Origin of the sequence: Arthrobacter sp. B3I9 (assembly GCF_030816935.1) — a bacterium.
Taxonomy (GTDB): domain Bacteria; phylum Actinomycetota; class Actinomycetes; order Actinomycetales; family Micrococcaceae; genus Arthrobacter.
Window position 1 is genome coordinate 2,446,289 of the sequence record NZ_JAUSYO010000001.1, and the last position, 112,282, is coordinate 2,558,570.

Consider the following 112,282-nt stretch of genomic DNA (forward strand, 5'->3'; position numbering starts at 1 on the left):
AAGGTGACCCCACAAGCGCCGCCGCGGCGTCCGAACGGGCAACGGAGCTTGCCCGAAGGGGCAGACCCGGCGGGCCGCATCAGGCGCGTGACGGGCGCGACGGGGCCAACATCCCCCAATAGGGGCCGAATTCGCTCTCCAGCGTCAGCCGTCCCAGTTTCCTGTATTCCCGCTGCACGGCGGTGACGAGATGCTTCATGGTGACCGTCCCGCCGTCGTCCGCTGCCAGGTAGGCGGCAGTGACTGCGGCGGAGCGGATGGCGCCGCCAGCAAGTTCGAAGGCCTGCCCCAAGAAGCCCAGGTCGATTCCCTCCTCCCGTTCCAAGGTCCTGCCGAGGCAGCGGTCCCACAGGACTCTGCGGTGCGCCGCGTCAGGGAGCGGGAAATCCACGACGACGTCCAGTCGCCGCGTGAACGCCTCGTCGATGTTGGCGCGCAGGTTCGTGGCCAGGATGGCCAGCCCGTCAAAGGTCTCCATCCGCTGCAACAGGTAGGCACTTTCGATGTTGGCGTAACGGTCGTGGGCGTCCTTGACCTCGGAGCGGCGGCCGAAAACGGCGTCGGCTTCGTCGAAGAGCAGGACCCCGTTGACCCCCGCGGCCGCGGTGAAGATGCGCTCCAGGTTCTTTTCCGTCTCCCCCACGTATTTGTCGACGACGGTGGCCAGGTCCACGACGTACAGGTCCAGGCCCAGGTCGTGGGCTACAACCTCTGCAGACATCGTCTTGCCCGTCCCCGAGTCCCCGGCGAAGAGGGCCGCCACGCCGTGTCCGCGGCCGGCTCCCGGCCGCATGGCCCAGTCGCCGAGGACCCGCTCGCGGTGCTTGGCACGCAACGCCACTTCCTGCAGGGCCAGAAGCACGGCACCGGGAAGGACTAGATCATCCCAGCCCACCACTGGTTCCACCCGTCGGGCCAGCCGGTCAAGGGCGGAGCCGTTTTCGGCACGCGCCCCGGCCCCGAGGTGACGGGCGGTGAGGCGTCCGTCGGCGGTGAGGGTGGCCTGCACCCGTGCGGAGCCCGCGGCGCGGGCAACCTGTTCCGGCCGTAGCCGGAAAGCCGCTGTGGCCGCTTCGATGTCCAGTCCCTCCAGCAGCCCGTCGTGCGATCCCAACGCGGCCCGCCACAGTGCTGACCGCTCGGCGGATGTGCTGACGGGTACGTCCACCAGCAGGGGCGGCCGGCTGGTCCAGGCGGGGTCCCACGCGGCGTCGCCGACCAGGAGCACGGGTTGCGGTTCTGCGTGCAGCGCTTCCAGTACGGCTGGCCGGTCCGTGACGGCGGCGAGGGGTCCTGCAACCAGTCCGGCACCGCGCAGCCGAACTTCCCGCACCGCGAGTTCCACGAGCTGTAGCGGGTCGCGCTCTGTGGCCAGGCGGGTCAGGTCCAGCAGCACGGCCTCCCGTCCCGTGGACGCAAGCGCACGTACGGCCAGCACGCGTCCGGAGCCGGTGGCGGGCTCCCGCAGATAGGCCATGAGAACCCCCGCTCCGAGCGCCCGGGCCAGCGGCGCAGGATCCCCCCAGACGACGGCGGGAGGCTCGGCCAGGACTGCCTGAAGCGCCGGTTCGGGGGTGTCGTCGCCCAGGAGATGCCCCACGACACGGTCTGGCACCCGCAGCGCCCTTCCCGGCAGCGGGCGGTCCGGGTCCTCGACGGCCAGCAGACCTCCGGTCAGGAGCGGACCGGACAGCAGCCGAGCCCTGCCGTCGGCCGCGGACAGCGGCGTGCCGCAGAGAGCCAGGCCCACGGCGACGGACGGCCGGCGCCGTGTGACGTCGTCGTTCAGGTAGCCGAAGAGCTGTTCGAAACGCGGATCCAAGTCGGCGGCGAGTGCGACAAGCAGCAGATCGACGTCGAGAGGCGACAGCCCGAAGGCCGATGCCAGCTCCCGGAGGCGCAGCCGGTGGCCGTTGGCCTGGGCAGTGTCGGCCAGTTGTTCGCATTGCTGCCACCGCGGCGAGGCACCGTCCGCGCCGGATCCTGTCCACTCCTGCAGAGTTGGAGAGGGGGTTGCCAGCAGGCGGTCGACGGCTTCATCGCTGAGGTAGAGCCCCCGGAAGGGGTCATCCGGCTGCGGGTCCTCGGCGCGCCGCGACGCCACGAGCAGGCGGATGCGCTCTTCAACCACTCCTACCCGTCCCAACAGGTGGGCGAGGCTGGGGTCCTTCGGCATGTCAGTCCCCACGGAACCAGTCACCCCGGCGGCCTGCCGCGCGGCCCCCGGACCGGCGTCGGCGGTGCCTTGTGCTGGTGCCGGCCCACGTCCGCAGCGCCGCCGGCAAAATCTGCCATGTCCACATGGGTCCCCTCGGAAGCTGGCGGACCGGCCTCATAGACGATGCCCGTGTCGACCGGAGCGATGATCACGATGTCGAGCGATGGTTTGAGCTCGCCGCCCAACGCGGACCACACGTCCGCGAAGGCGCGGTCCTCGGGCGGGGGAAGCCCGACGGTCAGCGGTACGGCGAGGCCGGTCTCCGCGAGCGGCCCTACGACGAGTTCGTCGGGAAGGGCGTCGTACTTGAGGAAGCAGCGCAACAGCTGGTCCAGCAGGCGGTGCTCGTCTTCCGGCCGCTGCGTCCAGGCCGTGACCAGGTACGACATCTTGAAATGCCGCGGAGCGGGCCGCCGGGTGTGGACGTAGCCGTCGTCTCCGCGTTGTTCGGAAAAGCCCCGCTCGCGGCGCCTCACGTCCTCACGGATATCGTAGAGGTACAGGTTCACCGTGGGAGCGTTGCGCCGGGCGGCCCAGTCCTTGGTCGGCGCGTCGAAATCTACCTCCACTTCCGACCCGTTGAGGGCTTCATTGCGTACCAGGCTGCGCAAGGCATCGTCGATCTGCGCTATCACTGCCCGCCTCCTTCCCGAGGGGTGGCCTCTTCCGGCTTGATGCAGCCCGCCGGCGGCCTAGATCAGGCCTTCACGGAGCGCATAGGCGACGGCGTGGGATCGGTTCCGGAGCTGAAGCCGTGTCGTCACGTCGTGGACGACGTTCTTGACCGTCCGTTCCGAGTACGCGAGCTCGTGCGCTATCTCCGACGTGTCCAGCCCGTCCGCCAGGAGCCTCAAGACTTCCACTTCCCTTGGCGCCAGGCCGGTGAACATGATTCCGCGCGGACCCAACACGTGCCGCTGCAACTTGCCGACCTGGTCCAGCAGACGCCCCAGCAGATCAGGGGGCACGCTGCCTTCGCCGGACGCGGCAGCCATGATGACGGCGACAAGTCGGTCCGGCGTCGCTTCACTGCGCCGGACGAGGCCGACGACGCCGGTTTCAACGGCCTTGACCAGGTCGCCGTCGTCGAGATGGCCCGCCACGAGGACGGCCCGGGACAGACCGCGACGCTGGACTATCCGCAGCAGCGTCAGCGCGTCGTCATCCACCGAATCCGTAACGACGACGACGACGCCCGCTTGCTCGGTATCGGTCGCCCTCACGACGCGGACTTCCGGACGCGCCCTGAGCTCGCTGGCGACGCCCGCCTCGGAGATCGGGTCACGGGCGTGCACCCGGACGGTTATTGGTTCCATAAGTCCTCCCGTTGAGAAAGGCGGGACTACCGTGGGTGGGGCACGGGTCTGCCGGATTTTACGATCTGTCCCGCTGCGAAGAAACATAGCGGACGGTGCTCTTCGTGCAGTCAACACTGGCTCAACGGGCAGCAGCAGTGCCCCCAAGTCCGCCCGGCCGCCGTGCCCTGCCCGAATATGTCCCCCTAACCTCGGAGTACGGATGGGCGTCGGCCGCCGTCGGCCACTGCAATGCCGCAAGGAGGAGCCTTGAGCACTACTGCAACGCTTGATACGCCCCTGGTCAGCCTCGAGGCTGGCACCGAGGCGAGCGTTCCGCTCCATATCCGCAACGACGGCGAAATCGTTGAGGAGTACAGGCTCCGGGTCATGGGTCCAAGCGGTTCCTGGACGGAGGTTGTCCCGGGAGTCGTCTCGCTCTTTCCGGGACAGAACACGACTGCCTCGGTCGAATTCCGGCCGCCGCGGTCCTCCGAAGTCCCGGCCGGCGAGTTCCCCTACGCCGTTCAGGTGCTGCCCACCGAACATCCGGAGGAGGCGGTTGCGCCGGAGGGCGTTCTACAGCTTCTGCCCTTCCACCAGACAACGGCAGAGCTCATGCCCCGGCAGTCTCAAGGGTGCTTCGGCGGCCTGCACCGTGTGGCCGTAGACAACTACGGGAACGTGCCGATCACCGTGGCCCTCGCAGGTTCCGATCCGGGCGACCTGCTGAACATATCCTTCCGTGAGCCGACGCTTACCATTGCCCCCGGCATAGTCGAATTTGCCCGTGTCCAGGTCCGTGTCCGGAGCACGATCTGGCGCGGGATGCCCGCTATGCATCCGTTTGCAGTGACTGTCAAACCCATGGATGCTCCTCCGGTAGTACTGGATGGAACCCACCTGCAGGAGCCCGTCCTGCCGCGTTGGATCGTCAAAGCCTTGCTCATGCTCGTGCTTTTCGTCCTGGTCCTGGTGGCACTGGGATTCGCGCTTTTCCTGCTCCAGTCCCCTGGAGAAGTCAGGTCCCCGAGTGCTGTTCCGGGATCCGTTGCCCCAGCGGGCCAGACACCCGCTGGTCCAGATCGGCGATAGGCGCTCCGCGATGCCTACCGGGCCTGCTCTTCGCGCCGGAGACACGGCACTGTGCCCGCTGTTCGATGGCCCGAAACCGCATGGCGGCGGACCTGTGACGCCCGCCGCGTCGGTGATCACCGTCCTCATAGGAGGGATGCCGGCCGCCGTCGCCAATTCGATGCCGGGCGGCATTATCTGCGTCTCCCCCGTGCCGAACGGAATTGCCAGTGGCAGCCTGACCGTGATGATCGGCGGTTTTCCCGCTGCACGAATGGGGGACCTGAGCCTCCACGGGACGCCCATCGCACCGGGCCCGGGGTGCCCCACCGTCATCATCGGCGGATGACCGGTTCTGTGGGGCTTTCGACTCGCTAGCGTTTCACCGGAACATCCCCCGGCTCCGGATGGTGCAACGTCCTCAGGGCGACGGCGTAAAGCCGGATTGGGACGGACAGTCCGACCGGGTGCCGCTCCGGACGGGTGAAGGCCTGGCTCCCAGCGTCGGCGTCGTGGTAGGCGAAGGGCATGCTTCAGATTGGACTTCGGCGCCCGTCACACACGACGCCGCAGTCCCGGTCGGCACCACCGCAGGACACGTCACACACGACGCCGCAGCCCCGGTCGGCACCACCGCAGGACACGTCACACACGACGCCGCAGCCCCGGTCGGCACCACCGCAGGACACGTCACACACGACGCCGCAGCCCCGGTCGGCACCACCGCAGGACACGTCACACACGACGCCGCAGCCCCGGTCGGCACCACCGCAGGACACGTCACACACGACGCCGCAGCCCCGGTCGGCACCACCGCAGGACACGTCACACACGACGCCGCAGCCCCGGTCGGCACCACCGCAGGACACGTCACACACGACGCCGCAGCCCCGGTCGGCACCACCGCAGGACACGTCACACACGACGCCGGCACCCCGTCCTTACCTGGAGGAGGACACGTCACACACGACGCCGCAGTCCCGGTCGGCACCACCGCAGGACACGTCACACACGACGCCGGCACCCCGTCCTTACCTGGAGGAGGACACGTCACACATGATGCCGAAGTTCCGCTCTGCCCTTCTGTCGTACAGGTAATACAAGGCGGCGCCAGCGTGCCGGGTACCGCTGTCGGTGACGTGCAGGCCGTCTTAGGAGGGGTGTTGGGATCAGACGACGTCGGACCACTTGACCCGCTCGATCTGCTGGGGGACGTACCGGGACCGGTGTCCGTCGACGGCCCGTTCGACCCAGGTGGCGGCGGAGGAGTCGCGCTGCTGGGCTCAACGGACGTCCCGGGTGCGCCCGGGACCGAGGGAGCATCGACGGAAAGCGGCCCGTTAGGTGGCCCGCACCCTGCCAGGCCCAGTTGGAGCAGGAGGACCAGCCCGATGCAAGCAGTGCCTCGGCGACCAGTACCCATGCGTCCTGCTCCGTTCGTGAACGGTCCGCCAGCTCTGGATCCTGCGCGCGCAAGGATGCTGGCCCACTACGCCTCCAGCGTGAGGGCCGCCCCCGGTTGGAGCAGGGCCCGGCAGGGCAGACTTTCGGGCAGCCTTCGGCGAGCGCCTTCTCAACGAGCGGGGACGGATGAGCTCCTGATGAGCCAAAGTGGTGGCGCGCTGCCCGGCTTGGGCTGACGGGACGCCGCCGGGCGTAAGCTCGGGGGATGGCGAGATACCTTGATGTTCATCCCGACGACCCACAGCCGCGCTTGATCAGCCAGGCGGTGGGGATCCTGCGCTCCGGCGGCCTGATCGCCTACCCCACCGACTCCTGTTACGCCCTGGGCGCGCAGTTGGGGAACCGGGACGCCCTGGACCGGATCCGCGCCATCCGGCACCTCGACGGCAAGCACCATTTCACACTGGTCTGCAAGGACTTCGCGCAACTGGGCCAGCTGGTGCAGATCGACAACGACGTCTTCCGCAGCATCAAGGCGGTCACCCCTGGGAGCTACACCTTTATCCTGCCGGCCACGAAAGAAGTCCCGCGCCGGTTGCTGCACCCGAAAAAGAAGACCGTGGGCGTGCGTATCCCGGACCACCGCGTGGTGCAGGCCCTGCTCGCTGAACTGGGGGAACCGCTCCTGTCCAGCACGCTGCTGCTGCCAGGCGAGGAGGACCCGCTCACCGATGGCTGGGAGATCAAGGAACGCCTCGAGCACGTTGTGGATGCCGTGATCGATTCCGGTGACACCGGGGCCGAGCCGACGACGGTTATCGATTTCTCCAGCGGCGGGGCGGAAGTAGTCCGGCGGGGAATGGGCGACCCGTCCCGGTTCGAGTAGGGCAGACGAGTCCCGCCGCCCACGCACAGGTGTCAGGGCAAAGACTCTTCAGGGTGAACCCGCGGAGCTGAGGGGCTCACGCGGAAGGTGCCTAGGCAGAAGCCTGGCCGCCGGTCCGCCCGGCGTCGCGCCGTCGGTTTCGTCTCCAGCGGCGGCTCAGATCAATAGCCGCCAGGACGCCCGCGAGCGGTGACAATACCGCGACGGCGTACACGAACAGCATCCACGTGAGTGTCGTCAGCAGCGTCTGGTTAGTGCTTAGCAGCGACAGGCCGCCCAGGAGACCGAGGGCCCAGAACAGGACGACGCAGAACAGCACTGCTGCCGCGGGAAAATACTCGTTCGTGACCACTTTTTTTGCAGCAAGGAAGTACTCGTGCGTGGTGATGTTTTTCAGCGCCTTCATGGACCCTCCTCACACCTGGCGGATGGGGAAGGCCGCCCAGGACATTCCCAGTATGAGGCCTCTTGGGGCCGGATCCTCGAAGAACGCGCGCTGGGTGATCAAACTAACTCAAGCCCGCCCTGTTTAGGCACTCATCCGTGTCGTGCAACGGCAACCTTTTTTTCTGGGACCGGAAAATGTCTGGTCATAAGCGCCGCAGTGAAGCAGGATAGTAAGCATGCTGATTTTATTCGGCTGCAGGATCCAGATCGGTCAGTCCGATGTGAGCTTGAGAGGACATACTCGTGGTTTTCTTTCACAAGCAGGAACTTCAATATAAGTCGACGCCGGACAAGCCGGACGCCGTCTACGCGCGGAAGCTGCAGGAGGTGCTCGGCGGCCAGTACGGCGAAATCACCGTGGCCATGCAGTACTCGTTCCAGGCCTGGAACGCACACATGCCCGGCAAATACCGGGACATGTTGTTCGGGATCGGGGCAGAGGAATTCGGCCACGTTGAGATGCTCGCCACCATGATCGCCCAGCTGCTGGAGAAGGCCCCGCTCGGGATAACCGAAGACGCCGTCCAGTCCGATCCCACCATCGCGGCCGTCGTCGGCGGAACCGACATCCAGTCGGCCATCGTCGCCGGCGCCGGCGTCCGGCCGGTGGACAGCATGGGCAACCCCTGGCAGGGCAGTTACATCACGGCCAGCGGCAACATGCTCGCCGACTTCTGGGCCAACGCCAATGCCGAGATGCAGGGCAGGTTGCAGGTGGCCCGGCTCTATCACATGACCGATGACCACGGCGTCCGGGACATGCTCTCGTTCCTGCTGGCACGGGACACCATGCACCAGAACCAGTGGATCGCGGCCGCCCGGGAACTGCAGGAAGAGGGCAATGAGAACTTCCCGGTGCCCAGCAACTTCCCGATCAACAAGGAAATGCGGGACGTCGCCTACCAGTACAGGAACTTTTCTGACGGCCAGGCGGCGGCGGAAGGTTCCTGGGCCAAGGGCCCCACACCGGACGGCCTCGGTGAATTCACCTACGTCGCCCAGCCGGACGCTGGCGTGCCGATGCCTCCTCCTACCCACCCGGACTCGAGGTTCTACGGCACCACCGAGCTGCCCAACATCATGGAAAAAGCCGCGGGAGCCATTCAGGACAAGCTCCATAAGGAGTAAGGACGCAAACCGGCGGCGCCAGGACACTGGCGCCGCCGGGTCCAGTCCCACGCATGTCCGTGCCCGGGTCTACACTTGATTCATCGAACATATATTCGAATGAGGGTGTGTTGTGGGCGTTATCATCGGACCCCGCGTGATAGACGCGGGCACTTCTCTGCTGTCGGTGCTGATTTCGCCGGTGTCGGTCGCGGCGGGCTACCCATCCCCCGCCCAGGACTACTTCGACGGCCGGATCGACCTGAACGAGCACCTCATCAAGGACATCACCAGCACCTACGTCGTCAGGGTCTCCGGAGACTCCATGGAAGGCGCCGGAATCAGCGACGGCGACGAACTGATCGTGAACCGCGCCCTGGAACCCAAGGACGGCTGCGTCGTCGTCGCGGTCCTGGACGGGGAGCTGACCGTGAAGCGCCTCCGGATCACTGCCGCAGGGGTCAGCCTTCAGGCGGACAATCCCCGGTATCCGGACATCCGCGTCGCGGCCCTGTCGGATCTGGTCATCTGGGGCGTGGCGACACGCTGCCTTCACCATGTCTAGGAGTAAGAGCATCGCGCTGGTGGATGTGAACTGCTTTTATGCCAGCGCGGAACGTGCCTTCGACCCGTCGCTGGAGGGCCGCCCCCTCGTCGTCCTGTCGAACAACGACGGCTGCGCCGTCACCCGCTCCCCCGAAGCCAAGGCCCTGGGGATCCCTGTCGGGGAACCGTGGTTCAAGCTCGCGCCGCGCGCCAAGGAGTGGGGACTCGTGGCGCGCTCCAGCAACTACGAGCTGTATGGCGACATCAGCTCCAGGGTGATGGAGCTCCTCGGCCGCTACTCCGCCTGGCTGGAGATCTACAGCATCGACGAAGCGTTCCTGGGTGTCAGCGGCACGCCGGAAGAGCTCGCGCGGCTCGGGCGCACCATGAAGGATGCAGTCCGCCGGAATGTCGGGGTGCCTGTCTGCGTCGGCATCGCGGGGACCAAGACCCTCGCGAAGCTTGCCAACAGGTGGGCCAAGAACAATCCAGCCTTCGACGGCGTGTGCCACTGGGATTCCGTCCCCGCCGCACGCAGGGAGCAGCTCATGGCGGGCTTGTCAGTCATTGAGCTCTGGGGTGTCGCCGCCCGACTGACGAACCGCTTGAATGGGCTGGGCATCCATTCCATCCTCGATCTGGCCCGGGCGGACCCCGTCATGATCAGGGACCGTTTCTCGGTAGTGCTGATGCGCACGGTCCTGGAACTGCAAGGAACGCCCTGCATCCCGCTTGAAGAAGAACGGAGTGTCCGCGACCAGCTGATCTTCAGCCGGTCGTTCTCCTCCCCCATCACCCACACGGCCGAGCTTCGGCAGGTGTTTGCCGTGTACGCCCAGCAGGCGAGCGCCCGGCTCGCCAAACACGGCCTGCAGGCCAAGGTGCTGACCGCGTTCGCAGCGACGTCCTACTACGATCGGCAGGGCAACTCGTACCCCTCCATCTGCGTGGCGTTGCCCATGCCGACAGCCGATCCGGTCCTGCTTGCCCGGGCAGCCTACGCCCTGCTCCCGCGGGTACAGGACGGCGTGAAGTACGTCCGGGCCGGGATCATGGTCACCGATCTACGGCCCACCGGAAACCAGCCGCCCCTGGAACTTTTCAAAAATCCCCTGGAGGAGCGCGGTATTGGAGCCCTTCTGGAGGAGGTCGGCCGCAGATACGGCCGGGAGTCCATCGGGCTGGGCCGCGCCGGCATGCGGGGCGGACCGGACTGGAGCATGAAGCGGGACATGCTGTCCCCGCGTTACACCACGCACTGGGATGAGCTGCCTGTCGTCAAGGCCGCCTGACCCTGGCCACGCACCACCAACGAACCGCACCATCAGGAACCGCACCGTCCAAAGAAAAGCAAAGGCGCCCGGGGAGAGCAGCCGGCACTGCCTTCCCCTGGGCGCCTTCGTAACATCGTTTCGGGACGGAGGCCTGTGTTGTCAGATGGCAGCACGCATCCGCTGAAGGAACGAGTCCAGGACCCTGCCGGCGTTTTCATGCAAGCGCCGGGACTCCGCAGCAGGCAGAACGTGTCGCTTCGGTTCGCCGAGGTAGAGCAACGCGGCAAGCACCTCGGACAGCTCGGAGTTTCCTTCGGCGCGCTGACGGAGGAGCCGGAGGTGAGCGGCCTGCAAGGCGGGGCCCGGCGCACAACCCAGATCGCGGTCAAATAGCCTGCGGCACCGGTCGTATGCCGACAGGCCCTCCGCCGGCAGGCCGGCCTGCTCGTAGGTGGTCACCAGGACGGTCCAGGCCCGCTCATTGAGCGGCTCCGAGCGGATGGCGGCTTGCACCCACCGGATCGCCTCGTCCGCGCGGTCCAGGATGACCGCCGTTTCTGCTGCAAGAATCTGGGCCGCAACTTTTTCGGCTGAATGCCGTGTCCGCGCCTCGTCAGCCCAGTCGGCGGCGAGCTCGAATCCGAGCAGGGGTTCTGACGAGAGGTCCAGTGCCTTGAGCAGCAACGGGTAAGCGTCGGCAGGTGCGGCCTGGCCGGCGCTGCGCACGAGCCGCCTGAACTCCCACAGATCGAGATCCACCAGCTGGGGATCCAGAACGTAGCCGCTGTTGGCAGTGCGCAGTGGGCCCGTCTTGGTCTGCCCGGGCTGGATGGCCCGGCGGATGCCGCTGACATAGCTCTCCAGCGTGGCCACCGCGCCTTCGCTGGCGCTCGCACCCCAGAGGATGTCGATCAATTGCGTTTTCGAGACCGGCGTGCCGAGATTCAGGAGCAGTATTTCCAGGATGTGCCGCGGCTTGCAGCCGCCCAGGTCCGTCGCGGTGAGCGTCGCCCCGTTGCGCTGTATCTCAAAGTTTCCGAAAAGGCGGACTGAAATTCTCGGTGAAGGTCCGGCTGAATTTTCCACGTTGTTCTCCGATTTCCCCAGCTGTAAATCTCAACACTGTTCGGAAGATCGGAATCTTTTCGGAACCGTGAAGTGTTGAGACTTTGTTCCTTCCGGTCTTCTAAGGAAACCGTGACACGCCTGACCTGCCACAACAAGCGACGAAACTACCCGACTTAGCGGCGGCGGAAAGTCGAGTACCGGGGCAAGTAGGGGCACGTACGCGTCCCAAGGTTTTCCCAAGTACAAAGTGCGTAGTGCAGGTGTTACGCACTCACTGGCAGAACTTCCCCCGACCCCGGGGCCGGAAGGGGCGCCTGAATCCCGCTGCAAACGTTCACCGTTTATGCCCTCCCGCCTGCTCAGTTCTTGTCCGTCATCTCTTCCGGAACGGCGACCGCCCGCATCTCCACGCCGTCGCGCAGGAGCAACAGCTCCAGCGGCACCCCGATGGCGTCGGCGAACAGCAGCTTCTGCAGGCTCTCGGCGTTAGCCACGGGCCTGTCGCCCACGCTCAGGAGGATGTCTCCGGCACGGAGCCCGGCACGTTCGGCAGGCGATCCGGTCAACACCTCCACAACCAGAAGGCCCTCCCGATGCCCGGTGCGGACCACCGCGCTGGCCTGCAGCTGGACAGGCGTATTCACCAGCCCGAGATAGGCACGTCTGACCCGCCCGTCCTTAAGCAGCGAGGCGATGATTCTGCGCGAGGTGGCATTGACGGGTACCGCCAGGCCCAGCCCGGCACCCGCCACCGCCGTGTTGATGCCGACGATCCGGCCGCGGGCGTCCGCGAGGGCGCCGCCGGAGCTGCCCGGATTCAGGGCGGCATCGGTCTGGATGACATCCTCGATCATGCGTCGGTTCCGACCGGACCACACCGGGATGGAGCGGCCCAGCCCGCTGACCACCCCGGCCGTCACCGATCCGGACAAACCGAGCGGGTTGCCGACGGCGATCACCAGCTGGCCGACCCGGAGCGTCTCCGCGTCGCCGAATTCTGCCGGCGCCGCGGTGGGTGTCCTGCCATGGACGACCGCGAGATCCGAGAGCGGATCGGCGCCGACGACGTCCACCGTGGTGCGGGTCCCGTCGGCGAACACTGCGGTTCCGCCCTGGGTTCCCGCTACTACGTGGGCGTTGGTCACAAGGAAGCCGTCGGAGGTGAACAGGACAGCTGAACCGGCCCCGACCCGGAAGCGGCCGCTGCGTCCGTGGCCGGTCATTTCGATCGCTGCGACGTGCGGAGTGACTGTCTCAGCCACCCGGACAACGGTTGCCGAGTAGGAATCCAGTGGATCGTCGGATGCCTCAGGGCCGGAGGCCCTGCTCATCGCTGTTGCCACGGTGCACCTCCCTTGACTGGTGGTTATCTAAGTCAACCACCGGCGCAGCGCCCATAGTTCCTGGCAACCTACGCCCACAGAGAAAAACGGCCGCCGGACCGCCCGGGGTGTTACTCCCGGATGCCGGCAATTCATTCCTTCCGCGATCCGCGGATAGGCTCAGAAGCAGTCCAGCCTTTCAGCCTCAGGAGAACCTCGTGACTCCAGCGACAACTTCCCCCGATCCACAGCTACCGCCCGGCCTCGGCTGGGGCATAAAACGCAGCTTCATCGACTACATCAACAGCCTGCCGGACGCATCGGTATCGGCAATCGACGGCGCAGCCAGGGACGACGCCGGCCTATTCCGCTTTGCCCCCGACCGGTCGGAATACGACGTCGAAAGCGGCACCGGCATCCTGCGCTTCCGCGGAGACGCCCGGCTCTCCGGCCATCACGGGATGATGTTTGTCAGGTTGCTGGACCCGTGGGTCGTCCTCACGGGCGGCCGTGGAATCCTGTCGATCAGCACGGGTGAGGACGCCGGCCAGGACCGCACCGCGGTGGCAGTCCTGCGAGCCGGAGCACCCGTCCGGGAAGCGGACGGATCCCTGACCTGGTCCGGCGTCGAAGTAGCCATCACGGACGAAGGGTCCGATCTCTTTGATGGCCAATACGCAGCCGGGCAGCCGATGGACCCGCTGTTTATCCGCGTGCCGGCTGGTGCCGTCCCTTAGCGCCAATGGTGACCGGCCGCGCACCGGTTGAGGAGAGCGCGCGGCCGGTAGTTGATGGGGCTTCGGCTCACGGCCGAGGCGATGGTTTGGGAACTTATCGGCGGGATTTTGCTGCTGAGCCCACTATCCCTTAACCCACCTGAGAGGACGCTGAGAAGGCGTGGCCCCGCAGGAGCAGCGGTCCTGGACGGAGAAAAAGCGGGCCTTTGGTTGTCGCCGATGCGCCGGTGGCTCATTCTTGGAACATGCAACACGTCCCGCTCCATTCCGCGGCCGCCCACCCCGGGCGCCGCCGGAGCCGCTGGGGCGTGCGCAAGCGTTCCACTGCGGCCGCAGTCGCCGTGGTGGCCGTGGCGCTGCTCGCGGGCGGACTGGTCCTCCTGGCACTGCTGGAGTCGACCCTGACAGCGTCGACCGAGTCGGCCGCGCGGCAGAAGACGCAGGATGTTGTCGCCCAGTTGGCGGTGGACGAGGACATCGAGGACGCGATTGAATACGTGATAGCGACGGGGCACGCCGGTCAGTATGTGCAGCTGATTAACGCCGCGGGTACCGTCATCGCCGGGTCCGAGCCGAGGGCGTCCAGCCAGCCGCTGTCCGGGTTGCGTCCTGAGCCCGGCTTTTCGCTGACGCAGCGCGTCTCCAGCCTGCCAAATATCGGCAACAATGACGACTTCCACGTCGTAGTGACGGGAGCCCGGGTGGCCAGGCAGCACGTGGTTGTGGTTGTCGCGTCCTCCGTGCAGTTGCAGGCCGAGACCATCTCCACCGTTGCTTCGCTCATGCTGGGGGCCGCGCCGCCCCTCTTGGCGGTTGTGGCCGTGTCCGTCTGGCTCCTGGTCGGCCGATCGCTCCGGCACGTCGAAAGGATTCGCGGCCAGGTGGCGCGGATCAACGCCGAACGCCTCGACGGGCGGGTTGATGTGCCGCCCACCAAAGATGAGCTCGAGGCACTCGCGCTGACCATGAACACCATGCTTGAGCGCCTGCAGGCCTCGGACAGCGAACAGCGACGGTTTGTCTCCGACGCCAGCCACGAGCTGCGCAGTCCGCTGGCAACCCTGAGCGCCGGGCTGGAAATAGCGGCAGCGGATCCTACGGGGACGATGTGGTTCCAGTTGAAGGACGACCTCACCGGCGAAACAGCCCGGATGCGCTACCTCGTGGAGGATCTCCTCACCCTGGCCCGGACGAACGACGGCGGCCTGACCCGGCAGGACGCTGATGTGGACCTGGACGACGTCGTGGGCCAGGAGGTGCGCCGGCTGCGGGCGGTCAGCAGCCACCAGGTTTCCGCGGATCTGACCCCGGTGCGCATCAAGGGCGACGCGCGCCGTCTCGCGCAGGTGCTGCGGAATGTCCTGGACAACGCCGACCGGCATGCGCTCTCCCTGATCCGTGTCAGCATGCACGCAGCCGACGGCGCGGCTGTCCTCACCGTCGACGACGACGGCGCCCCGGTTCCGGCAGCGGACCGGGAGCGGGTGTTCGAGCGCTTTGTCCGCCTGGACGAAAGCCGGTCACGGGAGGGCGGGGGCAGCGGCCTTGGCCTGGCCATCGCCGCCGGCATCATGGCGGCGCATCACGGCTCCATCCGGGCGACGGAAACTCCCGGAGGCGAGTGCCGCTTCGAAATGGTCCTGCCGCTCCCGGCGCCTCCCGCCCAGGCGCCAGTCACGCGCGGGAGTGTGGCACGGCCGCGGAAGTAGCTTCCCGGTCGGCGCTGAGCAAGTATCCGACGCCGCGGACGGTGGCCAGGGTGTGGACGCCGAAGGGGGCGTCGATTTTGCGCCGCAGGTATCCGATATAGACCTCCACGACGTTGTCGCCGCCCTCGAAGGCGGAGTCCCAGACGTTGTCGAGGATGTCGGCCTTGGACACGATCTGGTCGTGCCGGCGCATGAGGTATTGCAGGAGCCCGTACTCCCTCGCGGTGAGGTTAATGGCGGTTCCGCGCCGCCGTACGCGGTGGTCCACCGGGTCCAGGCTCAGCGTCCCGAGGGTCAGGACAACGGGTCGTTCCGGCGCTCCCCTGCGCATCAGGGCCCGGATCCGGGCTACGAGGACGAGGAAACTGAAGGGTTTGGTCAGATAGTCGTCGGCTCCCAGGTCGAAAGCATCCGTCTGGTCGTACTCGCCGTCCTTCGCGGTAAGCATCAGCACCGGGGTCCAGTTCCGGCGTTGCCGCAGCTCACGGAGGACGTCATAGCCATTCTTGAGCGGCAGCATCAGATCCAGCAGGATCACGTCGTAGGTGTTCTCCGTCGCCGCCGAGAGCCCGCTGACGCCGTCGTGAGCCACGTCCACGACGAACCCCTCATTCGCCAGTCCCCGGCGGACGGTATCGGCAAGGACCCTCTCATCCTCGACCAACAGGATCCTCAATGCCGGGCCTCCTCTTCCTCGAGACGAATATGGCGGGTGTGCACCCAGCCAGCATAGGCCCAGCGGCGGCGCCGTCCACGGGGCCTGGCGTCACGCGCAGGGCCCGGTTCCGCCGTCGGGAACCGGGCCCGCAGAAGGGCTCAGGGCTTGAGGACCACCTTGATGCAGCCGTCCTCCTTCTTCTGGAACAGCTCGTAGGCTGCGGCGGCGCCGTCGAGGGGCACTTCGTGGGTCTTCAGGTCCATGACGCCCAGCGGATCGGCGGCGTCCTCGACGATCGGAAGCAGCTCATCGGTCCAGCGGCGGACGTTGCACTGGCCCATTCTCAACTGCAGCTGCTTGTCGAACATTGCCAACAGCGGCATCGGGCTCGCGGTGCCGCCGTAGACGCCGCTCAGGGACAGGGTGCCGCCGCGCCGTACGGAGTCGATGGCGGCGTGCAGCACCGTCAGCCGGTCCACGCCCGCGGTTTCCATCGCCTTCTTGGCCAGGGCGTCGGGCAGGAGTCCGACGGCGTGCTGGGCGAAGGCGCCCACCGGGGAGCCGTGGGCCTCCATTCCGACGGCGTCGACGATTGCATCCGGCCCGCGCCCGTCAGTCATCTCGCGGAGCTCGTCAGCGATGTCCTTGGTGAAGTCGAGTGTCTCGATCCCGTGGCGCTCGGCCATCTGCCGGCGCTCCGGAACCGGCTCGACGGCGATCACCCGGTGCCCGAGGTGGCGTCCGATCCGGCTCGCGAACTGGCCAACCGGGCCGAGCCCGAAGACGGCCAGCGTCCCGCCGTCGGGAACATCTGCATACTTCACGCCCTGCCAGGCGGTGGGGAGAATGTCCGAAAGGTAGAGGTACCGCTCATCGGGGAGTTCGTGCCCGACCTTGACGGGGCCGTAGTCGGCGTGGGGAACGCGCAGGAACTCGGCCTGGCCCCCTGGCACGGAGCCGTAAAGCTCCGAGAACCCGAAGAGGCTGGCCCCGCTGTTGTGCGAGTGCACCTGCGTGGTCTCGCACTGGGACTGTAGGCCCTGCTTGCACATCCAGCAGTGTCCGCACGAGATGTTGAACGGAATGACCACCCGGTCACCGGGCTGGAGGTTCCGCACGTCGGCCCCGACCTCCTGCACGATCCCCATCGGCTCGTGGCCCAGGATGTCGCCGGCCTGCATGTACGGCCCCAGGACCTCGTACAGGTGGAGGTCAGAGCCGCAGATTGCCGAGGACGTGATCCGCACGATGGCATCCGTCGGCTCCTGGATCACCGGATCAGGCACGTTCTCTACGCGTACAGATCTTTTGCCCTGCCAGGTTAGTGCTCTCATTTGAACTCCTTCGGGAAGACGTTAACTACCGAGCTCGCCAACTACTGAGCTCGCCAACTACTAAGCTTGCTGAGTATTCAACGTAACCCGGGCCGGACTCCGGACACAAGACGGCCTCAGTGACCCGGTGTGTCAGCCAGGTCCACGGGGAATCGGGAGCGCCAGCGTAGACTCGAGCGATAATCCAGGATGAAAGCATGCGATGAACAAGAACCGGCTCGAAGCCTTCAGCGACGGCGTGCTCGCCATCATCATCACCATCATGGTCCTGGAGCTCCACGTCCCCACGGAGCCCACCTGGCACGCTCTGCTGGAGGAGGTGCCGACCTTCCTCAGCTATGTGCTGAGCTTTGCCTACGTGGGGATCTACTGGAACAACCACCACCACATGCTGCACCTCGCCGGGAGGATCAGCGGCGGGATCCTCTGGGCCAACCTGCATCTGCTGTTCTGGCTGTCGCTGCTGCCCTTTACCACCCGCTGGATGAACACGGGCGATCTGGCCGAGGTTCCGGTGCTCGTCTACGGGCTGAATCTGCTGCTTGCCGCAATTGCCTTCTACATCCTCAAGACGACGCTTCTCCGGCGGCAAGGCCGGGATGGCCCGCTGGCCCTGGCAATGGGGCGGGACTGGAAGGGCAAGGCCTCGCCCGTTCTTTATCTGGTGGGGATGGGTGTCAGCCTGGTGCACCCGGCGCTCGGCGTCGCTGTCTACGCCGTCGTCGCAGCGATCTGGCTGATTCCGGACCGCCGGGTGGAGAGGTTCGTCTCCCGCGGGGCAGAGGCCGCCGGTGAGTCCGGCCCCGGTTCCCACCCCGGTTCCCACCCCGCCAGCCCCCTCCACTGAGGGCTGCACAGCCCCGGCCACCGCAGACGGCAGAATGGAGTCATGCCCACACCCGAGTCCCCGGTTTCCGTCGTCGTCGGCGATGCGAGGGTCTCCGCCCTCTATGCCCGGCCGGCTGACGCGTTCGCCACGCTCGTTGTCGCCCACGGCGCCGGCACCGGCATGGACCATCCCTTCCTGGTTGGCTTCACACGTGCCTTGAACGGCAAGTCCGTCGCCACGCTCCGCTTCAACTTTCCGTACCGCGAGGCGGGGAAGAAGTTCCCGGACAGGCCGCCGGCCGCGATCGCGGCGTGGCGGGCCGCCATGGCCGAAGCCGCTGCCCGCTCCGGCGGAGAGCCCGTCTGGGCCGGCGGCAAATCCTTCGGCGGCCGCATGGCGTCGATGGCCGTCGCCGAGGGCATGGCCGCGGCGGGGCTGGTCTATCTCGGCTATCCCCTGCATCCACCGGGCAAGCCGGAGAAGCTGCGGGACGGGCACCTCTACGGCCTGACCCTGCCGATGCTCTTCCTTCAGGGGACGCGGGATGCTTTTGCAACGCCCGCACTGCTCGAGTCAGTGGTTGCCCGCATCGGGCCCTCCGCGACAGTGGAGTGGTGCGAGGGCGGCGGCCACACGTTCGACGTCGCTGGCCTTAAGCGGGCCCCCGAGGACGTCGGCGCCTCCCTGGCGGGCGCCGTCGCTTCCTTTCTGAAAGCGCGCAGCTAGATCCAGTCAGTCCGGCGCAGGGGCGGTTCGGCGCCGCCGGCCTTCTGCACCAGTACCTGGTTAACCCCCGTGAGTCCCGTTTCGAAGCCCAGGGCGCTGGCGGCCATGTACAGCCGCCAGACCCGGGCCCGTCCCGCGCCCACGATATCCACCGCTTCCTCCCAGTGGTCCTCCAGGTTCCGGACCCACGCCCGGAGGGTGAGCGCGTAGTGGCGGCGCAGCGCCTCGACGTCAAGGACCTCGAAGCCGCCGCCTTCCAGGGCCGTGACCGTTTCAGCGAGGCTGAGCATCTCGCCGTCGGGGAAGACATAGCGCGGGATGAAGGAGTCCGGGTCCGGGTCGGTGGGGCCGGCATTCCAGGAGATGGCGTGGTTCAGCAGTCGGCCGCCGGGACGGAGGAGCCCGTGCAGCCGGGAGACGTAGGCGGGCATCTGTTCTCCGCCGACATGCTCGGACATGCCGATGGAACTGATGGCATCGAACGGGCCGTCCTCGACGTCGCGGTAGTCCTGCACCCGGATCTCGATCCGGTCGGTCAGGCCGGCGTCGGCCACCCGCTTGCCCGCCAGCGCGGCCTGCTCGGTGGAAAGGGTGACCCCGACGACGTCGGCGCCGTAGCGCTGGGCCGCGTGCAGCGCGAAGCTGCCCCATCCGCAACCGACGTCGAGCACCCGCATGCCCGGCCGAAGGCCCAGCTTGCGGCAAACCAGATCGATCTTGGCCTCTTGGGCAGCTTCAAGCCCGGTGTCCTCGGAATCCCAGACCGCACAGGAGTAAACCATGGACGGGCCCAGGACAAGGCCGTAGAAGTCGTTGCCCACGTCATAATGATGGGAGATGGCCGCAGCGTCCCGTTTCTTGGAGTGGCGACGGCCCGCGCGGACGATCCTTGCTTCTTCCGGCGGCGGCGCCGGGTTCGGCCCCAGCGCCCCAAGCCGGACCGCCGTCCCCACCAGGAAAGCAAGCTCGCGGACAGTGGGCCTGCGGAACGGTCCGGGCTCCGCCAACTTGCCGGCAGAGCTCAAGGCGGAGAAGGACGCGAAAACGTCGTCGGGAGCATCGATATCCCCGGACACGTACGCCCTGCTGAGGCCCAGCTGCCCCGGCGACCACAGGATCCGGCGCAGGGCCCGCCGTGACCTGAACACGATGAGCGGCGCTCCCGCCGGCCCCGCCTCCGACCCGTCCCAGGCCCGCAGCCGCAGGGGGATCTCGGAGGTGCCAAGGACAATGGCCAGCGCGGCGGCCAGCCGCGATGCGGCGTCTGTTTTTCTTCCCACGTCCCAAACCTCTCGTCCAATCGCTTTCCTCGCCCTAATCTATGCGCCGGTCCCGCCTTCGGAAAGGGGACCGACGGCCCTGCCTACGCACTCCGGCGGGCGGGGCGAGTGGGTGGGTCTGGTGCCCCGTACGCGCAGTGCCTATGGTGGCTGGTATGTCAGAGGCTCTGTCGTCTCTCGCCGAGGCGTTTAAGAACGTGGGTGTGTCGCGGGCGTACGGCCCGGCCGTGCGGGTGGACGGGGAGGAACTGATTCCCGTGGCCCTCGTGTCCTTCGGGTTCGGAGGCGGTGGCACTTCCGAAGGCGGGACAGGGAGCCCCGGGGCCGGGACCAGCAGCGACGCCGCTGCCGCAGGCGGCGGAGGCGGCGGGTTCGTGCTTCCGCTCGGCGTGTACGGCCGGGACAGGAGCGGGCGCGTGGCGTTCCGTCCCAACACCGTGGCCGTGCTTGCCGCGCTGATGCCGCTGGTCTGCGCCGTCGGGTTTGCCGCCCGGGTGGTGCTCCGCGCCGTCCACTGAGAGGCCGTCCGCTGACAAGCGGTCCGCTGACAGGCGGTCACGGCCGGGCGTTGAAGACGTCGTCACCGAAGCTGTTGAGGCCCGCCGCCGCGGCATAACCCAGCCGGGGCAGGGAAAAGGCGTCCTCAACCGTAGCCAGCAGGCTGAAATGGTTGTAGAGCCGGTCCGACGTCGTGCCGCCCCTGATCAGCGGCGAGAGCACCAGGGCACCGATCCGCCCGCCGGCCGTGCCGCCGGGTATTCCTGACGGGCCGCCGGTGTTGCCCTCGGACTCATCAAAGGTGATGACGAGCATCCCGTCCTGCTTGAACGCCGGCGAGTCCAGGATCTGCGGAACCTCCCGGGCGAGCCAGGCGTCGGCGCGGGCCAGCCCGCCGGGGCTTCCGTCGACGCAGGGATCGTCGTGTCCGTCGTTGCACAGGTTGGGGGTGATATAGGCAAGGGCTGGCGTGGTGTCGAGCGACCGCAGGTCGCCCTCGAGTTCGCTGTAGTCGACGACGTCGGCCTTGCAGTCCGGGGAGGATGTAATCTCCTGGAAGTAGACAAACGGGTTGTGGCGGGTGGCGTACTGGTCACCCGCCTTCGCATCCTGGGAGGCGTCCTTGGCGCCGAGCCCCGGATGACGGCAGGGGCTTTTCATGTCCTCCATATAGCCTTTCCAGCGCTTTCCCGCCGCACTGAGCTGGCCCGCAAGGGTAGGCACCGACGCCGGATAGACACAGCCGGTGCCCTCGACCTGGCCCGGGGACACGACACCCGTCTGGCTGAACGGCGCGTACGTCGGGCAGTCGTCCCGGGTCATGGCATTCGACGCCTGCCCGGAGATCTGCGCGAGATAGTTCGGGTTGGAGTGGTGGGCGATGCCGTAGTATTGCGAGAGCAGTACGCCCTGCTTGCGAAGGGTGGCCGACAAGTACGGGGCCGCAGAACCGGCACCCCAGACCTTTTCATAGCCCTTGTTCTCGAGGTTGACGATGAAGACATGCCCGGGGGTCCCTGCGCCGTTGGTCGTCGCCGATGGCGGCGGCGTCGGGGTGGGCGTTGGCGTGCATGCAGTAGTTACAAAGGCGAGCAGCATTGCGATGGCAATCCAGCAGGCGCGCGCTGCCCCCTTCGCGCCCGGAGTTGTTGAGGGATTCCGGCTCATGGTTTCCGGCTTTCTGGTTGACCGGGCCAGCGGGATAGCCGGGCCGATGCTCGTACTGTCCCACCAGCGGATCACAGCAGCCCCCGAAGTCCCTTAAGAAAGCCTGTGAAGTTCCCGGTTATCAATTTCCGAAAGGGCCGCAGCTGCTTTAGTCCTTGGCCCGGGCCCGGCTGGGCTGGACCCGCATCGGTTCGCCCGGCATCTTAGGAAAGTCCGGCGGAAACGGCATCTCCCCCAGCCCGTCGGCGAGGTCACGTTCCCACCATTCCAGGAGGGTGTCGATGGTGCCCGGCTTTGCGTGCATGTCAGCCCAGGGATCGCCGGCGGTCTTCAGCCGGTCCGGCACGGTGAGGATGGTGAAGTCCTTCGGATCGGCGGCCTCAAGTTCCTCCCAGCGGAGCGGGCAGGAAACCGTGGCGCCCGGGAGGGCGCGCGGGCTGTACGCGCCGGCGATGGTGCGGTCGCGGTTCGCCTGGTTAAAATCGACGAAGATCCGGGTACCGCGCTCCTCCTTCCACCACGCGGTGGTGACCTTGTCGGGCATCCGCCGTTCCAGCTCGCGGGCCGCCGCAATGACGGCGTGCCGGACGTCGAGGAACTCCCGGGTGGGCTCGATCGGGGCGAAGACGTGCAGGCCGCGGTTCCCGGAGGTCTTGATGAACGCCTCCAGCCCGGCCTCGTCCAGCACGGAGCGCAGTTCGTGCGCAGCCGGAACGGCCTCCCTGAACCCGGTGCCGGGCTGCGGGTCGAGGTCGATCCGGAGCTGGTCAGGGTTGTCCGGGTCGCCCGCCCGGGAGGCCCAGGGGTGGAACACCACGGTGTTCATCTGGATCGTCCAGACAGCGGCCGCCACGTTGTCGAGCACGATCTGCGGGTGGGATCGGGCACTGGGATATTTCACCACCACCGAGCGCACGAAATCCGGGGCACCCTTCGGCGGATTCTTCGAGAAGAACTGTTCCCCGTCAACGTTGCCGCCGAACCGCTGGAGCGTCACCGGACGGTCGCCGTTCGCGGCCAGGAAGGCATCCCCGACTTCCACCATGTACGTGGCGAGGTCCAGCTTGGTCAGCCCGAGTTCCGGCCAGATGATTCTGGACGGGCTCGACAGCCGCACGTCGCGTTCGCCCTGCGGGCTCTTGACGGTGAGTGTGGTTTCTTCCTTGGCCATGGGGAACAAGCTACCCCGGGTCCTTGCGCCGATGGAATAGGGCGCGCGGCACAGACCTCCAGGTCCCTAGCCCTTCAGGAGGTCCTTGTGCTGCGCCTCCACCACATTGGGGTGGGCCCGCATCCGGTAGCGGAGGGCGTTGTCGCCGTAGGTCTCCAGGATCGGGCTGTTCGTCGGGTCCACCGACAGGCCCCGGGCCTTGTCCTGGAATTCAGGCGCCACCGCCAGCCCCGGCATCGTCGCGTCCAGTGCCGGGTTGTAGAAGAAGGGCAGCGAGATCCGGTCGGTGCCGCGCAGCGGCGAGATCACCCGGTGCAGGGTCGCCTTGAGGTAGCCGTTAGTGGCCAGCTCCAGCATTTCGCCGATGTTCACGACGAAGGTTCCCGGCACCTGAGGTGCGTCGATCCAGCGGCCCTCGTGTTCAACCTGGAGTCCGCCCTTACCGGGCTCCACCAGCAGCAGTGTCAGGACCCCGCCGTCGCGGTGGGAGCCCACACCCTGCTTGGGCTCCGGGTCGGACTCCCCCGGGTACCGCACAATCTTGAGCATCGGGAAGGCGCGTTCACCGAAGGCGTCGTCAAAGGCGTCCTCCTCCGCACCGAGGGATACGGCCACCGCCCGCAGGAGGGTGAGCGAAATCGCGCTCAGCCGCTCGGTCCATTCGGAGACGATGCCGCGCATTTCGGGCAGGGCCTCCGGCCACAGGTTGGGCCCCTCGAGGCGCCAGTAGTCCGCCACGGCCGGATCCCGCGGTACGGCCTCGCGCTCGACGCCGATATCGATCTGCTCCCGCCAGTCGACAGCACCGTCCGTCAGCTCTCCGCCCATCCGCGTGTATCCGCGGAACTGGGCAGAGAAGATGTTCTCGACGGCGAGTTTCTGTTCCTCGGGAAGATCGAAGAACTTCCGGGATACGTCCAGGATCGCGTCGGTCAGCTCCTGCGGCACGCCGTGCCCGGCCAGGTAGAAGAACCCGACGTCGTGCATCACCTCGCGGAGTTCGTTCCGGAAGCGGTCTGCTTCTTCGGCACCTGCATTCAAGCGGGAGAAGTCGAGGATGGGCAAGGTTTCGAGTGGCAAAGTCTGTAGCCCTTCTTGCTGAACTTGGCAAGCTTTCGCCTGCTTTTTCCCCTATGTTACGGACGCGGCGATTTCCGCGGACATCAACATGTCGAAATGTGTCGTCTGCGCTCTGGCCGGAGCCGGTGCGGGCTACTCGTCGTGGCCCTGGTCCCCGCTCATCTGGTCCTCGGCGGGCGGCGTTTCACCCGGAGGAACGCCGCCGCCGGGCTCGAGACCCGTGATGTTGCCCTGGAGCGGGTCCGGGTTGGCGGAACCGGCCTGGTCCGCCCCCTGCCCGCTGGACTGCTCGCGGCCCGCGCCCTCGCGTCCGGCCGGGCTCGCAGCCGCCGGCGGATTGCCGTGGCCTACTTGTTCCCGGTCCGGGTTGGCCGGATCATTTTCAGGATGGTAGCTGCTCATGTGGGACCTCCGCAGTTAGGAGCACACAGATAGTTTGTGCTCTGGACTAATTGTAAGCATGCTGATGATTCTGGACCAGTCAGGCCTTATCCAGCCGCGATGAGGGCCTGGGGCGCAGCTTGTTTTATGCGTGTCTGCAGCCATTTCAGTTGCGTGCCGGTTTCTCCGTCGCAGGTGGCCACGATGGCGAGAAGTTCCGAGTCCCGCAGTCCCTGGCCTGCCTGCTTGACCACAGTCCAGGTGATGTCGACCAGGCTCGCGAGCAGGTAGAGGTCCTGGAGATCCCTGAGGAGCCCGACTGGACCGGTCCGCGTCCGGGAGAGCCCCTCGGCGTGGAGGCGTTCGGGTTCGTCGTCCTCGGTTACTTCGCCGTACCGGTCAACGGCGGGTGCCAGGGCTTTCTGGTGTTCGTCGCACTGCCGGGCGAGTGTGAGGCAAAGGAAGTGGACGTCGGGCTCATCCCCATGGCCCACGGCGACCTGCCGGAAGGATTCGGCGAGGATCCCCTCGGATTTGTGCAGCAGACCCAGGTAGACCGGAAGTTTCATGCCCGTTCCTCTTTCGTCGCAGCCGCTGGAGGTTCCACCGGTGCGATGGTTTCCGTGGCCTGGGCCGCCGGACCACCGGCAGTGGGCAGGACACGTCCCCTCCCTTTTGAACGCCCGGCCGGCCGCGACGCCGTGGTGGTGGGAGCCAGGGACGGGCCAGATCCGTCCGCGATCTTCGTGACCTTGACGGCCGCGTTCTTGAGGACCGGCTGCTTCGAGACCGGGTCCCATTCGGTGATGGTCAGTTCATTCGCGGCCCGGTGCTTCCCGTCCGGCGCACCGTCCTGGTCCCAGTATCCATAGTGGAAGGGGGCGAAGACCGTGCCGTCACGGATGTCACTGATCCGGACCGGCGCCGCGATGAAGCCGCGCCGGGATTCCACACGGACGACGTCGCCTTCGTCCAGTTCCTGGGCGGCGGCGTCATTGACCGACATCTCCACCCACACCTCGGGGGCAGCGCTGTTGAGTTGCGGGGAGCGTCCGGTTTTGGTGCGGGTATGGAAGTGATAGACGGTCCGCCCGGTCGTGTACCGGTAAGGGTATTCGTCGTCGGGGGTTTCATGGGCCGGCTGGTAGGCGGCGGTTTTGAAGACCGCACGCCCGGCCGGGCTGGCAGCCTTGTAGGCCTGGGATCCGACTGTGGCTCCCGTGAGGAGGTCGTGGCCGTAGGTTTCGCAATACCCGGGGTCGGTGGAGAATACGCCGTCCCCGTACAGCCGCACAGTGCCGTCGGGATGTTCGTCGTTGCAGGGCCACGGGACGCCGCTGCCGCCCCGCAGCTTCTCATAGCTGAGGCCGGTGTAGTCGCAGGGGCGTCCCCGGGAGCATTCGCGCCAGGCGTTGAAGGCGTCCTCGGGCCCCCGCCAGGTCAGCAAGGGCGTCCCGTCGAGCTGGGTGAAGCCCATGCGGCGTGAGTAATCCAGGAAGGTGTCGAGGTCGCTGCGCGCCTCCCCTGGGGGTTCCACTGCTTTCTCGGACAGGTGCACGGTGCGGTTGACGTTAGTGAAGGTACCTGTCTTTTCGCCCCACGCGGCTGCGGGAAGGACGACGTCGGCATACCGGGCCGTTTCTGTCAGGTACAGGTCCTGCACCACGAGGAACAGCCCGGGCGTGGACAGGATGTCCCGGATACGGGCCAGCTGGGGCATCGACACCGCCGGGTTCGTGGCGGAGATCCACAGGAACTCGATGGATCCCTGCTCCACATACCGGAAGATCTGCATGGCGTGGGTGGGCGGCGCCCAGTGCGGAATGATCGCCGGGTCGACGTTCCACAGCTCCGCCAGTTCCTGGACGTGTTCGGGGTTTTCCCAGTTCCGGAAGCCCGACAGGTCCCCGTCAGCCCCGCACTCACGGTTGTTCTGGGCCGTGGGCTGCCCGTTCATCTGCAGGATTCCGCACCCGGGCCTGCCGATCAGACCGCGGAGAAGGTGCAGGTTATTCACCGCGCACGAGGAAGCCGTCGCCTGGGACGACTGGTAGAACCCCTGCAGCACCGTGGAGAGGACACGGGCCGATGTTCCGAATATTTCAGCGGCCCGGCGGACGTCACCAGCGTCCACGCCGCAGGTCTCGGCCACCGCCTCCGGCGTCCAGGGTTCCACCGTGGCACGCAGTTCCTCCACGTTGACGGTGTGCCGGTCGATGTAGTCCTGGTCGATCCACCCGTTGACGAACAGTTCCCGCACCAGGCCATGCATCAGCGCAAGGTTGGTCCCGGGCCTGACGGCGAGGTGGACATCGGCGTGCAGGGCGACTTCGGTTTCGCGCGGATCCACGCACACGAGCTTCGGGCGGTCAGGGCCGGCGATACGGTCCAGGACCCGCGCCCAGAGGACAGTCTGGGTTTCGGCCATGTTGTGGCCGAACAGGAACATCGCGTCGCATTCGTCGATGTCGACGTAGCTGCCGGGCTGGCCGTCGGCGCCGAAGGACTCCTTCATCGCCGCCGCCGCCGTTGCCGTGCACAGCCTCGTGTTGCCGTCCATGTGCGGCGTGCCGATCCCCGCCTTCCCGACGATGGCCTGCGCATAGTACTCCTCCAGGAACAGCTGTCCGCTGGTGTAGAACCCGTGCGATAGCGGGCCCTTGCTGTCGAGCAGGGAACGGCTGCGGCTGACAATCCGCTGCATCGCCGTCTCCCAGTCGGTCTCCACCAACTCGCCATTCTCGCGGACCAGGGGCTTCGTGAGGCGGTCCCCGTTGTCCACGCCCTGCCAGCTGGCGAACAGGCCCTTCGGGCCGAGCCGGCCGTGGTTGACGATATCCACAGCCCGCCCGCGGACCCCGACCATTGCTCCGCCCTTGACCGCTATATCGATACCGCACCCGTTGCTGCACAACACGCACGCGGACTGGACCCACCGCTCCACATCCGCTTCCGCAATGCCCTCCGCGAGAACCTGGTCCACGCGCACAGGCCAGCGCTGACCCTGTCCGAACGGGGTACGGGTACCCCAGACCTCGGCAATACGATCGACCATGAACCCAATCCTCCATCGGAAGTGCTTACGGTAATTGCGGCGCCCCAGCCCCTCGCCGTCGCGCTGTGCCGGTGCACGCCGTCGGGCGCGGTGCACGCCGTCCGGCGCCGGCAATACTTACGCTTCCCCGAGCGCCGCCCCTTCGCCGCCACGGATGCGTTCCACCACCGCGGTGGTGGACAGTTCCGCAACGTAGTCGAGAATCGCCACGCGCCCGCCGTACCGCTCCACGGCGGCCGTTTCGGCCAGCATCTGGGGGCTGTAGTCACCGCCCTTGGCGTAGATCTCCGGCCTGAACTGATCGATCAGCGGAATGGGCGTGGGCGTATCGAACACCGTCACGTAGTCCACGCAACTGAGCGCCGCAATCACGGCTGCCCGGTCCGAGACGGTGTTGATGGGCCGGTCCGGCCCCTTGAGCATCCGGACCGAGTCATCGCTGTTCAGTGCCACCACCAGGATGTCGCCCAGCTGCTTCGCCTGGTTGAGATAGCGGGTGTGTCCGCGGTGCAGCACGTCAAAGCATCCGTTGGTGAGGACGATTGTCTGGCCTTCCGCCCGGTGGCGGGCGAGGTGCCGGGCAAGCTCCTGCGCGTCGAGGGCGGTGTCGGCAAAGCTTTCCAGGTAGCGGCCCAGATCGGCAGTGCTGCAGACCGACGTGCCGGTGCGGTGGACGGCGATGTCGGCCGCGGCCTGGGCAAGATCCACGCTGGTGGACAGAGGCAACGAGGCGGCACGGGCCAGCGCCAGCGCAGCCACGAAGGTGTCCCCCGCCCCCGAGGCCTGTTTCTCCGCGACCGGCTTCGCCCACGTCCGGTGGACCGCTCCGGACGCGGGCAACAGCACCGTCCCGTCGCGGTCCAGGGTGACCACGACGGCGGCCGCTCCGGTGGCCTCGAGCAGGGCGGCGCGGTGCTCCATCAGGACGGCGGGGCGGGCCGCGCCGTGCGGCAGCTGGAGCCCCAGCAAGGCGGCCGCTTCCTTGGCATTCGGAGTGGCCAGGTCGGGCCGTAGCGGCGCCCAGGGCCGGGGATCGTGGGCGTCCACGACGGCCAGCAGTGACGCGGGGCGTCCCTGCAGCAATCCGAGCAGGGTCCGCCTGACCAGGCCTGTCAACGCTCCGGCACCGTAGTCGCACAGCACGACGGCGTCCTGCGCTTCGAGGGCGCCGGGGAGGGAGCGGGCGACGGCGGCGAGGGCTTCCTCCGGGAGGTCGGGCGCAACCTCGTCAACGCGCAGGAGCAGCTGCCCGGCACCGCTGATGCGGGTCTTCGTGGTGGTCGGCACGCCTTGCACCCGGTGGATATGGGTGGTGTTGACGCCGGCATCCTGCAGTTGCCGGATCAGTTCCGAACCGCTGTCATCGCATCCCACGATCCCGACGAGGCTCACCCGCGCCCCCAGGGCAGCCAGGTTCATCGCCGTGTTGGCGGCGCCGCCCGGGGCAAAGCTGCGCTGGCGGACGTCCACCACCGGGGCGGGCCCTTCCCGGCACAGGCGGTCGATGCTGCCGGACCACCAGCCGTCCAGCATCACGTCCCCCAGGACGGCAACCGACGGCGCCCGCGCGGCAAGCTCCCCGGGGAGCCAGTCTTCCAGCCCGCGCTGCTCGGTCAACCCTCCGCGGCGGTGGCCGGCAGGTTCCGGGGCGGCGGGGCTCACGGCTGTCCATCCCCGGGCGGGGCCGCGATATGCACGACCTTGACCCTGGTGAACTCATCCAGCAGCTCGGGCCCGTAGCCAAACCCGCTGCCGCTCTCTCCCCGGGGCTGCGCGGCCCCGCCCGGGGCTCCGCCGAAGACCTCGTTGATCTTGACGGTGCCGACCGGAAGCGCCGCGATGGCCCGCTGGGCGTGCGCGATCCTGCCGGTGAGGACGGTGGCAGCGAGGCCGTAACGGCCCGCGGCGGCCAGCCGGAGCCCCTCGTCGAAGCTGTCCACCACCTGGACCGGCGCCACCGGGCCGAAGGTTTCCTCCGCCATCACGCTCATGTCCGCGGTGCAGTCCAGCAGGACGGTGGCCGGGTAGTAGGAGCCCGGCCCGTCCGGGAGGGTTCCCCCTTCCACCGGCTGCGCCCCGCGCTGCAGGGCATCGGCGACCTGGCGGTGGACGGCATCGCGCAGCGCACTGTCCACCAGAGGCGCCAGCCCTCCGTCCCGGTTCCGGCGCCGGGCCTCCTCCTCCAGAGCCGCACAGAATGGCCCCGCGATCGCGCGGTGCACGTAGATGCGCTCAACGGACGTGCAGATCTGGCCGCTGTTGCTGAAGGCTCCGACGGCCGCCTGCCCGGCAGCCCAGGCGGGGTCGACGTCGTCGTCCACTACCAGCGGATCATTGCCGCCGTTTTCCCGGATAACGTGGGCGCCGGTGAGCAGGGAGCTCCGCGCGATCCGGGCACCGGACGCGCTGGAGCCGACGTGCGCCACCACCGAGACTCCCGCCTGTTCGGTCAGCTGGGTACCGACCGCTGCCCCGCCGGTGAGCGTGATCAGGACGTCGGGCGGAAAGGCGGGCGCCAGGACTTTGCCCAGCAGGACGCCCAGGTGCGGGCACCGTTCACTGGGTTTGTGCACCACGGTGTTGCCTGTCACCAGCGCCGCGCCGATCAAGCCGCAGGCCACCGCCACCGGGTCGTTCCAGGGGGTCAGGAGGACGGCGACGCCGCGGGACTCGGCGATCGTGTAGTCGGCGGCCAGCTGGTCGCCCCGCAGGCTGTGCCCCCGGTGGACCGGCCCAAGCTCCGCGTACTGCTCCAGCGTGGCGACGCCGGCGGCTATCCCGGCCTCCGCCTCGGCCACCGGACGGCCGGTTTCCCGGCTGTTCAGTTCCGCGAGTTCCGCGGAGGCGGCCGCCAGCGCCCTGGCAGCGGAGCGCAGGCAGCTCCCCCGGGCCGCAGGGGCGGTGGCGGACCAGGCGGGGTGCGCGGCCCGGGCGGCGTTAACCGCTTGGCGGATGGCCAGGGGGCGGGCGACCGGAAGGCTGCCTACGGGCTCGCCGCTGCGCGGATCGCTGATGGTGAGCAGCTCCGGAGCGCTGCTGCGGGCGTGCTGGACGATGGCGGACATCGGACTTCCTCCCTGGTGTGTTAGGGCCATGAGCCCTCCTCGGCGTGGCAGATGAGCAGTTCGCGGACTTCGCACCCCGCCGGCTGGGACAGGGCGAACAGCACGGCGCGCGCCACGTTGGCCGGATCGTTGAGCCTGGAGTCGTCCTGGGGCTTGTACTGTTCGGCACGGTCGTCGAAGAACCGGGTCTTCATGCCCCCGGGAATCAGCGTGGTGACACCGATTTCGCCGCCGGTTTCGGCCGCCAGCGCCTGGCTGAACCCCACGACGCCGAACTTGGACGCGCAGTAGGCGGAAGCCTCCGGCAGTGCGCGTTTGCCCAGGGTCGAGGCCACGGTGACCACCCGGCCCCGTGATGCCTTCAGATACGGAAGCGCCGCGCGCACCACCGATACGGTGCCGAACAGATTCACGAAGATGACCTGCTCCCAGTCCTCCGGCGGGACGTCCTCGAGCCGGCCGCACCGGTCGATCCCCGCCGCGGTCACCACGGCATCCAGGCCGCCCAGCTCCTCGGCCGCCTGCTGCACCGCCGAGGACACGGCGGCCCGGTCCGCGACGTCCACTTCGATGGCTTTCACGGCGGACACCTCCCGGAGGTCCCGGTCCAGCACCACCGGCGTACCGCCGGCCTGCAGCACGGCGTCAACGACGGCGGCGCCGAGTCCGGAGGCACCTCCGGTGACAAGGACCCGGCCGGGGAATAGGCTCTCGTTGTTCATGGTGTTCCTTTCGCTGGGGGATCTTGGGCTGCGTTGTCAGGGGTCCGCGCTTCAACCGACCCGGGCCAGCGCGTCGGCGAGGTGTGTTGTGGAGCGGGCCGCATGGTGCGGCACGGTGAGGCAGCGGCCGCCCCAGCTCTCCACCAACGCGGTCTCGGGCAGGTCACGCACGTCGTAGTCGCCGCCCTTCACCCAGATGTCCGGGCGGAGCGCATCGAGGCAGGCTTCCGGGGTGTCCTCCTCAAAGACCAGCACGGCATCCACGCAACCGAGCGCCAGCAGCAGTTCCGCACGGTCCTGCTCTGTGATGATGGGACGGTGGGCTCCCTTGATCCGGCGTACCGAAGCATCGGAATTCAGGCACACGATGAGGCAGTCACCCATGCGCCGGGCTGCTGCGAGGGACCGGGCATGCCCGGCGTGCAGGAGGTCGAAGCAACCACCCGTGGCGACCACCGTCCCGCCCGAACGCCGGACCCGCCGGGCCAGCGCCAGGGCGTCGGGATCCGGCCCGTCCGCGGCGGAGGAAAGAGGCACGTAAACGTCGGGCAACAGGGCCAGCCCGGCCACTCCGCCGCATGCCAGGAACGCGGCCGCTTCCTGGACCGCCAGGGCGGCGGAGTCCTCAACATCGCGCCCGGCTGCCAGGTGGACGGCAAGGCTTGCGGCCAGCCTGTCCCCCGCACCGCACGGATCGGCGACGGTGGTCTGCGGTGCCGGGATCGGAAGCGGCGTCCGCACCTGGTCCTGCGCCAGGACGGCGCCATGTTCACCGTGCGTCACCAGGACCGCCTTGCTCTGCCAGCGGCCGAGCAGCCGTGCCGCCAGCACACCGGCGGCGTCGTTCACGGTGCCGGCCATCGGCCCGGTGCCGGCAGCGGCGCGGGCTTCGGCGAGGTTGGGGGTGACGACGTCGACGCCGGCCACCGGCGGGGCGCCCGCAGGATGGGGGTCCCACACGATCGGAACGCGTCCGGCAAGCCGCGACAGGGCGGCCCGGAGGTCCGGATTTGCGGCCACTCCCCGCCCGTAGTCGGCAACGATGATGGCGGCTGCGCCGTCCAGCGCCTGCAGCATGGCAGCTGTGGCCTGCGGGACGGGTGGGCGTGCGCAGCCCTCGTCGAACCGGACCAGCGCCTGGCCGCGGGCGCGGACCCGGGTCTTGACCGGGGTCGGAGCGCCGGATGCTCCCGCGACTACCGTGACCCCCGCCAGTTCCTCCTCTATCTGGGTGGCCGCATCGTCCGTGCCCAGGACTGTCACCAGGACGACGGAATGACCGTCGCCGGCAAGCATGCGGGCCACCAGGCCCGCACCCCCGGCACGCCGCCGGGCCGAGGACACGTCGACGACGGGCACGGGCGCATCCGGGCTCAGCCGGGTGGCCTGCCCGTCGAGGTCCACATCCAGCAGGACGTCACCGACGACGACGATGTTCATCGCGCTGCCCCGCCCGGTGAGCCTTGGCGTCCGCGTCGAACGACCTCGGCGTCGAAAGCACGGCATACGGCGTGCAGCGCGATCAGGTGGCATTCCTGGGCGTTGGCGGCCGGGCCGTCAATGGTCACGGCCTCGTCGCAGCCGGAGGCCAGCGGATTCGGCCCCGGTCCGGTCAGCGCCCAGGTGGCGACTCCCAGCCGGGCAGCGGCCTCGGCGGCGCGGAGCAGGTTGGGGCTCTTGCCGCTGGTGGACAGCAGCATCAGCACGTCGCCGGACCGGGCGTGCGCGCGCACCTGGCGCGCGAAGAGTTCCTCGAAGCCGTAATCGTTGGCGATGGCGGTGACGGCGGAGGTTTCCGCATGAAGTGAAATCGCCGAGAAGGGGACGCGCTCGCCGTCGAACCGTCCCACGAGTTCAGCTGTCAGGTGCTGGGCCTCGGCGGCGGAGCCGCCGTTGCCTGCGGCCAGCAGGCGCGCGCCGCGGAGCAGCCGGCGGGCCAGTTCTTCGCCCCACGCGGCCAGGTGGAACGACTGGCTGCGCAGCGACTCGAAGGCTGGCAGGACGTTGTCCAGGTGGCTGCGGACCGCCGCAACCGAGTCCGGTCGGCTGCCCGGGGCCGGGCCTGCAGTGGCCTCCGTCCCGGGCAACACCAGGACCGGGGCCACGGCGTCTCTCAGGGGGGATTCGGGAGTCACAGCACGGCCCCTTCCACCGCATCAAGCCGCCGGACTTCCGCACCTGCGGCCACTGTCTGCAGGTAGGCCCTTTCGGTTTCGGCGGCAACCCGGTCCCAGGAATAGCGCGTCCGGGCGCGGGCCTCGCCGGCGGAACCCAGCGCCCGCCGCAGGCCGGGATCGGTCAGCAGCGCGGCGACGGCGGCAGCGATGGCCGCCGGATCCCGCGGCGGGACATGCAGGCCGGTCTTCCGGTCCAGCACGGTGTCCCGCAGTCCGCCGACGGCCGCTGCCACCACCGGCACGCCGCAGGCCATGGCTTCCAGCGGCACAATGCCGAACGGCTCGTACCACGGCGCGCACACCACCGCGTCGGCGCTGCGGAAGATGGCCCCCATGGCGTCCCGGGGCAGCTGGCCCCGAAAGACCACCCGGTCCTGCACGCCCAATTCCGTGGCGACCTCCAGCAGCCGGTGCGCTTCGGCGTCGTCCGCCAGGGCCGCGGCGTTCCCGCCGCCGCCGACAATCAGGAGTTCGACGTCGAGGCCTGCGTCCCGCAGGGCCGGCAGCGCCCCGATCACCAGGTCAACGCCCTTCCGCGGGACGAGGCGCCCGACGGAAAGGATGCGGTAGGCGCGGGTCCTGGGCTCGGCGGGGCCCCGGCCGGAAAACAGTTCCAGGTCCACGCCGCACGGCACCACCGAGATCCGGCGCCGGTCGATGCCCATGGCCTTGAGTTCGAAGACCTCATCCGAGCAGGTGGCGATGATCCGGTCCACCGATCTGCCCACGGACGGCTCCAGCCATTGGCGCTCCAGCGGGCTGGTGTCCCCGGCGCCCTGGTGCCGGCGCTTGACCGGTCCCAGTGCGTGGAACGTCTGCAGCACGGGGATCCTGGTGTCCGATGGTGCCCGGCGGGCTGCGTCGAGGGCCGCGACACCCGACATCCAGAAGTGTCCGTGGACCACATCGGGAGGCCGGCGCTGCCAGTCCCGGGAGATCCCGTCGGCCAGTTCACCCATGAAGGGCAGGAGCTCGTCCTTGGGAACGTGCTCCGCCGGGCCGGCGTCGAGGTGGACCACCTCGAGCCGCGGCAGGATCCGCACGCGCCGCGGCAGTGCTGCGGAGTCACGGCGGGTGTAGACGGTGACGTGGTGCCGCCGCCTCGCCAGGGCCGTTGACAGCGCGGCCACGTGGACGTTCTGGCCGCCGGCGTCCACTCCGCCCAGCGCCGCCAGCGGACTGGCGTGTTCCGAAACCATGGCTATCCTCACTGGCTCTTCCCTTCCTGCGATGGAATCAGAATCCGGCCCCTCCGGGAGCGCGGGGCGAGTTCGCCAAGCAGCCCGTCCCACGACTGAAGGAAGGCCTGGAGGCCGTAGCGTTCGAGGGCCACCCGGCGGGCGACGCCTCCGCGGCGCCGAGCCTCCTCCGGGTCGTTGACGAGCTGCGCGGCACTGTCCACGAGTTCGTCGACGCTGGTGGAGATCGCGCCGGCCTCCGGCGGTACCGCGCGGGCCGCTTCCGTGGTGCCGAGGACCACCACGGGCATCCCGAGCTGCATCGCCTCCAGCAGGGCCAGGCCCAGGGAAGTCCAGCGGAGCGGGTGGATGTACACCCGGCAGCGGGCCAGTTCCTGGTGCAGCTGCGCGGTGGGCAGGTCCCCGCGGATCCTCAGCCTTGACGCCGGCAGGCCTGTCGCCTCCCCGAGGCCCACACCGCCCATGCCGAACATCTGCAGCGGCGCCGCCGCGGCGAACCGGTGCAGCAGGTCGGTGCCGGTGACCCTCCCGCGGCGCACCGGCTCGTTGACGACGGCGGCCAGTTCGGCCACCTCGCCGGTGTACAGATGGCCGGGATCGGGGATTCCGTGTTCGATCACCAGCGTCGGGGCGGCGCCGTTGTCCCAGAACAGCTCGTTGAAGTGCGTCACGTGGACAACGGGGATGGCGTCCTGGTCGGCCAGCGGATGCACGGAGTTCGGAACGCCGCCCTTGGGCGTGTTGTGTTCGAGGTAGACGGCCGGCAGCTCCTTGCCGGGCCGGCGGCCCAGGGCCTGGGCGAGCACGTCAATCTCCTCAGGCCGCTGCAGCACGACGGCGTCGATACTGTCCGGGTCCACCGCGTCCAGGCTCACCTCCCGGACGGAATCCGGCCAGTTCCGGCCCGCGCGTCCCATCCCCCAGGGACCTCCGTCCGGAAGCGCAGGAAGCAGGTATTCGTGCCGGCCGCGGACGAAAGAGTCCGTCCAGGCCCCGTGCACATGCCACAGCAGGATCCTCATGGGTACCGCACCTTCCGTCGGGTCGACAGCGAGGTCACCCCGCTGATCAGCCGTTCCACTGCCTCCACCAGCTGCTCCGGGCCCACCGATGACAGGCACGGATGCCCGGGCACGGGACACTCCGTGGCGCGGGTGAGCCTGCAGGGTGCAGCCTGGTCGCCCAGCAGCTCCAGCGGCACGCCGTACGGGGCCCACCGGATTGCCGGCACCACCGGTGAAAAGAGGCAGGCCACCGGGGTTCCCAGCGCGGCCGCCAGGTGTGCCGGGCCGGTGTTGCCGGTGATCAGCACCTCGGCGTGGGCCAGCACACCGGCCAAGGTCTTCAGGTCTGTTCGTCCGCCGAGGTCCACCGCGGAGGGCCCGGCGACCGTCGCGGTGAGCTTGGTTTCCCCGGGGCCTCCGGTGACCACAACGCGGTGCCCGGCCCCCTCGAGCAGTTCCACCGCGGCGGCATGGTGCAGCGCCGGCCAGGACCGTGCCGCGGCCGATGATCCGGGGTGGACCACGACGTACGGTTCCTCGCCCACGAGCTCACGCGCATCGGGGTAGCCGGTGATGCGGAGCTTGCCGTCGTCGCCGGGGGGAAGCCTGAAGCCCGCGGCCGAGGCGATGGCAAGCGCCCGTTCGGCCTCCGGCTGGTCCTCGGCGAGGTCCTCGCCCGGCCGCAGGCGGATGTCCAGCAGGCTGCCCGCGTAGTCGGTGGATACGCCTGTGATCCGGCGGACTCCGGCCAGCCGCAACTGCAGGGCCAGGGGCAGCGGCGACTGGTGGAAAGAAGTCAGGATAACGGCTTCAGTGATGCGGGAGTCCGTGACGAACCTCCGCAGGGCATCCAGCTGCTGTTGCTCCACCGGGGGCGCCGGCTTCACGATCCACGGGCAGCTCCAGCTGTACACCTCGGTGACGCCGGGCAGGAGTGCTGCCGCGGGTTCTCCCTGCGGCCCGCAGAGCAGGACGACGTCGTTCGGCTCGCCGCCGTCGGCCCGCCGGCCGTGGGCGACCGCCCGGATCGCGGGACCTGCCAGCAGAACGTCGCCGACGCTGTCCAGCCGGGCCACCAGGACGGGCGTCACGAGCCGGTCCCGGAAAGCGCACTGAAGGGCGGATCAAGGAGCAGTTCCAGCGCGGCGCCGAGGTGGGCTGCAACCGAGGGGGCGGCGGCGACTTCCGCAGCCCGCGTCACCGGCGTCGGCACCAGCACGCCCCGGGATCCGGCCGCCTCCGCCGCTGCCACATCGATGCCGATATCTCCGATATAAGCCGCATCCGCCGTCCCGATTCCCAGCCGGCGGCAGGCGTTGACGATCATCCCGGGTGCCGGCTTGCGGCAGCTGCAGCCGTCCTCCGCAAGATGCGGGCAGAAGTCCCAGACATCGAAGGGCCCCAGCAGTTCCTCGACACGGCGGTTGACGGCGCACACTTCTTCCACAGTGAGGAGGCCGCGGCCGATCCCGGACTGGTTGCTGAGGACGCCGGTGGCAATGCCGCGCGCCCTCAGCTCTTGGAGTGCTTCCCTGGCGTACGGCATGATCCGTACGCGGGCGGGGTCCCCGTTATAAGGGACGTCGTGGACGAGCGTGCCGTCCCGGTCGAAGAGGACAGCACGCAACGACGGAAAACCGGATCTTTCCATACCCACCTTGTTCCCCGTTCGGGCCGGGGCTAAACGCCGGGTGCCAAACCCTCTGGTGCACCGCACCTTGACCGGGTGCCCGGCAATCCAGGGACGGGGCGTCACGGCTCAGGAGCTTTCGGAAGCCGTGCGCAAGTCCGGCCCGCCCTCGGCACCATGGGCATCAGCCGATGTCAGCAGCTGGTGAAGCCGCACCAGCACCTTCGAAAGCCGGCGGGAGACCTGCATCTGCGAGACGCCGAACCTCTTGCCCAGCTCTGCCTGGCTTTCTTCACAGAAGTAACGCCGGTAGAGCAGTTCCCGCTCATCGTCCGAAAGCTTCCGGATCGCCTGGTCGAGGCACATCAGTTCCTCAAGCCGCTCCAGCGGAAGGTCCTGCGAGGCGAGGCCCTCGGCAAGGGCCGGGCGACCTTCCCCGTAGTTGTCGACGACGTCGAGCGAGTCAGGGCGGAGGCTGGAGCCGGCTGCCGCCGCTTCCCTGACATTGTTCTCGGGTACGCCCAGCTCGCGTGCCAGTTCAGCCGATGTCGGCCGGTGCCCCAGGAGCTGGGTCAGTTCCGGTTCGGAACGGAGGAGTTCGGTGCGCAGGTCCTGGACCCGGCGGGGTGGTCTCACTACCCAGCACCGGTCCCGCAGATAGCGCTTCAGCTCGCCCGTGATCGTGGGGGCGGCGTAGGCGGCGAAGCTTCCTCCCCGGCTGTCGTCGAAGCCCCGCGCGGCTTTTATCAGTCCCAGATAGGCGACCTGGGTAAGATCCTCACGTTCCCGGCCACGGCCCGCGAACCGTACCGCCAGCGCCTCGGCCAGATCCAGATACTCCAGGACCAGCCGGTTCTCGAAGGCTTGCCGGATCTGGCCAAGTGCACCCCGGGGCGCGGGCGGCCTGCTCGAAAAGCCGGCTTCCGCACCCGGCGGGTTCACAGTGGGCGACTGCTGCACTTCTGCCATGATCGGTCGCTCCTTTTGAACAAGTAGCATTCAAGACTTTGCGGCAAGACGTAGGAGAAGAGAACCACAGGCCCGGCCCCTGCACAATGGTCCAGGGGCCCTTGACGCCGACCGGGCAGCCGCCGGCTTGGCTATCGACACCGGTAGTCAGTAGGCTTAGTGTCACTACTGGATCGGCAGCCCTTCGGCCCGGTACATGCGGGCCCACCGGGGCCACGGTGCCAGCCGGAGGGCACGCCGAAGATCTTATTGACTGCAGAGATGACTGGGGAGAGACAGATGCACCGGACTTTCAGGACTGCCCTCGCTGGACTGGCGCTGTGCGCCGCCGCACTGCTGACTGCCGGTGCGGCTGAGGCCGCGCCGGCGGAGGGAATCCAGGTGGCGAGCCTCGTCAGCCAGACCAGCTCTCCGTCGGGCGGCCCGACGCCGGACGACAAGGCCTCGTCATCGGCGCCGGTGGACCCGGGGACCGGCGAGACCCGTGAGGCCAAGGAGACCCGCGTCGACTATGCGCCGTACGTGATTGGGGCCGCTGTAGTCGTGGTTCTGGCCGCCGCCGCGGTGGTGTTGCGGCGCCGCGGCGGTCCGTCGTCGAAGGGCCCCCGCCGCGACGCCTGACGCCGGAGCCCTGCGGCGGGACGGTGCCTGGGCGCTTAGGTGCTGGGTGCTTAGTGGCCCGGTGACTTTTGGTCCGCCGCCGTCGGAAGATTCCGCGTGGTAGGTCCCTGCAAAACCTCTCCGGTGGCAGAGAAGCGGGAGCCGTGAAGGGGGCAGTCCCAGCTCTTCTCCGCGTCGTTCCAGCTGACGAGCCCACCGAGGTGGGTGCAGACAGCGGACAGCCTGCAGGTGACGCCGTCGACAGTGGAGACCGCCACCGGCCTGCCGTCCTTCAGAACCACCGTTCCCTCGCCTTCCGCCGGAACGGTGGGAACGCCAGCTTCCGGACCGCCCCGACGGACCTTGGCCCAGCTCTGCGCCAGAGTCCTGGCCACGTCCGCGTTCAGGTTGATCGCCGCGGCGGCTCCGGCCGGTGAAGTGACGCGCCGGTGGATGGTGTCCGCCCAGTGCAGGTTCCCGCCGAGGATCTGGGCGCTGATGTCGAGGGCAGCGGCGATGCTGTTGCTCATCCCCCACTTGTTGTAGCCCGTCGCAAAGAAGATCCGGCCGCCGCCACGCGGGAGTTTGCCGATGAAGGGCATGAGGTTGGTTGCCTGGTAGTCCTCACCGGACCAGGTATGGGTCACCTCGGCTCCGGGGAAGTATGAGACCGCCCAGTCCAGCAGTTCATCCAGGCGGCGCCGGGGGGACGGCTCGCGCCCGACCTGGTGTCCGTTGCCGCCGACCACCAGAAGTTCCCCGGTGGCGGCAGGGTAGCTGCGCAGTGACCGGCCCGGTTTCTCGGCCGAGAGGTACATGCCGGAGGGGATGGCGGCAGGGTCGGGCAGCCGAAGGGCTGCGGCGTAGGACTGTGACGCCTTGAGCTTGGCGAAGTACATGCCCCGGTCCAGGATCGGGATGCCGGTTGCCAGCACCACAAGGTCCGCGTGGACCGTGCCGGCGTACGTTTCTACAGTGGCGTCAGCGCCGGTCTTCACGTTCCGGACCCGGACGCCCTCGACCAGCACGCCCCCGTGCTCCCGGAAGTCCGTGGCGAGTGCCTCCAGCACGTCCATCGGATTGAACTGCGCCTGCCCTCGCAGGGTGACCGTCCGACGGGTAGCGAATGGCAGCTCGGTGTCTGCGGCCTCCTCGACGTCGAGGCCGGCGGCCCTGGCCACTTTCAGTTCCGCCGCCACCTGTTCGGCGCCGCTGTCCGTCACGGAAAAGGTGTAGGCGTCGCGATTCTGGAACGGGACGCTCCGTTCCTCAAGGAACCGGAGCAGCCAGGCCTGGCCTTCCCGGTTTGCCTCCACATAGGCATTGACGACCTTTTGCGCGTACTGGCGGCGCAGCGCCGACAGGACAGTCCCTTGCAACAGGCTGAGCTTGGCCGTGGTGTTGCCGGTGGTGCCGGCGCCGACGGTCCTCGCCTCCAGGACGGCCACCTTCATGCCCGACCGCGCGAGCAGCAGGGCACTGGCCAGTCCGGTGATCCCGGCCCCCACCACCACCGCGTCATAGCGGGATTCCGGAATGAACGGATCCACGGGAAACTGCCGCGCGGTGTCGAGCCAGAGTGAGGTCATGGTCGGTCCCTTCGTTACCTTCTCCTGCCGAGGACATGTGGCAGTTCATTCTGGAGCCGGACCGGGGTTGCGCGTCAAGGCACAACGGCGGGAGTAAGTTTGCACTGTTGCAAACATGCATTTGTGAAAACTTTGCAGTCGTGCAAGGCTTGCTGCATGATTGAGACCGGAACGAGGACACTGCGGGAACGCCGCAAGGCGGAAACCTGGACTGCACTCCACGACGCCGCCGCGTCGCTTGCGCTGCAGCGCGGGATCGAGCAGACCACGGTCGAGGCCATCGCCGAGAACGCGGGGGTCTCCCAGCGCACATTCTTCAACTACTTCAGGGCCAAGGAGGACGCAATCCTCGGTCTTCAGGAGCCCCACGTGGACCCGGAGGAGCTGTCCCGGGTCTCCACGTCCGCCGAAGACCTTTTGGACCAGGTATCCCGGCTGCTGATGACAGTGGCGCGGTCAGCGATCGGCGGGGCAGATCCGGACCGCCGCCGGAAACTGCTGGCCCGCTACCCGAACCTGGGCCGCCACAAGATGGAGCAGATGGTCAAGGCCGAGACGCTGGTCTGCTACGCAGTGGCCGGCCTGCTGGCGGCCGATCCGGCCTGGTCGGCCCCCGCGGCCGGCTTCGGCCCGGACGAGACCGCCCGCATGCTGGTCATGATCGCCGGCATCCCCCTCCGCTTCAATCTCACCTCAGCCGGCTTTGACCCGGCCAAAGGCGTCCAACCCGACGACCTCGGGTCCTCCCTAGCCCTCCTCCACCACTTGCAAAGGAAACTCTCGTGACCACTGCCCCTGTTCCCGTCCCGGGCCCTGACTCGGGCCCATCTGAAGGGAAGCAGCACATCGTGCTCCTCTTCGTGGGCCTGATGCTCTCGATGCTCCTCGCTGCACTGAACCAGACCGTGCTGAGCACCGCGTTGCCCACGATCGTGGGTGAACTTCACGGCGTCAACGACATGCTGTGGGTCATCACCGCGTTCATTCTCGCCTCCACCGTCACCATGCCCATCTACGGCAAACTCGGCGACCTGATGGGACGCAAGGCCCTGCTGATGGCTGCCATCGTGCTGTTCATGATCGGCTCGGTGGTGGGCGCCCTGGCCAACGACATGGGTATGCTTATCACCGCCCGCGTCATCCAGGGCCTGGGCGGCGGAGGCCTGATGATCCTCTCGCAGGCGGTCATCGCCGACGTCATTCCCCCGCGGGAACGCGGAAAGTACATGGGCATGATGGGTGGCGTCTTCGCCATCGCCTCCGTCGCGGGACCGCTGCTCGGAGGCTGGTTCACCGAGGGACCCGGCTGGCGCTGGGTGTTCTGGATCAACATTCCGCTGGGGCTGCTGGCGCTCGCCGGTGCCGTGTTCTTCCTCAAGCTGCCACGGCACTCCGGTAAGCCGCGCTTGGACCTGGGCGGCATGGTGCTGCTGGCGATCGCGACTACCTGCCTCGTTCTCTTCGCCACCTGGGGTGGGAGTAAGTACGAATGGAGCGACCCGATCATCCTGGCCCTGATCGCGGGCACCGTCCTGAGCGCCGTGGCGTTTGTCCTCGTGGAGCGCCGGACGGCGGAGCCGATCATTCCGCTGCACCTGTTCAAGGACCTCAACTTCAACCTCGCCACAGTGGCGGGCCTGTTCATCGGTGTCGCCATGTTCGGAGCGATCGGCTACCTGCCGACATACCTCCAGATGGCTTTCAGCGTCAACGCCACCGAGTCAGGTCTGCTGATGATCCCGATGATGGGCGCGCTCCTGGTTGCCTCGGTCGTCTCGGGCCAGCTGGTCAGCCGCACGGGCCGCTACAAGTGGATGCCGATAGCGGGCGGCGTGCTTGTCGCAGTCGCCCTCGTCCTGCTCTCCACCCTCAAGCCCGGTTCACCCCTGTGGGAAATCTGCGCGTACCTGGCGGTCATGGGTCTGGGGCTGGGTCTGAGCATGCAGATCATGGTGCTGATCGTGCAGAACTCTTTCCCGCTGCGCGAGGTCGGTACGGCGACGGCGTCGAACAACTTCTTCCGGCAGATCGGCGCGACGCTGGGATCCGCTGTCGTCGGCAGCCTCTTCGCGAGCAGGCTAGCGGAATTGCTGGTCCAGCGGCTGCCCGCCGCCGCCACCGGCGGCGCGCCCGGCGGATCCAATTCCCTGACCCCCGCCGTCGTCAGCGCCCTGCCGGCGCCAATTAAGGAGGCCATTATCTCCTCCTACAATGATGCCCTCACACCGATCTTCATCTGGATGGTTCCGCTGGCGTTGCTGGCGGCGGCGCTCATGTGCTTCATCAAGGAACGGCCGCTGGCCACCGCGATCGAACACGACGTGCTGTCCGAGTCCATCTCGGAAGGCAACATCCTGATCACGGCAGACGACGCCGGAAACCAGGCACCGGTCCGGGCAGGTGGCCCTCGGCACTAACCCGAGGACTCTTCCGACACACCGCGTGCAGCGCGCCTTCCCGGCGGCGCTGCACGCGGTGTTTTTATTTGCGGCTCTTGGTCCTGGCGGTGGCCGGCGCCGTCCACGGGTCCTCCGGCCAGGGGTGCCGGGGGTAGCGGCCGCGCATTTCGGCACGGACCTGGGCATACGGCCCGGACCAGAAGGACGCCAGGTCGTCCGTCACGGCCAGCGGCCGGCGCGCGGGTGACAGCAGGTGGAACAGCACCGGCACGGCCCCGCCCACCAGCCGGGGCGTCCGGTCCCATCCGAAGCACTCCTGGAGCTTGACCGCCACCACGGGCCTGCCGGCCGCATCCCCCACCTCCGGGTAGTCGATCCGGACGCGGGAGCCGCTGGGCACTTCGAGCCGCTCCGGCACGAGTTCGTCCAGACGCGATGCCTCGGGCCAGGGCAGCAGCCTGCGGAGCGGTTCGGCCAGGTCGATACCGCCAGCGGGGGCACCACCGGCCAGCGCTTCGAGCTCCGGGGCAAGCCACTCCTGCAGCCGGGCCAGCAGCGCGTCCTCCGCGACATCCGGCCAGGGATCCCCCAGCTCCCGGTGCAGGAGGAACAGCCGACGGCGCAGGGTGTCCCCCGCCGTCGACCATCCGATCGTCCCCAGCCCGTCCCGCTTCAGGGCGGCGGCCACGGCCCGGCGTCCTTCCTCGGCGGAGGGCCGGACCGGCGTCGAGGACAGCACGATGGCGCCGAGCCGCCGCTCCCGCCGGGCCGTCACCCGGCCCTGGTTGAACTGCGCCTCCACCGCGTCGGTGAGCAGCTGCCGCGCGGCGGCCTCCGCGGCATCAGCGGCCAGCGGCGCGGCGGAACGGATTACGGCCCCGGTCCCGGCGGCATCCCGCCCCTGGGTGCGGGACACTTCGGCTACGGCCAGCCACTCGTGCCCGGTCAGGGAGCTGCCGGCCGGCAGCCCTGCCCGGGTACCGGACGAGAGCAGATAACGTTCCGGCCCGCCACCCGGGACACGGCGCGCCACCCGGTCCGGGAAGGCGAGGGCAACAACAAAACCAACCGCGTCCGCGGCGTCCGGCGGTGCCGGCGTTGCCGGCGGGACGGCGCCGGAGGGCTCCCGGCGCGCAATCGCCTCCATCCGCCGCACATCCTCCGACCAGCGCCGGGAGGCCGGGTCCTTCCCGGCGCGGAGGGCGCTGAGCAGCCGCGTCAGGTCCGCGCCGGGGGCCCGCTGGTCTCCGGCCACGAGGGCGACAGCTTCGGCGGCGGTGCGCGGGCCGACGCCGGCGGCCCCGTCCAGCAGGGCGCGGGCCAGGCGCGGGTCCGCCGGGATCCCTGCCAGGGTCCGGCCAAGAGGCGTGGCGGAGCCGTCCTGGTCCACAGCGCCGAGTTCCCCCAGCACCTCCATGGCGTCCGCCATCGCCGCGGGGGGCGGAGCGTCCGGGAGCGCCAGTCCGCGCCCGCCGGGCGATCCCCAGCAGGCCAGGGTCAGGGCGGCGCCCGTCAGGTCGGCGACGGCGATCTCCGGCGTCTGGTGCGCAGGCGCGGCGCCGAACGTCCGCTGGTCGTAGCAGCGCACCACTTTTCCGGGGCCCTGGCGGGCGGCGCGCCCGGCCCGCTGTTCGGCGGAAGCCCGTGAGCAGGACACGGTCACCAGTCCGGACATGCCGCGGCTGGCGTCGCGGCGGGGCTCGCGGGACAGCCCGGCGTCGATGACCAGCCGGACTCCCGGGACGGTCAGCGAGGATTCGGCAAGGCCGGTGGACACGATGATCCGCGCGGGGGCGCCCGGCTCACGCCCCGAAACGGCGCGGTCCTGCTCCGCCGGGCCGGACTGGCCATGCAGCTCCAGCACCTCCGGGCCGCCGCCGCGCCCGCGAAGACGCGCGGCCACGTAGGAAACCTCCCAGGCCCCCGGCACGAAGACCAGGGCGTCAATGTCCTGTCCGGCCGCCCGCGCGGCGGCGTGGGCGGCCCCGGCAGTGTCCGCCACGTGGTCGAGGAAGGACCGGGTCACGCCCCGTTCGTCCAGCCTGGCCCCGGCCGCGGGAACCCACTCGACCTCCAGCGGGTGGAGGGCGGACGGACAGTCGATGACCGGGGCGACGGCGCCGCCGTCGCCGAGGAGGCGGGCGAAGCGCGGGGCATCCAGGGTGGCGGACATGGCGACCAGGGTGAGGTCCTCTCGCAACTGCCGGACCTCGCCGAGCATGCCGACGAGGAGGTCTGTTTCCAGCCCGCGCTCGTGGACTTCGTCGAGGACGACGACGGCTGTTGACCCCAGTCCCGGATCCGCCAGCAGCCTGTTCAGCAGGATCCCGGGGGTGACGAACTCGATCAGGGTGCCCGGCCCCGCCTGGCGTTCGCCCCGGACCATGTAGCCGATCCGGTCCCCGAGCCGGCTGCCGTCGAGGGCCGCCAGGCGCCGGGCGGCGGACCGGACCGCCACGCGCCGCGGCTGCGTGACCACCACGCGCGGCGGCGGGACGTTGTCCCGCCCCCGCCCGCCCTGCCCCGCCGCGGCCAGGTTCGCTGCGGCCAAGTTCGCGAGCAAAGGCGGCACTAGGGTGGTCTTTCCGGTGCCCGGCGGGGCCTGCACCACGGCGGCCCCGCCGGCACCCGCCGACCGCAACGTGGCAGCCAACTCCCCCAGCGACGCGGCAAAAGTCAGACCGGCTCCGATGGCAGCCAGATCGAAAGGCCCGCGGGCACCAAGCAGGTCAACGGGCGCGGGAGCGGAAGTCACTACTTTATTGTCCCGGAAACCTGTGCCGGAAACTTTTGCATCCGGAAACCCGAGCCCGGAAACGCAGCAGGGGCTGACCGGAACCTTGCGGTCCGTTCAGCCCCTGCCTACTCCAGCGCCTACTCCAGCGCCTACTCCAGCGACCGCGGCGGTCCCTAGAAAGGTGCCCCTGCCGGCTTCACGGCGAGCACCGGCCGGTCCGCCTGCATCAGGATCCGCTGGGCGTGGCTGCCGAGGATGAACTTGCCCACCTGGGAACGGTGCCGCAGCCCGATGACAATCAAGGAGGCATCGATCTCGCGGGCGAGGTCGAGGAACTCGTCCGCCAGGTCGTGCTGGTACGGCGGCTGCCTCACCGAAGTGCGGACGCCGGCGGCGGTGGCGCGCCGCGACGCTTCCTCCAGGACATCCCGGGGAGCCACGGCCTTGTCAACCAGGGCGCCCTCCCGCGCGGAGTTGACAATCACCAGGTCCTCGTTCCGCAGTTGCGCTTCGGCGATGCCCGCGGTCAGCGCAGCCTCCCCTGCCGGGGTGGGGACGAAACCGACAATGATGCTCATACCTTCTCCTTGATTCGTTCCGGTGAGGGCGCTCCGGAAGCGGAGGCCTTGCGTTTGGCCAGCATGTTCCGGATCACCGGGAACACTGCAACGAGCACAAAGACCGTCAGCAGGGTTGCCGAGATGGGGCGGCTGAAGAAGCCTGCCGGGTCGCCGCCGAAGACCAGCAGCGAACGCCGCAATGAACTCTCCAGCAGCGATCCAAGAACGAACGCCAGGACCAGGGGTCCTGGTTCGAAACCGAACTTCTTCATGAGGTAGCCGATGATGCCGAAGACGACGACCAGCGTCACGTCGAACATGCTGTTGTTGATCGTGTAGGCGCCCAGCAGCGTGATGAGCGCGGTGACGGGGGCCAGGATTGCGGCGCGCACCCGAAGGATCTTTACGAAGACTCCCACGAGCGGAAGGCTCATGATCAGCAGCAGGATGTTGCCGATGTACATCGAGTTCACGACGCCCCAGAACAGCTCCGGATCCTGGTCCACGAGCTGCGGGCCTGGCGTGACGCCCTGAATCAGCAGGGCTCCGAACATGAGCGCCATGGTGGCGTTTGCCGGGATCCCGAGCGTGAGCAGCGGGATGAAGGATGACGTCGCTGCCGCGTTGTTGGCGGTTTCCGGACCGGCAACGCCTTCCGGCGCGCCCTTGCCGAACCGCTCCGGCTGCTTGGCCCGCTTCTTCTCCATGGCGTAGGAGGCCATGGAGGCGATCGTCGCGCCGCCACCTGGCAGGATGCCAAGGAAGAAGCCGAGAACCGAGCCGCGGCCGATCGCACCGGACGCCTGCTTGAGGTCCTTCCGTGAGGGCCAGATGTTCGTGACCTTGGTGGGTGCCTTGGCGGCGCGGTGGCGTTCCTCCAGGTTGTAGAGGATTTCGCCAAGGCCGAAAACGCCCATGGCGATCGGCACAAAGTCGATGCCGTCGGCAAGCTCCAGGCTGCCGAAGGTGAAACGGCTTTCGCCGGTGAAGATGTCCCGGCCGACCGTTGCGAGCAGCAGGCCGACGGCGGCGGCGATGAGCGCCTTGGTCTTTGCACCGTTGCTGATGGTTGCCACCAGCAGGATTCCGAGCAGCGCCAGGGCCGAGTACTCCGCGGGACCGAAGTCGAGGGCGAAGCTGGCCACGACGGGAGCCAGGAAGGTCAAGCCGATGATGGCGCCGGTGCCGCCGATGAATGAGCCGATGGACGCCAGCCCGAGCGCGGTGCCGGCCTTGCCCTGTTTGGCCATCTGGTAGCCGTCGAACACGGTCACCACGGACGACGCTTCGCCCGGCAGGCGCAGCAGCACGGAGGTGATGGTGCCGCCGTATTGTGCGCCATAGAAGATGCCCGCGAGCATGATGATGGCGGTGACGGGTTCTACGTTGTACGTGAGCGGCAGAAGGATGGCGATGGTTGCCGCGGGCCCCAGACCGGGCAGGACACCGATCAACATGCCGATAACGACGCCGATCAGGCAGTAGAGGAGGTTGGTCGGCTCCAGGACAACGGCGAAGCCGTTGATGACGGGATTTAGGAAATCCACGGGGTTCTCCTAGAAGAGGTGGGGAATGGAGGTGTTGAGCGCCAGGACGAAGATTCCGTAGAACGCCGCCACGACGATTGCGCTGACCAGCAGGGTGGAGCGCCAGGTTTCGCCGCCGAGGAAGCGCATCCAGATGATGGACAGGACGAGTGCCGGCAGTTCAAAACCGATGACCGGCATCAGCGCAACCATGGCGGCCAGGGTGACGAGACCCGTGAGGGGCGCCAGGGACATCCGGGTGAACTTTTCCGCGTCCCGGTTGTGCCGCCCGATGATGAGCTGGAAGAGGCCGAGGACCACCATGACGCAACTGATCATGAACGGCCACAACCCGGGCTGCGGCGCCGCCGGGGTGCCCAGGCCCATCGCGATGGACAGGACTACTGCGCCGATGCCGACGCCGATAACCACAAGGGAGGACGCCGCGCTGGCCAGCGCTCCGGCGGCGGGCGGCTTCTCGTCCTCCCACTGCGCGGCAAGCTGTTCCGGAGTGAGGTCCGCGAGAACATCGTCGGTATCAACAAGAGGGGCGTCCCCGCCGGAGGGGGCAGCCGAACGGCGTCCTCCTCCGGCGGGCACTGCTGGTGTGGCTGGCACTGGGATCACTTCGTCCCGCTGAGGCTGATGCTGTACTTCTCCACCAGGGCCTTGTACTTGGCGGCGTAGTCCTTCCACTGCGTGACGACTTCCTCGCCGGAGATTTCCTTCGGGGTCAGCATGTTTTTCTTGTTGAACTCTTTGTAGGTGTCGGTCTTAAGGGTCTCCTGGATGGACGCGAGCAGCTTGTCCTTCACTTCCTTCGGGGTACCCTTCGGGGCGGCGACGGCGCGGTACTGGGCCACGGGCACGTCGTAGCCGGATTCCTTGGCCGTCGGCACGTCCGGGAGGAAGGAGTTCCGCTCTTCTGAGAAGACCAGCAGCGGTGTCACCTTGCCGGCCTGGATCTGCGGCATTGCTTCGCCGAGCTGGACGGTGGTCAGTTCGACCTGGTTACCCAGGACCGCGGTGAGGGCGGGCTTGCCGCTGTCGAAGGGGACGTCGGTTCCCTTCACGTCAGCCTGCTTGAAGAGCACAGTCTGGGCCAGCTGGCTGCCGGTCCCCACGCCTGTGGTGCCGAACGTGATGTTGCGTCCCGCGCCGGTCACGTCCTTGATGGTTTTAAACCCTGATGCCTGGCTGGCCACCATCACGTAGTCGTCCTGGGACAACCCGGTAATGACGTCGAAGTCATCGATGTTGACGGCCTCCTCCGACGTGACGGCGAGGGGTGTGATGGTGATCAGGGACGCGTTGAGCAGAACCAGGTTCTGTCCGTCGGCAGGCTTTCCGGCGACCTCCTTGCTGGCAAGGGCCCCGTTGGCGCCGGGCTTGTTCACCACAGGCATCGGCGCACCGAGCGACTTTGCTGCGCCTTCCGAAATGGCGCGGGCAATCAGGTCGGTGCTGCCGCCCGCCGCCTGGCCCACCGTGAGGTTCACAGGTCCGTTCGGATACTTCGACGTCGAAGCGGCGCTGCCGCCGGCGACGTTGCCGCAGGCGGTCAAGGCCAGCAGCGTTACCGCCGATGCCGCTCCGAGTACGGCACGGCGCGAAGGGAAGTGCATCATTGAAACTCCTCATTGATCGTCAGGGACGAAGCCCCGGAAGCATGTGAACCGCGTCACTGCCGGTTCGCTGTGTCGAGTTTAGGGAGCGGCTATGATGCATGTCTAAGCCCAAATATGCATCGAGTGATACCTGGAAGGCATAATGTTTACCTTTGACCAGCTGGCGGGATTCATTGCCGTGGCGGAAGAACTGCACTTCGGCCGGGCGGCGGAACGCCTCAACATGACCCAGCCACCGCTGAGCCGGCAGATCCAGAAGCTGGAGAAGTCCGTGGGGACCGAACTGTTTGAACGGGACAACCGGAAGGTGCAGCTGACCGCCGCAGGTTCCGCCTTCCTCGAAGAAGCCAGGCGGCTGCTGGCTCTCGCCGAGCGGGCCCCCCTCACCGCCCGGCGCATCGCATCGGGCCGCTCCGGCCTGCTGCGGATCGGTTTCACCGCAGCGAGCGGGTTCAGCATTCTGGGGCCGCTGCTGGAGGAGATCTCCGCGATCCTCCCCGACGTCGACGTCGATTTGCAGGAGATGGTGACCGGGGAACAGATCCAGGCCCTGGAGACGGGGGAACTGGACCTGGGCCTGGCGCGGCCCCCGTTCGACAGGGATCTCTTCGACTCGAGGCTCCTGTTCCGCGAATCCATGATGGTCGCCGTACCGGCGGGCCACCCGCTTGCCCGCCGCGGCGGGACCGTCGCGGACGAGGACCTCAAGGACGAGCCCCTCATCATGCATTCTCCGCTGCAGGCGCGGTACTTCTACGACCTGGTGGTCCGCATGCTGCCGGTGCAGCACGAGAACGTGGTCCACACCGTGAGCCAGATCCTGACCATGGTTTCCCTGGTAGCAGCCAAACGCGGCGTCGCCTTCGTGCCCCGGTCCGCCACGGCACTGGGCATCCAGGGTGTCGAGTTCCTTCCCCTGGCCACCGGGCATGGGGAGCCCGTTGAGCTCCACGCGATCTGGAGCCGGAAGGTGAGCAATCCGGCGCTTTCGCGGCTGCTGGCCGGTATCGACTTCCATCTGGACTGACAGCAATGCAATGCACGCAAGGTATCAATTCATTCAATAATGCACTTGGACAGGCATGAGGTGGCAAACCTACGCTGAGAAGGAACCACCACCCCCGCCCATCTCGGCGCTTATCCGGAGGACCACATCGTGGCAAAGTACACACCCCAGGAACTGGCGAACGTCCTCAAGGACGGCCTGCTCTCTTTCCCCGTCACCTCGTTCGACGCCGAGCTGCAGTTCGATGAGGAGAACTACCGCAAGCACCTGGCCTGGCAGGCAAGCTTCCCGGTGGCCGGCCTCTTCGCAGCAGGCGGAACCGGTGAAGGCTTTTCCCTGACCCCGGCCGAGTCCGAGCGCGTCGTCCGTGCAGCCGTCGAGGAAGTCGGCGGCACCGTCCCGGTCCTCGCCTCCGCCGGCGGTTCCACTGCCCAGGCTGTCGAGAATGCCCGCGCGGCCGAGGCTGCCGGCGCCGAAGGCATCCTGCTGCTCCCGCCCTACCTCACCGAAGCGGACCAGGGCGGACTGATCGACCACGTCAGCGCCGTCTGCCAGTCGACGTCCCTCGGCGTCATCATCTACAACCGCGCGAACGCCATCTACAAGGACACCACGGTAGCCACCCTGGCCGACCGCCACGAGAACCTGATCGGATTCAAGGACGGCGTGGGGGACCTCGAACACGATGCGCGGGTCTACGCCAAGCTCGGCGACCGCCTGTTCTACCTCGGCGGCCTCCCCACGGCGGAGACCTTCGCGCTGCCGCTGCTGCAGCTGGGCATGAGCACGTACTCCAGCGCCATGTACAACTTTGTCCCGCAGTTCGCCCTGGACTTCTACCAGGACGTCCGCAACCTGGACCGGGTTGCCGTCAACAAGAAGCTCAACGACTTCGTCATTCCCTACCTGGACATCCGCGACCGGGCCAAGGGCTACGCCGTTTCCATCGTCAAGGGCGGACTGGATGCGATCGGCCGCTCCGCCGGCGGCGTCCGCCCCCCGCTGCAGAACCTGGCGCCCCAGGACCTCGCGGACCTCAAGTCCCTCATCGCCACCGTTTCCTAGGAGGACGCACCGTGACACTCACCGGACACTCGCTCATCGCGGGCCAGACCGTCGCCGGAGACGGCAAGACGGCGTACGGCTTCAACCCCGCCACGAACGAAGAGCTCGAACCGGGCTACACCCTGCTCACGGAAGAGCAGCTGAAGGCCGCAACCGCTGCCGCAGCCGCAGCCTACCCCTCCTTCAGCACACTGGACCCGGAAACCCACGCCCGGTTCCTGGAGGCCATCGCCGAGAACATCGAGGCTATCGGCGACGAACTGATCACCCGGGCGGGCCACGAGACCGGCCTGCCTGCCGCGCGGCTGCAAGGCGAACGGGCCCGCACCACGGGACAGCTGAGGCTCTTCGCCGCCGTCGTCCGCCAGGGTGACTTCCGTGGGGTCCGGATCGACCCGGCCCTCCCGGACCGCGCTCCCCTCCCCCGCGCCGATATCCGTCAGCGGCAGATTCCGCTCGGCCCCGTCGCGGTCTTCGGCGCCAGCAACTTCCCGCTGGCCTTCTCGACGGCGGGCGGCGACACCGCTTCCGCCCTCGCCGCCGGCTGCCCCGTGGTCTTCAAGGCCCACAATGCGCACCCCGGCACCGGCGAGCTCGTCGGCCAGGCCATCGCCAAGGCGGTCCGCGACAACGGACTGCACCCCGGCGTGTTCTCCCTGATCTACGGTCCCGGCAGCAGCATCGGCCAGGCGCTCGTCGCCGATCCGGCCATCAAAGCCGTCGGATTCACCGGCTCGCAGTCCGCCGGCATCGCTTTGATGCGCACCGCCGCCGCCCGCCCGGAGCCCATTCCGGTCTACGCCGAGATGTCCTCGCTCAACCCGGTGTTCGTCTTCCCGGGCGCCCTGGCCGGCAATGCCGGAGAAATTGACGCGCTCGCCGGCCAGTACGTCGCCGCCGTCACCGGCAGCTCCGGGCAGCTCTGCACCTCCCCCGGCCTGTTGTTTGCCCCCGCCGGTGCGGCCGGCGACGCCTTTGCTGCCGCCGTCGGCCGCGCCGTATCCGCCTGCGCCGGGCAGACCATGCTGACCGAAGGCGTCGCCGGGTCCTGGAACGCCGGCGCCGAGGCGCTCGGCTCCGCCACGAACGTCAATATTGTCGGCAAGGGCGCGGCAGGGGCAACCCAGAACGCCCCCGGCCCCGCCATCTTCGGCACCGACGTCGCGGAGTTCGTGTCCAACCATGTCCTGCACGAGGAGATTTTCGGCGCCGCCAGCCTCGTGATCCGCTATTCCACCACCGAGGAACTGCTCGGCGCCGCCAGCCGGCTTGAAGGCCAGCTCACGGCCTCCCTGCAGCTCACCGAAGCGGACTACCCGGAGGCGGCACCGCTCATCCCGGTCCTGGAGCAGAAGGTGGGCCGCATCATCGTCAACGGCTGGCCCACCGGCGTCGAGGTGGGACATGCCATGGTCCACGGTGGCCCCTTCCCGGCAACGTCGGACACCCGGATCACGTCCGTGGGGACGCTGGCCATCAACCGGTTCCTTAGGCCGGTGGCCTACCAGAACCTGCCGCAGGAACTGCTCCCGGTTCCGTTGCAGGACGCCAACCCGTGGCAGCTGAACCGCCGGATCGACGGCGTCGTGCATGCCGCCGCCACAGGAGCAGCAGCAGAAGTGGCAGCAGCAGAGAAAGCAGAGGTCAACGCGTGAGCACGCAGCCCACCATCGCCCACGTCGAAGTTGTCCCGGTCGCCGGGCACGACAGCATGCTGATGAACCTCAGCGGCGCTCACGGCCCGTTCTTCACCCGCAACATCGTGATCATCACCGATTCGGACGGCCGCACCGGCCTTGGGGAGGTGCCAGGCGGAGAGAAGATTCGCGGCACCATCGAGGAGGCGGGCGTCTTCCTGGCCGGCCGGCCGGTGGCCCGCTACCGCTCCCTGCTCCGCGACGTCATGGCCAAGTTTGCCGACCGCGACGCCGGCGGCCGGGGGCTGCAGACGTTTGACCTCCGCACCACGGTCCACGCCGTCACCGCCATCGAGTCCGCGCTCCTTGACCTGCACGGGCAGTTCCTCGGAGTCCCCGTCGCGGAACTGCTGGGCGACGGCCAGCAGCGCAGCACCGTACCCATGCTCGGCTACCTCTTCTTCGTCGGCGACACCCGCCGGACGGATTTGCCGTACTTGGTGGAGGAGGCGCCGGCGGACCGGTGGGAAAAGCTCCGCCGGCAGGAGGCCATGACTCCCGAAGCGGTGGTGGCTTTGGCCGAGGCAGCCCAGGAACGCTACGGCTTCAGCGACTTCAAGCTCAAAGGCGGCGTGCTCGCCGGCGACGCCGAAGTGGACGTGGTGACGGCGCTGGCCGAGCGCTTCCCGGAGGCCCGCGTCACCCTGGACCCCAACGGCGGCTGGCTCCTGGAAGAAGCGATCCGGCTGGGCAAGCGCATGCAGGGCGTGGTGGCCTACGCCGAAGACCCCTGCGGCGCCGAGGGCCGATTCTCCGGGCGGGAGGTCATGGCGGAGTTCCGGCGTGCCACCGGGCTGAGGACCGCCACGAACATGGTCGCGACGGACTGGCGCGAGATGTCCCATGCCATCCGCAGCAACGCGGTGGACATCCCCCTCGCGGACCCGCACTTCTGGACCATGCACGGTTCCGTCCGGGTGGCGCAGTTGTGCAACGAGTTCGGTCTCACCTGGGGCTCGCACTCGAACAACCACTTCGACATCTCACTCGCCATGTTCACCCACACGGGAGCCGCGGCCCCGGGCGAGATCACCGCCCTGGACACGCACTGGATCTGGCAGGACGGCCAGGGGCTCACCGCGGATCCGCTGCAGATCAAGGACGGCGCCATCGAGGTCCCGGACGCGCCCGGCCTGGGGATCGAACTGGACCGCGACGCCCTGGAGAAGGCGCACCAGCTGTACCTGGAGCACGGCCTTGACGCCCGCGACGACAGCATCGGCATGCAGTCCTACATCGACGGCTGGTCCTTCGATCCCAAGCGGCCCTGCCTGGTCCGTTAGAGCAGGGGGAGAAAACTTGGGCGGTGTTGTCACCGGTGTACTGATTGTCGCCTCCGTCATCGCCGTCGGCTATCTTGCGGCCCGGTTGCGGGTCCTCGGACCGGAGGTCCAGGGCGCCCTGACCCGAACCGCCTTTCACATCACCAACCCCGCACTGCTGTTCACCGTGGTGGCCGGCAGCGACATCCGGGCCGCGCTCGGAACTGATGCCCCGCTGGCGCTGCTCTCCGCAGCGGCAGCGGGGCTGCTTTACTGCCTGCTGAGTTTCCTGTTCTTCCGGCGGCCGCTGGCGGAGACGGCTGTGGGCGCCATGTCGAGCAGCTACGCGAACGCCAACAACATCGGAATCCCGGTGTCCCTGTACGCCGTGGGAACGGCACAGCATGTGGCGCCTGTGCTGTTGGTGCAGATCCTCGTGCTGGCACCGTTTTATTTGACGGTCCTGGGCCTGGCCTCGGGTTCGAAGATTTCCTGGCGGAAACTGCTGCTCCAGCCCTTCAGCAACCCGATGATCATCGCCTCCGGCTTGGGTGCGGCCGTCGCGCTGACCGGCTTTACCGTCCCCGAACTGCTGCTGAAGCCCGTAGAGATGCTCGCCGGCGGTGCGGTCCCCATGGTGCTGCTGGCCTTCGGCCTGTCCCTGGCGGGCAAGGCCCCGCTCCAAAAAGGCGACGGGCGCACCGAATCGCTGGTGGCCACCTTCCTGAAGATTGCCGGCATGCCCCTGATCGCCTGGGCACTGGGACGCTTCGTCTTCGGGCTCGAGGGGCAGCATCTGCTGGCCATCGTCATCATGGGGGCGCTGCCCACCGCGCAGAATGTGTTCCTCTTCGCCTCCCCATACGGCCGTGGCACCATCGTTGCCCGCGACGTGATCCTCTGCACCACGCTGCTCTGCGCCGGCTCCCTGCTGGCCATCGCCTGGCTGCTGGGCTGATACGAACCGGCTCGCCTCATCCACTTGTTATACAAGTGAAAGACTTGTAACCTAAGCTGAGCGGGGCGGAGTTGCCCCGCAGAAACTTCAGGGAGAACCATGACCAGCGTTGATCTGATCCGCCACGTAAAGCTGTCCACGGCGAGGCTTCCGCTCGCCGTACCGATCAGCGACGCAAAAGTCTTCACCGGACGCCAGAAGCCTATGACCGAAGTCGTGTTCCTCTTCGCCGAGATCACCACCGAACAGGGCCATAGCGGCATCGGCTTCAGCTACTCCAAGCGCGCCGGCGGCCCGGCCCAGTATGCCCACGCCAAGGAAGTCGCCGAAGGCATCATCGGGGAAGACCCCAATGACATCGGCAAGATCTACACCAAGCTTCTCTGGGCCGGTGCATCCGTCGGCCGCTCCGGCGTGGCCACCCAGGCCCTCGCCGCCATCGACATTGCGCTCTACGACCTCAAAGCCAAGCGCGCCGGCCTGCCGCTGGCGAAGTTCCTCGGCGCCTACCGCGACTCCGTCCAGACCTACAACACCTCCGGCGGCTTCCTCAACGCCACCCTGGACGAGGTCAAGGCCCGCGCCACCCGGTCGGTGGAAGAGGGCATCGGCGGCATCAAGATCAAGGTCGGCCTTCCGGACACGGCCGAGGATCTGCGCCGCGTGGCCGGCATCCGTGAGCACATCGGCTGGGACGTGCCCCTCATGGTTGACGCCAACCAGCAATGGGACCGTGCCACCGCCCTCCGGATGGGGCGCCGGTTGGAGGAATTCAACCTCGTCTGGATCGAGGAGCCGCTCGACGCCTACGACTTCGAAGGCCACGCGGACCTCGCCCGCGCCCTCGACACCCCCATCGCCACCGGTGAGATGCTCGCCTCCGTCGCGGAGCACAAGGGACTGATCAACGCCAACGGCTGCGACATCATCCAGCCCGACGCGCCGCGGGTGGGCGGCATCACCCAGTTCCTGCGCCTGGCAGCCCTGGCCGACGAGCGCGGGCTTGGCCTCGCACCGCACTTCGCCATGGAAATCCACCTCCACCTCGCCGCTGCCTACCCCCGCGAACCGTGGGTGGAGCACTTCGACTGGCTCGATCCGCTCTTCAACGAGCGCCTCGAAACCAAGAACGGCCGCATGCTGGTTCCGGACCGTCCCGGGCTTGGCATCTCCCTCAGCGAGCAGGCGCGCGCGTGGACGACAGAGTCAGTGGAATTCGGCAAGTAACCTTGAAGCCATGAGCCGGAACCTGACCGCGGACCTCGCCACTGATCTCCGCAGGCGCATTGTCGACGGCGTCATCCAGCCGGGGGCGAAGCTGCCCAGCGAGAACACCCTGATCAGCGAGTTCGGCGTCAGCCGGACGGTGGTCCGCGCGGCCTTGACCCGGCTCCAGGCCGAGGGACTGGTGGAAACCGAACGGGGGCGGGGCAGCTTTGCGCTGACCCCGCCGCCGGACGGACCGCAGCAGGGTGCCGGGACGCGCACCGTGGCCAGCCTGGAGGACCGCCTGTGGCAGCTCGAGTTCCGGATTGGAGTCGAGTCCGAGGCCGCTGCGCTCGCCGCCCGCAACCATACCGACCGGCAGCTGAAGGCGGTTCAAAAGGCCTTCAGTGACTTCACGGACAGTGCGGCGCATCCGGCGCACGCCATGAAAGCCGACTACGAGTTCCACCGGGCAATTGCCGCGGCCTCCGGCAATCCTTTCTACTCCGACTGCCTGGCATCCCTGGGGCAGACCATGATCGCCATGCCAAGGGCCCGGCTCCTGGGCGGGGCGGAGCACTACGCGCGCGAGCATTTCGATCAGGTCGTGCAGGAGCACCAGTCAATCGCCGCGGCCATCGCCGAAGGGGACGGCCCGTCGTCGTCAGCCGCAATGCGGAGCCACCTGGCAAACTCGCGACGCCGGTTGCGCGACGCCGCTTCCGGCAACGGCTGAGGTCAGGGTTCCGGCAGCGCTTTCGAGTCCCGCAAGGCATCCAGTAATGCAAATAATGTGTTGGACGGGCATTACTGCCGCCGAATAAAGTGGAGAATCGCTGTGGTGCGGACCACAACCCCACCGCCCCGGGCCCCCAAGCTTCGCCAATTCAAAGGATTACCCATGCCGTCTGTAGACACCGCTGTCACGGACGTGGCCTCGGCCACGACAAAGTTCTTCAAGCGGGTGCTGCCCATCATGCTGGTCATGCTGGTGTGCAACCAGCTCAACCGGTCCAACATCGGCTACGCCCAGGAACACCTGCAGGCCGATGTCGGTATCGGCGCTGCCGCTTACGGCTTCGGGGCCGGGCTGTTCTTCATCGCCTACGCCATCTTCGAACTGCCCAGCAATGTGATGATGGAGAAGTACGGGGCCAAGGTCTGGCTGGCCCGGATCATGGTCAGCTGGGGCATCGTTTCCTTCCTGATGGCGTTCGTGCAGAACGAGACCATGTTCTACGTCCTGCGGTTCCTGCTGGGAGCCGCGGAAGCCGGATTCTTTCCTGCGGTGATTTTCTACTTCGCCCGCTGGGTACCGGCAGGACACCGCGGCAAGGCCACCGCGATCTTCATCGCCGGCTCCTCCGTTGCCGCGGCCATCTCGGGCCCGGTTGCCGGCTCGCTGCTGAGCCTCCACGACGTGCTCGGCCTGCGGGGCTGGCAGTGGCTGTTCGGGGTTGAAGGCGTGCTGTCGGTCGTTGTCGGCATTGTGGTGTTCTTCCTGCTGGACGCGAAGATCCAAGACGCCAAGTGGCTGGGTGCAGCTGAAAAGGCCGCCCTGTCAGCTGCTATTGCGCGCGAGGATGCCGAACACGCGGCTTCGTCCGCCGGCAAGGGAACGGTTAACCGCTGGAAGATGCTGCTGAACCCACAGATCCTCCTGCTGTGCGGTATCTACTTTGCGGTCCAGCTGTCCATCTACGCCAATACGTTCTGGCTGCCGACGATCATCAAGCGCATCCCGGGAACCACCGACCTCAGCGTGGGATTCCTCTCCGCCATACCCTGGGTCTGCGCCGTGTTCGCCATGTACTTTGCGGCCAAGTGGCAGGACAAGGCCAAGTCGAAGCGGCCCTTGCTCGCAGTGGCGCTTCTCGTCGCTGCGGGCGGTACGCTCGCTGCCGCCGTCGCCTCCCCCGTCATCGCCCTGGTTTTCCTGGCTGTCGCGGCCATGGGATTCAAGAGCGCCTCACCTTTGTTCTGGACCATCCCGCAGTCCGGCCTGCACCCCATGGTCCTGGCCCCGGCCATTGCCATCATCAACTCGCTGGGCAACCTGGGCGGCTTTGTGGCACCCTTCGGATTCGGCCTGATCAAGGAGCAGACGGGCAGCGTCATGCCGGGCCTGTTCGCCCTTGCCGCCGCATCCACAATCGCAGCCGGCCTCGTCTTCTTCCTGAAGGAACGCAGGACCCACGCTCCGGACGCCGAGCGCACCGACGAGCCCGGCGAGAACGCAACAGCCACGGAACTGGTGGCGTCCCGGTAGGACCTAGGCCCAGAACGCGTCGCCCTGCGCAGTGTCAACGTAGAATTCGCGACCTTCGGTGATCTTGCCGTCGCGGACCTTGAAGGCGATCACGCCCTCCATGTCCAGGCTCCTGCCGCCGCTTTCTGCCTGGTTGTGTTGCAGGGCGACGGTGTAGTTCTCGCCGTCGAGGTGTCCTGCAGGGTTACTTTCAGCTGGCCTTCCGAGCGTGTCCCGAGTTCCCGGAAGTACGCCAGGATCCTCTCGCGTCCCTCCTTCCTGCCCGACAGCGTGCCGTTGCCCGGAGCGAACCAGACGGCGTCCTCGGCGAACAACTCCCTGAGGGTGTCCATGTCGCCCGCGTTGAAGGCCTCGTATCCGCGCCGGACCAGTTCAACGTTCTCCCCTGCTCCCATGTCGGCCACCTCTCCGTCATCATCGTCGGTCAGATTTTGAACGGATTAAGGCTATTTCCGGGCTCCTGTGCCTGTCGATGGGCCGAAGGTCCGGTGCGGTCAGTCGCCCTTGGAATCGGTGTGCCGGCCGGTGAGCTTGTCCAGGAGCCGGTCAACCATGCCGACACCGGGCCCTACCGTCTTATGGAACAGTTCCGAGTGCGGAGCGCTCGGGTGCGGCCGGGTCGGTGCCAGCTTTTTCGCCTTCTGTACCTTGTTCGCCCATATCGACGAGTTTTTCGCGGGGGATGTGAAGGCGGAGCTTCGGGAACTGTTCGGACTCCTCGTCGCTCGCGTGATGCGTCAGCTGCTTCTCCAGCTCGTGTACCAGGTCCATGAACGCCTGGTCGGAAGACTCGGCTTTCTCCATCTTCTTCAGCAGCTTGACGATCTCGTCGTGCTCCTTCTTGTCGTGTTCTACTTCCTCCGGACCGTTGGGCACGTGGTCCTTGATCGCGGGATAGACGTACATCTCCTCCGCGACAGCATGACGCATGATTTCCGCGATCAGAGTGTCGGCAAGGTCCCTGCGCTCGCTCCCATCCGGCGAGCTCTTAATTTGCCCGATCAAGGCAATCATGTCCTGATGATCACTGGTCAGGATGTCCACGACGTCCACGTTCGCTCCAGCGGAATTGGTATCGCTCATGAGTTCGGCCTCCTCCTGGATCGCTTCCTGCAAGCGATGTAGGACGGTCAAAGTACCACGTGGTAACAGCCCGATCCATAGGTGGAATGCGCCGTACCTGCGCAACGGGATGGACGCACCGCGGTGGGCCGCCACACCGCGCGGCAGTCGGGCAGCAGCACGCCTTCAGGGCAGACTAGGGTCATGGCTGATTCTGAGGCAGTGACTACCCAACATTCGACAGTGGAGGAATGGACACGGGCGTTGGCGGAATCCGTGGGTTCCCCAGGCGGTGGCGCCGGGGCCGGGTTAATGCTGGCCATAGGCGCGTCGCTGACGTCGATGGTGGCCGGATACACCGAGGCCGATGAGCACCAACGCGCCGAACTCGACAATGTTCACGCCCGGGCGCGGACACTGCGGCAAGCTGCTCTTCGACTGGCGGATGACGACGCTTCCGCATCCGAAGCTTTCGGGGCCGCGTTCCGGCTGGAGCCCGGGCCTGAACGCGAGGATGCAATCCAAAAAGCCTCGGTCGAAGCCGCAAAGGCATCCGCCCTGCTCGGCGAACGGGCGATCGCTGCCATCACTGACCTGCAATGGCTGGCAGACAACGGCAACCCGGCGCTTATCGCCGATGTGGTGGTTGCTTTCGGCGCCCTAAGGGCAGCGCTGACAGGAGCCCGCACCAACGTCAGCTACGACCTCTCCACCTTGACCTCGGCCGGCGCGACGCTCGAACAGGTCCGCCACGAGCACCCGGACTTGTGGGCGACGGTTAAGGACCTCAACGCCGCGCTGGACCGGATCGACAGGCTTACGGCCGCGATAGATCACCGGGCGGCCCCCACAGACGCCGTCTGACGGGGCACACATTGCCGGCCGGCACGGGCACGGCCACGCAAGGGGCACGGCCACGGCAGATGTTCCCGGGTCAGAAAGTTCGGGTCGCGCTGGGCGTGATAACCCCGTCGACGGGCCGGTCATGGCTTTCGCAGGGCACCGAGTCTACGAACTCCTCGTCATAAACGACCGCGAACACCGGAGGCGGTTGCTCCAAAGACGCGAGAGCTCGGTCAAAATATCCGCGGCCCCATCCCATTCGCATTCCCGAACTGTCAACCGCCGCGGCCGGAATAAGCAGCAGATCGACGCTCTGGAAAACGCTGGCAGGCACTACCTCGCCGACCATTTCAGAGATGCCGAACAAGCCAACCTGTTCAGGCCCTTCAGTCGCAGGTACCCAGTCCAGCAGCCCGTCCTGTCTGCTCACCGGGACGAGAACGTCCACGCCGTTCGCGGCGGCCCAGCCCAGAAAGGGCCGGGTGTTCGGTTCGTCCCCACCGGAAAGGTAGCAGCCCACCAACGCGGGGACACGATCACGGACCAGGGCGATCAAGTGCTCCGTCAGACCGGCCGTTGCCGATCCCAACTCCCCCGCCGACCGGGTCCGGCGCCGGAGGCGAACCTCCGCGCGCAACCTGCGCTTTGCATCCCTCACTGAATCATCCGACATCATGCTTAGACAGTAGCTTCAGTTGGCCCGGCTGTATGGCTAGTCCACGCAGAGGCAGAAGGGGTGGCCGGCCGGGTCGAGGAAAACCCTGAAGGTGGTGCCAGGCTGGGTCTCCGCTTTAGTGGCTCCCAATTTGGTGGCTTCTGTCTCGCCTTCGTCCAGGTCCTCCACCATGAGGTCCACATGCATCTGCTGTGGCACGGACTGCCCGGGCCATTGGGGCGCCTGGTAGTCCTCCACTTGCTGGAAGGAGATGCAGTTGCTGCCGTCGTCGGGGCGGATTTCGGCCCAGCCGCCGTCGACCTTTGTGTTCCAGCCCAGCAGGGCGCCGTAAAACGCTGCGAGTGCCCCGGCGTCGGGGCAGTCGATGACGATACCTGGGAAGCGCGCGATAGCCATAGCGGAATGCTACCGCCGCCACACCGGCCAGTCTCTAAGAAGGCGGTCCTTGACAGGTCCAATGCCGGCGCCTAGGACTGGCGTTATCCAGTCCAGTCCATGTCCAACCACCGGCGGAGGAGAGAAAATGGAGACCACAGCGTACGGAATCGTGCACTTCTTCCCGGGAGGCACCAAGGAGCAATATGAGGCTTCACTTGCCGCCGTCCATCCCGGCGAGGGGATCCTGCCCGAGGGCCAGATCTTCCACGCCGCAGGTCCGTCCGAGGGCGGCTGGACCATCATGGCGGTGCATGAATCAAGGGCGAGTTGGGAAAAATTCCGCGACGGAATCCTCCTGCCCCGGATGCAGCAGGGCATCCAGGGCGGCTTCGCTTCCCAGCCTGAGGAGACCGTCGTGGATCTCTACAAGGTCATGCCTTAGCGGAGCCAGGGCATAAACTGTTACCTGCAGTGCCCATCCAGCCCCAGCATCAGGCACAGCCGATGGTGGTGGTGCGAAAGGTGCACTGGCAGTACCTGTATCAGCAGGGACTCCCGCCCGCCGTGGAGTCCCTGTTTACTTGATAGGGGTCCAACGGCGTACCCCTGACGCACATCACCACAAAAAGCACTGGAGACACATGCTGACCGTTAACGCTTATGCCGCACCATCCGCCGACGGGGAACTGGTTCCCACCACGATCGAGCGCCGCGACCTTGGCGCGCACGACGTCCTGATCGACATCAAGTACGCAGGCATCTGCCACTCCGACATCCACACTGTCCGGGGCGAGTGGGGCCCGCAGCAGTACCCGCTGGTTCCCGGCCATGAGATCGCCGGCGTTGTCACCGAGGTGGGCCCGGCGGTGACGAAGCACAAGGTTGGTGACCGCGTGGGCGTCGGCTGCATGGTCAACTCCTGCCGCGAATGCGCCAACTGCCTGAAGGGCGAGGAGCAGTACTGCCTCAAGGGCAACGTGGGAACGTACGGCGCGGTTGACCGCGACGGCACCGTCACCCAGGGCGGCTACTCCACCCACGTCGTGGTGACGGAAGACTTCGTGGTCCGGATCCCCGAAGGCATCGAGCTCGACGTCGCCGCGCCGCTGCTGTGCGCCGGCATCACCACCTACTCCCCGCTGCGCCATTGGGGCGCCGGGCACGGAAAGAAGGTCGCCGTCGTCGGCCTCGGCGGGCTCGGCCATATGGCCGTCAAACTCGCCCACGCCATGGGCGCAGAGGTAACGGTGCTCTCCCAGTCGCTGAAGAAGCAGGAAGACGGACTCCGCCTCGGAGCTGACAACTACTTCGCCACCAGCGATCCCAGCACCTTTGAACAGCTCGCCGGCCACTTCGACCTGATCATCAACACCGTCAGCGCTTCGATCGACATCAGCTCCTACCTGCAGCTGCTGACCCTCGACGGCGCGCTGGTGAACGTCGGCGCTCCGGCCGAGCCCCTTCCCGTCAACGCGTTCGCGCTGATCGGCGGACGCCGGTCCTTCGCTGGATCGATGATCGGCGGCATCCGCGAAACGCAGGAGATGCTGGACTTCTGCGCCGAGCACCACCTCGGTGCGGAGATCGAGGTCATCCCGGCTGAAAAGATCAACGACGCGTACGAGCGGGTCCTTGCCTCGGACGTCCGGTACCGCTTCGTCATCGACACCGCCACGCTGAGCTAACCAGCCAGCACGCGCCAGCACCCACAAGCCCGGGGGTTCCTCTGTTTACAGGGGGACCCCCGGGTTTCGCATTCCCGCTGTACCGGATGTCCATGGCACCATCAGGAGACCGGTCGCTAGGAGCCGGACTCCGGATGAACCTCCCACCACGAAAGGGCCACTCATGAGCCTGGAACAGCCCGACGCCTCCCGCGGACCGGACACCGAGTTCGATCCTGACTCCCCCGCCGAACAGCCGGAGGACGCTCTCCGGGCCCTCATCGGCCGCATCGAGCGCGAGATGGCGACACTCCAGTTCGGCAGCTTCAGCCAGAGCGACGCCCTCGACCTCGGCTTGCTCCTCGTGGAGCTGGGCACCACACGCAGTCTTCCCATCGCCATCGACATCCGAAGAGGCGCCCACATCCTCTTCCACGTTTCCCTGCCCGGCGCCACGGCGGATAACGAGATCTGGGTCGAACGCAAGAGCCGGACGGCGGAGCAATACGCCGAACCCTCCCTCCTGGTCGGCCTGCGGGGACGGCTCGGGGGCGGAAGGATCGAGGACAACGCCTGGTTCGATCAGTCACGCTACGCCGCCCACGGCGGTTCCTTCCCCCTGTACCTGAAAGGAACCGGGCCCGTGGCCACGGTGACTGTTTCCGGACTGCCGCAGAAGGCGGACCACGAGCTGGTGGTGGAAGCGCTGACGGCGTTCAGGGACACTGTGTTCTAGGCCGCGTTTTAGGCCGCAGCCGGTTCTAGACGCCGGCAGGCGACGGATTCGTCCGGCGCAACGCCCGGGCTCCCCGGGCCGACTGACGGGCGCGCCGGTAGATGGCGTATTCGGCCACAGCCAGATTGATCATCCATGCCGCCCCCATCAGCACCGCGCGGCTCACCTCGTTGGTAGGGCCGACGAGCAAGAGCCAGGGAATGCTCAAGAGGGCCTGGGTTCCCGCTGCCACCCCGATGGCATAGCCTCGGGTCATCCATGCGCCGTGCCCAACGAAATCCCGGCGGCGGATGGCGAAAAGGCCCATTCCGATGCTTGCCGCCATTCCGGAACCGAACAACAACCTAAGTCCAAGGAGAATTTCGCCGTCGCCCGCGGGGAGCGGATAAAACACGGACATCCACAGGCCGGAGAGTGCCGCCAGGAGACCTGCGGGGATGAGGATGGCGCCGGCTACGCGATGCCAGCCCCGCCTGCCCCGAAGGGCCGGAACGAACTGGAACGCTCCAAGGAGGCTGAAGACCGTGGCGCTGGCAATGTGGGTTACCACCGGAACGGGCGACGCGAAGAACCTTGCATTTTGCGGGGTGACCGCGGCGCCGCCCGTCAGCTCGGCCACGCGCAGCGCCCCGAAGATGACCGGGATGAGGCTCAGGAGGATCAAGGCGGCGGGAACCGGCCACTGGGGCCTGGAGCGGCGGGCGGCGGCGCGGATGCGGCTTCGTTCCAGCGTCATGACCTTGTCCTCGGCTCGTCGGTGTACGGCGTACACCTTATGCGCTCCAAGGTAGGTGTACGGCGTACACTTGTCAATAGGAAAGAGCTGTCCATAGGACAATAGCCAAGAAAGGCCGCCGCCATGACACCTGCGGACACCGCGAGCCGGACGCCGTTGAACCGGCAACGGGTGCTCCGGACCGCCGTCGAACTTGCCGACCAATCAGGCCTGGAGTCACTCAGCATGCGCCGGCTCGCAGACGAGCTCGGCGTGGTGCCGATGGCGCTCTACAAGCACGTGGCGGGCAAGGAAGAACTTCTTGACGGAATGGTCGCTTGCCTCATCGAGGAGATCGGGCCCGCTGTCCGCGACGCCGACTGGAAGAGGGCCGTGCGCCTGCGGGTGCTCTCGGCGAGACAGACGCTGCAGCGTCACCGGTGGGCCCGGCAGGCCATCGAATCCCGGACCAACAAAACGCCGGCCGTCCTGGGTTACATGGACTCGTTCATCGGCATGTTCCTGGCAGGCGGCTTTTCTGCCGATCTCACCCACCACGCTATGCACGCCATCGGCGGGCGCATGTGGGGATTCACCCAGGAGCTGTTCGACGACGCGGCGGCCCCGCAGACGCCGGACGCTGTGCCGCCGGAGGTCCGCACCGCCATGCTTCAGCAGATGGCGGCGATGTACCCGAACGTCCTGGCGATTGCCACCTTAGGGGCGCATGACGATGACTCGGTGGTGGGGCACGGTTGCGACGACCAGTTCGAGTTCGAATTCGCCCTTGATCTGCTGCTGGACGGTTTTGAGCGGCTTCACCAACGCGGCTGGACCTCGAGGCAGGCGAAACTGTCGGGCGGGAGTGTCGAAAACGCGGGTCGCCCTATTGCCTGAATGCGCACTTCGGAGGAGGATTTGCGGCAAACTCCAGGAGGCCGAACACAATGACCCAGCTTGGAAAGTTCGAAAAGTACCTGATCGAGGAATTCTTTGACGACTACCGCGCCGGTGCTCTTTCTCAGCGCACCTTCACGCGTCGCGTGGCGTTCATTACGGGCAGCATGGCCGCGGCAGCGGCGGCAATGCTGCTGGTCGGTTGCACGCCGGAGGAAGTCCCCCGCAGCTCCGACCCTATGCCGACCCCCAGCACTCCCGCCTCGTCCGCAGAGTCCGGCACTGCAACCCCCGGTCCGGTACCGGGAGCCAAGAGCCCGCTGTCCGTTCCGGAGGGTGCGCCGGGGCTGGCTACCGCGACTGTCCGCTTCCCTTCCGGCGGAGCCGAGATCAGCGGCTACCTGGCACGGCCGGAGGGAAGCGCGGCCGGACCCGCCGTGTTGGTCTGCCATGAGAACCGGGGGCTGACGCCGCACATCCAGGACGTGGCACGGCGCTTCGCCAAGGCCGGATACGCGGCTCTGGCGCTGGATCTGCTCAGCAGGGAGGGCGGCACCGCGAGCCTTGACCGGGACGCTGTCCCGGGAGCCCTGACCCAGGCCGGCGCGCAGCGCCATGTCTCCGACTTTGCCGCCGCTTTCGAGTTCCTGAAGTCACAGACCTTTGTGGACCAGGGCAGGATCGCCATGAACGGCTACTGCTTCGGCGGCGGCATCACGTGGCAGGCTGCTACTGACATACCGGGCCTGAAAGCCACTGCGGCGTTCTACGGCCCCGCCCCCGATCTTGCCAAGGTGCCGACGATCAAGCCGGCGGTGTTTGGCGCTTATGCCGAACTCGACCAGCGGATCACCGGGGCCATGCCGGCCCTCCGGGACGCCTTGGACGCCACCGACGTGCGGCACCAGCTCACTGTCTACCCCGGCGTCGGCCACGCGTTCCACAACGACACCGGCGACGCCTACGCGGAGGCGCAGGCGACGGCTGCCTGGAACGACATGCTGGCCTGGTTCGCAAAATACGTCTGAACCGTCCCGGGTACGGTCAGCCCGTCACAACATCTTCGAGCATTGTCCTGTCGAAGAACCGGATTTCGCCCGTTGCCTGGAAGTACACCGGAACAACTGACGTGCTCGGGTCCTTCGAGGTTTCGTAGATCTCCGGAGCACCCCCGTGTTTACGCGCCATGGTTCCGACGAGGTCGGTGCCGCGGACCCGGACGGTTCGATACTTGTAGCTCATGCTGGGACCCCTTCGTCAGTGGTGCAAACTCCACGCCTGCCGCCTCCGGCAGGAACCTTCAGACGCAGGAGTGGTCGTAATCGAAACCACCCGAAACGTACTGCGTCAGCGTAACCTTGCCACCTGCGGTCAGCGGCGCGGCTGAACACATGCGTTTCGCCGCGGTGAGCGTGGTCGCTCCGGCCAGCCAGCTGGGCAGCTTGTACAGGTTGCTTGAGGAAGGGACGGTTCCGACAATCTGGGCCCATTGCATTCCCGTGGAGTAAAGGCCGGTTTTCGCGCCAATACTGGCGAAGAAGGCGACCATGCCCTCCAGGTCCGCCCTGTTAGCCCCGGTGTCCGTTGACCAGCTGTTGCCGGTCTCGACGTCGAGCCACCACAGATAGGAAGAAGGGCCGGTGATGCCGCGGATGTTCGCGTCATCGTACGCTTTCGCGTACCCGTACATGTAGGAGCAGGCCTCATCGTAGGCTCCGGCCGTGCACTCGCCGTACGGGTTGGCCACGGCCGTGCCCGCATAGGTGTTGCTCGTGGGCCACCACGAGCCCGCCTTGCCCGGGTTGCCCGTATTGACATAGAGAGCAACCAGGGGCTGGCCCGTTCCACCCTTGGACGTGCCGGCCCAGGTCAGCTGGGTCTTCAGGCACGGGTTGGTGTTGTTTGCCAACCCGTTGTTGACGCCTACAATGCCGAACGTCTGGCCTTTCGGCAACGGCTTCCCGCACTGGGGCCAGGAGACGTCATTGCCCGGACCGGCAGACGTTGCGGCCTCGGCCGGAGCAGCGAAGACCAGCATGACGGCGGCAGCTGCCGCCCAGCACAGCCGGAAACGCGCGAAAAGATTCGCTGGCTTGGTAGACATGGACGGTCCTCCGGTCGGTGCGGCGTGAGGCGGACTATGCACGGATACAGCATGCCCGCCACCGCTTCCCGGGTCAACGGCGGGCCGGAAGCCTGAGGCCGCCCTTGGCATGCCGGTGGCGAGCATCGGACGGACCTCATGCTCTCCTCGTCAATGAACCTCGGAGGGGTTCAGTTTTACCCGCCTCAGCAGCTGGGCGTTCAGGGCAACCACGATGGTGGAGAGGGACATCAGGACCGCACCGGCGGCGGGAGAGAGCACGACGCCGGCGAAGGCGAGCACCCCGGCGGCCAGCGGCACGGCGATGATGTTGTACCCGGTGGCCCAGACGAGGTTCTGCCACATCTTCCGGTAGCTGGCCCGGGACAGGTCCACCATGGAGAGCACGGCCCGGGGGTCGTTGCCGGCGAGCACCACTCCGGCGGATTCCATGGCGACGTCGGTGCCGGCGCCGATGGCGATGCCCACCTCGGCCCGGGCCAGGGCCGGGGAGTCGTTGACGCCGTCTCCGACCATGGCGACCTTCAGGCTGCGGGATTGGAGTTCGGCGACTTTCTTGTCCTTATCCGCGGGCAGGACCTCGGCGAACACCTCGTCGATGTTCAACTCTTCGGCCACGGCCTGTGCGACCTGGCGGGCGTCGCCGGTGATCATGGCTACCTTCACGCCGCGGTTCTGCAGGGCGGTGACGGCTTGCCGGGACTCCTCGCGGATGGCGTCCTCGAGGATGGCCGCGCCCAGGATCCGGGTCCCTTCCACCACGTGCAGGACGGCTGCGCCGCGGTCCATCCATGTCCGGGTCGCGGCTGCCAGTTCTGCCGGCTCTGTGAGTCCGAGTTCGCGCAATAGTGCCGGACCCCCGACCCGGAGGGTGCGGCCGCCAACGCTAGCCTGCACGCCGCGTCCGGTCATGGACGTGAAGTCGGTGGCGCGTGGAATGTCCAGGTTCCGGCGGCGTGCTGCCCGGACGATTGCGCGGGCCACCGGGTGTTCACTGTCGGATTCGACCGCGGCGGCCAGGGCCAGCATCTCCTGCCCGTCCACGCCTCCGACCGTGGCGAAGTCCTTGAGTTCGGGTTCGCCCTTGGTCAGGGTTCCGGTCTTGTCGAACAGCACGACGTCGACGGTGCGCATGCGCTCCAGGACCATCCGGTTTTTGATCAGGACACCGGCCCGGGCGGCCTGTTCGGTGGAGATTGCGATCACCAATGGAATGGCCAGGCCCAGGGCGTGGGGGCAGGCGATCACCAGGACGGTGACGGTGCGCGTGACAGCTTCGGGGATGTTGCCCAGCAGCGTCCAGGCGATGAAGGTGATGACGCCGGCCGCGGTGGCGAAGTAGAACAGGAACGCCGCGGCGCGGTCGGCAAGGGCCTGCGCCCGCGACGATGAGGCCTGCGCTTCGGCGACCAGGCGCTGGATCCCGGCCAGGGCGGTGTCATCCCCGACGGCGTCCACCCTGACCCGGACCGTGTTGTCGGTGGCGACCGTTCCGGCCACGACAGTATCCCCCGGGGAGCGGAGCACGGTCTTGGATTCGCCGGTGATCATCGATTCGTCGAACTCGGCCTGCCCGTCGGTCACCGTTCCGTCTGCCGGCATCCGGGCGCCGGAGCGGACCAGAACCAGGTCCCCGGCCTGCAGCTCCGTGACACGGACGGTTTCGGTGCCGGCGTCGGTGATGCGTTCGGCCTCGTCCGGCAGCAGGGCTGCCAACGCGTCCAGGGCGCCCCGGGCAGAGCCGAGGGCCCGCATCTCAATCCAGTGGCCCAGCAGCATGATGGCCACCAACAGGGCAAGTTCCCACCAGAAGTCCAGGTCGAAACCGCCGATGCCCAGGGTGGTGGCCCAGGAAGCGGTAAAGGCAACGGTGATGGCCATGCCGATCAGCAGCATCATCCCCGGTTGCCGGGTTTTCAGCTCATTCCGGCCGCCCTTCAGGAACGGCGCGCCGCCGTAGAGGAAGATGACGGTACCCAGGACCGGTGGGATCCATACCGAACCGGGAAACTCCGGCGGCATGTAGCCGAGCAGGTGCCCGAACATCGGGCTGAAAAAAACCACCGGCACCGACAGCACGAGCGTGAGCCAGAACCTGTCTTTGAACATGGCCGTGCTGTGCCCGGCGTGCTGGCCATGGGTGTGCACGACATGGTCATCGTCTGGACCATGTCCCTCATGGCCGTAGCGGGCCGGTGCCGTGACGGTCCCTGCGGCAGGGGCTTCGTGGGCCGTGCCTCGCGCGGGGCCCGCCGCGGAATGATGGCGGTGCTGGTTATGGTCGTCCATGACCCCTCCTTACGGTGGCCCGAGATTCGCCGGCGACGGCCGGTGAGCAGCAGCCGCAGCCTGAAGCCGAGACGACCAGAGGGAGTTCTTGACGGGATTCTGCTCCGCACATGTCAGTTCCAATCTCTTGAACAAGTGATGGGTGCTGGGGTTGAACGGCTGTGACGGCGAGGCGAAGCACCTGCCTGGACATACCACTTCACTGACAACACCTGCAATATACCCCCCGGGGGTATCGTATGCAAGAGCGTTGAGTGGGCTTGCCATCGCCGTGGCAAGCGACACGTTCGGGGTGGAGTGCGCACAGGCACTGGCCGGCAGCGTGGGACCCTTGATGGAAGTACCCGTTCTTGTTGCACTGGTCTATGTGGCCCTGTGGGCCCGCAAGCGCCGCTTCAGCCCAGCCGCCGTTTCCCGCTAATCCGTCCACCCGATCCGCCACCCGGGAGATAAACCTCATGAGCACCGAAGCCGTCCGAAAGCCGTCCGTCCTCTTCCACATGTCCGCCGAAATCCCCAAGGTTCCCACCACGCAGGCCGTGAAGGACTCCGACGTCGTGATCACCATGGGCTGCGGCCTGATAGCGTCCCTCATCCCCGCCGCCAAGTAGCCGGAACAGGAGCCCCACCATGAGCACCGCATCCTCGAAAACCGCAACGCCAACGTCTGCTGCCGCGAGCACCCAGCAGCTGATCATCATCGGCTCCGGCCCGGCCGGCTACACCGCGGCCATCTACGCCGCCCGCGCCGGCCTGAACCCGCTCGTCCTCGCAGGGGCGGTAACCGCGGGAGGTGCCCTGATGAACACCACCGACGTGGAGAACTTCCCCGGCTTCCCCGAAGGTATCCAGGGTCCCGAGCTCATGGACGGCTTGCAGCAGCAGGCCGAGAGGTTCGGCGCGCAGGTGGTGTTCGACGACGTCACGGCCGTCGAACTGGCCGGGCACCTCAAGCGGGTGGTCACCGGCGCCGGAGAGACCCATGAGGCCCGGGCCGTCATCCTCGCCACCGGCTCCGCCTACAAGGAACTGGGACTGCCGGAGGAGAAAAAGTTCAGCGGCCACGGCGTCTCCTGGTGCGCCACCTGCGACGGCTTCTTCTTCCGGGAACAGGACATCATCGTCGTCGGCGGCGGGGATTCCGCGATGGAGGAAGCCACCTTCCTGACCCGGTTCGGAAAGTCCGTCACCATCGTGGTCCGCACCGGCCAGCTGCGTGCCTCCCGGATCATGGCCCAGCGGGCCAAGGACAACCCGAAGATCCGGTTCGCCTGGAATTCCGTCATCACCGGCATCCACGGCGACGGGAAGGTCACGGGAGTCACCCTCAAGGACACCCTGACCGGCGAAACCCGGGAGCAGGCGGCCACCGGCATTTTCGTTGCGATCGGCCACGTCCCGCGCACCGAGCTGCTGACCGGGCAGGTGGACCTCGACGCCGACGGCTATATCAAGGTCGACTCCCCCACAACGGTCACGAACCTGTCCGGCGTCTTTGCTTGCGGCGACGCCGTGGACCACCGCTACCGCCAGGCGATCACCGCCGCCGGCACGGGGTGCGCCGCGGCCCTCGACGCCGAACGCTACCTCGCGGCGCTGGATGATGCGGACAGCATCGCCACCGCCCTGGTGGAGGAACCAGTCCACTCCTGAGGCAAGGGAAAGGCTGGATGAGCACGGCATGCTGTGAAAGGTTCCCAATGGCGGGCAGACCGTGAAGTATGGGGTCCATGAGTTCAACATACGATGCCTCCCGCCCGGTCGAGTCCGATGCCCCCGAAGCAGTGAACGCTGCCGTCCGGGAGGCCACCCGGGAACTCAGCGAAACGCTTCGTCGAAACGGCCACGAGGTCGCCTTTGAAGATATTGCGCGGTTGGGGCACACCGAATCCTGGGACGACGAAGGCCAGCGCTGGGTCCAGGTCACCTGGACGGACGAAGAGCCCGGCGACGCAGCCCCCGAAGCCTAGGCCGGGGCCTGCAAAGAACCCGCCGGCTCGTACCGTTCGAGGGCCGTGCCGGCAGCGACGATCTTCCGCAGGTCCGCGAGGCCTCCAGCCAGTTCACCGGCGGCGCGTGCCTGCACCAGCACGTTGCCGAGGGCGGTGGCCTCGACCGGCCCCGCGACCACCGGTTTGCCCGTAGCGTCGGCCGTCAGCCGGCAGAGGAGCCGGTTCTGCGAACCGCCGCCAACGATGTGCACGACGCCGATGCTGCGTCCGGTGAGCCGTTCGGCGTCGCGGATGGTCCGCGCGTAACCGGCAGCCAGGCTGTCCAGGATGCAGCGGACAACCTCCGCGGGCCGGTCCGCAAGGCCGGCGCCGGCATGGCGGACGGCAGCGCGGATCCGGTCGGGCATGTTGTCCGGCGGCGTGAAGGCGGGGTCGTCGGCGTTGATCTGCGGTCCGCCGGGCGGCAGCTCTGCGGCATCCTCCAGCAGCCGGGCGAGCGGCAGCGTCAGGCCCTCGGCGGCCCACGTCCGCTGGCACTCGCTGAGCAGCCACAGGCCGCCGACGTTGCGCAAGTACCGGATGGTGCCGTCCACGCCGCGCTCATTGGTGAAATTCGCGAGCCGGCTGGCCTCGCTGAGGACCGGATGCTGAAGTTCGACGCCCACCAGCGACCACGTCCCGGACGAAATGTAGGCGAAATCCGGGGTCCCCGCGGGCACGGCCGCCACAGCGGATGCGGTGTCGTGCGAGCCGACCGCCACCACCGGGGTACCGGCGGGCAGCCCGGTCCGCACGGCGATGGCCGGCAGGACGGTGCCGATCGTTTCCCCGGGCTGGATCAGCGGCGGAAACAGGTCCTGCGGCAGGTCCAGGGCAGCCAGGAACTCCGCGGCCCACTCACCCGCGGCGGCATCGAAGAGCCCCGTGGTGGAGGCATTGGTGGCTTCCGTCCGCCGCACACCCGTGAGCCGGAAAGCGATCAGGTCCGGAATCAGCAGCGCCTGGACACCATGCAGATCACCTTCGCTGGCGAGCTGGTAGAGCGTGTTGAACTGCAGGAACTGCAGACCCGTAGTGCCGTACAGCCGCGCAGGAGCCAGGCGCTCATGGACACGGCCGACGGCGGCGCGGCTGCGCTCATCCCGGTAGCTGTACGGCTGGGCGACGAGCGCGCCCGAGGCATCCACCAGCCCGTAGTCCACGGCCCAGGTGTCGATGCCGACGCTCGCGATGCGCGCTCCGCGTGCCGCTGCCGCCGTTGCGGCCTCAGTAAGGCCGGTGAGCACTTCCGCGAACAGGGCATCGAAGTCCCAGCGCAGCCCGCCGCCGGACCGAACCACGGCGTTCGGAAACCGGTGCACGGTTTCGAGGGAAACCCCGGGGTCCCCGTCGTCGTTCTCCCTGATCCGGCCCAGCATCACCCGGCCGGAGGACGCGCCGATATCGACGGCGGCGAAGACGCTGCCCCCGGAGTCCGCCCTTTTCCCGGTCATCGGAGGAAAGCATTGGCGACGCCGGCATCCACCGGAATGTGCAACCCGGTGGTGTGCGAGAGCTCACTGCTGGTGAGCACGGCGGCGGCGTTGGCCACGTTCTCGGGCAGGACCTCGCGCTTGAGCAGGGTGCGCTGGGCGTAGTACTCGCCCAGTTTTTCCTCTTCCACGCCGTACACGGCGGCGCGCTTGGCGCCCCAGCCGCCGGCGAAGATCCCCGAACCGCGGACGACGCCGTCGGGGTTAATGCCGTTGACCCGGATGCCGTGCCCGCCCAGCTCCGCCGCGAGCAGCCGGACCTGGTGCGCCTGGTCGGCCTTGGTGGCGGAGTACGCGATGTTGTTGGGGCCGGCGAAGACGGAGTTCTTGGAGGAGATGTAGAGGATGTCCCCGCCCATCCCCTGCTCGATCAGGACCCGCGCGGCGGCCTTGGACACCAGGAAGGAACCCTTGGCCATGACGTTGTGCTGGAGGTCCCAGTCCTTCTCCGTGGTCTCCAGCAGGGGCTTGGAAATGGACAGCCCGGCGTTGTTGACCACCAGGTCCAGCCCCCCGAAGGCCAGGACGGCGGCTTCCACCGCGGCCACCACCTGCGCCTCGTCCGTGACGTCGGCCTGGATCCCGACGGCGGCGTCGGGGCCGCCGAGTTCAGCGGCGACGGCCTCGGCGTTCTCCAGGTTCAGGTCCGCGATCACGACGCAGGCTCCTTCGGCGGCGAGCCGGGTGGCGATGGCCTTGCCGATGCCGGACGCAGCCCCGGTCACGAGGGCGATCCGGGTCGCGTGCGACTTGGGTTTGGGCATCCGGGCGAGTTTGGCTTCCTCGAGGGCCCAGTATTCGATCCGGAACTTCTCGGCTTCCTCGATCGGGGCGTACGTGGAGACGGCCTCCGCGCCGCGCATCACGTTGATGGCGTTGAGGTAGTACTCCCCGGCCACCCGGGCTGTCTGCTTGTCCTTGCCGTAGGAGAACATCCCCACGCCGGGGACCAGCACAATGGCCGGATCCGCGCCGCGCAGGGCTGGGCTGTCGGGACCCGCGTGCCGGTCATAGTAGGCCTGGTAGTCCTCGCGGTAGGCGGCGTGGAGTTCCTTCAACCGGGCTACGGAGTCCTCGACGGACGCTTCGGCGGGCAGGTCCAGGACCAGGGGCTTGACCTTGGTGCGCAGGAAATGGTCCGGGCAGGAAGTGCCCAGGGCGCCCAGGCGCGGGTGTTCCTGCCCCTCGAGGAACTCCAAGACCGCCGGGTCATCGCTGAAGTGCCCTATGACCGGCTTGTCCGCGGACGCGAGCCCGCGGATCACCGGTGCCAGCGCCGCGGCCTTGGCCCGCCGTGCCGGTTCCGGCAGGGCGGCGTAGCCCGGGAGCTTTGGCCCGAACGGCTCGGGGCGGCCGTGCTCGGCGATGTACTTCTCGGCCTGCTCGATGATCCACAGCGAGTTTGCTTCGGCTTCCTCGCTGGTGGCGCCCCACGCGGTGGTGCCGTGGCCGCCGAGGATGGTGCCGATGGCCTGCGGGTTGGCGTCCTTGATGGCGGCGATGTCCAGGCCGAGCTGGAAGCCGGGCCGCCGCCATGGCACCCAGGCGACCTTGTCGCCGAAGATCTCCCAGGTGAGGGCCTCGCCGTCGGCAGCCGTGGCGATTGCGATGCCGGAATCCGGGTGCAGGTGGTCCACGTGGGCCGCGTCCACCAGCCCGTGCATGGCGGTATCGATCGAGGGCGCCGCCCCGCCTTTGCCGTGCAGGCAGTAGTCGAAGGCCGCCACCATCTCGTCTTCACGCTCGACGCCGGGGTACACGTTCCGGAGTGCCTGCAGCCGGTCCAGCCGGAGCACCGCGAGTCCGGGCTCGGTCAGCGTGCCAAGGTCACCGCCGGAGCCCTTCACCCACAGCAGCCGGACGTCCTCACCGGTGACGGGATCCCTTTCGGTGCCCTTGGCGGACGTGTTGCCGCCGGCGTAATTCGTGTTCCGCTTGTCCGCTCCGAGGCGGTTGGAACGGTTGAGCAGTTGTTCCACAGCTGGGTTGGTCATGGTTTTAGGCTCCCCATCCGGCCTGGTGGCCGCCCTGGCGGTCGGCGTTGATTTTTTCCTGGTATCCGCTCGCCGCGAAGGCGGCCATCGGGTCGGCGGGAACCCCGCGGGACTCCCGCCACTGTGCAAGATCGGGCCGGACGTCGGTGTAGAACGCGTCCATCAGCACGGCATTCGCCGCCAGCACGTCTCCGGCATTCTGCGCCGCTTCAAGGGCGGCGGTGTCGACCAGCAGTGCCCGTGCCGTCATTTCCTGCACGTTGAGAACCGAGCGGATCTGCCCCGGGATCTTCCCTTCGACGTTGTGGCACTGGTCCAGCATGAAGGCCACCCCCGCGGCGGGGTCGAGTCCGCCGCCACGGACCACCTCGTGCATGATGCGGAACAGCTGGAACGGGTCCGCCGCACCCACGATCAGGTCATCGTCCGCGTAGAAACGGGAGTTGAAGTCGAAGGAACCCAGCCTGCCCAGGCGCAGCAGCTGCGCCACGATGAACTCGATGTTGGTGCCGGGAGCGTGGTGGCCGGTGTCCAGGCAGACCTTGGCCTTCTCGCCGAGGGCAACGCAGTGCACATAGGACGTACCCCAGTCCGGAACATCCGTGTGATAGAAAGCCGGCTCGAAGAACTTGTACTCCAGCACCAGCCGCTGGTCATCCTCGAGGCGGTCGTAGACCTTGCGCAGCGACTCTGCCAGCCAGTCCTGCCGGGCCCGCAGGTTGCCCTGCCCGGGGTAGTTGGTCCCGTCCGCCAACCAGATCTTCAGGTCCTTGGAACCGGTCTGGTTCATCACTTCCAGGCACTCGTACATGTGGTCGACAGCCTTCGATCGGACCGCCGGGTCGCTGTGGGTGAGGCTGCCGAACTTGTAGTCGTCGTCCTGGAACGTGTTGCTGTTGACCGTCCCGAGCTTCACGCCGAGTCCCGCGGCGTACTCCGCCAGCGCCGCGTAATCGTCCGACTTGTCCCAGGGAATGTGCAGGGCCACCGACGGCGCCAGTCCGGTGAGGGTGTTGACCTGGGCGGCGTCGGCGAGCTTTTCCTCGATGGTCCGCGGGGTGCCCGGCGTCGAAAAGACTTTGAAGCGGGTGCCGGAGTTGCCGAAGGCCCAGGAAGGCAGCTCGATGCGTTGTTGCTCGAGCGTGGTCAGAACGTCAGTGGGGATAGACACGTCAGTCTCCTTGAGATGTGGAGGAGGAGAAGCCGGGCGTTGAGGCGGCCAGTTGGTCCTCGAGGTTGAATATTTCAGTCAGTTGAAGGAAGCCTTCGTCCGGGGCCCCGTCCAGGTCTTCGAAGAAGCCGGACATCTGCTCCTGCCAGCGGGCGTTGACGTCGGTGGCTGCCATCCGGGCCTGGGCTTCGGGAAGGCTGTCGGTTTCGAAATAGCCGATCAGCAGGCCGTCGGGGCGCAGGAAAAGTGAGTAGTTGTGCCATCCGGAGCTCTTCAGCGCCGCTAGCATCTCCGGCCACACGGCAGCATGCCGCCGCGTGTACTCCTCGATACGTCCCGGCTTGACCTGCAGCTGGAAGCAGACGCGCTGGCGGCTCACGGGAGCACCACGTGCCGGTGTTCGACGCCCAGCAGGGATGCGGCCGCCTTGATGTCGGCCGCGCGGTGCCCCACGCAGAGGGCCCAGTGATGGCCGACACCGGTCTGGCTCCATTGGTCCACCCACAGCCCCGGGTCCCCGCCGAAGTCCACCCGGGAGGTCGTGTTGCCGATGGCCAGCAGCGGACCCGGCACCACTTCACCCTCCGCGGTGACGAAGACGTAGCTGCCGTCCCGGTCCTGACCGATCCCGAACGTTGTGACGGGCCCGTGGCGGACGTCGAACTCCACCGAGACGCCCCAGCCGCGCTTGCCGTGATACACGCCCAGCCCGCGAAGCAGCGGGTCCTGGGCGGAGACCGCGAGGTGCGCCGGCCCGTCGTGGCCCATCTCCACCACATTGTCGAAGAAGTTGAGCGCCTGGATTTCGGTGAACGAGCCCCCGGCACCGATCGCCTGGGCGGCAAGCATGGCGATGGAGGTCCGGAGCTCGAATTCACCGGCCATCGGAATGCCGCGGGCTGTGAGGAGGGAGGCGCCGAGGATCATCCCGGCGCCCAGCCGCTCGTGCTGCTCGCCGGCCAGCCCGCGGTGGTAGTAGGCCACGGAGTCCAGATCGAAGTCCTCCACCAGCCTGTCCAGGCCTACGGACACTTTGGCGCCCCAGGCGAAGTCGTCGTCGACGACGGATTCGTCGATCACGAAGAGGTCCCGGGCCAGTTCGAGCCGCTCGGACACCTGGTCCTCGGTGACGGCGTTCACCCGTTCGCGCAGGTCATCGAATTCCAGTACCTCCACGTGGGAGCCGAAGGTGGTGGAGACGGTCGTCAGGTCGGTGGCCACATCCAGCATGCCCGGGTACAGGTGGCCCATGAGACCGTGGCGGGCGTTGCGCAGCCGGGCACGGACACCGGCGGCGTGCACCCACCGGGTGATCCGCTCCCAGGCGGACTCCTGCTTGAGGTGGCCGGAGACGGAGCGGAAATCTATACCGGCCCGGCGGAAGACGTTGGCGACCTCGGGCACAGGGCACTGGCCGCAGTAGGCCAGCCACTTGCCGGTGTCGAAGTTTGCGTGGTCCATCGCCTCGGTGGGCTGCAGGTCGATGACCAGTACCGGGGTCTGGGTCCGCTGGGCGATGGGCAGCACCATCGAGGACGTCAGGTACGTGGTCAGGAAGATGACGATCAGATCGCAGTCGGCGACGCGCAGTTTTTCACCGGCGGCCGCGGCTTCCTGCGCATCGGAGACGAAGCCGGTGTCCACGACGTCGGCGTCGAGGTCCTGGAACCGTCCGGTGACGTACGCCACGGACTCGCGCAACTGCGGCAGCAGGTCCGGGAACTGGGGCCAGTAGGCGCCCAGGCCGCCGGAGACCAGCCCGATACGGGTGGGGCGGCGCCGGTGCGGCTGCAGGAGCCGGGCGGCTGATTGCTTCTGGTTCATTGAGGGCCTTCCGGCATGGAAAAGGGAACTCGTGGCTCGGGAACGTCAAATGCGGGGCGGGTGGCGCCGGGCCGGGCTGTCAGGGCGCCCGCCCGGCCGCCGGCTTGGGTTTAGAAGTTGTACTTGTCGATGTTGTCGGCGTTGAAGACGGTCGGCGGTCCCACGATCACGAGACCGCCCTTTTCGACCTTGCGTTCGCCCAGTTCGCCGGCTGTGAAGGTATCGCCTTCGGCGCCGGTGATCTTGCCGTCGATGAGCGCCTTGCCGGCGAAGGCGGCCACGTATCCCAGCTGCGCCGGGTCCCACAGGGCAAACTCCTTCACGGTCCCGTCCTTGACGAAGGGCCGCATCTCATTGGGCAGGCCGAGTCCGGTAAGCGCGACCTTCCCCTTGTACGCCGACGTGGAGAGGTACCGCGCTGTGGCGGCAATACCCACGGTGGTCGGGGAGATGATGCCCTTCAGGTTCGGGTGGGCCTGCAGCAGGCCCTGCGCCTCCTGGAAGGACTTGGTGTCGTTGTCATCGCCATAGACCTTCGCGACGAGCTTGATGTCCTTGTACGCCGGGTTGGAAGCCAGTTCCTCTTCCATGAACTTGATCCACTCGTTCTGGTTGGTGGCGTTCGCGGTGGCCGAGAGGATCGCGATCTCGCCGCTGCCGCCGATCTGCTGGGAGATCAGCTTGGTCTGAATCAGCGCCACCTCCTTGGCGACAACCTGGCTGATGAACACGTCGCGGCAGTCCGGGTTGGTGTCCGAGTCGAAGGCCACGATTTTCGCCCCGGCGGAGCGCGCTTCGCCAAGGGCTGTGCACACGGCATCGGGGTCATTGGCGGCAATGGTGATCACGTTCGTGCCCGCCTGGGTTTCGGCGTTAATGAACGAGACCTGGCTGGAGGCGGACGCTTCCAGCGGGCCGACCACCTGGGACGAGCCGAAGCCTGCTTCCTGGGCGCCCTTCTTACCGCCGCCCAGGACAACGTCCGTGTAGGGGTTGTTCAGCTGCTTGGGGATGAAGGTGATTTTGAGGTCCCCTCCCCCTCCTCCCGCCGCGGAGCTGCTGCTGCCGCCGGTCGATCCGGAGCCGCCGCCGCAGGCCGTCAGGGCGAGAGCCGCCGCGGCGGTGACGGCGACCAGGGACGCCAAGCGGCCGGTCGGGCCTGTGTTTTTGCGGTTCAACATCATTGTTCTTCCCCTTTTTCTTTGGCGGCAAATACAAATTGCTTGCGTGCGGACACGGTGGGGATAGGAGCGGGAGGGCAGCCGTTCAAGCTGCCTTCTGGCTGAAACTCCGGCGGACGCGGCGGGTGTGCCGCCAGTCTTTGACCGCGGCCCCGACACTCGGCGCAACCACGGAGAAGATCAGGAGCAGGCCCGTGACGGTGATCAGCACGACGTCGGAGACCCGGGCCAGCCGCAAGGCATAGTTCAGTGTCCCGATCAGCAGGACTCCGGCAATGACGCCGGGGATGGACCCCTTCCCGCCGAAGATCGACACGCCGCCCAGGAGTACGGCGGCGATGACGGCCAGTTCGAGGCCGGAGGCGTTGTCGCTGCGGGCGCTGGTGTAGCGCAGCGTCCAGTAGATGCCGGCCAGGGCCGAGACCGCACCGGATCCCACGTAGAGCCAGAACTTGCTGCGCGCGACATTGATCCCGACGAAACCGGCGGCTTCCTTGCTGTAGCCCATCGCGAACAGCCCGCGCCCGAAGGGGGTGAAGTGCAGCAGCACCCCGAAGAAGATCATGACCAGCACGACGCCGATCATCACGGTGGGGATGCCGGTTCCGCCCAGTTTGGAGGTGAAGAAGGCGGTCAGGGGCTTCGGGAAGTTAGCCACCGCGTTGTCGCCGATGATCACCAGGGCCAGGCCGCGGAAGAGCGCCAGGGTGCCGATGGTGACCGCCAGCGACGGCAAGCCGAGGACGGCGATCAGGAACCCGTTGAACATCCCCGCTGCCACGCCGGCCAGCAGGCTGATGGCGAGGACCAGCCAGATATCCATTCCGCCGGCCCAGAGGACCCCCATCAGGGCGCTGGTCAGCCCGGCGGTGCTGGCGACCGAGAGGTCGATCTCCCCGGTGACGATGATCAGCGTCATGGGCATGGCGATGAGCAGCACCGGGATGACGTCCAGCAGGAGGAAGCCGGTGGTGACCGGCGAGGCGAAGCGGGGAATGGCGATGGCGGCGTACAGCAGGAAGGCGATGAGCGCGTAGATGGTGACGGCGTCGCGGCTCGCCAGGATCCGGGCAGCTCCCGTCTTGCCTTTGGGTTCGCTGGCAAGCGGCTTGGTGCTGTCCGCCATGGGGGCCGGCGCCGTGCTGGTCGATGTGGTTTCAGACATTCCGGGCCTCGCTTATCCGAAGTTTCTTGGCGGTGCGCAGGCTTGCCACGCGGTCGATGATGATGGCGGCCAGGATCAGCACGCCCACGATGGCCTGCTGCCAGAACTTGTCGACCCGCAGCGCTGTCAGGGAACTGGTGATGGTGGTGAGGAGCAGCGCGCCGAGCGCGGCTCCCGCCACCGATCCGCTGCCGCCGAAGATCGCCACGCCACCGACCACAGCGGCAGCCACCACGGTCAGTTCCATGCCGGTGCCGGTAGTGGCGCCGACGGAGTTGAAGCGGCTGGCGTAGAGGACACCGGCCAGGCCTGCCAGTGCACCGTTGGCGAGGAAAGCCAGGAAGACCCGCTTGGACACCTGGATGCCGAAGGCGGTGGCCGCGTCAGGGTCCGAGCCGATGGCGTACAGGTCCCGTCCCGGGCGGGTTCCGGACATGTAGACGGCGACGCCGATCACGACGACGAGGGCCAGCAGCGTGATGATCGGAAAACCCAGCACGGTGTCCACCGAGAGGGCGCCGAAAGCGTCCGGCCGGTCACCGGCGAAAAACTGTTTGCCACCGGCCCACGCATTGTTCAGGCCACGGAAGACGTAGAGGGTGCCCAGGGTGATCACGAGGGCGGGCACCTTCGCCAGCGTCACCAGGATCCCGTTGACGGCGCCAAGCACCGCTCCGAAGGCCATCCCGATCGCGAAGACAGCGATGATCGGGATGCCGGGCACGGCCGAGAATATGCTCCCGGTGGCGAACGCCACCAGGCCCAGCATGGACCCCACGGAGAGATCGATGTTGCGGGTGATGATCAGTAGGGTCTGCCCGGCCGCCAGGATGATGATGATGGTGGCATTGAGCAGGAGGTCTTTCACGCCCTGCGGAGTGAGGAACAGCGGGTTGATCAGGTAGGTCACCAGGACGAGGACGGCGAGGGCGATCAGCACCGGCAGCTCGCGCAGGCGGAGCACCGAGGCGAGTGTGCCCCGGCGGGGGCGGGCACCGGGTGCCGGCATGGTCACGTTCCTGTGGTCCAGAGCCGAGCTCATGAGGTACCTCCTGCGGACGAAGTTGCGGCGTGCATGACGGATTCGGGGGTGGTATCGGCCCGGTCGAGCTCAGCCGTGATCCGGCCCTCCCGCATGACCAGCACCCGGTCCGCCATGCCGAGCACCTCGGGCAGTTCGGAGGAGATCATCAGGATCGCGATGCCGCGGCCCGCGAGGTCCGAAATGAGCCGGTGGACCTCGCTCTTGGTGCCTACGTCGATGCCGCGGGTGGGTTCGTCGATGATGAGCAGCCGGGGGTCGGTGGCCAGCCACTTGGCGAGGACAACTTTCTGCTGGTTGCCGCCGGAGAGCGTGGAGACGGCGTGCTCCTGGGAGCCGGTCTTGACCTGCAGCCGCTTGCTCCAGTCCACGGCCGCCCGGCGTTCCGCGGCGCCATTGATCAGCCCCGCCGTCGCCAGCTTGTTCCGCAGCGTGAGGGTCACGTTCCGCGCCACGGAAAGGTTCATGACCAGGCCCTGTTTGCGGCGGTCCTCGGGGACGAAACCCATCCCGGCGGCGATGGCAGCCTGGGGGTCCCGCGCCTTCAGTTTCCGGCCTTCGAAACTGATGTCACCGGCATCGTAGGGGTCGATCCCGAAGACCGCCCGGGCCACCTCCGTGCGTCCGGCACCCACCAGCCCGGCCAGTGCGACGATCTCGCCTGCCCGGACTTCGAAGCTGATATCCCGGAAGACGCCCGCCCGGCTGAGGGAATCGACCTTCAGGACAACGTCACCGGTCTCCGTCTCCGTCTTGGGGAACAGGGCTCCGATGTCACGGCCGACCATCTCCCGGACAATCTGCTCAACGGTCACGTCGGCGGTCCGGTGCGTGGAGATGTACCGGCCGTCCCGCATTACAGTGATCCGGTCGCAGAGGCCGAAAACCTCGTCGAAGCGGTGCGAGATGAACAGGATGCCCGTGCCCTTGTCCCGCAGGCTGCGGGCGACGGCGAAGAGCCGGTCCACTTCAACGCCGCTGAGGGCGGCCGTTGGTTCGTCCATCACGAGCACTTTGGCGTCCAGCGAGATGGCTTTGGCGATTTCGATGATTTGCTGGTCGGCGATGGACAGGCCCTCGGCGATCCGTGTCGGATCGATGGGCACGCCGAGCCGCCCGAAGAGCTTACCCGCTTCCCGCACCATGGCCGCTTTGCTGATCAAGCCGAACCGGCCCTTGGGCTGGCGGCCGATGAAGATGTTTTCGGCAACGCTCAGGTCCGGAAAGAGTGTGGGCTCCTGGTAGATAACCGAAATGCCGGCGGCCTTGCTGTCAGCGACACTGCGGAACTGGACGCCTTCCCCGCCGACCTTGAAGTCGCCCGAATCCGGGTGGTGCAGACCGGCGAGGATCTTGACGAGGGTGGACTTGCCGGCACCGTTTTCTCCTACCAGGGCATGGATTTCCCCCGCCTGGATCTCGATGGTCCCATCGGCGAGGGCAACCACGGGCCCGAAGGTCTTGGCCGCGTGGTGAAGAGAGAGTACTGGCCGCGGCCCTTCCCCGGAGGGGCCGGACCGGGAGCTGTCTGTCTGCTGCATAAAGTAACCGCACCTTTGGGGCTGATTGGACTGCGCAAGATGAACTGTCTGACGAACGGTCCGGTGAAGGAAGAATGAATCGTTTCATGTTGGATGTGATTTGAAGCATAGGCGGCCGGCGGGGACCCGTCAAGGGGTGTCGGAAACTTCGTGCAGCCGTTATTGATACGTTTCATTGAAAGGGTTCAATTTGGCTGCCCAGGAGGTATCCTGAGGGCACCACCCCGGTAACGCGCGCAGCCCTCCGGCAGCGCGGAGACGCCAGCACTTCAGGAGCTCAGCCCATGGTTTCAGCCAGCGTCAAAGACGTCGCGGCCTTGGCCGGCGTCTCCGTCGGGACCGTCTCCAACGTCCTGAACCGGCCGGAGAAAGTTTCGGCGGACGTCATTTCCCGCGTCCAGGCGGCCATCGACGAGCTCGGCTTTGTCCGCAACGATGCCGCCCGTCAGCTCCGGGCCGGCAGAAGCCGCAGCATCGGCCTGGTGGTCCTGGACGCCGCCAACCCTTTCTTCACGGAACTGGCCCGGGGTGCGGAAGACAGGGCGGCTGCCGAGCACTTCACCGTCCTGGTCGGCAACAGCAACGAGGATGCGGGCCGGGAAGCGGCCTACCTGGATCTCTTTGAACAGCAACGCGTCCGCGGCGTGCTGCTGTCCCCCGTCGGCAACGTTGTTCCGCGGCTGGAACAGTTACGTGGGCGCGGGATCCCCACGGTCCTCGTCGACCGGCAGACTGACAACCTGAGCTTTTCCTCCGTGGCGGTGGATGACCTGGCCGGGGGCCAGCTGGCTGCCGCCCACCTGCTCTCCCTCGGCCGGCGACGCATCGCCTTCGTCGGCGGACCGTCCGGCATCCGTCAGGTTGCGGACAGGCTCGACGGCGCCCGCAAGGCGATCGCGGAAGTGCCCGGCGCGAGCCTTGAGGTCCTCGAGACTGAGTCCTTGACGGTGCTCTCGGGCCGGGCGGCAGGCGAGGCCATCCGGCTCCGGCCCGCAGCGACGCGCCCCGACGCGATTTTCGCCGCCAACGACCTGCTGGCCACGGGACTGCTCCAGGGCCTGATGCTGATGGGCGACGTACAGGTGCCGCAGCAGATCGCGCTGATCGGCTACGACGACATTGAGTTCGCCGCGGCGGCGGTGGTCCCGCTGTCTTCCATCCGGCAACCCAGCGCCCTGATTGGTTCCACCGCCCTCGAATTGCTCCTCCGGGAAGCCAGCTCCGAACCCGGCTTCGTACCCACCCAGGTTGTATTTCCTCCCGAGCTGGTGGTCCGGGCGTCCACCGCAGGCTGACAGCGCCACCGAGGAAGGGACCACCGATGGCACGCATCTTCATCACCGGCTCCGCCGACGGGCTCGGCCGGGCCGCGGCCGGCGCCCTGTTGGACGAGGGCCACGACGTCCTCCTGCACGCCCGTTCAGCGGAGCGTGCGAAGGTTCTGGCCGATCTGACACCCAGGGCCGCGGGCGTCGTCGTCGGCGATCTCAGCAGCGCGACCGGCGTCCGCGGACTCGCCCGCCAGGTCAACGACGCCGGCAGGATGGACGCCGTCATCCACAACGCCGGCGTCTATCTGGAGCCCGCACGGGCGGCGACGCCCGAAGGGCATTCCCGGACGCTCGCGGTGAACACCCTGGCACCGTACCTGCTCACCGCACTGATCAACCGCCCGGACCGGCTGATCTACCTCAGCAGCGGCATGCACCGGAGCGGCGGCGGCTCGCTGCAGGACATCGACTGGCGCCAGCGGCGCTGGAATGCGGTGCGCGCCTACTCCGAGAGCAAGCTCCATGTCGCCACTCTTGCCTTGGCGGTCGCACGCCGCTGGCCGGAGATCCAAAGCCACGCGGTGGACCCGGGATGGGTCCCCACCAAAATGGGCGGCGCCGGCGCCCCGGATGACCTGGAGATGGGACACCTCACCCAGACGTGGCTGGCCACCAGCAACGACCCGTCGGCGACCACCAGCGGCGGGTACTGGTACCACCGGAAACGCCAGGCACCCGCCCCAGAGGCCGTTGATCCGCAATTCCAGGACGCGCTCCTGGACCGGCTTGCTGAACTGACGGGCGTCGCGCTCTTCTGACCCGCCCGCCCCTGCATGGAAGAAAAAAACTTGTACGGAAGGTAGAAACTTTTGACGGACACGATCCTCCAGCCCTCGGTGGCCGACGCCTTGGGAGCCCACGGAATCAGCCATGAAGTGCTCGCATGCTCCCCCGACCTCGCGGACACCGCCGAGTTCTGCGAGCACTATGGCTTTACCCTCGACCAGGCAGCCAACACCATCCTGGTGTCATCGAAGAAGGTGGACCCTCCCCGGTATGCCGTCTGCGTCGTGCTCGGCACCACGCGACTCGATGTCAACCGCTGCGTCCGCAACCTGCTGGACGTCAAGCGCGCCTCCTTCGCGGACGCCGAAACCACCATCGCCGTGACAGGCATGCTGGTGGGTGGTGTGACGGCCGCGGGGATCGACGGACTTCCGATCTATGTGGACCGGGCTGTGATGGACACACCCCGCGTCGTCATGGGGGGCGGCAACAGGACAAGCAAGATCGTGCTCGCCCCGGCAGAGCTCCTCAAGCTGCCCGGCCTCGAAGTGGTGGAGGGCCTGGCCACCCCGGCCGCAACGGCAGGGCTGTCGCAGGACTGAGCAGTAGCGGGCACTGCCGGGGCCTCTAGGCGTGACCGTCCACCCCGCAGCGCAGGCCTGGCCCCGGCGGGCGGGCGTATCGGGACGATTCCGTGTCACGCGTGGCACCTTTTGAAGCTCCCGCGGGCGCCGGGCGGCGGGATTCCGCGGCATCGGCCCCCGGCCATGGCCGAAAGGCTGCTGCCCGTGACGCTTCGATCACGGGCAGCAGCCCGGGAGACGTTTTGCGTGAAGCGCCTAGTCCATCCCGCGGCGGTCCACCGCCAGCTTCGAGTCGCCGTCGGGCGGTGAGCCGGACGGTCAGCTGCAGCAGCCCCGGCGCAGCCGGGCTCTCGGGCCGGTGCGCCTGGGTTCCAAGCTCGTCCACCTGCTGGGCTCCCTTTGACCGCGGCGGCAACCACGACGCCGTGGGGGCACGGACCCTTCCCCAACATTTCCGCATTGACACCCGCCTGTGATCCATGCCATATTCAAAGGGTGAACCTGTCAGACAGCCGGACAGCAGGACAAGTAGCAGGCGAGCCTGCTCCCGACGCCCGCACCGCCACGCCGCCGCTGCTGCGCCTCAGCGCCGCCGAAGCCGTCTTCAACGCCCTCCGGACGGACATCGAGTCGGGCAACCTGGCCGTGGGTGCGAAGCTCAGCTCCGAAACGACGCTCGCGCAGCGGTACGGAGTGAGCCGCTCAGTGGTGCGGGAGGCCCTTCGCTCCTGCACGGCCCTGGGCCTGACGGTGACGAAAACCGGCAAGGGCACGTTCGTGGTCGCCAACCAGGTGGCCAAGGACCTTGTGCTGGGCGCCTATTCCGCCCGTGACCTCACCGAAGCGCGCCCCCACATCGAAGTGCCCGCCGCCGGGCTCGCCGCACAGCGCCGCACGCTTGAGGAGCTGGAGGGCCTCCGGGACATCGTGGCGGCGATGGCCGCCGAGGACAATCCCGAAGCCTGGGTCAGCCTGGACTCCAGCTTCCACGCGGCCATCGCTCGTGCCAGCGGCAACAAGGTCTTCGAAAGCGTCGTTGCCGACATCCGCGGTGCCCTTGCCCACCAGTCAGAAACGCTCAACATGGTGGCCGACCGCCAACTGGCCTCGGACCGCGAGCACCAGCGCATCCTGCAGGCCATCGAAGCCCATGACGCCGCCGGCGCCCGCGCCGCGATGGACGAGCACCTTGCCGCCGTCGGCGCCGCCCTCGACTCCATCCTCAGCCAGTAACCAGCCACCACCCCCACCACACATACCCCTAGGACTACATGCCCTTCCCTGCCCTGACCGAAACCGCGGCTGCCCCGCAGACCGGCACCCTGCCGCGGCACGTACCCCTCGCGGCCCAGACCCGCGGCGGCCTCGTGGAAAGCATCCACTACGGTTCCCTGATCGCCGTGTCCGGGGAAGCCGCCGGCACCCGGACGCTCCTTGCTGCCGGCGATCCGTCGGCGCCCTTCTATCCGCGCTCGGCCCTGAAACCCCTCCAGGCCGTGGCCATGGTCCGAGCCGGACTGGATCTGCCTGCCGACCTGCTGGCCCTCGCCGCCGCAAGCCATTCCGGGGCAGCTGCCCACCGCGACGGCGCCGCCCGGATCCTGCAGCTGCACGGCCTTTCGGTTGAGGCCCTGGAAAACAGCACCGACCTCCCATACGGCGCCAGCGAACGCGAAGCATGGCTCCGCGGCGGCGGGACGGCCACCCGGCTGGCCCAGAACTGCTCGGGCAAACACGCCGCCATGGCTGCCACGTGCGTCATCAACGGCTGGCCGGTGGCGGGCTACCTTGACCCCTCGCATCCGGTGCAGAGGCTGGTTGCGGAAACCGTCGTCGAGCTCACCGGTGAGGAACCGTCCACTGTCAGCACGGACGGCTGCGGCACCCCGCTCTTCGCCCTCACCCTCCGCGGCATGGCCCGCGCCTTCGGCCGCCTCGCTGCGGCGGAGCTGGACCCGGCCGCCGCTTCCGCCGGCAACGCCGAGGCGGCGGTTGCCCACGCCATGCGCAGCCACCCGGAGATGGTGGCTGGGGAAGGGCGCGACGTCACCGAACTGATGCGCCGGGTTCCGGGCCTGCTCGCCAAGGACGGCTTCGAAGGCGTGCAGCTGGTCGGGCTGCCGGACGGCCGTGCCCTCGCGGTGAAGATTTCCGACGGCGGCGACCGCGCCCGCATGCCGGTCACCATCCGCGCGCTGGAGGCGCTCGACGTCGGCACAGGTCCCCTCGCCGACCTCGCCGCCGGCACCGTGCTGGGCGGGGGCCACCCCGTGGGCCTGCTCCTTGCCGCCGACTTCCTCCACTCCACCTCCCCCGCACCCGAAACCCTTTGAGGACAGCCATGACCGACACCGGTGCCCCCGCGGCATTCCGCTCCGAACACGATCTGCTCGGGGACCGCGACGTCCCCGTGGACGCCTACTGGGGCGTGCACACCCTCCGCGCCCTGGAAAACTTCCCCATCACCGGCCAGCCGCTATCCTCCAACATGCACCTGGTCCGCGGGCTGGCCGCCGTGAAGCTGGCAGCCGCCCGGACCAACCACGAACTCGGCCTCCTGGACGGCGAGCGCGCCCAGGCCATCGAGGACGCGAGCCTGGACGTGCTCGCAGGCAAGTTTGCCGATCAGTTCGTGGTGGACGTCGTCCAGGGCGGCGCCGGAACGTCGTCGAACATGAACGCGAACGAGGTCATCGCAAACCGGGCGCTGGAAATCCTCGGCCACCCGAAGGGTGACTACGCCCGCCTGCACCCCAACGACCATGTCAACCTCAGCCAGTCCACCAATGACGTCTACCCCACGGCCGTCAAGCTCGGCACCATCTTCGCGGCCCGGGAACTGCTGGAAGCGCTGGCGGAACTGGAGGAAGCCTTCGCGGCCAAGGCCATGGAGTTCCGCACTGTCGTGAAAATGGGACGCACCCAGCTCCAGGACGCCGTTCCCATGACCCTGGGCCAGGAATTCGGCAGCTACGCGGTGACCATCGGCGAGGACCGGCTCAGGCTGGCGGAGGCGGACCTCCTGATCCACGAGATCAACCTCGGCGCCACGGCCATCGGCACCGGGCTGAACGCACCGGCGGGCTACGCCGAGGCCGCGTGCCGGCACCTGGGCCAAGTCACCGGCCTGCCGCTGGTCACCGCCGTCGACCTGATCGAAGCCACACAGGACGTCGGGGCGTTCGTGCACCTCTCCGGCGTGCTCAAGCGCGTGGCGGTCAAGCTTTCCAAGATCTGCAATGACCTCCGGCTGCTGTCCTCCGGGCCGCGTGCAGGTTTCGGCGAAATCAACCTGCCTGCCGTGCAGTCCGGGTCCTCCATCATGCCCGGCAAGATCAACCCGGTCATTCCGGAAGTGGTCAGCCAGGTGGCCTACGAAGTCATCGGCAACGACGTCACCATCACCATGGCGGCCGAGGCCGGGCAGCTCCAGCTCAACGCTTTCGAACCGATCATTGTCCACAGCCTCCACAAGAGCATCAGCCACCTCGAAGCCGCCTGCCGGACCCTTACCGCGCGCTGCGTCCGGGGCATCACCGCCAACACCGACCACCTCCGCGCCACCGTGGAACAGTCGATTGGCCTCGTCACGGCATTGAACCCCCACCTCGGCTACGCCACCGCAACCGCCATCGCCCAGGAAGCCCTTGCCACCGGCAAGGGCGTTGCCGAACTGGTCCTGGAACACGGCCTGCTCACGGCGGAGCAACTTCAAGAACTGCTCAGCCCTGAGCGCCTTGCCAACCTGAGCAAATAGACAAAGGACTGAAATGAACCAGCCCCAACCGGCCAGCACTCAGGCCATCACCGACCACACCATTCCGGCGCATGCCCACGCCTCTGAAACCACCCTCCACGTCGAGGATGAGGGCTACCACAAGGGCCTCAAACCCCGCCAGGTCCAGATGATCGCCATCGGCGGCGCGATCGGCACCGGCCTCTTCATGGGCGCCGGCGGCCGGCTGGCGTCGGCCGGACCCGCGCTGGTCCTCAGCTACGCCGTCTGCGGGTTCTTTGCGTTCATGATCCTGCGCGCGCTCGGCGAACTCGTCATGCACCGCCCGTCCTCAGGCTCGTTCGTCTCCTACGCCCGCGAGTTCTTCGGCGAGAAGGCAGCCTTCGTCACCGGCTGGCTGTACTGGCTGAACTGGGCCATGACGGCGATCGTGGACATCACCGCCGTCGCGCTCTATATGAACTTCTTCAAGAAGTACTGGGCGCCCATCGCGGACGTGCCGCAGTGGACCTGGGCGCTCGCGGCCCTCATCCTCGTGCTGGGCCTGAACCTGATCTCCGTCAAGGTGTTCGGCGAGCTTGAGTTCTGGTTCGCCCTGATCAAGGTGGTGGCACTGCTGACGTTCCTGGCGGTAGGCATCTACTTTGTTATCTTCGGCACCCCCGTCGCAGGACAGGAAGTCGGCTTCAGCCTCATCGCGGACAACGGCGGCCTGTTCCCCAACGGCCTGTTGCCGGCGATCGTTGTGATGCAGGGCGTGGTGTTCGCCTACGCCTCCATCGAGCTGATCGGCACCGCGGCCGGCGAAACCGAAAACCCCGAGAAGATCATGCCGAAGGCCATCAACACGGTGATCGTCCGTATCGCCGTCTTCTACGTCGGATCCCTTGTCCTGCTCTCCCTGCTCCTGCCGTACACCTCCTACAAGGCCGGCGAAAGTCCCTTCGTGACCTTCTTCGGCTCCATCGGGGTCGAGGGCGTGGACGCGATCATGAACCTGGTGGTGCTCACCGCGGCGCTGTCCTCGCTCAACGCCGGGCTCTACTCCACCGGCCGGATCATGCGTTCGATGTCGGTCACCGGCTCGGCGCCCAAATTCGCGGCGCGCATGAATAAGGCCGGCGTGCCCTACGGCGGCATCGCGCTGACCGCGGCCGTGGCGGTCCTCGGCGTGGTGCTCAATGCGCTGGTCCCGGCCGAGGCCTTCGAAATCGTCCTGAACGTTGCGTCCCTGGGCATCATCAGCACTTGGGGAATGATCGTCCTGTGCCAGATGCAGCTCCAGCGGCTCGCCAACCGCGGCGAACTGCTGCGTCCCAGCTTCCGGATGCCCGGCTCGCCCGTCACCGGCTGGCTCACGCTCGCGTTCCTGCTCGCCGTCCTGGTGCTGATGGCCTTCGACACGCCCGTGGGGACGTGGACCATAGCCTCGCTGGTGGTCATCATCCCGCTGCTGATGCTCGGCTGGCGCCTCTGCCGCCACCGGATCCTCGAACTGGCGGCAGTGCGCGAGGGCTTCACCGGCCCGTACCCGCTGGTGGCCAACCGGCCGGTCCGTGGCGCCGGTAGCAAGGAGAGCTAGCGCCTCCCAGAGGCTCGTCCGTCATGGCGTTCGACGGCGGAGCGGCAGGGTCCGGTTCTTCCGGACCCTGCCGTTTTCTTTGGGGCCGCCGAGCCGCTCCTCTGTGCCTGCCCGCTACGCCTCGACGATGGACCCGATCAGTGGATCTGCGCCTAAGATACGAACACTGCTGTGAAGCAGCGAAATGCTCCACGCGACCCGCAACGCCGTCGTGACCGCCTGTCCGAAGGGAACCCCCAACACATGCCGCAGACTACGAACGATTCCGGCGAGAACGCCCAGACTGTCCGGTGGGGAATCCTCGGCACGGGATTCATCGCCGGCCTGCAGACCTCCGACTTGGTCGCGAACGGGTGCAGCGTACAGGCGGTGGGCTCCAGGTCCGCGGAAGCAGCCGCACGGTTCGCCGCCGAATTCGGAATTGACTCTGCCCATGGGAGCTACGAGGACCTGGTGGGTGACCCCGAGGTGGACGCCGTGTACATCTCGACGCCGCACCCCTTCCACTACGAGAACGCGTTGCTGGCCCTCAACGCGGGCAAGCACGTGCTCGTCGAAAAGCCCTTCGCCATGAACGCGCGGCAGGCCAGGGAGATCGTGGACCTCGCCGAGTCCAAGGGCCTCGTGGCCCTGGAAGCGATGTGGACCCGGTACCTGCCGCACATGGTGCGGATCCGTGAACTGGTCAGGTCCGGCGCGCTGGGTGACGTCAGGACCGTGATCGCGGACCACAACCAGAACCTGCCAAAGGATCCGCTGCACCGCCTCAACAACCCGGAGCTGGGCGGCGGAGCGCTCCTCGACCTGGGGATCTACCCCGTATCGTTCGCCTTCGACGTCCTCGGCGCCCCCGTGGATGTCCGGGCGCTCGCCAGCACGACCTCCACGGGTGTCGACCGGCAGACCGCGATGATCTTCGGATACGGGGACGGGCAGCAGGCCCTGCTGCACTGCGCACTGGACACCGCCGGCCCCAACCGCGCCGCCGTCATCGGCACCGAGGGAAGCATCGAGATCGACTCGGTCTGGTACTCGCCGACGCCCTTCACCCGCTATGACGCCAACGGCACCGTCGTCGAACGTTTCGAGGAGCCCGTCACCGGCCGCGGAATGCAGTACCAGGCGTGGGAGCTGGAGCGGCTGGTCCGTGCCGGCGCCACGGCAAACGACATCCTGTCGGCGAGGGAGACCGTACAGGTGATGGAGACGATGGATGAGGTGCGCCGCCAGATCGGGCTCAGCTACGCGGCTGACCGAACCTAGGCGTGCACCGGGCCCTTTCGCGGGAACGGGCGGGCAAGCGGCGGGCTACGGCCGCATCCCCGCTGAGAGAAGCTCCTGGAGGCCCCGCTTGAACCCGGCCCGGCCGCCATGGGCGGGATGCCTGATCTTCGGCATGTCGAGACCGCTCCGCAGCAGGCTGCGGTGCGCCACGTTTCCGACGGCCACCACGCTTTCGATAGGAAACAGTTCAGTCAGCGACTTCCAGAACGGAGTGCCGAGTGCTGCCTCGGCGGCTGTCGGCGTGCGGTTGGACAGCGGCCGTCCGGGCATATGGGTATGCCACGGGCAGGCGCTCCACAGCACGGGCAGAAAGTCCAGTTCCGCCAGTACCTGCCACATCACCGTGGCTGTCGGCTCGGCTGCGACGCCAGCAGCCTCCGGCGGCAGCACGTAGCCCCTTCCCGGCCCGAACAGACCCAGGCTGTTCGCGGGACCCTCGAACATGGTGCGGTTGGTGAAGGGGACGCCGGTGATGCGCATGCCCCGGAAGCCGGGGGCCTCCCCTACGAGCAGCACCTTCGGGGAGCGCTCCAGCATTTCCTCAAGGTAGGCCGCAAGGTTCCGGCGGCGCTGGGCATTCGCCGGGACGGCGTCATCGAAGAAGTTGTTGCACGCGGGCCCTGTCACGACGGCCGCGAGGCGGTCGACGAAGCCCTCGATGGCTGAAGAAGTCATACCCGGCCCGTCCCCTCTGCTGATCGTAGGGCAACCAGAATAACCGGGCGGCTTCACTGCCGTCCCCGCTGCGTGAACTGCGCATCCCCGCCGCCTAGCATTTGAGGATGGCGGACATGACCATCTTCACGGTAGGACACTCCACCCATCCCATTGATGAATTTATCGGCATCTTGAAGGCCCACCGCATCAAGAAGCTGATCGACGTTCGGACAGTCCCGAAGTCGCGGCACAACCCGCAGTTCAACAGCGACGCCCTGGCGGCGAGCGTGCGCGCCAGCGGAATCACCTACCGGCGGATGCCATCGCTCGGCGGCCTGCGGCACGCCCGGAAGGACAGCCCCAATGCGGCGTGGCGGAACGCCTCTTTCCGGGGCTACGCGGATTACATGCAGACCGACGAATTTTCAGCCGCCATCGGCCAGCTCCTGGAACGGGGACGGACGAACAACGCCGCCATCATGTGCGCCGAAGCTGTCCCCTGGCGCTGCCACCGGTCGCTGATCGGTGACGCGCTCCTGGTGCGGGGCGTCCAGGTGCTGGACATACTGACGGAGAAGGCCGCCAAGCCGCACACTCTGACCCCCTTCGCCCGCGTGGAAGGAGAGCGCGTGCGGTATCCGGCAGACGGTTAGCAGCTGCCCAGCCACGGAACCTACCAGCGGGGGTGGATAGTCCCGCGGAAGTAGCGGTCGTAGATTTCCCGGACACCGACGTCGAACGTGGCATCGATTCCGCCGGCCCCGGCCGCCGCCGCGTTGGACCGCACCTGGTCCACGTTGCGGGCTCCGGGGATCACGGTGCTGACGCCGTCCTGAGCGGTGATCCAGGCGATGGCGGCCTGGGCAGTAGTGACGCCGTCGGGCACCAGTTCCTCAAACTCCGCCACGGCCCTCAGCCCCTGTTCGTAATCCACGCCGGAGAACGTTTCTCCGACGTCGAACGCGGAACCTGCCCGGTTGAAGTTCCGGTGGTCATTCTCCGGGAAGGACGTCTCCTTGGAATACCTGCCCGAGAGCAGCCCCGAAGCCAGCGGCACCCGGGCGATGATGCCAACCCCCGCGGCCTCGGCCGCCGGCAACACCTCGTCCAGCGGCTTGAGCCGGAAGGCGTTGAGGATGATCTGTACCGTGGCGATGCCGGGGTGGCGGATGGCCTCCAGGGCTTCATCGGTGCGCTCCACGCTGACACCGTAGTTACGGATGGATCCCTCCGCCACCAGCGTGTCAAGGGCATCGTAGACCTCGGCGCTGCTGTAGACCGCGGTGGGCGGGCAGTGCAGCTGGACCAGGTCCAGGCGGTCGGTCTGCAGATTGCGCCGGGAGCGGTCCACCCACTGGCGGAAGTTGGCGAGGTTGTAATTGGCGGGGTCCTGCTCCAGCCGGCGGCCCATCTTGGTAGCCACCGTGATGTCGAGCCCCGGATTGTCCGCAAGGAAGGCACCGATGGCCTGTTCGCTGCGGCCGTCCCCGTACACGTCGGCGGTGTCGAAGAAGGTCACGCCTGCTTCCGCCGCCGCGGCCAGCACGGCCTGCGCCTGCGCGGGCTCCACGGCACCCCAGTCGGCGCCGAGCTGCCACGTGCCGAGGCCCACAACGGAGACGTTGCGTCCGGTCTTACCCAATCTGCGCTTTTCCATCGTCCGACTATACAAAAGTGCGGGCCGTCACAGTGCCAGTCCTACGATGTGGAATGGTTGGAGAGCCGCTAGTTTCCGGCTCAACACCGAAGGAACCTCCAATGACGTATTCCGTGAACTGCTCGATCCTGCTGACGGAGCTGCCCCTCCTCGAGCGGCCCGCCGCGGCAAAAGCGGCAGGCTTCGACGCCGTCGAATTCTGGTGGCCGTTCGAGGCTTCCGTTCCCGGCGACGCCGCCGTCACCGATTTCGAGCGGGCCGTCACCGACGCGGGCGTCCAGCTGACAGGCCTCAATTTCAACGCCGGCAATATGCCGGCCGGGGACCGCGGCCTGGTGTCCTGGATGGGCCGCTCGGCCGAGTTCAAGGACAACATCGACGTCGTTGTGGGCATCGGCGGACACCTCGGCTGCAGGGCCTTCAATGCCCTTTACGGCAACCGCCAGGAAGGGCACACCCCGGAGGCCCAGGACGAGCTGGCGGTGGAGAACCTCGCCGCGGCAGCCGCAGGGGTCGCCCGCATCGGCGGCACCGTCCTGCTTGAACCGGTGAGCGGGGCGCCCCGCTACCCCCTGCTGACCGCTGATGACGCACTCCGGACCATCTCCCGGGTGCGGCAGGAAACCGGCGCGGAGAACATCAGGTTCCTGGCGGACTTCTACCATCTGTCGGTCAACGGTGAGGATGTGGCCGCCGTCATCGACAGTCACGCCAAAGACTTCGGCCACATCCAGATCGCCGACAGCCCCGGCCGCGGCGCTCCCGGCACCGGTGGGCTACCGCTTGGCCAATGGATCGCCCGCAGCCGCCAGCTCGGCTACGAGGGCTACATCGGCCTGGAGTACAAGCAACCCGCGGAGAGCGCGTTCGCCTGGGCTGCGTCGGAGCGTCTCCCCGGCTAGCGGCCGCTTTCCAATGGGGGCACTTCGACACGGACACGCCGGCCGCCGTCGTGATTTACGACGGCGGCCCCTCCCCATAGTGCCCCTCAAACGAGAACGGGGCGCCGCGCCAGGATGTAATCCACGGCCGCGGGTCCGGTCATGCGCAGCCCGAGACGGATGGAGCCTTGTGTGCTGCGCCCGGAACCGCGGATTCCCAGGTCCTGCATGGCCATCCAGAATGCCTTGGACGGCGCAGGCACCATGCGCTGGAGGAAGCACCAGCTGATGTACACGCCGTACAGCTCGTCGTCCGCAAGCCCCTCGTCGAGGTTGGGATCGGTCCGCACGCACGTCGTAAGGAATCGGGCGTAGTCCGTAGCTGTCATGTCGTTGATCCTTTTGCTGGCCGGCCTTGATAAAGCGCCGGGACGCGGTTCATCGCCGGTGCACAGCAATTCGGAGCGGATGCGCCTACGGATGGGTCCCTGCACAAAAAGTTCCGGACACGAAAAGTCCTGGCCACAAAAAACGGCACCCGGTCCCCGGCGGGACCGGTTGCCGCCGGAAGAGCGGGCCCGGGGCAGGCGGCGTGCTCAGCCGACGTGGACCCAGGGGCGTTTGGTGACGTCCGGCTCGGCTTCGCGCAGCACTTCGCGGGTGACAGGTGCGATCTCGCCCTCGCCCAGGAACAGGAAACGCACCAGGTTCGACACGGGATTTCCTTCGGTCCAGCGGAAGTAGATGTGCGGCATCAGGCCGGTCACGTCCCGGATGTGTAGCAGGACCGAGGCTATGGTGTTCGGGACACTGGGGCCATGGACTTCGAGCACACGGAAGCCGTGGCGCAGGATTCCCCGGACTTCGAGGGCGGTCTCGAAGTCCGAGGAATCGTCGACGACCACTTCAAGGAACAGCGCTTGGTAGTCCACGGGCAGGTGGCTGACCTGGATTGCGGAGGTGAGCTTACGGGCGTAGTCCTCGGCTTCCAGGCGCAGGGGTTCGTGGGCGATCAGGGCAATCGGCCCCTCCAGGTCCGAGGACATGAACTCCAAGGCCCCCCGGTCCAGGTGGACGTGGGTGGCATGGAGTTCAAACGATCGGCGGATCCGGGACAGCAGGGAGATCACGATGATGCCAAGAACGAACACCGACGCGATCCGGATTCCTTCAGGGCGCTCGACGATGTTCGCCGCGGTGGTGTAGATGAACACCACCGCAATCGTTGCGAAGCCTACTGTCTGCCGGCGCTGTCGCCGGTGGCGGGCGGACAGCGTGACCGCAACGGCCGCTGAGGTCATCAGGACCAGGACGCCGGTGGCGTACGCGCCTCCCTGGGCGTCGACGTCGGCGTCGAAGAGGAAGGTGATCAGGAATCCAACTGCCGTGAATACGAGCACCAGCGGCCGGACCGCCCGGGCCCAGCCGGGAGCCATGCCGTAACGGGGGGAAGGTAGCGCGGCACGAGGTTCAGCAGGCCCGCCATCGCGGATGCTCCGGCAAACCACAGGATGGCGATGGTGCTGATGTCATAGACCGTTCCAAAGGTGTTCCCGAGATATTCGTGAGCCAGAAATGCAAGGGCGCGGCCGTTCGCTGCGCCGCCGGGCTCGAACTCCCGTGCCGGGATCAGGACCACCGTGGTGAAGCTGGTCGTCACCAGAAAGGAACTCATGATGACGGCGGCGGCGGTCAACAGCCTCCGCGCTCCCTTGATCCGTCCGGCTGGCTGCTCGTCGGTGTCGTCAGGCCCGCCCTTGATCTGCGGCATGACGGCCACCCCGGTCTCGAAGCCGGACAGGCCCAGCGCCAGCTTGGGGAAGACGAGCAGAGCGATGCCGACGGCGGCGAACGGGCTTCCGTGCGAGGTGGTCAGGGTTAGCCACCAGTCTCTTACCGCCGTCGGATGGTCGAAGGCTTCAACGGCGGTCGTGGCAACCACAATCACATTCAGGCCCAGGTAGACCGCCACAAGGACAACGGCTACACCGATCGCTTCCTTGAAACCCCGAAGGAATACCGCGGCCAGCAACGCCAGCAGGACCAGCGTGACAAGGACGTTCAAACCCTGCAGCCAGCCGGGAGCCAACGGGTTCTGGATGGCATGCGCCGAGGCGTCCGCGGCGGACAGCGTTATGGTGATCATGAAGTCCGTCGCGGCGAACCCCAACAACACCAGAACTAGGACCTTGCCGCCCCATCGCGGCAGCAGGCGCTCGAACATGGCGATCGACCCTTCGCCGCGTGGACTCTCTCCTGCCACACGCCGGTACACGGGCAGGGCGCCGGAGAGCGTGACGGCCACCAGCACCAGGGTCGCAAGCGGAGAGATCGCGCCCGCTGCCAGGGCCGCGATGGCCGGCTGGTACCCCAGGGTGGAGAAGTAGTCCACGCCCGTCAGGCACATCACCTGCCACCACGAATGCTGTTTCTGGTGGGAACCGCGCACACCGCCGGGGCCCTGATGGGACCCTTTCGCGTCCTGCAGGCCGAACAGAAGCCAGCGCCTGAATTTCTCCCGGGTGGTCGGTCCGGGGGCCGTGGGATCGAACGGAGGTCTGCTCAGCGTCGTCATGTCTGCCTTGATGCGCAGGCCGGGGGCCCGCTTTCACTGCCGACGGTAACAGCGGCCGGTTCCTTCGCTTCCGGAACCGGCCGGATCCAAACAAATCCTTAATGCAGAGGCCCCTAGTGGATGTGGCTTCCGCCGTTGATGTCGATGGTAGTTCCGGTGAGGTAGCCGGATTCCTCCGAGGACAGGAAGGTGATGACGGCCGCGATTTCCTCGGTGGTGGCGTTGCGGCCCAAGGGGATGCCGGCGTTGATCGCCGCTTCCTGCTCCTCCGTGCTGCCGACACGGATGTTGGTGTCCACCGCACCGGGGGTGATGGCGTTGACGGTGACGCCGGTGCTGCCGAGCTCCCGGGCCAGGGCCTTGGTGAATCCAAGGATGGCAGCCTTGGCGGCCGAGTACGGGACCTTGCCGAAGACGCCGCCGCCGCGCTGCGCGGAGACCGAGGACATGTTCACAATCCTCCCCCAGCCGCTGGCGATCATGTCGGGCAGGAAGGCCTTCGTCACGAGGTACGTGCCGGTGGCGTTCACTGCCATGACCTTGTTCCAGAGTTCCAAGGTGGTCTCCAGGAACGGCACCGGCGAGGTGATGCCCGCGATGTTGGCCACTGCACCCACAGCCGGCAGGTTGCCGGCGCTGATCTCCGCTGCCACGGCGCGGTAGGCGGCGTTGACGGAATCCTCATTTGCGACATCGATCTCGTGGCCGAACGCGGGCACGTTGAACTCGTTGCCGATCTCCGTTGCCACCTTGGCGGACTTCTCACCGTCGAGGTCCAGGATGACAACTGCCCAGCCCTGGTTGGCGTAGCGGCGGGCGGTCGTGATGCCGATTCCCCGGTCCGAGGTGGCTCCGGTCAGGACGGCTGTGCGCTGGATGGTGTTGCTCATGATGCTCCTTGGAATTCTTGGGGTTCTTAGTGGAATCGATTGCTCCATAACGGCCGTTTTGAGGGTTCATAACGGCCGTTATGGAGCACTCGATGGTCAGATGAGGTCGGAGATGAAGCTGGCTGCTTTGGCCGCCGCCGCGGGACGTTCCTCGTGCTCGATGTCCCTGGTTTCGAGCTCCAGTGAGAAGTGGCCGGCGTAGCCCTGTTCCGCGAGGGCCCGCAGCCCGGCGGCAAAGTCCACGCGGCCGTTGCCGATGCTGAGGTTGATGTTCCCCGGCACCGCGTCACGCAGGTGGACGTGGGATATCCGCCCTTCGTGGCGCTCGAGGTAGTGGAGCGGCTCCTCGCCCGCCGCCACGATGTGACTGAAGTCCATCACGATGCCGACACCGGTTCCCGCCAGGCGCTGGGCCAGCTGTCCGGCACGCTCGAGATTCCAGCAGAAGCGGAGGAAGTGCAGGGATTCGGTCCAGAGCTCGACGCCGAACTCTGCCGCGCGCTGCCCGGCGCGGGTCAGCTCCGCGGCGATCGTGTCCAGGTCCTCCTCGAGGCCCCGTACGGGTTCGTGGTTCAGGGCCCCGCAGGGAAGTACCAGCGCACGGGCGCCGGTGTTGGCCGTGAGGGTAAGCAGCGCATCAAGGTGCCGCCCGCGGGCGGCCCGGCCCTCGGCGTCGAGCACGGCGTTAAGGTCCCCGATGTCCCCGTTGACCGAGCGGACCGTAAGCCGGGACGCGGCAACTTCCGCAGTGACGGCGGCGACTGCTTCCGGGCTCAGGTCATAGGGGACGTGGTCGCAGACTCCGGGGAGCGCGCCGAGGTCAATCTCCTCGAATCCCAGGTCCGCGATGGTCCGCAGGGCTGCGGGCAGGTCCTGGTGGCGGAAGCTGATGGATGAGCAGCCGAGTCGGGGATTGAACATCGTCATTGATCCTCTTGGTCTTGCCGGAAGGGCGTGGTGATGGAAACCACACTACAAACGTCGAGTGTCAACAGTCAACCCTCAAGGTCGACTGTTGACAGTGACGTATGGCACGGGTCACACTGAGGTATCGGTTCGTTAACAGTCGACAGTGACGGTGTTCAGGCACCGGCCACTCTTCGAAAGGGATACACCAATGAGCAAAGATGCTCTCAGCATGCGGGGTCCGGTCCACGGCACCAAGGACGCGCGACGGGTCGCCATCGGCTCCGGCGTCGGTGCGGTCATCGAGACCTATGACTTCATCGGCTTCGGCACCGCGGCCGCCTTGTATTTCGGCACGGCATTTTTCCCCGGCACCGATCCGGTCACCGGGACCCTCGCGTCGTTCGCCACGCTCGGCGTCGGCTTCGCCGCACGCCCCCTGGGCGGCATCATCGGCGGGCACCTTGGTGACAAGGTGGGCCGCAAGCCGGTGCTGGTCGCCTCCCTGATCCTGATGGGTCTGGCCACCTTCGCAATCGGCCTGCTGCCGACCTACGCCATGGTCGGCCTGCTGGCTCCGGCACTGCTGGTGTTCGTCCGCATCGTCCAGGGCCTTGCCTTCGGCGCCGAATGGGGCGGTGCCATCCTGATGAGCTACGAACACGCGCCCTGGAAAGCCAAGGGCAAGTACACCGGCATTGTCCAGGCCGGCTTCCCGGTCGGCCTGCTGCTGGCCAACCTGGTCTTCCTGTTCAGCGTCCAGCTTGGCAGCGAACTGGCGTGGCGCATCCCGTTCCTCGCCAGCATTGTGCTCGTCATCGTCGGGCTGATCATCCGCTCCAAGGTCCCCGAGTCCCCGGTCTTTGATGAGGTGAAGGAATCGGGCGCCATCGTCAAGGCGCCCATCGTCGAGGTCATCAAGACCGACTGGCGCAACATCGTGAAGGGCATCGGCCTCCGCATCGCCGAAACAGCCGGCTATGCCGTGTCCATCACCTACATGATCTCCTACCTGAACAGCCAGCACCTCGCAGACAAAACCCAGACGCTGGTGGCCCTCTGCATCGCTTCGGCCATCGGCATCTTCGCCACGCAGTCCTGGGCAGCACTCACGGACAAGATCGGCCGCCGGCCCCTCTACATCTGGTCCTGCGCCTTCGCGGCACTCTTTGCGATTCCCATGTTCCTGCTGGTCAACACCGGAATGTTCGTCTTCATCATCGCCACCATCGTCATCTCCTACGCCGTCTGCCAGAACTCCCTCGCCGGTGCCCAGGGTTCCTGGTTCCCCGAACTGTTCCAGGCCAAGACCCGCGCCTCCGGCGCCTCCCTGGCCTACCAGATCTCCGCCATGGTCTCCGGTTTCACCCCGTTCATCACCACGCTGCTGTTCGTGAGCTTCGGGTGGATAGGGCCGGCCCTGCTGTTCGGCACCTACGCCCTGATCGGACTCTGGGCTGCCCTGACCACCCGGGAGACCTGGGGCAAGCGGGAGCGCGAGCTCGCCGACGAGGCCACGAAGAACACCCCGCAGACAGTGACCGCCTGATGACCACCACAGAAGAAGCCCAGATGACCACCTCACAGGAAACAATGACTACCTCCACCACAGAACGCGTTGAGCGTGTGTCGGCTGCGGCGTACCGGATCCGGCATCATGCCCTGAACATGGGCGAAGTGCAGGGCCAGGGCTACGTGGGCCAGGCGCTGGGTGCGGCGGACATGCTCGCCGCGGTGTACGCGGACCAGCTCCGGTTCCGTCCCGAGGACCCGCACTGGGAGGCCCGGGACCGGTTCCTGCTCTCCACCGGGCACTATGCGATCGGGCACTACGCAGCCCTTGCCGAGGCCGGGATCGTTCCGGTCGAGGAACTCGAAACCTACGGCTCGGACGATTCCCGGCTGCCGATGTCCGGGATGTCCAGCTACACCCCGGGCATGGAGATCTCCGGCGGTTCCCTCGGGCACGGGCTCTCCGTCGCGGTCGGCATGGCCCTGGGCCTGCGGCACCAGGGCTCCGGGGCGAGGATCTACAACTTCCTCTCCGACGGCGAACTCGACGAGGGCTCCACCTGGGAAGCCGCGATGGGCGCGCACCACCACCAGCTGGGCAACCTCACCGCGATGGTGGACATCAACGCCTTGCAGGCCGACGGGAAAACCGACACGGTGCTGCGCACCGAGCCCGTGACCGAGAAGTGGGAGGCCTTCGGCTGGTACACCCAGCGCGTGGACGGCAACGACGTCGGCGCGCTGCTGACGGCGTTCGACAACGCCGCGGCCCAGGCCGCCGCCACGGGACGGCCCTCCGTGATCCTCTGCGACACGAAAGTCGGCCGCGGCGTCCCGCTGCTGGAGGACCGCGAAAAGGCGCACTTCATGCGCATCGAAGAGAACGAATGGCAGACCTGCCGCGAGCAGCTCACCGCAGGCTACGAAGGAAAGGCATCAGCATGAGCGCCACCACCGAGGCTCCCGACACCACCACCGCCACCGCAGCCGCCAGTACGAAGCCGAAGCTGAAGACCTCGGCGATGATCGCCTCCTTCGCGGACCCCGGCCAGAAAACCACCTCGGCCCCGTTCGGGCACGCTCTGGTCAAAGCCGCGCACGAAAACGACAAAATCGTCGGCCTCACCGCGGACCTCGGTAAGTACACCGACATGCACATCTTCGCCCAGGCCTTCCCGGAACGGTTCTTCCAGATGGGCATGGCCGAACAGCTGCTCTTCGGCGCCGCGGCCGGCCTCGCCGAAACCGGGCTGGTGCCCTTCGCGTCGACCTACTCGGTCTTCGCGGCCCGCCGGGCCTACGACTTCCTGTGCCTGGACGCCGCCGAACCGAACCTGAACGTCAACATCGTCGGCGGCCTGCCGGGCCTGACCACCGGCTACGGGCCCAGCCACCAGGCCACCGAGGACATGGCGATCTTCCGCGGCATGCCCAACCTGACCATCGTGGACCCCTGCGACTCGATCGACATCGAACAAGCCGTCCCGCAGCTCGCCGCCAGCGACGGACCGACCTACCTGCGGCTGCTCCGCGGCAACGTCCCCACCGTGCTGGACGAATACGACTACACCTTCGAACTCGGCAAAGCCAAGGTTCTGCGGGGCGGGAACGACGTCGTCTTCATCTCCTCCGGGCTGATGACCATGCGCGCGCTCCAGGCCGCAAAGGCCCTCGCCGCGCACAACGTGGACGTCGCCGTCGTCCACACCCCCACCATCAAACCCTTCGACGCCGCCACCGTCCTGGCCGAAATCAACACCGACCGGCTCGCCGTCACCCTCGAAAACCACTCCGTCGTGGGCGGGCTCTTCGAAACCGTCGCCTCCGCCGTCGTCACCGCAGGCGTGGGCAAACGCGTCGTCCCGGTCGCCCTCCCCGACGAATTCCTCGACGCCGGTGCCCTCCCCACCCTGCACGAAAAATACGGCCTCTCCGTCCAACGCATTGTCGCGAAGGTCCTCGCCGAACTCCGCTAGACCGGGCGTGCCGCGCGGCGCGGGGCCGGCACCTGCCGGTCCCGCGCTGCCGGACGTAAGATCAACACGTACGACTGTAGACAGTCAACTACTGACATTGAGGACACGATGATGGCCGGAGTACCCGCAACCCTGCTGGGATTGCAAAAGAAGAGCCTCCGTGAGCAGGCCCTGTCCGCCCTGCGTACGGCCATCACCAGCGGCGAGCTGGAACCAGGCAAGCACCTGGTGGAAACGGAACTTTCGGACATGCTGCAGATCAGCCGCGGAACTCTCCGCGAAGCCCTGCGCCAGTTGGAGCAGGAAGGCCTGCTCTCCTCGGGGCCGCGTGGCCGGCTCTCCGTCCGCCACTTGGACGCCAAGGAAATCCGCGACATCTTCGCCGTTCGTGCCGCCCTCGAATCGTTGGCCGCGCGTACCCTGGCCGAACTCCCGGACCGCAAGCAGGTGATCGAGTCGCTCCACCAGGCCATTGACGTGATGGAGGCGGCCCACGATGCATCCCTGGAGGAGCAGATCGAGTCGGACATGGAATTCCACCGCAGCCTTTGCCGGCTGACCGGCAACGAAACGTTACTGCACTCCTGGAACTCACTCGAAGGCTCCATCCGGATGTCCATCATGTTCGCCGGCCGGGATAAAGGCGTCAAAAACATGAGCGTAAACCGCCACCGGGACATCGTGGGAGCCATCGAAACGGGCGACGCATCGCTGGTCCGCAAGACCATCCACGAACATATGGACGAGGCAGCCAGCAACCTGGTGGCGTAGGCTCCGCCCCAACACGTTGGCGGTTTCCTTATCGGAACGAGATTCGACGGCAGCCGCGCAATCAGGCCCTTCTGTCCCTACAATTAATTGTCGGCCTCCATGGCACCACGCCGCGGAGGCGGCCAAGGAAGGAGAACGGCCATGAGCTTTGGTGACAAGATCCACAATGCGGCTGAGAGATTCCACGGCAGGACCAAGCAAGCCGCCGGCGAAGCCACCGGCAACGAGCGCCTGAGGGCTGAAGGCAAGAGCCGGCAGGTCAAAGCCGACCTGAAGCAGGCCGGCGAAAAAATCAAGGACGCTTTCAAGAGGCACTGACGTAACGTAAGGCGCCAGAGCCGGAGGCGTGATCCGTTTGGACCACGCCTCCACTCCTGCACAAAGGGGTTTCCATGCTTGCGCTTCCGCGGATCACGTTGGAGGTCCCTGTACTCAGCATCGGCTCGGGGCCCTCGGACTACGAGGAACTGGGCACCCGCGTCGAGGGGTTGCGCCGGCGGCAGGGCCTGCACATGACCCTCCTGCATATCGGGATCCTGGATGACCTCTCCCGGGACGTGGAGGACTGGACCAAGGGCATCACCGGCGCGGCCGCAGCGACCAGCACGATCGTTGCGTGGCTGGAGGCCCTGCCGGTGTTGGAGGCCTTCACGGGACCTGCTGAAAAGCTGATCGTGCTGGGCGGCGGACATGTCCTCGGGCTCGAAGTGCAGGTCCCCGGTCACGTTTACGACTTCCAGGTACTGCTGGTGCGCGCGCTCCATGAACTGCTTGACGAGCTGCTGGTGGACAATCCCGACGACTTCATCCTGAGCTCACGCGCGCTCGGCTTCCGATACCCCCGATGGATACCGCACGTTGCCGTTGGCCGTCCCAAGAACCGGACCGGTCAGCCGCAGGCCATTCAACCCTTGACCCTCGCGTTCGGCAGCTCACGGATCCGGAACCGACGGTTCCTTCCGGCTGGCCGATCGCCCGTGGCCGACGCCGGTCAGCAGCCGGGCTTCGACCTATCCAGCCGTTCGCCTCACGACTAGAATAAGAGCAGCCCCGGACCCTGGCTTCGCACTCATGCAGCGATTCCAGGAGCAGCAGATGTCCCGCGATCATCCCGTAGACGCCTATGGACGTGTACCGCCAGCTGCCCGGCAGAAGCGCTGCCTCTGGGTACCGCAGCCGCTCCCGGAAGGCGCCATTGATTCTGACTGGCAGATTGCACCGGCGATGTTGCTCGAAGCCTCAATCAAGGACCAGGCCAGCGACATTATCGAAGCCGTCCTGGCGGACACAGATCCCGGCCTGGCGGACATCCAGCGGCGCCTGCGGCGACATGTCGCCAATCATCCGGGCTCTCCAAGCAAAGCTCTGTTGGCGCATTTGCTTGAGACGCGCCGGCGATCCAGCCCCGGGTCGTAAAGGGCCACGCCGGTGCGGCGGCCTGGCTCCGGCCCGGAGGAGGGGGTACTAGGACTGCGAAAAGACGCGGACAGGTTTATCCTTAGCCGTAGCCGCCGGTTGCTCCGGTTCGTTGCGTGCCCGTTTGCTGCGGGAGGATGTCGGGGATCTAAAGCTCATCATGAACGTAGTACACGCCGTCCGCCCGCCTGCCCCTAGTCAGCATGGAGTGGCTAATGGTTGACCCCGGTACATCAGAAACGAGTGGCCTGGACAGCGCGGACTTATGCGCCCCGTTTCTTGAGCAGCTGCCGGTCGCCGGGGTGGCCGTAACGATGTTCGGCGGCACCTCAGCAGAGACTCTCGTCTCCGCCAGCGACGAACTGGCGGCCCGCCTTGATGAGCTTCAGTTTGACCTCGGTGAAGGTCCCCGATGGGAGGCGCTCCGGACACGGCTCCCGGTCCTCATCCCAGACGTGCATTCGCATCCGTATTCGTGGCCGTTTTTCAATAAGGCTCTTCTGGACACGAACGTTGCTGCGATTTTCGTCTTTCCGCTGACCCTGGGCGCGCTGGACTTGGGAGCAGTGGAGCTGCACCACACGAAACCGGGCAGTCTGAGCTACAAGGACCACGTGATCGCAGCTGCTCTCGCCGGTCGCACCGCATGGCACCTGCTGCGGTGGATTCTCTCGGCAAAGTCGCCCGACACGGACCCGGCAGAGAACAACGAGCTGATGTCGAGACGGGAAATACACCAAGCCACCGGGATGGTGCTGGCCCAAGCGGGAACCAACGCCGGGGAAGCCTTGCTGCTGTTGCGCGCCCATGCGTTTGCCAATGGAATACCGTTGCGCGAAGCTGCTGAAGAGGTGTTGAGGGGTCACCTGAGTTTTGCTCCGGGAAATGAAGGACGCGGCAACGCTGCACTGCAGTAAACTTGCCGCATGGTGACCAAGAGCCGTGCAGAACGGGTCAGCGCGGCCTTCGTAAAAATTACGGACACGTTAATTGCTGACTACGACGTGCTGGGCCTGCTCCACGTGCTGGTGGAGGCCGCCGTCGATCTGCTGGACGCTGCCGATGCCGGCCTGCTACTTGCCGATCCGCACGGCGAACTGCAGCTCCTGGCGTCCACGAGCGAACGCAGCCAGCTCGTCGAGATCCTTCAGCTCCAAGCCGGATCCGGACCCTGCGTTGAATGCTATCGAACCGGTTCTGTGGTTGCCGTAGGGGATATCGCGGCGATGACCGGACGGTGGCCCGAATTCCAGACGGCCGCGCTTTCGCAGGGCTTCAGCTCGGTCCATGCCGTTCCGATGCGCGTCTCCGGCAGGACCATCGGTGCCATGGGTCTCTTCCGCGACAAGCCCGGCCTCCTCTCCAGCGAGGATGCCGCCATCGGCCAGGCCCTAGTGGACGTTGCGACCATCAGCATCATGCAGGAACGGGCCGTCCGTGAAACAGCGATGGTCAACGAACAGTTGCAGCGGGCTTTGAACAGTAGGGTTCTCGTCGAACAGGCCAAAGGCGTGATTGCCTACACCGCCCGCGTGAGCATGGAAGAGGCGTTCGGGCGGTTGCGGAGTTACGCCCGCTCAAACAACCAGAGCCTTCAGGACACCGCGGCGCTTGTTATCCATCGGGCCCTGCGTCTCTAACCGCGGGGCTGCCTGCGCACCTTGGAATCGCTTCCCAAGTGGGCCTTTTCAAGTCCGAGCTGTTTCCCTAAAATTGCACTGTTGCCCCGGACCCCGGCAGCGCTTCCTTAGTTGGCGCTCGTCCGGAGGAGACCCTGGTGCAAGGCAGATACACAAAAAGCTGGATAAGGCCTACGGGTAGCGTCAGGGGTGTGGGCCATGTCTATTGACCCGATCCGGGCAGTGGAAGAGGCAGCTGCCCACAATGTGGCCGCGGACTTCGAACACGAGCATTCCGCGCCCGAATTGCAGGCTGCGGTTGCCAGTGCTGTCACGGGCGGAGCGCCGATCAAGGAGGTGGCAAACGCAGCACGCATGACGTCACTGGAAGTCCTCGATGCCGCAGACTCCCATACCTACCCCGGCCGCCTGTCCAGGTGAGCCCAGAAGGACACAGCAGAATGGCCACAGACTATGACGAAGTGCGGTCCGATGTTGCCGAATCGCGCATGGATTCACTCCGCGCGGTCCAGTCCGCCAACGCGCCGGATGCGGGCAGCGTTCTTCGCGAGCTGGACGAGGCGGACACCACGGACGGCGTGGAACTGCCCGGCGCGGACCTGTCCGGCGAGGAACTGAGAATTGAAATCGTCCCGCAGCGGGAAGATGAGTTCACCTGTTTTTCCTGCTTCCTCGTCAGGCACAGGTCCCAGATCGCACGTGAGAAGGACGGCCACGCCTACTGCCGTGACTGTGAGGGCTGACCATCCGGGTTCCGGCAGCCGGACCGCCTACGGACCCACCGGATGACGGTGCACAGCGCGGGCATACTGCTGTACCGCAGGCGCGGAGCCGAAGACGTGGAGGTGTGGATCGCACACATGGGCGGTCCTTTCTGGGCCCGGAAGGACGCCCATGCCTGGTCCATTCCCAAGGGCGAATACCTCCTGGATGAGGATCCGCTGGTGGCGGCCCTGCGCGAGTTTGCCGAAGAGATGGGCACCGCGGCACCTGAGGCCGGCTACATCAACCTGGGCGCCTTCCGGCAACCCTCCGGGAAGGTGGTGACGGTCTTCGCGGCGGAGTCCGACTTTGCACCCGAGCGGATCGTGAGCAACACGTTCGCGCTGGAATGGCCGAAGGGATCCGGCACTCTGGCCAACTTCCCGGAGATCGACGACGCCAGATGGTTCCCGGAGTCCGTGGCCCGCGAGAAGCTGGTCAAGGGACAGCTGCCGGTCCTCGACGCGCTCCTCCGCCACGTTCGGAAGTAGTTCCCTTAATCCAACCGGAGTATCGTGGACTGAAATGGGGAGAGCCTCGGCCGGTCGGGCAGCAGGATGTTGTCCCGTGCTCGATCGCCGGCCGCCGAGGAGCGCACATGACTTCCCCCACCGTCCCCATCCCGCAGCCTCCCCCGAAGCCGGTGGTGGGCAACCTGGCGGATATCGATTCCAGCAAGGGCATTCTGGGAATAGTCGAGCTGGCCGAGCGGTACGGCCCCATTGTCCGCATCCAAATTTTCAACCGTAGCGTTGTCGCCATCTCCTCACAGCAGTTCGTCAACGAGGTATGCGATGAAGCGCGCTTCGGAAAAGTGCTGGGCAGGGCCCTCCGGGAGGTGCGGGACTTCATCGGTGACGGCCTGTTCACGGCGGAGACACAAGAACCCAACTGGCAGAAGGCGCACCGGATACTGATGCCGGCGTTCGGGCCCGCGGCGCTGCGGCGGATGTTTAGCGGTATGGATGACATCGCGGAGCAGCTGCTCCTCAAGTGGGAGAGGCTTGGCCCTAACGTCCGGATGGATGTTCCGGACAACACCACCCGTCTGACGCTGGACACCATCGCGCTGTGCTCTTTCAGCTACCGTTTCAACAGCCTCTACCGCGAGGACGTGCATCCTTTCGTGGGAGCCATGGTCCGAGCCCTGGTTGAATCCGGCGACCGGTCGCGCAGGCTCCCGGTACAGAACAAGATCATGCTGCGCAAATTGCACCAGCTCGAAGAAGACAATGCCCTGATGTTCGAGGTCGTCGACCAGATCATCCGCGACCGCCGGCGCAACCCCAGCCCGCCGGGCAGCGAAGACATCCTGGACACCATGCTCAACGCGGCGGACCCGCTGACTGGTGAGCGGCTGTCCGAGAAGAATGTCCGCTACCAGATGGTCACTTTTTTGGTCGCCGGGCACGAGACCACCAGCGGCCTGCTGTCCTTTGCCCTCTACGAGCTGCTGCGGCATCCGGCTGTCCTGGCCAGGGCGCGGGAGCATGTGGACGAAGTACTGGGCACCGAGAGCGCCCGGTTCGAGCATCTGCCCCGGCTGGGGTACCTGGACCAGGTGCTCAAGGAAACGCTCCGGCTCTGGCCCACCGCGCCGGCCTTCAGCGTCGCGCCGTTCGAGGACACCACGCTGGCCGGCAAGTATGAGGTCCCCGCAGGTCAGCCCATCCTGGTCCTGCTCCCCCAACTACACCGGGACAAGGCGGCGTGGGGCGACGACGCCGACGTTTTCGATCCCGACCGGTTCTCCCCCGAACGGGCCGCCGCAATCGCGGCCAATGCGTGGAAGCCCTTCGGCAACGGGCAACGCTCCTGCATCGGCCGGGGATTTGCCCTGCAGGAGGCCCAGCTGTTCCTGGCCAAGCTCCTGCAGCGTTTTGAGATCACGGCCGCGGATCCCGACTATGAACTGAAGATCCACCACACGCTGACCATGAAGCCCGAAGGGCTGTTTCTCTACGTACGACGGCGGCCCGTCCGGATCGGAGCACCAAGGGAACCCGCCGTCGAACATGCGCCGCGCGTCGAAGCGCCAGCCGCCGAGGCGGCGAACGGTATTCCGATACGCGTGCTCTACGGTTCGAATGCGGGAACCTCCCAGGACTTTGCCCAGCGCATCGCCAACGACGCCGGCCGTCGGGGCTACAGCCCCACCATCAGTCCGCTGGACGATTCAGCCGGCGGACTGCCGACGGTGGGGCTCGTCGCCATCGTGGCCTCCTCATATGAGGGACAGCCGCCGGATAACGCCCGGAAGTTTCTGGCCTGGACGGAGGCACTGCCGCCCGGAGGCCTCGCGGGGGTGCGGTACACGGTATTCGGCAACGGCAACAAGGACTGGGCGCGGACCTACCAGGAGGTACCCAAGGCGATTGACGCCCGGCTGGCGGCTGCCGGTGCGGAGCGGATCTACGCCCGGGGCGAGGCCAATGCCCGCGGGGATTTCTTCGGTGACTTTGACGAGTGGTACGCCGGATTCTGGCCGGCTGTAGATGCCGCCCTCGGGCAGGATACAAGCCCGCCGGCCGCGCAACCCGGGCTTCAGGTCCAGTTCGTCGGCAACGTGCGGGACCCGCTGCTGCGCCAGAACGGGCTGGACCTGGGAACCGTGGTGGCGAACCGCGAACTCGTCAATATGGCCAAGCCCCGGGCCCGGTCCAAGCGGCACGTCGAGATCGCCCTGCCCGACGGGATGAAGTACCGCGCCGGCGATTACCTGGCCGTACTGCCGCTGAGCCCCAGCGAAGTGGTGCAGCGGTCCCTGAGCCGCTTCAAGCTGGATTACGACTCGCATGTCCTGTTGAGCATGGAGCAAGGAGACACTTTCCTGCCCACCGGCATGCCCGTGGCCGTGGGCGAACTGCTGAGCAGCTACGTGGAACTGACGGTCCCGGCCACCCGGAGCCAGCTCGGGTACCTGGCCGACGTCGCCGAGGATCCTGCCCACCGCCGGGAGCTTGAGTCCCTCGCGGAGGACCGCGAGCGCCATGCGGCGGAGGTCCTCGACAAGCGGCTCTCCCTGCTGGAACTGCTGGAAACGTACTCCTCCTGCCAGCTGTCGTTCAGCTCTTTCCTGCAGCTGCTAACCCAGCTGTCTCCGCGGCGGTATTCCATCTCCTCGTCCCCGCTTTGGAGCCCGGACCACGTGACGCTGACGTTTTCCGTCATCCAGGCCCCCGCCTGGTCAGGCCGCGGGGTTTTTGAAGGCGCGGCTTCCACCTATCTGGCCCAGGCGAGGCCGGGGTCGCGGGTGGCGGTTACGGTCCGGCCCTCCAACGCGGCCTTCCATCCGCCGCAGTCCCTTGAGGTTCCGCTCATCATGGTCTGCGCGGGGACCGGGCTGGCGCCCTTCCGGGGTTTCGTGCAGGACCGGGCGTTGCGGGCCGAGGCTGAGGGGACCAGACCGGCACCCTCCATGCTGTTCTTCGGCTGCCGGGCACCGGATACCGACTTCCTCTACCAGGCGGAGCTGGCGTCCTGGGCGGATGCGGCCAACCTCGACCTCCGGCCCGTTTTTTCGACGATGCCCGAGGACGGCCGGAAGTACGTCCAGGACCGGCTCTGGGCAGACCGGGCTGACGTCGTCGAGCTCGTCAAACAGGGCGCAACTGTCTACGTCTGCGGCGACGGCAAGCACATGGCCCCGCAGGTGCGGGACACGTGCGAGCGGATCTACCGGGAGGCGACCGGCGTGTCCGAGGCCGACGCCGACAGGTGGATGGATGAGGTGGAGCGCACCCACGGCAGGTATGTGGCCGACATCTTCACGTGAGTGCGCCCGCCAGGCCCGGGCAGGCGCCCCGGTCAGGCCCGGGCGGGCCCGGTTACGTCCGGCGCAGGACGAGGAGGCCGTTGGCCGGCAGCCGCACGTCGATCCGGCCGTCCTGGCTTGGCAGCGTGGCACCGAAGTTGCCCAGATTCGTTCCGCCGTAAAACGAGGAGTCGCTGTTGAAGACCTCCTGCCAGCCTCCCGGCACCAGGCGCTCCGCCGTCGTCTGGACGGTATACCCCGTCCCGAAAGGGCGGTTGTTCAGGGACGCGATGACCAGCTCGCGGGTGGTGCCGTCGGAACGGACGAAGGCCAGGACCCTGG

110 protein-coding genes and 1 pseudogene (1 of these 111 only partly in view) are annotated in these 112,282 nt (G+C 67.2%); 56 read left to right on the top strand and 55 right to left on the bottom strand.

Annotated elements, in window-relative coordinates; all coding sequences use genetic code 11:
* Positions 1-79: 79 nt before the first annotated feature.
* From QFZ65_RS11485 to QFZ65_RS11495, 3 genes are read right to left on the bottom strand one after another with little or no spacing between them, the layout of a single operon-like run.
* Positions 80-2,176: an ATP-binding protein gene (locus QFZ65_RS11485; RefSeq protein WP_306910496.1), complete on the bottom strand. Its 2,097-nt coding sequence runs from the start codon at positions 2,174-2,176 to the stop codon at positions 80-82.
* A gap of 20 nt (positions 2,177-2,196) precedes the next feature.
* Entirely contained in the window at positions 2,197-2,853 is a 657-nt protein-coding gene (locus QFZ65_RS11490) for a DUF4255 domain-containing protein (protein WP_306910498.1), read from the bottom strand.
* A 57-nt stretch (positions 2,854-2,910) separates the two neighbouring features.
* On the bottom strand, positions 2,911-3,534 hold the full coding sequence (locus tag QFZ65_RS11495) for a response regulator transcription factor (protein ID WP_306910500.1): 624 nt from the start codon (positions 3,532-3,534) through the stop codon (positions 2,911-2,913).
* Between the two features lie 249 nt (positions 3,535-3,783).
* Between QFZ65_RS11495 and QFZ65_RS11500 the strand changes: the two genes are divergently transcribed.
* The 4 genes from QFZ65_RS11500 to QFZ65_RS11515 are packed head-to-tail and all read left to right on the top strand — an operon-like array spanning position 3,784 to position 6,877.
* A complete protein-coding gene (locus QFZ65_RS11500) occupies positions 3,784-4,608 on the top strand; it encodes a hypothetical protein (protein ID WP_306910502.1) in 825 nt (274 codons plus the stop codon).
* 10 nt (positions 4,609-4,618) lie between these two features.
* Positions 4,619-4,936, top strand: a complete 318-nt coding sequence (locus tag QFZ65_RS11505) for a PAAR domain-containing protein (RefSeq protein ID WP_306910504.1) — start codon at positions 4,619-4,621, stop codon at positions 4,934-4,936.
* Positions 4,937-4,994: 58 nt separating this feature from the next.
* Positions 4,995-6,227: a hypothetical protein gene (locus QFZ65_RS11510; protein ID WP_306910506.1), complete on the top strand. Its 1,233-nt coding sequence runs from the start codon at positions 4,995-4,997 to the stop codon at positions 6,225-6,227.
* 29 nt (positions 6,228-6,256) lie between these two features.
* Positions 6,257-6,877 (top strand): L-threonylcarbamoyladenylate synthase, encoded by a 621-nt coding sequence (locus QFZ65_RS11515; RefSeq protein WP_306910507.1) that lies wholly within the window; start codon positions 6,257-6,259, stop codon positions 6,875-6,877.
* A gap of 91 nt (positions 6,878-6,968) precedes the next feature.
* Here the strand turns inward: QFZ65_RS11515 and QFZ65_RS11520 are convergent, their stop codons facing one another.
* Positions 6,969-7,283 (bottom strand): hypothetical protein, encoded by a 315-nt coding sequence (locus tag QFZ65_RS11520; RefSeq protein ID WP_306910508.1) that lies wholly within the window; start codon positions 7,281-7,283, stop codon positions 6,969-6,971.
* Positions 7,284-7,567: 284 nt separating this feature from the next.
* Between QFZ65_RS11520 and QFZ65_RS11525 the strand changes: the two genes are divergently transcribed.
* The 3 genes from QFZ65_RS11525 to QFZ65_RS11535 all read left to right on the top strand — a co-directional run bounded on the left by QFZ65_RS11525 (position 7,568) and on the right by QFZ65_RS11535 (position 10,269).
* Complete coding sequence (locus QFZ65_RS11525; protein WP_306910509.1) at positions 7,568-8,452, top strand: manganese catalase family protein; 885 nt, start codon at positions 7,568-7,570, stop codon at positions 8,450-8,452.
* A 112-nt stretch (positions 8,453-8,564) separates the two neighbouring features.
* On the top strand, positions 8,565-8,996 hold the full coding sequence (locus QFZ65_RS11530) for a LexA family transcriptional regulator (RefSeq protein ID WP_306910511.1): 432 nt from the start codon (positions 8,565-8,567) through the stop codon (positions 8,994-8,996).
* Complete coding sequence (locus QFZ65_RS11535) at positions 8,989-10,269, top strand: Y-family DNA polymerase (protein ID WP_306910513.1); 1,281 nt, start codon at positions 8,989-8,991, stop codon at positions 10,267-10,269. The genes QFZ65_RS11530 and QFZ65_RS11535 overlap by 8 nt, the downstream gene beginning before the upstream one ends.
* A gap of 141 nt (positions 10,270-10,410) precedes the next feature.
* On the opposite strand, the gene QFZ65_RS11540 is transcribed toward QFZ65_RS11535, so the two are convergent.
* A complete protein-coding gene (locus tag QFZ65_RS11540; protein WP_306910515.1) occupies positions 10,411-11,337 on the bottom strand; it encodes a BTAD domain-containing putative transcriptional regulator in 927 nt (308 codons plus the stop codon).
* Positions 11,338-11,678: 341 nt separating this feature from the next.
* Positions 11,679-12,650 carry a S1C family serine protease gene (locus QFZ65_RS11545; RefSeq protein ID WP_306912561.1) on the bottom strand — a complete coding sequence of 324 codons (972 nt, stop codon included), beginning with the start codon at positions 12,648-12,650 and terminating at the stop codon, positions 11,679-11,681.
* 209 nt (positions 12,651-12,859) lie between these two features.
* Between QFZ65_RS11545 and QFZ65_RS11550 the strand changes: the two genes are divergently transcribed.
* Positions 12,860-13,378: an HtaA domain-containing protein gene (locus QFZ65_RS11550; protein ID WP_306910517.1), complete on the top strand. Its 519-nt coding sequence runs from the start codon at positions 12,860-12,862 to the stop codon at positions 13,376-13,378.
* 245 nt (positions 13,379-13,623) lie between these two features.
* On the top strand, positions 13,624-15,087 hold the full coding sequence (locus QFZ65_RS11555) for a cell wall metabolism sensor histidine kinase WalK (RefSeq protein WP_306910519.1): 1,464 nt from the start codon (positions 13,624-13,626) through the stop codon (positions 15,085-15,087).
* Here the strand turns inward: QFZ65_RS11555 and QFZ65_RS11560 are convergent.
* Together QFZ65_RS11560 and QFZ65_RS11565 are read right to left on the bottom strand one after the other, a co-directional pair.
* Entirely contained in the window at positions 15,053-15,763 is a 711-nt protein-coding gene (locus QFZ65_RS11560) for a response regulator transcription factor (RefSeq protein WP_306910521.1), read from the bottom strand. The genes QFZ65_RS11555 and QFZ65_RS11560 overlap by 35 nt on opposite strands.
* Positions 15,764-15,903: 140 nt before the next feature.
* Entirely contained in the window at positions 15,904-17,079 is a 1,176-nt protein-coding gene (locus QFZ65_RS11565; RefSeq protein ID WP_306910523.1) for a zinc-dependent alcohol dehydrogenase, read from the bottom strand.
* 202 nt (positions 17,080-17,281) lie between these two features.
* Between QFZ65_RS11565 and QFZ65_RS11570 the strand changes: the two genes are divergently transcribed.
* A complete protein-coding gene (locus QFZ65_RS11570) occupies positions 17,282-17,926 on the top strand; it encodes a TMEM175 family protein (RefSeq protein ID WP_306910525.1) in 645 nt (214 codons plus the stop codon).
* Between the two features lie 42 nt (positions 17,927-17,968).
* Positions 17,969-18,634, top strand: a complete 666-nt coding sequence (locus QFZ65_RS11575) for an alpha/beta family hydrolase (protein WP_306910526.1) — start codon at positions 17,969-17,971, stop codon at positions 18,632-18,634.
* Here QFZ65_RS11575 and QFZ65_RS11580 read toward each other — a convergent pair.
* Entirely contained in the window at positions 18,631-19,914 is a 1,284-nt protein-coding gene (locus QFZ65_RS11580; protein ID WP_306910528.1) for a cyclopropane-fatty-acyl-phospholipid synthase family protein, read from the bottom strand. The two genes, QFZ65_RS11575 and QFZ65_RS11580, sit on opposite strands and share 4 nt — an antisense overlap.
* A gap of 155 nt (positions 19,915-20,069) precedes the next feature.
* Here QFZ65_RS11580 and QFZ65_RS11585 point away from each other — a divergent pair, with 155 nt between their 5' ends.
* Positions 20,070-20,432 (top strand): hypothetical protein, encoded by a 363-nt coding sequence (locus QFZ65_RS11585; RefSeq protein WP_306910530.1) that lies wholly within the window; start codon positions 20,070-20,072, stop codon positions 20,430-20,432.
* Between the two features lie 37 nt (positions 20,433-20,469).
* Here the strand turns inward: QFZ65_RS11585 and QFZ65_RS11590 are convergent, their stop codons facing one another.
* The 16 genes from QFZ65_RS11590 to QFZ65_RS11665 all read right to left on the bottom strand — a co-directional run bounded on the left by QFZ65_RS11590 (position 20,470) and on the right by QFZ65_RS11665 (position 38,032).
* Positions 20,470-21,579 carry an alkaline phosphatase family protein gene (locus tag QFZ65_RS11590; protein WP_306910532.1) on the bottom strand — a complete coding sequence of 370 codons (1,110 nt, stop codon included), beginning with the start codon at positions 21,577-21,579 and terminating at the stop codon, positions 20,470-20,472.
* Between the two features lie 148 nt (positions 21,580-21,727).
* A complete protein-coding gene (gene ligD / locus QFZ65_RS11595; protein WP_306910534.1) occupies positions 21,728-22,750 on the bottom strand; it encodes a non-homologous end-joining DNA ligase in 1,023 nt (340 codons plus the stop codon).
* 66 nt (positions 22,751-22,816) lie between these two features.
* On the bottom strand, positions 22,817-23,830 hold the full coding sequence (locus QFZ65_RS11600) for an isopenicillin N synthase family oxygenase (RefSeq protein ID WP_306910536.1): 1,014 nt from the start codon (positions 23,828-23,830) through the stop codon (positions 22,817-22,819).
* A gap of 132 nt (positions 23,831-23,962) precedes the next feature.
* Positions 23,963-24,232, bottom strand: coding sequence for a DUF6480 family protein (locus tag QFZ65_RS11605; RefSeq protein ID WP_306910538.1), 270 nt, complete (start codon positions 24,230-24,232; stop codon positions 23,963-23,965).
* 86 nt (positions 24,233-24,318) lie between these two features.
* A complete protein-coding gene (locus tag QFZ65_RS11610; RefSeq protein WP_306910540.1) occupies positions 24,319-24,780 on the bottom strand; it encodes a hypothetical protein in 462 nt (153 codons plus the stop codon).
* Complete coding sequence (locus QFZ65_RS11615) at positions 24,777-27,266, bottom strand: molybdopterin oxidoreductase family protein (RefSeq protein ID WP_306910542.1); 2,490 nt, start codon at positions 27,264-27,266, stop codon at positions 24,777-24,779. The genes QFZ65_RS11610 and QFZ65_RS11615 overlap by 4 nt, the downstream gene beginning before the upstream one ends.
* 117 nt (positions 27,267-27,383) lie before the next feature.
* A complete protein-coding gene (gene rfaE2 / locus QFZ65_RS11620) occupies positions 27,384-28,928 on the bottom strand; it encodes a D-glycero-beta-D-manno-heptose 1-phosphate adenylyltransferase (RefSeq protein ID WP_306910544.1) in 1,545 nt (514 codons plus the stop codon).
* The gene (locus tag QFZ65_RS11625; protein WP_306910546.1) at positions 28,925-30,331 is read right to left on the bottom strand and encodes an aldehyde dehydrogenase; all 1,407 of its coding nucleotides are present in this window, start codon (positions 30,329-30,331) and stop codon (positions 28,925-28,927) included. Before QFZ65_RS11625 ends, rfaE2 begins: the two co-directional genes overlap by 4 nt.
* A gap of 20 nt (positions 30,332-30,351) precedes the next feature.
* Positions 30,352-31,053 carry an SDR family oxidoreductase gene (locus QFZ65_RS11630; protein ID WP_306910548.1) on the bottom strand — a complete coding sequence of 234 codons (702 nt, stop codon included), beginning with the start codon at positions 31,051-31,053 and terminating at the stop codon, positions 30,352-30,354.
* Positions 31,054-31,104: 51 nt separating this feature from the next.
* The gene (locus QFZ65_RS11635; protein ID WP_306910550.1) at positions 31,105-32,493 is read right to left on the bottom strand and encodes a PfkB family carbohydrate kinase; all 1,389 of its coding nucleotides are present in this window, start codon (positions 32,491-32,493) and stop codon (positions 31,105-31,107) included.
* Positions 32,490-33,188 (bottom strand): SIS domain-containing protein, encoded by a 699-nt coding sequence (locus QFZ65_RS11640; RefSeq protein ID WP_373427580.1) that lies wholly within the window; start codon positions 33,186-33,188, stop codon positions 32,490-32,492. Before QFZ65_RS11640 ends, QFZ65_RS11635 begins: the two co-directional genes overlap by 4 nt.
* Positions 33,185-34,441, bottom strand: a complete 1,257-nt coding sequence (locus QFZ65_RS11645; protein WP_306910552.1) for a glycosyltransferase — start codon at positions 34,439-34,441, stop codon at positions 33,185-33,187. The genes QFZ65_RS11640 and QFZ65_RS11645 overlap by 4 nt, the downstream gene beginning before the upstream one ends.
* The gene (locus QFZ65_RS11650; protein ID WP_306910554.1) at positions 34,438-35,451 is read right to left on the bottom strand and encodes a glycosyltransferase; all 1,014 of its coding nucleotides are present in this window, start codon (positions 35,449-35,451) and stop codon (positions 34,438-34,440) included. Before QFZ65_RS11650 ends, QFZ65_RS11645 begins: the two co-directional genes overlap by 4 nt.
* Positions 35,448-36,524, bottom strand: a complete 1,077-nt coding sequence (locus QFZ65_RS11655; RefSeq protein WP_306910556.1) for a glycosyltransferase family 9 protein — start codon at positions 36,522-36,524, stop codon at positions 35,448-35,450. The genes QFZ65_RS11650 and QFZ65_RS11655 overlap by 4 nt, the downstream gene beginning before the upstream one ends.
* Positions 36,521-37,084 carry an HAD-IIIA family hydrolase gene (locus tag QFZ65_RS11660; RefSeq protein WP_306910558.1) on the bottom strand — a complete coding sequence of 188 codons (564 nt, stop codon included), beginning with the start codon at positions 37,082-37,084 and terminating at the stop codon, positions 36,521-36,523. Before QFZ65_RS11660 ends, QFZ65_RS11655 begins: the two co-directional genes overlap by 4 nt.
* A 108-nt stretch (positions 37,085-37,192) precedes the next feature.
* Positions 37,193-38,032: a sigma-70 family RNA polymerase sigma factor gene (locus QFZ65_RS11665; RefSeq protein ID WP_306910559.1), complete on the bottom strand. Its 840-nt coding sequence runs from the start codon at positions 38,030-38,032 to the stop codon at positions 37,193-37,195.
* Positions 38,033-38,293: 261 nt separating this feature from the next.
* Here QFZ65_RS11665 and QFZ65_RS11670 point away from each other — a divergent pair, with 261 nt between their 5' ends.
* The gene (locus QFZ65_RS11670; protein ID WP_306910561.1) at positions 38,294-38,653 is read left to right on the top strand and encodes a LuxR family transcriptional regulator; all 360 of its coding nucleotides are present in this window, start codon (positions 38,294-38,296) and stop codon (positions 38,651-38,653) included.
* Positions 38,654-38,703: 50 nt separating this feature from the next.
* Here the strand turns inward: QFZ65_RS11670 and QFZ65_RS11675 are convergent, their stop codons facing one another.
* The gene (locus tag QFZ65_RS11675) at positions 38,704-40,221 is read right to left on the bottom strand and encodes an FAD-dependent oxidoreductase (RefSeq protein WP_306910563.1); all 1,518 of its coding nucleotides are present in this window, start codon (positions 40,219-40,221) and stop codon (positions 38,704-38,706) included.
* A 156-nt stretch (positions 40,222-40,377) separates the two neighbouring features.
* Here QFZ65_RS11675 and QFZ65_RS11680 point away from each other — a divergent pair, with 156 nt between their 5' ends.
* Positions 40,378-41,007 carry a TetR/AcrR family transcriptional regulator gene (locus QFZ65_RS11680; protein WP_306910565.1) on the top strand — a complete coding sequence of 210 codons (630 nt, stop codon included), beginning with the start codon at positions 40,378-40,380 and terminating at the stop codon, positions 41,005-41,007.
* The gene (locus QFZ65_RS11685; RefSeq protein ID WP_306910568.1) at positions 41,004-42,638 is read left to right on the top strand and encodes an MDR family MFS transporter; all 1,635 of its coding nucleotides are present in this window, start codon (positions 41,004-41,006) and stop codon (positions 42,636-42,638) included. Before QFZ65_RS11680 ends, QFZ65_RS11685 begins: the two co-directional genes overlap by 4 nt.
* Positions 42,639-42,702: 64 nt before the next feature.
* On the opposite strand, the gene hrpB is transcribed toward QFZ65_RS11685, so the two are convergent.
* The 5 genes from hrpB to QFZ65_RS11710 form a co-directional block, all read right to left on the bottom strand.
* Positions 42,703-45,375: an ATP-dependent helicase HrpB gene (gene hrpB / locus QFZ65_RS11690; RefSeq protein ID WP_306910570.1), complete on the bottom strand. Its 2,673-nt coding sequence runs from the start codon at positions 45,373-45,375 to the stop codon at positions 42,703-42,705.
* Positions 45,376-45,530: 155 nt separating this feature from the next.
* A complete protein-coding gene (locus QFZ65_RS11695; RefSeq protein ID WP_306910572.1) occupies positions 45,531-45,935 on the bottom strand; it encodes a universal stress protein in 405 nt (134 codons plus the stop codon).
* Entirely contained in the window at positions 45,932-47,464 is a 1,533-nt protein-coding gene (locus QFZ65_RS11700; RefSeq protein ID WP_306910574.1) for a tripartite tricarboxylate transporter permease, read from the bottom strand. Before QFZ65_RS11700 ends, QFZ65_RS11695 begins: the two co-directional genes overlap by 4 nt.
* Positions 47,465-47,473: 9 nt before the next feature.
* Complete coding sequence (locus tag QFZ65_RS11705; protein WP_306910576.1) at positions 47,474-48,061, bottom strand: tripartite tricarboxylate transporter TctB family protein; 588 nt, start codon at positions 48,059-48,061, stop codon at positions 47,474-47,476.
* 5 nt (positions 48,062-48,066) lie between these two features.
* Positions 48,067-49,071 carry a tripartite tricarboxylate transporter substrate binding protein gene (locus QFZ65_RS11710; protein WP_306910578.1) on the bottom strand — a complete coding sequence of 335 codons (1,005 nt, stop codon included), beginning with the start codon at positions 49,069-49,071 and terminating at the stop codon, positions 48,067-48,069.
* Positions 49,072-49,213: 142 nt separating this feature from the next.
* Between QFZ65_RS11710 and QFZ65_RS11715 the strand changes: the two genes are divergently transcribed.
* From QFZ65_RS11715 to QFZ65_RS11750, 8 genes are all read left to right on the top strand, one after another.
* The gene (locus QFZ65_RS11715; RefSeq protein WP_306910580.1) at positions 49,214-50,098 is read left to right on the top strand and encodes a LysR family transcriptional regulator; all 885 of its coding nucleotides are present in this window, start codon (positions 49,214-49,216) and stop codon (positions 50,096-50,098) included.
* A 129-nt stretch (positions 50,099-50,227) separates the two neighbouring features.
* Complete coding sequence (gene kdgD, locus QFZ65_RS11720; RefSeq protein ID WP_306910583.1) at positions 50,228-51,142, top strand: 5-dehydro-4-deoxyglucarate dehydratase; 915 nt, start codon at positions 50,228-50,230, stop codon at positions 51,140-51,142.
* 11 nt (positions 51,143-51,153) lie between these two features.
* On the top strand, positions 51,154-52,797 hold the full coding sequence (locus tag QFZ65_RS11725) for an aldehyde dehydrogenase (NADP(+)) (protein WP_306910585.1): 1,644 nt from the start codon (positions 51,154-51,156) through the stop codon (positions 52,795-52,797).
* Positions 52,794-54,122 carry an enolase C-terminal domain-like protein gene (locus QFZ65_RS11730; RefSeq protein WP_306910587.1) on the top strand — a complete coding sequence of 443 codons (1,329 nt, stop codon included), beginning with the start codon at positions 52,794-52,796 and terminating at the stop codon, positions 54,120-54,122. Before QFZ65_RS11725 ends, QFZ65_RS11730 begins: the two co-directional genes overlap by 4 nt.
* Positions 54,123-54,138: 16 nt before the next feature.
* Positions 54,139-55,059, top strand: coding sequence for an AEC family transporter (locus QFZ65_RS11735; protein WP_306910588.1), 921 nt, complete (start codon positions 54,139-54,141; stop codon positions 55,057-55,059).
* Between the two features lie 99 nt (positions 55,060-55,158).
* The gene (locus tag QFZ65_RS11740; RefSeq protein ID WP_306910589.1) at positions 55,159-56,286 is read left to right on the top strand and encodes a mandelate racemase/muconate lactonizing enzyme family protein; all 1,128 of its coding nucleotides are present in this window, start codon (positions 55,159-55,161) and stop codon (positions 56,284-56,286) included.
* A 10-nt stretch (positions 56,287-56,296) separates the two neighbouring features.
* The gene (locus QFZ65_RS11745; protein ID WP_306910590.1) at positions 56,297-57,001 is read left to right on the top strand and encodes a FadR/GntR family transcriptional regulator; all 705 of its coding nucleotides are present in this window, start codon (positions 56,297-56,299) and stop codon (positions 56,999-57,001) included.
* A gap of 165 nt (positions 57,002-57,166) precedes the next feature.
* The gene (locus tag QFZ65_RS11750) at positions 57,167-58,534 is read left to right on the top strand and encodes an MFS transporter (RefSeq protein ID WP_306910592.1); all 1,368 of its coding nucleotides are present in this window, start codon (positions 57,167-57,169) and stop codon (positions 58,532-58,534) included.
* 89 nt (positions 58,535-58,623) lie between these two features.
* On the opposite strand, the gene QFZ65_RS11755 is transcribed toward QFZ65_RS11750, so the two are convergent.
* Together QFZ65_RS11755 and QFZ65_RS11760 are read right to left on the bottom strand one after the other, a co-directional pair.
* Complete coding sequence (locus QFZ65_RS11755) at positions 58,624-58,929, bottom strand: nuclear transport factor 2 family protein (protein ID WP_306910594.1); 306 nt, start codon at positions 58,927-58,929, stop codon at positions 58,624-58,626.
* A 181-nt stretch (positions 58,930-59,110) separates the two neighbouring features.
* Entirely contained in the window at positions 59,111-59,617 is a 507-nt protein-coding gene (locus QFZ65_RS11760) for a hemerythrin domain-containing protein (protein ID WP_306910596.1), read from the bottom strand.
* Positions 59,618-59,800: 183 nt separating this feature from the next.
* Between QFZ65_RS11760 and QFZ65_RS11765 the strand changes: the two genes are divergently transcribed.
* On the top strand, positions 59,801-60,460 hold the full coding sequence (locus QFZ65_RS11765; protein WP_306910598.1) for a cyclodeaminase/cyclohydrolase family protein: 660 nt from the start codon (positions 59,801-59,803) through the stop codon (positions 60,458-60,460).
* Positions 60,461-60,530: 70 nt separating this feature from the next.
* Here QFZ65_RS11765 and QFZ65_RS11770 read toward each other — a convergent pair whose 3' ends face one another.
* Both QFZ65_RS11770 and QFZ65_RS11775 read right to left on the bottom strand, forming a co-directional pair.
* Positions 60,531-61,112, bottom strand: a complete 582-nt coding sequence (locus QFZ65_RS11770; RefSeq protein ID WP_306912563.1) for a 5-formyltetrahydrofolate cyclo-ligase — start codon at positions 61,110-61,112, stop codon at positions 60,531-60,533.
* 39 nt (positions 61,113-61,151) lie between these two features.
* A complete protein-coding gene (locus QFZ65_RS11775; RefSeq protein WP_306910600.1) occupies positions 61,152-61,511 on the bottom strand; it encodes a VOC family protein in 360 nt (119 codons plus the stop codon).
* A 127-nt stretch (positions 61,512-61,638) separates the two neighbouring features.
* On the opposite strand from QFZ65_RS11775, the gene QFZ65_RS11780 reads away from it, so the two are divergent.
* From QFZ65_RS11780 to QFZ65_RS11790, 3 genes are all read left to right on the top strand, one after another.
* Positions 61,639-61,935 carry a hypothetical protein gene (locus QFZ65_RS11780; RefSeq protein WP_306910602.1) on the top strand — a complete coding sequence of 99 codons (297 nt, stop codon included), beginning with the start codon at positions 61,639-61,641 and terminating at the stop codon, positions 61,933-61,935.
* 199 nt (positions 61,936-62,134) lie between these two features.
* On the top strand, positions 62,135-63,178 hold the full coding sequence (locus QFZ65_RS11785; RefSeq protein ID WP_306910604.1) for an NAD(P)-dependent alcohol dehydrogenase: 1,044 nt from the start codon (positions 62,135-62,137) through the stop codon (positions 63,176-63,178).
* A 163-nt stretch (positions 63,179-63,341) separates the two neighbouring features.
* Positions 63,342-63,893 carry a heme-degrading domain-containing protein gene (locus QFZ65_RS11790; protein WP_306910606.1) on the top strand — a complete coding sequence of 184 codons (552 nt, stop codon included), beginning with the start codon at positions 63,342-63,344 and terminating at the stop codon, positions 63,891-63,893.
* Positions 63,894-63,918: 25 nt separating this feature from the next.
* On the opposite strand, the gene QFZ65_RS11795 is transcribed toward QFZ65_RS11790, so the two are convergent.
* The gene (locus QFZ65_RS11795; protein ID WP_306910608.1) at positions 63,919-64,629 is read right to left on the bottom strand and encodes a DUF2306 domain-containing protein; all 711 of its coding nucleotides are present in this window, start codon (positions 64,627-64,629) and stop codon (positions 63,919-63,921) included.
* 123 nt (positions 64,630-64,752) lie between these two features.
* Between QFZ65_RS11795 and QFZ65_RS11800 the strand changes: the two genes are divergently transcribed.
* Together QFZ65_RS11800 and QFZ65_RS11805 are read left to right on the top strand one after the other, a co-directional pair.
* Positions 64,753-65,505 (top strand): TetR/AcrR family transcriptional regulator, encoded by a 753-nt coding sequence (locus QFZ65_RS11800; RefSeq protein ID WP_306910610.1) that lies wholly within the window; start codon positions 64,753-64,755, stop codon positions 65,503-65,505.
* Positions 65,506-65,555: 50 nt separating this feature from the next.
* A complete protein-coding gene (locus QFZ65_RS11805; protein ID WP_306910612.1) occupies positions 65,556-66,533 on the top strand; it encodes a dienelactone hydrolase family protein in 978 nt (325 codons plus the stop codon).
* Positions 66,534-66,549: 16 nt separating this feature from the next.
* Here the strand turns inward: QFZ65_RS11805 and QFZ65_RS11810 are convergent, their stop codons facing one another.
* The 3 genes from QFZ65_RS11810 to QFZ65_RS11820 all read right to left on the bottom strand — a co-directional run bounded on the left by QFZ65_RS11810 (position 66,550) and on the right by QFZ65_RS11820 (position 69,898).
* Positions 66,550-66,747 carry a hypothetical protein gene (locus QFZ65_RS11810; protein WP_306910614.1) on the bottom strand — a complete coding sequence of 66 codons (198 nt, stop codon included), beginning with the start codon at positions 66,745-66,747 and terminating at the stop codon, positions 66,550-66,552.
* 58 nt (positions 66,748-66,805) lie between these two features.
* Complete coding sequence (locus tag QFZ65_RS11815) at positions 66,806-67,609, bottom strand: hypothetical protein (protein ID WP_306910616.1); 804 nt, start codon at positions 67,607-67,609, stop codon at positions 66,806-66,808.
* Between the two features lie 150 nt (positions 67,610-67,759).
* Positions 67,760-69,898 (bottom strand): heavy metal translocating P-type ATPase, encoded by a 2,139-nt coding sequence (locus QFZ65_RS11820; protein WP_306910618.1) that lies wholly within the window; start codon positions 69,896-69,898, stop codon positions 67,760-67,762.
* Positions 69,899-70,148: 250 nt separating this feature from the next.
* Here QFZ65_RS11820 and QFZ65_RS11825 point away from each other — a divergent pair, with 250 nt between their 5' ends.
* The 4 genes from QFZ65_RS11825 to QFZ65_RS11840 all read left to right on the top strand — a co-directional run bounded on the left by QFZ65_RS11825 (position 70,149) and on the right by QFZ65_RS11840 (position 71,868).
* On the top strand, positions 70,149-70,319 hold the full coding sequence (locus QFZ65_RS11825) for a hypothetical protein (RefSeq protein ID WP_373427581.1): 171 nt from the start codon (positions 70,149-70,151) through the stop codon (positions 70,317-70,319).
* Positions 70,320-70,356: 37 nt separating this feature from the next.
* On the top strand, positions 70,357-70,509 hold the full coding sequence (locus tag QFZ65_RS19105; RefSeq protein ID WP_373427582.1) for a hypothetical protein: 153 nt from the start codon (positions 70,357-70,359) through the stop codon (positions 70,507-70,509).
* Positions 70,510-70,528: 19 nt separating this feature from the next.
* Positions 70,529-71,551: a thioredoxin-disulfide reductase gene (gene trxB, locus QFZ65_RS11835; protein ID WP_306910620.1), complete on the top strand. Its 1,023-nt coding sequence runs from the start codon at positions 70,529-70,531 to the stop codon at positions 71,549-71,551.
* 77 nt (positions 71,552-71,628) lie between these two features.
* A complete protein-coding gene (locus tag QFZ65_RS11840; protein WP_306910622.1) occupies positions 71,629-71,868 on the top strand; it encodes a hypothetical protein in 240 nt (79 codons plus the stop codon).
* Here QFZ65_RS11840 and QFZ65_RS11845 read toward each other — a convergent pair.
* From QFZ65_RS11845 to QFZ65_RS11885, 9 genes are all read right to left on the bottom strand, one after another.
* Positions 71,865-73,343 (bottom strand): rhamnulokinase family protein, encoded by a 1,479-nt coding sequence (locus tag QFZ65_RS11845; RefSeq protein WP_306910624.1) that lies wholly within the window; start codon positions 73,341-73,343, stop codon positions 71,865-71,867. The two genes, QFZ65_RS11840 and QFZ65_RS11845, sit on opposite strands and share 4 nt — an antisense overlap.
* Positions 73,340-75,376, bottom strand: coding sequence for a bifunctional aldolase/short-chain dehydrogenase (locus QFZ65_RS11850; RefSeq protein WP_306910626.1), 2,037 nt, complete (start codon positions 75,374-75,376; stop codon positions 73,340-73,342). The genes QFZ65_RS11845 and QFZ65_RS11850 overlap by 4 nt, the downstream gene beginning before the upstream one ends.
* A gap of 4 nt (positions 75,377-75,380) precedes the next feature.
* The gene (gene rhaI / locus QFZ65_RS11855; RefSeq protein ID WP_373427583.1) at positions 75,381-76,547 is read right to left on the bottom strand and encodes an L-rhamnose isomerase; all 1,167 of its coding nucleotides are present in this window, start codon (positions 76,545-76,547) and stop codon (positions 75,381-75,383) included.
* A gap of 1 nt (position 76,548) precedes the next feature.
* Positions 76,549-76,926 (bottom strand): L-rhamnose mutarotase, encoded by a 378-nt coding sequence (locus tag QFZ65_RS11860; protein WP_306910627.1) that lies wholly within the window; start codon positions 76,924-76,926, stop codon positions 76,549-76,551.
* Positions 76,923-78,371, bottom strand: a complete 1,449-nt coding sequence (locus QFZ65_RS11865; protein ID WP_306910628.1) for an L-fucose/L-arabinose isomerase family protein — start codon at positions 78,369-78,371, stop codon at positions 76,923-76,925. The genes QFZ65_RS11860 and QFZ65_RS11865 overlap by 4 nt, the downstream gene beginning before the upstream one ends.
* Before the next feature lie 110 nt (positions 78,372-78,481).
* Positions 78,482-79,555, bottom strand: a complete 1,074-nt coding sequence (gene rhaS, locus QFZ65_RS11870; RefSeq protein WP_306910630.1) for a rhamnose ABC transporter substrate-binding protein — start codon at positions 79,553-79,555, stop codon at positions 78,482-78,484.
* An 82-nt stretch (positions 79,556-79,637) separates the two neighbouring features.
* A complete protein-coding gene (locus QFZ65_RS11875) occupies positions 79,638-80,717 on the bottom strand; it encodes an ABC transporter permease (protein WP_306910632.1) in 1,080 nt (359 codons plus the stop codon).
* Positions 80,710-81,759 (bottom strand): ABC transporter permease, encoded by a 1,050-nt coding sequence (locus QFZ65_RS11880; protein ID WP_306910634.1) that lies wholly within the window; start codon positions 81,757-81,759, stop codon positions 80,710-80,712. Before QFZ65_RS11880 ends, QFZ65_RS11875 begins: the two co-directional genes overlap by 8 nt.
* Entirely contained in the window at positions 81,756-83,300 is a 1,545-nt protein-coding gene (locus QFZ65_RS11885; protein ID WP_306910636.1) for a sugar ABC transporter ATP-binding protein, read from the bottom strand. Before QFZ65_RS11885 ends, QFZ65_RS11880 begins: the two co-directional genes overlap by 4 nt.
* A gap of 284 nt (positions 83,301-83,584) precedes the next feature.
* Here QFZ65_RS11885 and QFZ65_RS11890 point away from each other — a divergent pair, with 284 nt between their 5' ends.
* The 8 genes from QFZ65_RS11890 (at position 83,585) to QFZ65_RS11925 (ending at position 92,522) form a co-directional block, all read left to right on the top strand.
* Entirely contained in the window at positions 83,585-84,595 is a 1,011-nt protein-coding gene (locus QFZ65_RS11890) for a LacI family DNA-binding transcriptional regulator (RefSeq protein WP_306910637.1), read from the top strand.
* Positions 84,596-84,621: 26 nt separating this feature from the next.
* The gene (locus QFZ65_RS11895) at positions 84,622-85,389 is read left to right on the top strand and encodes an SDR family NAD(P)-dependent oxidoreductase (protein WP_306910639.1); all 768 of its coding nucleotides are present in this window, start codon (positions 84,622-84,624) and stop codon (positions 85,387-85,389) included.
* A gap of 51 nt (positions 85,390-85,440) precedes the next feature.
* The gene (locus QFZ65_RS11900; RefSeq protein WP_306910641.1) at positions 85,441-85,959 is read left to right on the top strand and encodes a YbaK/EbsC family protein; all 519 of its coding nucleotides are present in this window, start codon (positions 85,441-85,443) and stop codon (positions 85,957-85,959) included.
* Between the two features lie 477 nt (positions 85,960-86,436).
* The gene (locus QFZ65_RS11905; RefSeq protein WP_373427584.1) at positions 86,437-87,174 is read left to right on the top strand and encodes a FadR/GntR family transcriptional regulator; all 738 of its coding nucleotides are present in this window, start codon (positions 86,437-86,439) and stop codon (positions 87,172-87,174) included.
* Between the two features lie 38 nt (positions 87,175-87,212).
* Positions 87,213-88,274, top strand: coding sequence for an asparaginase (locus tag QFZ65_RS11910; protein ID WP_306910643.1), 1,062 nt, complete (start codon positions 87,213-87,215; stop codon positions 88,272-88,274).
* Positions 88,275-88,282: 8 nt separating this feature from the next.
* Entirely contained in the window at positions 88,283-89,698 is a 1,416-nt protein-coding gene (locus QFZ65_RS11915) for an aspartate ammonia-lyase (RefSeq protein WP_306910645.1), read from the top strand.
* Between the two features lie 13 nt (positions 89,699-89,711).
* Complete coding sequence (locus tag QFZ65_RS11920; RefSeq protein WP_306910648.1) at positions 89,712-91,259, top strand: amino acid permease; 1,548 nt, start codon at positions 89,712-89,714, stop codon at positions 91,257-91,259.
* A 243-nt stretch (positions 91,260-91,502) separates the two neighbouring features.
* Complete coding sequence (locus tag QFZ65_RS11925) at positions 91,503-92,522, top strand: Gfo/Idh/MocA family protein (RefSeq protein WP_306910650.1); 1,020 nt, start codon at positions 91,503-91,505, stop codon at positions 92,520-92,522.
* 45 nt (positions 92,523-92,567) lie between these two features.
* Here QFZ65_RS11925 and QFZ65_RS11930 read toward each other — a convergent pair whose 3' ends face one another.
* The gene (locus QFZ65_RS11930; RefSeq protein ID WP_306910652.1) at positions 92,568-93,218 is read right to left on the bottom strand and encodes a uracil-DNA glycosylase; all 651 of its coding nucleotides are present in this window, start codon (positions 93,216-93,218) and stop codon (positions 92,568-92,570) included.
* Positions 93,219-93,334: 116 nt separating this feature from the next.
* On the opposite strand from QFZ65_RS11930, the gene QFZ65_RS11935 reads away from it, so the two are divergent.
* Positions 93,335-93,853 (top strand): DUF488 family protein, encoded by a 519-nt coding sequence (locus tag QFZ65_RS11935; RefSeq protein ID WP_306910654.1) that lies wholly within the window; start codon positions 93,335-93,337, stop codon positions 93,851-93,853.
* A gap of 20 nt (positions 93,854-93,873) precedes the next feature.
* Here the strand turns inward: QFZ65_RS11935 and QFZ65_RS11940 are convergent, their stop codons facing one another.
* Positions 93,874-94,857 (bottom strand): aldo/keto reductase, encoded by a 984-nt coding sequence (locus QFZ65_RS11940; RefSeq protein WP_306910656.1) that lies wholly within the window; start codon positions 94,855-94,857, stop codon positions 93,874-93,876.
* A gap of 101 nt (positions 94,858-94,958) precedes the next feature.
* On the opposite strand from QFZ65_RS11940, the gene QFZ65_RS11945 reads away from it, so the two are divergent.
* The gene (locus tag QFZ65_RS11945; protein ID WP_306910658.1) at positions 94,959-95,759 is read left to right on the top strand and encodes a hydroxypyruvate isomerase family protein; all 801 of its coding nucleotides are present in this window, start codon (positions 94,959-94,961) and stop codon (positions 95,757-95,759) included.
* Positions 95,760-95,845: 86 nt separating this feature from the next.
* Here the strand turns inward: QFZ65_RS11945 and QFZ65_RS11950 are convergent, their stop codons facing one another.
* The 4 genes and pseudogenes from QFZ65_RS11950 to QFZ65_RS11965 form a co-directional block, all read right to left on the bottom strand.
* The gene (locus QFZ65_RS11950; RefSeq protein ID WP_306910660.1) at positions 95,846-96,127 is read right to left on the bottom strand and encodes a hypothetical protein; all 282 of its coding nucleotides are present in this window, start codon (positions 96,125-96,127) and stop codon (positions 95,846-95,848) included.
* A gap of 207 nt (positions 96,128-96,334) precedes the next feature.
* Positions 96,335-98,313, bottom strand: a pseudogene (locus QFZ65_RS11955) (amino acid transporter).
* A 113-nt stretch (positions 98,314-98,426) separates the two neighbouring features.
* Positions 98,427-99,203, bottom strand: coding sequence for an SDR family NAD(P)-dependent oxidoreductase (locus tag QFZ65_RS11960; RefSeq protein WP_306910662.1), 777 nt, complete (start codon positions 99,201-99,203; stop codon positions 98,427-98,429).
* 96 nt (positions 99,204-99,299) lie between these two features.
* Positions 99,300-100,124, bottom strand: a complete 825-nt coding sequence (locus QFZ65_RS11965) for a sugar phosphate isomerase/epimerase (RefSeq protein WP_306910665.1) — start codon at positions 100,122-100,124, stop codon at positions 99,300-99,302.
* 196 nt (positions 100,125-100,320) lie between these two features.
* Here QFZ65_RS11965 and QFZ65_RS11970 point away from each other — a divergent pair, with 196 nt between their 5' ends.
* From QFZ65_RS11970 to QFZ65_RS12030, 13 genes are all read left to right on the top strand, one after another.
* Positions 100,321-101,658 carry an MFS transporter gene (locus tag QFZ65_RS11970; protein WP_306910667.1) on the top strand — a complete coding sequence of 446 codons (1,338 nt, stop codon included), beginning with the start codon at positions 100,321-100,323 and terminating at the stop codon, positions 101,656-101,658.
* Positions 101,658-102,566, top strand: coding sequence for a transketolase (locus QFZ65_RS11975; protein WP_373427585.1), 909 nt, complete (start codon positions 101,658-101,660; stop codon positions 102,564-102,566). The genes QFZ65_RS11970 and QFZ65_RS11975 overlap by 1 nt, the downstream gene beginning before the upstream one ends.
* On the top strand, positions 102,563-103,597 hold the full coding sequence (locus QFZ65_RS11980) for a transketolase family protein (protein WP_306910669.1): 1,035 nt from the start codon (positions 102,563-102,565) through the stop codon (positions 103,595-103,597). The genes QFZ65_RS11975 and QFZ65_RS11980 overlap by 4 nt, the downstream gene beginning before the upstream one ends.
* A 111-nt stretch (positions 103,598-103,708) precedes the next feature.
* Positions 103,709-104,368, top strand: coding sequence for a GntR family transcriptional regulator (locus QFZ65_RS11985; protein ID WP_306910671.1), 660 nt, complete (start codon positions 103,709-103,711; stop codon positions 104,366-104,368).
* A gap of 141 nt (positions 104,369-104,509) precedes the next feature.
* On the top strand, positions 104,510-104,686 hold the full coding sequence (locus tag QFZ65_RS11990; RefSeq protein WP_306910673.1) for a CsbD family protein: 177 nt from the start codon (positions 104,510-104,512) through the stop codon (positions 104,684-104,686).
* Positions 104,687-104,760: 74 nt separating this feature from the next.
* On the top strand, positions 104,761-105,405 hold the full coding sequence (locus QFZ65_RS11995; RefSeq protein WP_306910675.1) for a hypothetical protein: 645 nt from the start codon (positions 104,761-104,763) through the stop codon (positions 105,403-105,405).
* Between the two features lie 58 nt (positions 105,406-105,463).
* The gene (locus QFZ65_RS12000; RefSeq protein WP_306910677.1) at positions 105,464-105,784 is read left to right on the top strand and encodes a hypothetical protein; all 321 of its coding nucleotides are present in this window, start codon (positions 105,464-105,466) and stop codon (positions 105,782-105,784) included.
* Positions 105,785-105,999: 215 nt separating this feature from the next.
* Positions 106,000-106,701: a GAF and ANTAR domain-containing protein gene (locus QFZ65_RS12005; RefSeq protein WP_306910679.1), complete on the top strand. Its 702-nt coding sequence runs from the start codon at positions 106,000-106,002 to the stop codon at positions 106,699-106,701.
* Between the two features lie 9 nt (positions 106,702-106,710).
* The gene (locus QFZ65_RS12010) at positions 106,711-107,424 is read left to right on the top strand and encodes a GAF and ANTAR domain-containing protein (protein WP_306910681.1); all 714 of its coding nucleotides are present in this window, start codon (positions 106,711-106,713) and stop codon (positions 107,422-107,424) included.
* 198 nt (positions 107,425-107,622) lie between these two features.
* Positions 107,623-107,844, top strand: a complete 222-nt coding sequence (locus QFZ65_RS12015; protein ID WP_306910683.1) for a hypothetical protein — start codon at positions 107,623-107,625, stop codon at positions 107,842-107,844.
* Between the two features lie 20 nt (positions 107,845-107,864).
* Entirely contained in the window at positions 107,865-108,167 is a 303-nt protein-coding gene (locus QFZ65_RS12020; RefSeq protein ID WP_306910685.1) for a DUF4193 domain-containing protein, read from the top strand.
* A 42-nt stretch (positions 108,168-108,209) separates the two neighbouring features.
* Entirely contained in the window at positions 108,210-108,677 is a 468-nt protein-coding gene (locus QFZ65_RS12025) for an NUDIX domain-containing protein (protein ID WP_306910686.1), read from the top strand.
* A 107-nt stretch (positions 108,678-108,784) separates the two neighbouring features.
* Entirely contained in the window at positions 108,785-111,961 is a 3,177-nt protein-coding gene (locus QFZ65_RS12030) for a bifunctional cytochrome P450/NADPH--P450 reductase (RefSeq protein ID WP_306910688.1), read from the top strand.
* A gap of 52 nt (positions 111,962-112,013) precedes the next feature.
* Here QFZ65_RS12030 and QFZ65_RS12035 read toward each other — a convergent pair whose 3' ends face one another.
* Positions 112,014-112,282: the final stretch of an alpha-amylase family glycosyl hydrolase gene (locus tag QFZ65_RS12035; RefSeq protein ID WP_306912567.1), read on the bottom strand. 1,177 nt of this gene lie beyond the right edge of the window; only the last 269 of its 1,446 coding nucleotides appear in the window; the start codon falls outside the window, past its right edge; it ends in the stop codon at positions 112,014-112,016.

Excerpts from the sequence above, each read along its gene's own strand:
- QFZ65_RS11485 (WP_306910496.1), bottom strand. The coding sequence starts at position 2,176 with ATGCCGAAGGACCCCAGCCTCGCCCACCTGTTGGGACGGGTAGGAGTG.
- QFZ65_RS11495 (WP_306910500.1), bottom strand. The coding sequence starts at position 3,534 with ATGGAACCAATAACCGTCCGGGTGCACGCCCGTGACCCGATCTCCGAG.
- QFZ65_RS11505 (WP_306910504.1), top strand. The coding sequence starts at position 4,619 with ATGCCTACCGGGCCTGCTCTTCGCGCCGGAGACACGGCACTGTGCCCG.
- QFZ65_RS11510 (WP_306910506.1), top strand. The coding sequence starts at position 4,995 with ATGGTGCAACGTCCTCAGGGCGACGGCGTAAAGCCGGATTGGGACGGA.
- QFZ65_RS11515 (WP_306910507.1), top strand. The coding sequence starts at position 6,257 with ATGGCGAGATACCTTGATGTTCATCCCGACGACCCACAGCCGCGCTTG.
- QFZ65_RS11520 (WP_306910508.1), bottom strand. The coding sequence starts at position 7,283 with ATGAAGGCGCTGAAAAACATCACCACGCACGAGTACTTCCTTGCTGCA.
- QFZ65_RS11535 (WP_306910513.1), top strand. The coding sequence starts at position 8,989 with ATGTCTAGGAGTAAGAGCATCGCGCTGGTGGATGTGAACTGCTTTTAT.
- QFZ65_RS11545 (WP_306912561.1), bottom strand. The coding sequence starts at position 12,650 with ATGAGCAGGGCCTCCGGCCCTGAGGCATCCGACGATCCACTGGATTCC.
- QFZ65_RS11555 (WP_306910519.1), top strand. The coding sequence starts at position 13,624 with ATGCAACACGTCCCGCTCCATTCCGCGGCCGCCCACCCCGGGCGCCGC.
- QFZ65_RS11565 (WP_306910523.1), bottom strand. The coding sequence starts at position 17,079 with ATGAGAGCACTAACCTGGCAGGGCAAAAGATCTGTACGCGTAGAGAAC.
- QFZ65_RS11570 (WP_306910525.1), top strand. The coding sequence starts at position 17,282 with ATGAACAAGAACCGGCTCGAAGCCTTCAGCGACGGCGTGCTCGCCATC.
- QFZ65_RS11575 (WP_306910526.1), top strand. The coding sequence starts at position 17,969 with ATGCCCACACCCGAGTCCCCGGTTTCCGTCGTCGTCGGCGATGCGAGG.
- QFZ65_RS11585 (WP_306910530.1), top strand. The coding sequence starts at position 20,070 with ATGTCAGAGGCTCTGTCGTCTCTCGCCGAGGCGTTTAAGAACGTGGGT.
- QFZ65_RS11590 (WP_306910532.1), bottom strand. The coding sequence starts at position 21,579 with ATGAGCCGGAATCCCTCAACAACTCCGGGCGCGAAGGGGGCAGCGCGC.
- ligD (WP_306910534.1), bottom strand. The coding sequence starts at position 22,750 with ATGGCCAAGGAAGAAACCACACTCACCGTCAAGAGCCCGCAGGGCGAA.
- QFZ65_RS11605 (WP_306910538.1), bottom strand. The coding sequence starts at position 24,232 with ATGAGCAGCTACCATCCTGAAAATGATCCGGCCAACCCGGACCGGGAA.
- QFZ65_RS11610 (WP_306910540.1), bottom strand. The coding sequence starts at position 24,780 with ATGAAACTTCCGGTCTACCTGGGTCTGCTGCACAAATCCGAGGGGATC.
- QFZ65_RS11615 (WP_306910542.1), bottom strand. The coding sequence starts at position 27,266 with ATGGTCGATCGTATTGCCGAGGTCTGGGGTACCCGTACCCCGTTCGGA.
- QFZ65_RS11625 (WP_306910546.1), bottom strand. The coding sequence starts at position 30,331 with ATGTCCGCCATCGTCCAGCACGCCCGCAGCAGCGCTCCGGAGCTGCTC.
- QFZ65_RS11630 (WP_306910548.1), bottom strand. The coding sequence starts at position 31,053 with ATGAACAACGAGAGCCTATTCCCCGGCCGGGTCCTTGTCACCGGAGGT.
- QFZ65_RS11635 (WP_306910550.1), bottom strand. The coding sequence starts at position 32,493 with ATGAACATCGTCGTCGTCGGTGACGTCCTGCTGGATGTGGACCTCGAC.
- QFZ65_RS11650 (WP_306910554.1), bottom strand. The coding sequence starts at position 35,451 with ATGAGGATCCTGCTGTGGCATGTGCACGGGGCCTGGACGGACTCTTTC.
- QFZ65_RS11660 (WP_306910558.1), bottom strand. The coding sequence starts at position 37,084 with ATGGAAAGATCCGGTTTTCCGTCGTTGCGTGCTGTCCTCTTCGACCGG.
- QFZ65_RS11665 (WP_306910559.1), bottom strand. The coding sequence starts at position 38,032 with ATGGCAGAAGTGCAGCAGTCGCCCACTGTGAACCCGCCGGGTGCGGAA.
- QFZ65_RS11670 (WP_306910561.1), top strand. The coding sequence starts at position 38,294 with ATGACTGGGGAGAGACAGATGCACCGGACTTTCAGGACTGCCCTCGCT.
- QFZ65_RS11675 (WP_306910563.1), bottom strand. The coding sequence starts at position 40,221 with ATGACCTCACTCTGGCTCGACACCGCGCGGCAGTTTCCCGTGGATCCG.
- QFZ65_RS11680 (WP_306910565.1), top strand. The coding sequence starts at position 40,378 with ATGATTGAGACCGGAACGAGGACACTGCGGGAACGCCGCAAGGCGGAA.
- QFZ65_RS11695 (WP_306910572.1), bottom strand. The coding sequence starts at position 45,935 with ATGAGCATCATTGTCGGTTTCGTCCCCACCCCGGCAGGGGAGGCTGCG.
- QFZ65_RS11710 (WP_306910578.1), bottom strand. The coding sequence starts at position 49,071 with ATGATGCACTTCCCTTCGCGCCGTGCCGTACTCGGAGCGGCATCGGCG.
- QFZ65_RS11715 (WP_306910580.1), top strand. The coding sequence starts at position 49,214 with ATGTTTACCTTTGACCAGCTGGCGGGATTCATTGCCGTGGCGGAAGAA.
- QFZ65_RS11740 (WP_306910589.1), top strand. The coding sequence starts at position 55,159 with ATGACCAGCGTTGATCTGATCCGCCACGTAAAGCTGTCCACGGCGAGG.
- QFZ65_RS11745 (WP_306910590.1), top strand. The coding sequence starts at position 56,297 with ATGAGCCGGAACCTGACCGCGGACCTCGCCACTGATCTCCGCAGGCGC.
- QFZ65_RS11750 (WP_306910592.1), top strand. The coding sequence starts at position 57,167 with ATGCCGTCTGTAGACACCGCTGTCACGGACGTGGCCTCGGCCACGACA.
- QFZ65_RS11755 (WP_306910594.1), bottom strand. The coding sequence starts at position 58,929 with ATGGGAGCAGGGGAGAACGTTGAACTGGTCCGGCGCGGATACGAGGCC.
- QFZ65_RS11760 (WP_306910596.1), bottom strand. The coding sequence starts at position 59,617 with ATGAGCGATACCAATTCCGCTGGAGCGAACGTGGACGTCGTGGACATC.
- QFZ65_RS11765 (WP_306910598.1), top strand. The coding sequence starts at position 59,801 with ATGGCTGATTCTGAGGCAGTGACTACCCAACATTCGACAGTGGAGGAA.
- QFZ65_RS11770 (WP_306912563.1), bottom strand. The coding sequence starts at position 61,112 with ATGTCGGATGATTCAGTGAGGGATGCAAAGCGCAGGTTGCGCGCGGAG.
- QFZ65_RS11775 (WP_306910600.1), bottom strand. The coding sequence starts at position 61,511 with ATGGCTATCGCGCGCTTCCCAGGTATCGTCATCGACTGCCCCGACGCC.
- QFZ65_RS11780 (WP_306910602.1), top strand. The coding sequence starts at position 61,639 with ATGGAGACCACAGCGTACGGAATCGTGCACTTCTTCCCGGGAGGCACC.
- QFZ65_RS11785 (WP_306910604.1), top strand. The coding sequence starts at position 62,135 with ATGCTGACCGTTAACGCTTATGCCGCACCATCCGCCGACGGGGAACTG.
- QFZ65_RS11790 (WP_306910606.1), top strand. The coding sequence starts at position 63,342 with ATGAGCCTGGAACAGCCCGACGCCTCCCGCGGACCGGACACCGAGTTC.
- QFZ65_RS11795 (WP_306910608.1), bottom strand. The coding sequence starts at position 64,629 with ATGACGCTGGAACGAAGCCGCATCCGCGCCGCCGCCCGCCGCTCCAGG.
- QFZ65_RS11800 (WP_306910610.1), top strand. The coding sequence starts at position 64,753 with ATGACACCTGCGGACACCGCGAGCCGGACGCCGTTGAACCGGCAACGG.
- QFZ65_RS11805 (WP_306910612.1), top strand. The coding sequence starts at position 65,556 with ATGACCCAGCTTGGAAAGTTCGAAAAGTACCTGATCGAGGAATTCTTT.
- QFZ65_RS11810 (WP_306910614.1), bottom strand. The coding sequence starts at position 66,747 with ATGAGCTACAAGTATCGAACCGTCCGGGTCCGCGGCACCGACCTCGTC.
- QFZ65_RS11815 (WP_306910616.1), bottom strand. The coding sequence starts at position 67,609 with ATGTCTACCAAGCCAGCGAATCTTTTCGCGCGTTTCCGGCTGTGCTGG.
- QFZ65_RS11820 (WP_306910618.1), bottom strand. The coding sequence starts at position 69,898 with ATGGACGACCATAACCAGCACCGCCATCATTCCGCGGCGGGCCCCGCG.
- QFZ65_RS19105 (WP_373427582.1), top strand. The coding sequence starts at position 70,357 with ATGAGCACCGAAGCCGTCCGAAAGCCGTCCGTCCTCTTCCACATGTCC.
- trxB (WP_306910620.1), top strand. The coding sequence starts at position 70,529 with ATGAGCACCGCATCCTCGAAAACCGCAACGCCAACGTCTGCTGCCGCG.
- QFZ65_RS11840 (WP_306910622.1), top strand. The coding sequence starts at position 71,629 with ATGAGTTCAACATACGATGCCTCCCGCCCGGTCGAGTCCGATGCCCCC.
- QFZ65_RS11845 (WP_306910624.1), bottom strand. The coding sequence starts at position 73,343 with ATGACCGGGAAAAGGGCGGACTCCGGGGGCAGCGTCTTCGCCGCCGTC.
- QFZ65_RS11850 (WP_306910626.1), bottom strand. The coding sequence starts at position 75,376 with ATGACCAACCCAGCTGTGGAACAACTGCTCAACCGTTCCAACCGCCTC.
- QFZ65_RS11865 (WP_306910628.1), bottom strand. The coding sequence starts at position 78,371 with ATGAACCAGAAGCAATCAGCCGCCCGGCTCCTGCAGCCGCACCGGCGC.
- rhaS (WP_306910630.1), bottom strand. The coding sequence starts at position 79,555 with ATGATGTTGAACCGCAAAAACACAGGCCCGACCGGCCGCTTGGCGTCC.
- QFZ65_RS11875 (WP_306910632.1), bottom strand. The coding sequence starts at position 80,717 with ATGTCTGAAACCACATCGACCAGCACGGCGCCGGCCCCCATGGCGGAC.
- QFZ65_RS11880 (WP_306910634.1), bottom strand. The coding sequence starts at position 81,759 with ATGAGCTCGGCTCTGGACCACAGGAACGTGACCATGCCGGCACCCGGT.
- QFZ65_RS11885 (WP_306910636.1), bottom strand. The coding sequence starts at position 83,300 with ATGCAGCAGACAGACAGCTCCCGGTCCGGCCCCTCCGGGGAAGGGCCG.
- QFZ65_RS11890 (WP_306910637.1), top strand. The coding sequence starts at position 83,585 with ATGGTTTCAGCCAGCGTCAAAGACGTCGCGGCCTTGGCCGGCGTCTCC.
- QFZ65_RS11895 (WP_306910639.1), top strand. The coding sequence starts at position 84,622 with ATGGCACGCATCTTCATCACCGGCTCCGCCGACGGGCTCGGCCGGGCC.
- QFZ65_RS11910 (WP_306910643.1), top strand. The coding sequence starts at position 87,213 with ATGCCCTTCCCTGCCCTGACCGAAACCGCGGCTGCCCCGCAGACCGGC.
- QFZ65_RS11915 (WP_306910645.1), top strand. The coding sequence starts at position 88,283 with ATGACCGACACCGGTGCCCCCGCGGCATTCCGCTCCGAACACGATCTG.
- QFZ65_RS11920 (WP_306910648.1), top strand. The coding sequence starts at position 89,712 with ATGAACCAGCCCCAACCGGCCAGCACTCAGGCCATCACCGACCACACC.
- QFZ65_RS11925 (WP_306910650.1), top strand. The coding sequence starts at position 91,503 with ATGCCGCAGACTACGAACGATTCCGGCGAGAACGCCCAGACTGTCCGG.
- QFZ65_RS11930 (WP_306910652.1), bottom strand. The coding sequence starts at position 93,218 with ATGACTTCTTCAGCCATCGAGGGCTTCGTCGACCGCCTCGCGGCCGTC.
- QFZ65_RS11935 (WP_306910654.1), top strand. The coding sequence starts at position 93,335 with ATGACCATCTTCACGGTAGGACACTCCACCCATCCCATTGATGAATTT.
- QFZ65_RS11940 (WP_306910656.1), bottom strand. The coding sequence starts at position 94,857 with ATGGAAAAGCGCAGATTGGGTAAGACCGGACGCAACGTCTCCGTTGTG.
- QFZ65_RS11945 (WP_306910658.1), top strand. The coding sequence starts at position 94,959 with ATGACGTATTCCGTGAACTGCTCGATCCTGCTGACGGAGCTGCCCCTC.
- QFZ65_RS11950 (WP_306910660.1), bottom strand. The coding sequence starts at position 96,127 with ATGACAGCTACGGACTACGCCCGATTCCTTACGACGTGCGTGCGGACC.
- QFZ65_RS11960 (WP_306910662.1), bottom strand. The coding sequence starts at position 99,203 with ATGAGCAACACCATCCAGCGCACAGCCGTCCTGACCGGAGCCACCTCG.
- QFZ65_RS11965 (WP_306910665.1), bottom strand. The coding sequence starts at position 100,124 with ATGTTCAATCCCCGACTCGGCTGCTCATCCATCAGCTTCCGCCACCAG.
- QFZ65_RS11970 (WP_306910667.1), top strand. The coding sequence starts at position 100,321 with ATGAGCAAAGATGCTCTCAGCATGCGGGGTCCGGTCCACGGCACCAAG.
- QFZ65_RS11975 (WP_373427585.1), top strand. The coding sequence starts at position 101,658 with ATGACCACCACAGAAGAAGCCCAGATGACCACCTCACAGGAAACAATG.
- QFZ65_RS11980 (WP_306910669.1), top strand. The coding sequence starts at position 102,563 with ATGAGCGCCACCACCGAGGCTCCCGACACCACCACCGCCACCGCAGCC.
- QFZ65_RS11985 (WP_306910671.1), top strand. The coding sequence starts at position 103,709 with ATGGCCGGAGTACCCGCAACCCTGCTGGGATTGCAAAAGAAGAGCCTC.
- QFZ65_RS11990 (WP_306910673.1), top strand. The coding sequence starts at position 104,510 with ATGAGCTTTGGTGACAAGATCCACAATGCGGCTGAGAGATTCCACGGC.
- QFZ65_RS11995 (WP_306910675.1), top strand. The coding sequence starts at position 104,761 with ATGCTTGCGCTTCCGCGGATCACGTTGGAGGTCCCTGTACTCAGCATC.
- QFZ65_RS12000 (WP_306910677.1), top strand. The coding sequence starts at position 105,464 with ATGTCCCGCGATCATCCCGTAGACGCCTATGGACGTGTACCGCCAGCT.
- QFZ65_RS12005 (WP_306910679.1), top strand. The coding sequence starts at position 106,000 with ATGGTTGACCCCGGTACATCAGAAACGAGTGGCCTGGACAGCGCGGAC.
- QFZ65_RS12010 (WP_306910681.1), top strand. The coding sequence starts at position 106,711 with ATGGTGACCAAGAGCCGTGCAGAACGGGTCAGCGCGGCCTTCGTAAAA.
- QFZ65_RS12015 (WP_306910683.1), top strand. The coding sequence starts at position 107,623 with ATGTCTATTGACCCGATCCGGGCAGTGGAAGAGGCAGCTGCCCACAAT.
- QFZ65_RS12020 (WP_306910685.1), top strand. The coding sequence starts at position 107,865 with ATGGCCACAGACTATGACGAAGTGCGGTCCGATGTTGCCGAATCGCGC.
- QFZ65_RS12025 (WP_306910686.1), top strand. The coding sequence starts at position 108,210 with ATGACGGTGCACAGCGCGGGCATACTGCTGTACCGCAGGCGCGGAGCC.
- QFZ65_RS12030 (WP_306910688.1), top strand. The coding sequence starts at position 108,785 with ATGACTTCCCCCACCGTCCCCATCCCGCAGCCTCCCCCGAAGCCGGTG.